This window comes from Gordonibacter pamelaeae (assembly GCF_003340385.1).
Lineage (GTDB): Bacteria > Actinomycetota > Coriobacteriia > Coriobacteriales > Eggerthellaceae > Gordonibacter > Gordonibacter pamelaeae.
This window is the reverse complement of the sequence record NZ_PPTS01000009.1, coordinates 1-113,366: the sequence shown is the minus strand read 5'-3', so window position 1 is coordinate 113,366 and position 113,366 is coordinate 1. Positions and strand designations below refer to the sequence as shown.

At 63.9% G+C, this 113,366-nt stretch carries 110 protein-coding genes, 4 tRNA genes and 1 pseudogene (1 of these 115 running past the window's edge); 90 read left to right on the top strand and 25 right to left on the bottom strand.

Annotated elements, in window-relative coordinates:
- The 14 genes from rplP to secY form a co-directional block, all read left to right on the top strand.
- On the top strand, positions 1–338 hold the 3' portion of the coding sequence (gene rplP / locus C1877_RS13695) for a 50S ribosomal protein L16 (RefSeq protein ID WP_015539831.1). The gene continues 85 nt to the left of window position 1, outside the view; the window shows 338 of its 423 coding nt (coding positions 86–423); its start codon lies off the left edge, out of view; the stop codon is at positions 336–338.
- Entirely contained in the window at positions 339–533 is a 195-nt protein-coding gene (rpmC, locus tag C1877_RS13690; protein WP_015539830.1) for a 50S ribosomal protein L29, read from the top strand.
- Between the two features lie 25 nt (positions 534–558).
- On the top strand, positions 559–819 hold the full coding sequence (rpsQ, locus tag C1877_RS13685; protein WP_015539829.1) for a 30S ribosomal protein S17: 261 nt from the start codon (positions 559–561) through the stop codon (positions 817–819).
- Between the two features lie 48 nt (positions 820–867).
- Positions 868–1,236 (top strand): 50S ribosomal protein L14, encoded by a 369-nt coding sequence (gene rplN / locus C1877_RS13680; protein WP_015539828.1) that lies wholly within the window; start codon positions 868–870, stop codon positions 1,234–1,236.
- A 16-nt stretch (positions 1,237–1,252) separates the two neighbouring features.
- A complete protein-coding gene (gene rplX, locus C1877_RS13675) occupies positions 1,253–1,576 on the top strand; it encodes a 50S ribosomal protein L24 (protein ID WP_041239447.1) in 324 nt (107 codons plus the stop codon).
- A gap of 122 nt (positions 1,577–1,698) precedes the next feature.
- Positions 1,699–2,247: a 50S ribosomal protein L5 gene (gene rplE, locus C1877_RS13670; protein ID WP_015539826.1), complete on the top strand. Its 549-nt coding sequence runs from the start codon at positions 1,699–1,701 to the stop codon at positions 2,245–2,247.
- Between the two features lie 71 nt (positions 2,248–2,318).
- Positions 2,319–2,504, top strand: a complete 186-nt coding sequence (locus C1877_RS13665) for a type Z 30S ribosomal protein S14 (protein WP_041239446.1) — start codon at positions 2,319–2,321, stop codon at positions 2,502–2,504.
- Positions 2,505–2,615: 111 nt separating this feature from the next.
- Positions 2,616–3,014, top strand: coding sequence for a 30S ribosomal protein S8 (gene rpsH / locus C1877_RS13660; RefSeq protein WP_015539824.1), 399 nt, complete (start codon positions 2,616–2,618; stop codon positions 3,012–3,014).
- Positions 3,015–3,033: 19 nt separating this feature from the next.
- On the top strand, positions 3,034–3,576 hold the full coding sequence (gene rplF, locus C1877_RS13655; protein ID WP_015539823.1) for a 50S ribosomal protein L6: 543 nt from the start codon (positions 3,034–3,036) through the stop codon (positions 3,574–3,576).
- Positions 3,577–3,616: 40 nt separating this feature from the next.
- Positions 3,617–3,985: a 50S ribosomal protein L18 gene (rplR, locus tag C1877_RS13650; RefSeq protein WP_015539822.1), complete on the top strand. Its 369-nt coding sequence runs from the start codon at positions 3,617–3,619 to the stop codon at positions 3,983–3,985.
- Positions 3,986–4,000: 15 nt separating this feature from the next.
- Complete coding sequence (gene rpsE, locus C1877_RS13645) at positions 4,001–4,531, top strand: 30S ribosomal protein S5 (protein ID WP_015539821.1); 531 nt, start codon at positions 4,001–4,003, stop codon at positions 4,529–4,531.
- The gene (gene rpmD, locus C1877_RS13640; RefSeq protein ID WP_015539820.1) at positions 4,531–4,722 is read left to right on the top strand and encodes a 50S ribosomal protein L30; all 192 of its coding nucleotides are present in this window, start codon (positions 4,531–4,533) and stop codon (positions 4,720–4,722) included. Before rpsE ends, rpmD begins: the two co-directional genes overlap by 1 nt.
- A 183-nt stretch (positions 4,723–4,905) precedes the next feature.
- On the top strand, positions 4,906–5,355 hold the full coding sequence (rplO, locus tag C1877_RS13635) for a 50S ribosomal protein L15 (protein WP_015539819.1): 450 nt from the start codon (positions 4,906–4,908) through the stop codon (positions 5,353–5,355).
- Entirely contained in the window at positions 5,349–6,629 is a 1,281-nt protein-coding gene (gene secY / locus C1877_RS13630; protein WP_041239445.1) for a preprotein translocase subunit SecY, read from the top strand. The genes rplO and secY overlap by 7 nt, the downstream gene beginning before the upstream one ends.
- 272 nt (positions 6,630–6,901) lie before the next feature.
- Here the strand turns inward: secY and C1877_RS15940 are convergent, their stop codons facing one another.
- Positions 6,902–7,216 carry a response regulator transcription factor gene (locus C1877_RS15940; RefSeq protein ID WP_083809063.1) on the bottom strand — a complete coding sequence of 105 codons (315 nt, stop codon included), beginning with the start codon at positions 7,214–7,216 and terminating at the stop codon, positions 6,902–6,904.
- Between the two features lie 20 nt (positions 7,217–7,236).
- Here C1877_RS15940 and C1877_RS13620 point away from each other — a divergent pair, with 20 nt between their 5' ends.
- The 11 genes and pseudogenes from C1877_RS13620 (at position 7,237) to nagA (ending at position 18,874) form a co-directional block, all read left to right on the top strand.
- Entirely contained in the window at positions 7,237–7,458 is a 222-nt protein-coding gene (locus C1877_RS13620; RefSeq protein ID WP_041239443.1) for a hypothetical protein, read from the top strand.
- 123 nt (positions 7,459–7,581) lie between these two features.
- Positions 7,582–8,235, top strand: coding sequence for a TetR/AcrR family transcriptional regulator (locus C1877_RS13615; protein WP_015539818.1), 654 nt, complete (start codon positions 7,582–7,584; stop codon positions 8,233–8,235).
- A 228-nt stretch (positions 8,236–8,463) separates the two neighbouring features.
- Positions 8,464–11,235 carry a molybdopterin-dependent oxidoreductase gene (locus C1877_RS13610; RefSeq protein WP_015539817.1) on the top strand — a complete coding sequence of 924 codons (2,772 nt, stop codon included), beginning with the start codon at positions 8,464–8,466 and terminating at the stop codon, positions 11,233–11,235.
- A gap of 14 nt (positions 11,236–11,249) precedes the next feature.
- Positions 11,250–11,423 carry a 4Fe-4S dicluster domain-containing protein gene (locus C1877_RS15810; protein WP_227155231.1) on the top strand — a complete coding sequence of 58 codons (174 nt, stop codon included), beginning with the start codon at positions 11,250–11,252 and terminating at the stop codon, positions 11,421–11,423.
- Between the two features lie 12 nt (positions 11,424–11,435).
- A pseudogene (locus C1877_RS13605) lies at positions 11,436–11,870 on the top strand (4Fe-4S dicluster domain-containing protein); the annotation flags it as partial.
- 12 nt (positions 11,871–11,882) lie between these two features.
- Positions 11,883–12,998, top strand: a complete 1,116-nt coding sequence (gene nrfD / locus C1877_RS13600) for an NrfD/PsrC family molybdoenzyme membrane anchor subunit (protein WP_041239442.1) — start codon at positions 11,883–11,885, stop codon at positions 12,996–12,998.
- Between the two features lie 23 nt (positions 12,999–13,021).
- Positions 13,022–13,789 (top strand): TorD/DmsD family molecular chaperone, encoded by a 768-nt coding sequence (locus C1877_RS13595; RefSeq protein WP_015539814.1) that lies wholly within the window; start codon positions 13,022–13,024, stop codon positions 13,787–13,789.
- Between the two features lie 70 nt (positions 13,790–13,859).
- A complete protein-coding gene (locus tag C1877_RS13590) occupies positions 13,860–14,486 on the top strand; it encodes an adenylate kinase (protein WP_015539813.1) in 627 nt (208 codons plus the stop codon).
- Between the two features lie 167 nt (positions 14,487–14,653).
- Positions 14,654–16,768, top strand: coding sequence for a cytochrome C oxidase Cbb3 (locus C1877_RS13585; protein ID WP_227155234.1), 2,115 nt, complete (start codon positions 14,654–14,656; stop codon positions 16,766–16,768).
- Positions 16,769–16,872: 104 nt separating this feature from the next.
- Positions 16,873–17,610 carry a glucosamine-6-phosphate deaminase gene (gene nagB / locus C1877_RS13580; protein WP_015539812.1) on the top strand — a complete coding sequence of 246 codons (738 nt, stop codon included), beginning with the start codon at positions 16,873–16,875 and terminating at the stop codon, positions 17,608–17,610.
- A 139-nt stretch (positions 17,611–17,749) separates the two neighbouring features.
- A complete protein-coding gene (nagA, locus tag C1877_RS13575) occupies positions 17,750–18,874 on the top strand; it encodes an N-acetylglucosamine-6-phosphate deacetylase (RefSeq protein ID WP_114569417.1) in 1,125 nt (374 codons plus the stop codon).
- A 441-nt stretch (positions 18,875–19,315) separates the two neighbouring features.
- Here nagA and C1877_RS13570 read toward each other — a convergent pair whose 3' ends face one another.
- The 7 genes from C1877_RS13570 to C1877_RS13540 form a co-directional block, all read right to left on the bottom strand.
- Positions 19,316–20,689 (bottom strand): ROK family protein, encoded by a 1,374-nt coding sequence (locus C1877_RS13570; RefSeq protein ID WP_015539811.1) that lies wholly within the window; start codon positions 20,687–20,689, stop codon positions 19,316–19,318.
- Positions 20,690–20,693: 4 nt separating this feature from the next.
- Entirely contained in the window at positions 20,694–21,908 is a 1,215-nt protein-coding gene (locus C1877_RS13565; RefSeq protein WP_114569416.1) for an AGE family epimerase/isomerase, read from the bottom strand.
- 10 nt (positions 21,909–21,918) lie between these two features.
- Positions 21,919–22,902, bottom strand: coding sequence for a dihydrodipicolinate synthase family protein (locus C1877_RS13560; RefSeq protein ID WP_015539809.1), 984 nt, complete (start codon positions 22,900–22,902; stop codon positions 21,919–21,921).
- 166 nt (positions 22,903–23,068) lie between these two features.
- The gene (locus C1877_RS13555; protein ID WP_015539808.1) at positions 23,069–23,929 is read right to left on the bottom strand and encodes an ABC transporter ATP-binding protein; all 861 of its coding nucleotides are present in this window, start codon (positions 23,927–23,929) and stop codon (positions 23,069–23,071) included.
- Positions 23,926–25,953 carry a dipeptide/oligopeptide/nickel ABC transporter permease/ATP-binding protein gene (locus C1877_RS13550; protein WP_114569415.1) on the bottom strand — a complete coding sequence of 676 codons (2,028 nt, stop codon included), beginning with the start codon at positions 25,951–25,953 and terminating at the stop codon, positions 23,926–23,928. Before C1877_RS13550 ends, C1877_RS13555 begins: the two co-directional genes overlap by 4 nt.
- Before the next feature lies 1 nt (position 25,954).
- A complete protein-coding gene (locus tag C1877_RS13545; RefSeq protein WP_114569414.1) occupies positions 25,955–26,911 on the bottom strand; it encodes an ABC transporter permease in 957 nt (318 codons plus the stop codon).
- Between the two features lie 281 nt (positions 26,912–27,192).
- Positions 27,193–28,803, bottom strand: a complete 1,611-nt coding sequence (locus C1877_RS13540; protein ID WP_114569413.1) for an ABC transporter substrate-binding protein — start codon at positions 28,801–28,803, stop codon at positions 27,193–27,195.
- 210 nt (positions 28,804–29,013) lie between these two features.
- Here C1877_RS13540 and C1877_RS13535 point away from each other — a divergent pair, with 210 nt between their 5' ends.
- From C1877_RS13535 to C1877_RS13520, 4 genes are all read left to right on the top strand, one after another.
- The gene (locus tag C1877_RS13535; RefSeq protein WP_114569412.1) at positions 29,014–29,634 is read left to right on the top strand and encodes a very short patch repair endonuclease; all 621 of its coding nucleotides are present in this window, start codon (positions 29,014–29,016) and stop codon (positions 29,632–29,634) included.
- Between the two features lie 153 nt (positions 29,635–29,787).
- Positions 29,788–33,324: a pyruvate:ferredoxin (flavodoxin) oxidoreductase gene (gene nifJ / locus C1877_RS13530; RefSeq protein WP_041239437.1), complete on the top strand. Its 3,537-nt coding sequence runs from the start codon at positions 29,788–29,790 to the stop codon at positions 33,322–33,324.
- Between the two features lie 213 nt (positions 33,325–33,537).
- A complete protein-coding gene (locus C1877_RS13525; protein WP_041239436.1) occupies positions 33,538–33,837 on the top strand; it encodes a type II toxin-antitoxin system RelB/DinJ family antitoxin in 300 nt (99 codons plus the stop codon).
- Between the two features lies 1 nt (position 33,838).
- Positions 33,839–34,303 (top strand): PIN domain-containing protein, encoded by a 465-nt coding sequence (locus tag C1877_RS13520; protein ID WP_015539803.1) that lies wholly within the window; start codon positions 33,839–33,841, stop codon positions 34,301–34,303.
- Between the two features lie 115 nt (positions 34,304–34,418).
- Here C1877_RS13520 and C1877_RS13515 read toward each other — a convergent pair whose 3' ends face one another.
- Entirely contained in the window at positions 34,419–34,904 is a 486-nt protein-coding gene (locus tag C1877_RS13515; RefSeq protein WP_114569411.1) for a hypothetical protein, read from the bottom strand.
- Between the two features lie 333 nt (positions 34,905–35,237).
- On the opposite strand from C1877_RS13515, the gene C1877_RS13510 reads away from it, so the two are divergent.
- The 7 genes from C1877_RS13510 to C1877_RS16045 all read left to right on the top strand — a co-directional run bounded on the left by C1877_RS13510 (position 35,238) and on the right by C1877_RS16045 (position 40,677).
- Positions 35,238–35,696 (top strand): response regulator transcription factor, encoded by a 459-nt coding sequence (locus tag C1877_RS13510; protein WP_049784110.1) that lies wholly within the window; start codon positions 35,238–35,240, stop codon positions 35,694–35,696.
- Positions 35,697–35,800: 104 nt separating this feature from the next.
- Positions 35,801–38,071, top strand: a complete 2,271-nt coding sequence (locus C1877_RS13505; RefSeq protein WP_049784109.1) for a molybdopterin-containing oxidoreductase family protein — start codon at positions 35,801–35,803, stop codon at positions 38,069–38,071.
- Positions 38,072–38,130: 59 nt separating this feature from the next.
- Positions 38,131–38,352, top strand: a complete 222-nt coding sequence (locus tag C1877_RS15195) for a hypothetical protein (protein WP_015539800.1) — start codon at positions 38,131–38,133, stop codon at positions 38,350–38,352.
- 31 nt (positions 38,353–38,383) lie between these two features.
- The gene (locus C1877_RS13500; RefSeq protein ID WP_015539799.1) at positions 38,384–39,520 is read left to right on the top strand and encodes an AAA family ATPase; all 1,137 of its coding nucleotides are present in this window, start codon (positions 38,384–38,386) and stop codon (positions 39,518–39,520) included.
- Between the two features lie 32 nt (positions 39,521–39,552).
- Positions 39,553–39,924, top strand: coding sequence for a hypothetical protein (locus C1877_RS13495; protein ID WP_015539798.1), 372 nt, complete (start codon positions 39,553–39,555; stop codon positions 39,922–39,924).
- 58 nt (positions 39,925–39,982) lie between these two features.
- Positions 39,983–40,402, top strand: coding sequence for a hypothetical protein (locus C1877_RS13490; protein ID WP_041239434.1), 420 nt, complete (start codon positions 39,983–39,985; stop codon positions 40,400–40,402).
- Positions 40,403–40,413: 11 nt separating this feature from the next.
- Complete coding sequence (locus C1877_RS16045; protein WP_114569410.1) at positions 40,414–40,677, top strand: zinc ribbon domain-containing protein; 264 nt, start codon at positions 40,414–40,416, stop codon at positions 40,675–40,677.
- 189 nt (positions 40,678–40,866) lie between these two features.
- Here the strand turns inward: C1877_RS16045 and C1877_RS13480 are convergent, their stop codons facing one another.
- Positions 40,867–42,153, bottom strand: a complete 1,287-nt coding sequence (locus C1877_RS13480; protein WP_015539796.1) for an aspartate aminotransferase type Ic — start codon at positions 42,151–42,153, stop codon at positions 40,867–40,869.
- Positions 42,154–42,421: 268 nt separating this feature from the next.
- On the opposite strand from C1877_RS13480, the gene C1877_RS13475 reads away from it, so the two are divergent.
- The gene (locus C1877_RS13475) at positions 42,422–42,604 is read left to right on the top strand and encodes a hypothetical protein (RefSeq protein ID WP_015539795.1); all 183 of its coding nucleotides are present in this window, start codon (positions 42,422–42,424) and stop codon (positions 42,602–42,604) included.
- A gap of 25 nt (positions 42,605–42,629) precedes the next feature.
- Here C1877_RS13475 and C1877_RS13470 read toward each other — a convergent pair whose 3' ends face one another.
- From C1877_RS13470 to C1877_RS13460, 3 genes are all read right to left on the bottom strand, one after another.
- Positions 42,630–43,130 (bottom strand): DNA-deoxyinosine glycosylase, encoded by a 501-nt coding sequence (locus C1877_RS13470; RefSeq protein WP_114569409.1) that lies wholly within the window; start codon positions 43,128–43,130, stop codon positions 42,630–42,632.
- A gap of 14 nt (positions 43,131–43,144) precedes the next feature.
- A complete protein-coding gene (locus C1877_RS13465; RefSeq protein WP_114569408.1) occupies positions 43,145–43,657 on the bottom strand; it encodes a YbhB/YbcL family Raf kinase inhibitor-like protein in 513 nt (170 codons plus the stop codon).
- A gap of 94 nt (positions 43,658–43,751) precedes the next feature.
- Entirely contained in the window at positions 43,752–44,891 is a 1,140-nt protein-coding gene (locus C1877_RS13460; RefSeq protein WP_114569407.1) for a coiled-coil domain-containing protein, read from the bottom strand.
- A 574-nt stretch (positions 44,892–45,465) separates the two neighbouring features.
- Here C1877_RS13460 and C1877_RS13455 point away from each other — a divergent pair.
- The 12 genes from C1877_RS13455 to C1877_RS13400 all read left to right on the top strand — a co-directional run bounded on the left by C1877_RS13455 (position 45,466) and on the right by C1877_RS13400 (position 51,445).
- Positions 45,466–45,550, top strand: a tRNA-Tyr gene (locus C1877_RS13455).
- Positions 45,551–45,557: 7 nt separating this feature from the next.
- Positions 45,558–45,633, top strand: a tRNA-Thr gene (locus C1877_RS13450).
- A 10-nt stretch (positions 45,634–45,643) separates the two neighbouring features.
- Positions 45,644–45,720: transfer RNA gene (locus tag C1877_RS13445), tRNA-Met, on the top strand.
- Positions 45,721–45,807: 87 nt separating this feature from the next.
- Entirely contained in the window at positions 45,808–47,010 is a 1,203-nt protein-coding gene (tuf, locus tag C1877_RS13440; RefSeq protein WP_015539793.1) for an elongation factor Tu, read from the top strand.
- 110 nt (positions 47,011–47,120) lie between these two features.
- Positions 47,121–47,270 (top strand): 50S ribosomal protein L33, encoded by a 150-nt coding sequence (gene rpmG, locus C1877_RS13435; RefSeq protein ID WP_041239432.1) that lies wholly within the window; start codon positions 47,121–47,123, stop codon positions 47,268–47,270.
- Between the two features lie 24 nt (positions 47,271–47,294).
- Positions 47,295–47,371: transfer RNA gene (locus tag C1877_RS13430), tRNA-Trp, on the top strand.
- Between the two features lie 120 nt (positions 47,372–47,491).
- Positions 47,492–47,929, top strand: a complete 438-nt coding sequence (secE, locus tag C1877_RS13425) for a preprotein translocase subunit SecE (RefSeq protein WP_015539792.1) — start codon at positions 47,492–47,494, stop codon at positions 47,927–47,929.
- Between the two features lie 4 nt (positions 47,930–47,933).
- Complete coding sequence (gene nusG, locus C1877_RS13420; protein WP_015539791.1) at positions 47,934–48,476, top strand: transcription termination/antitermination protein NusG; 543 nt, start codon at positions 47,934–47,936, stop codon at positions 48,474–48,476.
- A gap of 114 nt (positions 48,477–48,590) precedes the next feature.
- On the top strand, positions 48,591–49,097 hold the full coding sequence (gene rplK / locus C1877_RS13415) for a 50S ribosomal protein L11 (RefSeq protein WP_087191848.1): 507 nt from the start codon (positions 48,591–48,593) through the stop codon (positions 49,095–49,097).
- A 114-nt stretch (positions 49,098–49,211) separates the two neighbouring features.
- Positions 49,212–49,922 carry a 50S ribosomal protein L1 gene (rplA, locus tag C1877_RS13410; RefSeq protein WP_015539789.1) on the top strand — a complete coding sequence of 237 codons (711 nt, stop codon included), beginning with the start codon at positions 49,212–49,214 and terminating at the stop codon, positions 49,920–49,922.
- A 271-nt stretch (positions 49,923–50,193) separates the two neighbouring features.
- Positions 50,194–51,201 (top strand): SPFH domain-containing protein, encoded by a 1,008-nt coding sequence (locus C1877_RS13405; RefSeq protein ID WP_015539788.1) that lies wholly within the window; start codon positions 50,194–50,196, stop codon positions 51,199–51,201.
- Positions 51,202–51,250: 49 nt separating this feature from the next.
- Entirely contained in the window at positions 51,251–51,445 is a 195-nt protein-coding gene (locus C1877_RS13400) for a type II toxin-antitoxin system antitoxin (RefSeq protein WP_015539787.1), read from the top strand.
- A 132-nt stretch (positions 51,446–51,577) separates the two neighbouring features.
- Here C1877_RS13400 and C1877_RS13395 read toward each other — a convergent pair whose 3' ends face one another.
- Positions 51,578–52,888, bottom strand: a complete 1,311-nt coding sequence (locus C1877_RS13395) for a hypothetical protein (protein WP_015539786.1) — start codon at positions 52,886–52,888, stop codon at positions 51,578–51,580.
- A gap of 205 nt (positions 52,889–53,093) precedes the next feature.
- On the opposite strand from C1877_RS13395, the gene map reads away from it, so the two are divergent.
- Positions 53,094–53,864 carry a type I methionyl aminopeptidase gene (gene map / locus C1877_RS13390; RefSeq protein WP_015539785.1) on the top strand — a complete coding sequence of 257 codons (771 nt, stop codon included), beginning with the start codon at positions 53,094–53,096 and terminating at the stop codon, positions 53,862–53,864.
- On the opposite strand, the gene C1877_RS13385 is transcribed toward map, so the two are convergent.
- Both C1877_RS13385 and C1877_RS13380 read right to left on the bottom strand, forming a co-directional pair.
- Positions 53,861–54,217, bottom strand: a complete 357-nt coding sequence (locus C1877_RS13385) for a DUF1648 domain-containing protein (protein ID WP_015539784.1) — start codon at positions 54,215–54,217, stop codon at positions 53,861–53,863. The two genes, map and C1877_RS13385, sit on opposite strands and share 4 nt — an antisense overlap.
- 38 nt (positions 54,218–54,255) lie before the next feature.
- The gene (locus C1877_RS13380) at positions 54,256–55,545 is read right to left on the bottom strand and encodes a carboxylate--amine ligase (protein WP_015539783.1); all 1,290 of its coding nucleotides are present in this window, start codon (positions 55,543–55,545) and stop codon (positions 54,256–54,258) included.
- Positions 55,546–55,962: 417 nt separating this feature from the next.
- Here C1877_RS13380 and asnB point away from each other — a divergent pair, with 417 nt between their 5' ends.
- The gene (gene asnB, locus C1877_RS13375; protein WP_015539782.1) at positions 55,963–57,924 is read left to right on the top strand and encodes an asparagine synthase (glutamine-hydrolyzing); all 1,962 of its coding nucleotides are present in this window, start codon (positions 55,963–55,965) and stop codon (positions 57,922–57,924) included.
- 128 nt (positions 57,925–58,052) lie between these two features.
- Positions 58,053–59,288, top strand: a complete 1,236-nt coding sequence (locus C1877_RS13370) for a hypothetical protein (protein WP_114569406.1) — start codon at positions 58,053–58,055, stop codon at positions 59,286–59,288.
- A 19-nt stretch (positions 59,289–59,307) separates the two neighbouring features.
- Here C1877_RS13370 and murJ read toward each other — a convergent pair whose 3' ends face one another.
- Entirely contained in the window at positions 59,308–61,428 is a 2,121-nt protein-coding gene (murJ, locus tag C1877_RS13365) for a murein biosynthesis integral membrane protein MurJ (protein ID WP_114569405.1), read from the bottom strand.
- 66 nt (positions 61,429–61,494) lie between these two features.
- Here murJ and C1877_RS13360 point away from each other — a divergent pair, with 66 nt between their 5' ends.
- The 4 genes from C1877_RS13360 to C1877_RS13345 all read left to right on the top strand — a co-directional run bounded on the left by C1877_RS13360 (position 61,495) and on the right by C1877_RS13345 (position 65,410).
- Positions 61,495–62,439: an NAD(+)/NADH kinase gene (locus C1877_RS13360; protein ID WP_114569404.1), complete on the top strand. Its 945-nt coding sequence runs from the start codon at positions 61,495–61,497 to the stop codon at positions 62,437–62,439.
- 417 nt (positions 62,440–62,856) lie between these two features.
- Positions 62,857–63,354 (top strand): hypothetical protein, encoded by a 498-nt coding sequence (locus C1877_RS15365; protein WP_015539780.1) that lies wholly within the window; start codon positions 62,857–62,859, stop codon positions 63,352–63,354.
- A gap of 70 nt (positions 63,355–63,424) precedes the next feature.
- A complete protein-coding gene (locus C1877_RS13350) occupies positions 63,425–64,003 on the top strand; it encodes a hypothetical protein (protein ID WP_015539779.1) in 579 nt (192 codons plus the stop codon).
- 252 nt (positions 64,004–64,255) lie between these two features.
- On the top strand, positions 64,256–65,410 hold the full coding sequence (locus C1877_RS13345; protein WP_227155252.1) for a hypothetical protein: 1,155 nt from the start codon (positions 64,256–64,258) through the stop codon (positions 65,408–65,410).
- Here C1877_RS13345 and C1877_RS13340 read toward each other — a convergent pair.
- The 3 genes from C1877_RS13340 to C1877_RS13330 form a co-directional block, all read right to left on the bottom strand.
- A complete protein-coding gene (locus C1877_RS13340) occupies positions 65,407–66,033 on the bottom strand; it encodes an ATPase (protein WP_015539778.1) in 627 nt (208 codons plus the stop codon). The two genes, C1877_RS13345 and C1877_RS13340, sit on opposite strands and share 4 nt — an antisense overlap.
- On the bottom strand, positions 66,033–66,416 hold the full coding sequence (locus tag C1877_RS13335) for a helix-turn-helix domain-containing protein (RefSeq protein ID WP_015539777.1): 384 nt from the start codon (positions 66,414–66,416) through the stop codon (positions 66,033–66,035). Before C1877_RS13335 ends, C1877_RS13340 begins: the two co-directional genes overlap by 1 nt.
- Positions 66,417–66,574: 158 nt before the next feature.
- Positions 66,575–68,056 (bottom strand): DUF1846 domain-containing protein, encoded by a 1,482-nt coding sequence (locus tag C1877_RS13330; RefSeq protein WP_114569402.1) that lies wholly within the window; start codon positions 68,054–68,056, stop codon positions 66,575–66,577.
- Between the two features lie 311 nt (positions 68,057–68,367).
- On the opposite strand from C1877_RS13330, the gene C1877_RS13325 reads away from it, so the two are divergent.
- The 14 genes from C1877_RS13325 to C1877_RS13260 all read left to right on the top strand — a co-directional run bounded on the left by C1877_RS13325 (position 68,368) and on the right by C1877_RS13260 (position 85,429).
- Positions 68,368–69,258, top strand: coding sequence for a site-specific tyrosine recombinase XerD (locus C1877_RS13325; RefSeq protein WP_261798096.1), 891 nt, complete (start codon positions 68,368–68,370; stop codon positions 69,256–69,258).
- A gap of 772 nt (positions 69,259–70,030) precedes the next feature.
- Positions 70,031–70,507 (top strand): division/cell wall cluster transcriptional repressor MraZ, encoded by a 477-nt coding sequence (locus C1877_RS13320; protein ID WP_015539775.1) that lies wholly within the window; start codon positions 70,031–70,033, stop codon positions 70,505–70,507.
- Between the two features lie 18 nt (positions 70,508–70,525).
- Complete coding sequence (rsmH, locus tag C1877_RS13315) at positions 70,526–71,497, top strand: 16S rRNA (cytosine(1402)-N(4))-methyltransferase RsmH (protein ID WP_114569401.1); 972 nt, start codon at positions 70,526–70,528, stop codon at positions 71,495–71,497.
- Positions 71,498–71,607: 110 nt separating this feature from the next.
- Positions 71,608–72,078 carry an FtsB/FtsL family cell division protein gene (locus tag C1877_RS13310; protein ID WP_015539773.1) on the top strand — a complete coding sequence of 157 codons (471 nt, stop codon included), beginning with the start codon at positions 71,608–71,610 and terminating at the stop codon, positions 72,076–72,078.
- 4 nt (positions 72,079–72,082) lie between these two features.
- Positions 72,083–73,849 carry a peptidoglycan D,D-transpeptidase FtsI family protein gene (locus C1877_RS13305; protein ID WP_114569400.1) on the top strand — a complete coding sequence of 589 codons (1,767 nt, stop codon included), beginning with the start codon at positions 72,083–72,085 and terminating at the stop codon, positions 73,847–73,849.
- A gap of 9 nt (positions 73,850–73,858) precedes the next feature.
- Positions 73,859–75,364: a UDP-N-acetylmuramoyl-L-alanyl-D-glutamate--2,6-diaminopimelate ligase gene (locus C1877_RS13300; RefSeq protein ID WP_114569399.1), complete on the top strand. Its 1,506-nt coding sequence runs from the start codon at positions 73,859–73,861 to the stop codon at positions 75,362–75,364.
- 3 nt (positions 75,365–75,367) lie between these two features.
- Complete coding sequence (locus C1877_RS13295) at positions 75,368–76,864, top strand: UDP-N-acetylmuramoyl-tripeptide--D-alanyl-D-alanine ligase (RefSeq protein ID WP_114569398.1); 1,497 nt, start codon at positions 75,368–75,370, stop codon at positions 76,862–76,864.
- Between the two features lies 1 nt (position 76,865).
- Positions 76,866–77,912 carry a phospho-N-acetylmuramoyl-pentapeptide-transferase gene (mraY, locus tag C1877_RS13290; RefSeq protein ID WP_015539772.1) on the top strand — a complete coding sequence of 349 codons (1,047 nt, stop codon included), beginning with the start codon at positions 76,866–76,868 and terminating at the stop codon, positions 77,910–77,912.
- Positions 77,913–77,915: 3 nt separating this feature from the next.
- Positions 77,916–79,439: a UDP-N-acetylmuramoyl-L-alanine--D-glutamate ligase gene (gene murD / locus C1877_RS13285; protein ID WP_114569397.1), complete on the top strand. Its 1,524-nt coding sequence runs from the start codon at positions 77,916–77,918 to the stop codon at positions 79,437–79,439.
- A gap of 7 nt (positions 79,440–79,446) precedes the next feature.
- Positions 79,447–80,874 (top strand): FtsW/RodA/SpoVE family cell cycle protein, encoded by a 1,428-nt coding sequence (locus C1877_RS13280; protein WP_220149919.1) that lies wholly within the window; start codon positions 79,447–79,449, stop codon positions 80,872–80,874.
- A gap of 2 nt (positions 80,875–80,876) precedes the next feature.
- Positions 80,877–81,977 (top strand): undecaprenyldiphospho-muramoylpentapeptide beta-N-acetylglucosaminyltransferase, encoded by a 1,101-nt coding sequence (gene murG / locus C1877_RS13275; RefSeq protein WP_114569396.1) that lies wholly within the window; start codon positions 80,877–80,879, stop codon positions 81,975–81,977.
- Positions 81,978–82,030: 53 nt separating this feature from the next.
- A complete protein-coding gene (murC, locus tag C1877_RS13270; protein WP_114569395.1) occupies positions 82,031–83,491 on the top strand; it encodes a UDP-N-acetylmuramate--L-alanine ligase in 1,461 nt (486 codons plus the stop codon).
- A gap of 8 nt (positions 83,492–83,499) precedes the next feature.
- Positions 83,500–84,426, top strand: coding sequence for a UDP-N-acetylmuramate dehydrogenase (gene murB, locus C1877_RS13265; RefSeq protein ID WP_114569394.1), 927 nt, complete (start codon positions 83,500–83,502; stop codon positions 84,424–84,426).
- Complete coding sequence (locus C1877_RS13260) at positions 84,380–85,429, top strand: cell division protein FtsQ/DivIB (RefSeq protein WP_114569393.1); 1,050 nt, start codon at positions 84,380–84,382, stop codon at positions 85,427–85,429. The genes murB and C1877_RS13260 overlap by 47 nt, the downstream gene beginning before the upstream one ends.
- Positions 85,430–85,454: 25 nt before the next feature.
- On the opposite strand, the gene C1877_RS13255 is transcribed toward C1877_RS13260, so the two are convergent.
- The 5 genes from C1877_RS13255 to C1877_RS13235 are packed head-to-tail and all read right to left on the bottom strand — an operon-like array spanning position 85,455 to position 90,996.
- Entirely contained in the window at positions 85,455–86,732 is a 1,278-nt protein-coding gene (locus tag C1877_RS13255) for an aminotransferase class V-fold PLP-dependent enzyme (RefSeq protein WP_114569392.1), read from the bottom strand.
- Complete coding sequence (locus tag C1877_RS13250; protein WP_241675431.1) at positions 86,729–87,289, bottom strand: hypothetical protein; 561 nt, start codon at positions 87,287–87,289, stop codon at positions 86,729–86,731. The genes C1877_RS13255 and C1877_RS13250 overlap by 4 nt, the downstream gene beginning before the upstream one ends.
- On the bottom strand, positions 87,286–89,328 hold the full coding sequence (locus tag C1877_RS13245; protein WP_114569391.1) for an aldehyde ferredoxin oxidoreductase N-terminal domain-containing protein: 2,043 nt from the start codon (positions 89,326–89,328) through the stop codon (positions 87,286–87,288). Before C1877_RS13245 ends, C1877_RS13250 begins: the two co-directional genes overlap by 4 nt.
- A 10-nt stretch (positions 89,329–89,338) precedes the next feature.
- On the bottom strand, positions 89,339–90,124 hold the full coding sequence (locus tag C1877_RS13240) for a 4Fe-4S dicluster domain-containing protein (protein ID WP_015539771.1): 786 nt from the start codon (positions 90,122–90,124) through the stop codon (positions 89,339–89,341).
- Between the two features lie 5 nt (positions 90,125–90,129).
- Complete coding sequence (locus C1877_RS13235; RefSeq protein ID WP_114569390.1) at positions 90,130–90,996, bottom strand: cytochrome b/b6 domain-containing protein; 867 nt, start codon at positions 90,994–90,996, stop codon at positions 90,130–90,132.
- A gap of 758 nt (positions 90,997–91,754) precedes the next feature.
- Here C1877_RS13235 and loaP (C1877_RS13230) point away from each other — a divergent pair.
- The 20 genes from loaP (C1877_RS13230) (at position 91,755) to C1877_RS13135 (ending at position 112,929) form a co-directional block, all read left to right on the top strand.
- Entirely contained in the window at positions 91,755–92,273 is a 519-nt protein-coding gene (gene loaP, locus C1877_RS13230) for an antiterminator LoaP (RefSeq protein ID WP_015539770.1), read from the top strand.
- 293 nt (positions 92,274–92,566) lie between these two features.
- Complete coding sequence (gene loaP / locus C1877_RS13225) at positions 92,567–93,076, top strand: antiterminator LoaP (RefSeq protein WP_041239421.1); 510 nt, start codon at positions 92,567–92,569, stop codon at positions 93,074–93,076.
- Positions 93,077–93,103: 27 nt separating this feature from the next.
- The gene (locus C1877_RS13220) at positions 93,104–93,385 is read left to right on the top strand and encodes a hypothetical protein (protein WP_015539768.1); all 282 of its coding nucleotides are present in this window, start codon (positions 93,104–93,106) and stop codon (positions 93,383–93,385) included.
- A gap of 2 nt (positions 93,386–93,387) precedes the next feature.
- Positions 93,388–94,212 (top strand): sugar transferase, encoded by an 825-nt coding sequence (locus C1877_RS13215; protein WP_241675432.1) that lies wholly within the window; start codon positions 93,388–93,390, stop codon positions 94,210–94,212.
- Positions 94,213–94,385: 173 nt separating this feature from the next.
- Entirely contained in the window at positions 94,386–95,093 is a 708-nt protein-coding gene (locus tag C1877_RS13210) for a sugar transferase (protein ID WP_049784104.1), read from the top strand.
- Between the two features lie 206 nt (positions 95,094–95,299).
- Positions 95,300–96,544 (top strand): glycosyltransferase family 4 protein, encoded by a 1,245-nt coding sequence (locus tag C1877_RS13205; protein WP_114513252.1) that lies wholly within the window; start codon positions 95,300–95,302, stop codon positions 96,542–96,544.
- Positions 96,537–97,754 carry a nucleotide sugar dehydrogenase gene (locus C1877_RS13200; protein WP_041239419.1) on the top strand — a complete coding sequence of 406 codons (1,218 nt, stop codon included), beginning with the start codon at positions 96,537–96,539 and terminating at the stop codon, positions 97,752–97,754. The genes C1877_RS13205 and C1877_RS13200 overlap by 8 nt, the downstream gene beginning before the upstream one ends.
- 30 nt (positions 97,755–97,784) lie before the next feature.
- On the top strand, positions 97,785–98,879 hold the full coding sequence (wecB, locus tag C1877_RS13195) for a non-hydrolyzing UDP-N-acetylglucosamine 2-epimerase (protein ID WP_114569389.1): 1,095 nt from the start codon (positions 97,785–97,787) through the stop codon (positions 98,877–98,879).
- 14 nt (positions 98,880–98,893) lie between these two features.
- Positions 98,894–100,510: a heparinase II/III family protein gene (locus tag C1877_RS13190; protein WP_114569388.1), complete on the top strand. Its 1,617-nt coding sequence runs from the start codon at positions 98,894–98,896 to the stop codon at positions 100,508–100,510.
- Position 100,511: 1 nt separating this feature from the next.
- Entirely contained in the window at positions 100,512–101,861 is a 1,350-nt protein-coding gene (locus tag C1877_RS13185; protein ID WP_015539763.1) for a phenylacetate--CoA ligase family protein, read from the top strand.
- Between the two features lie 24 nt (positions 101,862–101,885).
- Positions 101,886–102,809: a D-alanine--D-alanine ligase family protein gene (locus C1877_RS13180; RefSeq protein WP_231847622.1), complete on the top strand. Its 924-nt coding sequence runs from the start codon at positions 101,886–101,888 to the stop codon at positions 102,807–102,809.
- Between the two features lie 3 nt (positions 102,810–102,812).
- Positions 102,813–103,826, top strand: a complete 1,014-nt coding sequence (locus C1877_RS13175; protein ID WP_114569387.1) for a glycosyltransferase — start codon at positions 102,813–102,815, stop codon at positions 103,824–103,826.
- 344 nt (positions 103,827–104,170) lie between these two features.
- Positions 104,171–105,430: a glycosyltransferase family 4 protein gene (locus tag C1877_RS13170; protein WP_167536636.1), complete on the top strand. Its 1,260-nt coding sequence runs from the start codon at positions 104,171–104,173 to the stop codon at positions 105,428–105,430.
- A 1-nt stretch (position 105,431) separates the two neighbouring features.
- Entirely contained in the window at positions 105,432–107,339 is a 1,908-nt protein-coding gene (locus C1877_RS13165) for a heparinase II/III family protein (protein WP_041239415.1), read from the top strand.
- Positions 107,329–108,606, top strand: a complete 1,278-nt coding sequence (locus tag C1877_RS13160) for an O-antigen ligase family protein (protein ID WP_083809045.1) — start codon at positions 107,329–107,331, stop codon at positions 108,604–108,606. Before C1877_RS13165 ends, C1877_RS13160 begins: the two co-directional genes overlap by 11 nt.
- A gap of 2 nt (positions 108,607–108,608) precedes the next feature.
- On the top strand, positions 108,609–109,871 hold the full coding sequence (locus C1877_RS13155; protein WP_041239414.1) for an oligosaccharide flippase family protein: 1,263 nt from the start codon (positions 108,609–108,611) through the stop codon (positions 109,869–109,871).
- Positions 109,872–110,180: 309 nt separating this feature from the next.
- Positions 110,181–110,726: a hypothetical protein gene (locus C1877_RS13150; protein WP_114569386.1), complete on the top strand. Its 546-nt coding sequence runs from the start codon at positions 110,181–110,183 to the stop codon at positions 110,724–110,726.
- 422 nt (positions 110,727–111,148) lie between these two features.
- A complete protein-coding gene (locus C1877_RS13145; protein ID WP_114569385.1) occupies positions 111,149–111,607 on the top strand; it encodes a hypothetical protein in 459 nt (152 codons plus the stop codon).
- A 4-nt stretch (positions 111,608–111,611) separates the two neighbouring features.
- On the top strand, positions 111,612–111,881 hold the full coding sequence (locus tag C1877_RS13140) for a hypothetical protein (RefSeq protein WP_114550528.1): 270 nt from the start codon (positions 111,612–111,614) through the stop codon (positions 111,879–111,881).
- Positions 111,882–112,095: 214 nt separating this feature from the next.
- Positions 112,096–112,929, top strand: a complete 834-nt coding sequence (locus tag C1877_RS13135; RefSeq protein ID WP_114569384.1) for a recombinase family protein — start codon at positions 112,096–112,098, stop codon at positions 112,927–112,929.
- Positions 112,930–113,366 lie beyond the last annotated feature (437 nt).

The window sequence follows — 113,366 nt, the reverse complement described above, 5'->3', positions numbered from 1 at the left end:
ACGGCACGTGGGGCATCCAGGCGCTCGAGGCGCACTGGATCACCAACCGCCAGATCGAGGCAGCCCGTATCGCCATGACCCGTCACATGAAGCGTGGCGGCAAGGTGTGGATCACGATCTTCCCCGACAAGCCTATCACGCAGAAGCCGGCAGAAACCCGCATGGGTTCCGGCAAGGGCAACCCCGAGGCATGGGTCGCCGTCGTCAAGCCCGGCCGCATCATGTTCGAGATCGACGGTGTCGACGAGGAGACCGCCAAGGAAGCTCTGCGTCTCGCCATCAACAAGTTGCCCATCAAGTGCAAGATTGTTTCCAAGGAAACGGAAGGGCAGGAATAAATGAAAGCAGCAGAGATCCGTGAGCTTTCTGCCGACGATTTGCAGGCGAAACTCAAAGAAGCGCGCGCGGAGCTTTTCAATCTGCGCTTCCAGATGGCCACGAGCCAGCTCGACAACACCGCCCGCGTGGGTCAGGTCAAAAAGGACATCGCCCGCATCCAGACCGAGATGCGTGCCCGCGAGCTGAACGCCTAGAGCGCGGATAAGGAAGGTTATATACATGAGTGAAGATCGTAACTCCCGCAAGGTCCGCCAGGGCACCGTGGTGAGCGCCGTCAACGACAAGACCTGCGTCGTGCAAGTCAAGGAGCGCAAGCCGCATCCCGTGTACGGCAAGATGATGACGACCACGAAGAAGTTCCACGCCCACGACGAGAACAACGAGGCCGGCGTCGGCGACACCGTGCGCATCATGGAGACGCGCCCGCTGTCCAAGATGAAGCGCTGGCGTCTGATCGAGATCGTGGAAAAGGCCAAATAGCCTGCGTGCTCGCATGCATGCCCGTAAGAGGAAAGTTAGGTTACAGCAATGATTCAGATGCAAACCATGCTCGCAGTGGCCGACAACTCCGGCGCTCGCAAGGTGCAGTGCATCAAGGTCCTCGGCGGCTCCAAGCGCCGTTACGCGGGCCTCGGTGACGTGATCATCTGCAGCGTGAAGGAAGCGGCGCCCAACGGCAACGTCAAGAAGGGCGAGGTCGTGCGCTGCGTCGTCGTGCGCGTGAAGAAGGAAGTCCGCCGCCCCGACGGCAGCTACATCAAGTTCGACCAGAACGCCGCCGTGCTCATCAACAACGACGGCGCGCCCCGCGGCACCCGCATCTTCGGGCCCGTTGCCCGCGAGCTGCGCGACAAGAAGTACATGAAGATCGTGTCTCTGGCACCGGAAACGCTGTAGGGGAGGTGTGCGTAATATGAGTGGTATGAACATCAAGAAGGGCGACAAGGTCAAGGTTCTGTCCGGCAAGGACAAGGGCAAGGAGGGCGTCGTGCTGCGCGCGCTTCCGCAGAAGGAGCGCGTGGTGGTGGAGAAGGTCAACATGATCAAGAAGGCCATGCGCCCCACGCAGCAGAACCCGCAGGGCGGCATCTCCACCATGGAGGCCCCCATCCACGTGTCCAACGTCATGGTCATCTGCCCCGAGTGCAAGCAGCCCACGCGTACGGGCAAGAAGCGCGACGAGAACGGCAAGAAGATCCGCGTCTGCAAGAAGTGCGGCAAGGACATCGACAAATAGCAAGCCTGCGGGCGCTGCGCGCCGCCACGGCGCGCAGCGCGGCAACCGCATGAACATGACCCCGGCACCGCCGGGGACGCCGGGTCGGAAATCCTGCGTTTAATTCATCGAAAGGAAACGAAATGACCGCTCCTCGCCTGAAGGAACAGTACAAGACCGAGATCGTGCCCAAGCTCGAGCAGGAGCTCGGCATCAAGAACATCAACGAGGTCCCGCGCCTCGAGAAGATCGTCGTGAACATGGGCGTGGGCGCCGCAGCCTCCGACTCGAAGCTGCTCGACGCCGCCATGGCCGATCTGCGCACCATCACGGGCCAGCAGCCCTGCGTCACGCGCGCCAAGAAGTCCATCGCCGGCTTCCACCTGCGCGAGGGCCAGGCCATCGGCTGCAAGGTCACGCTGCGCGGCGACCGCATGTGGGAGTTCCTGGACCGCCTGCTGGCGACCGCCCTCCCGCGCGTCCGCGACTTCCGCGGCATCTCGCCGAAGAGCTTCGACGGCCGCGGCAACTACACGATGGGCATCACCGAGCAGCTGATCTTCCCGGAGATCGACTACGACAAGATCGACCGCACGCGCGGTATGGATATCACGGTCGTCACGACCGCGGACAACAACGAGGACGCCTTCGCGCTGCTCTCCGCGCTGGGCTTCCCCTTCAAGGACAAGTAGGTTGCTTGATCCCACGATGGTACTTGCACCCGCGCGCGAGCGCGGGTCGAGGATAGGAAAGAAGGAATTGCATGGCTAAGAAATCGATGATCGCCAAGGCGAAGCGCGAGCCGAAGTTCTCGACGCGCCAGCACAACCGCTGCACGCGTTGCGGACGCCCCCGCGCTTACTACCGCAAGTTCGGCCTGTGCCGCGTGTGCCTGCGCGAGCTGGCCAACAAAGGCGAACTGCCCGGCGTGACCAAGTCTTCGTGGTAAGCCGCCAGACTCAAGTCACGTTCAAGGGTGTGCCCGCGTAGAAGGCGGAGGCGTTACGGGCGCCGACGAACCGTGCGCGCGGCTCATCACGGATCAAAGGAGAACAGAACCATGACCATGACCGACCCCATCGCAGACATGCTTACGCGCGTGCGTAACGCAAACTCTGCCGGCAAGCAGACGGTTTCCATGCCGTCGAGCAAGAAGCTTGTCGAGATAGCCCGCATCATGCAGGAAGAGGGCTACATCCAGCGCTACGACGTCGTCGAGGGCGAGCCCCGCGCGACGCTGGAGATCGTGCTGAAGTACGGCGACAAGAAGGCCAAGACCATCCGCGGCATCAAGCGCATCTCGAAGCCCGGCCTGCGTATCTACGCGGGCAAGGACGAGCTGCCCCGGGTGCTCGGCGGACTCGGCACCGCAATCATCTCGACGAGCCTCGGCGTGATGACCGACCGCGACGCCCGCAAAAAGGGCGTTGGCGGCGAAGTCATCGCGTACGTGTGGTAGGAAAGGGAGGTAGGTAGATATGTCTCGTATCGGCAAACAGCCCATCACCGTTCCTGCCGGCGTCGACGTTACCATCGACGGCACCACCGTGACGGTCAAGGGCCCGAAGGGCGAGCTCACCCGCAGCTTCCCCGAGATCATGATCATCAAGCGCGAGGGCGACGACATCATCGTCGAGCGCCCGGACGACAGCCGCGACGCGAAGGCCTTCCACGGCCTCGTGCGCACGCTCATCGCGAACATGGTCGAGGGCACCGCGAACGGCTTCTCCAAGAAGCTCCAGCTCGTGGGCGTCGGCTACCGTGCCGCGCTCAAGGGCAAGGACCTGGAGATGCAGCTCGGCTTCTCTCATCCCGTGCTCGTGGAGGCGCCGGAGAACATCACGTTCGAGGTCCCGAGCCAAACCGAGATCATCGTGTCCGGCCCCAGCAAGGAGCAGGTCGGCCAGGTGGCGGCGAACATCCGCAAGTGGCGCAAGCCGGAGCCCTACAAGGGCAAGGGCATTCGCTACGAGGGCGAGCATGTGCGTCGCAAGCTGGGCAAGGCCGCCAAGGGCGACTAACGTTTGAGCCTCTACACGGTTTGAGATCGAAGGGATAATCATGAACAAGCTTCAGAAGAAACAAGCCGGGTTGGCTCGCCGCCATCGCCGCGTGCGCGGCAAGGTTTCCGGCACGGCGGCGCGTCCGCGCCTGTGCGTCACGCGCAGCAACAACAACATCTACGTCCAGCTCGTCGACGACGTCGCCAGCAAGACCATCTGCGGCGTGTCCACGCTCGGTGCCGAGTTCAAGGCCACGGGCAAGAAGGGCGGCACCGTCGAGGGCGCGGCTGCCCTCGGCGAGATCGTCGGCAAGAAGGCGCAGGAGAACGGCGTCACGGAGGTCGTGTTCGACCGTGGCGGTCATCTGTATCACGGGCGCGTGCAGGCTCTGGCCGATGCGGCTCGCGAAGCCGGCCTGAAATTCTAGAAGGGGTTAAAGCTTATGGCTCGTAACAAGCAGCAGAACGACGCCGGGGTTCCCGAGCTCCAGGAGCGCGTCGTCTACATCAACCGCGTGTCCAAGGTCGTCAAGGGCGGCCGCCGCTTCGCGCTCACCGCGCTCGTGGTCGTCGGCGACGGCAACGGCCGCGTCGGCGTGGGCATGGGCAAGTCCCAGGAAGTGCCCATCGCCATCAAGAAGGGCGTCGAGGACGCGAAGAAGAACATGTTCACCGTGCCGCTGACGCCCGAGAAGACGCTGCCGCATGAGATCATGGGCATCTACGGCGCTGGCCGCGTGCTCATCAAGCCGGCCACGCCCGGTACCGGCGTTATCGCCGGCGGCCCGGTGCGCGCCATCATGGAGCTCGCCGGCGTGACCGACGTGCTCACGAAGTCTCTCGGCACGAATAACGCCATGAACATCGTGAAGGCGGCCGCCGAGGGCCTCAAGAACATGGAGAGCCCCGAGCAGGTGGCCGCGCGCCGCGACACGTCCGTCGCGAAGATCTACGGCTGGAAGGAGAAGGAGTAATGGCAGACGCGAAGAAGACGCTGCGCATCACCCAGGTGAAGAGCTCCGTCGGCCGCAAAGCCGACCAGGGCCAGACGCTGCGTGCGCTCGGCCTCGGCAAGATCGGCCGTACGGTCGACCAGGTGGACAACGACTGCGTGCGCGGCATGATCTTCAAGGTCAAGCACCTCGTGCAGGTCGAAGAGCTGTAAATCATCGAAGATATGCGCGCCGCCTCCGGGCGGCGCGTGTTATCATACTCGATTGTGAATCATCGCCGCCTCCGCGGCGTGATCGCGTTTCCGCCAAGGGCGGAACGCATAACGGAAGTTAGCTGGCGGCGAGCTGCCAGCGCGGGCCGCAGGCCCGTTTGCGACTGAGAAGGAGTCACAACCATGGAATTGAAGGATCTCAAGCCGGCCGAGGGTTCCACCCATTCCCGCAAGCGCGTGGGCCGCGGTCCCGCCTCCGGCACGGGCAAGACGTCCGGCCGCGGCATGAACGGCCAGAAGTCCCGCGCTGGCGGCGGCAAGGGCGTCGGCTTCGAGGGCGGCCAGACCCCGCTCGCGCGCCGTCTGCCGAAGCTCCCCGGCTTCAAGAACATCAACCATGTGGAGTACCTGCCTGTCAACGTGAGCCGTCTCGACGAGAAGTTCGAGGCCGGCGACGTGGTCGACGGCGAGAGCCTGAAGGCCAAGGGCATCATCAAGCATGCCGACGCGCTGGTGAAGGTGCTCGGCGACGGCGACCTGACCAAGGCGCTCACGGTCAAGGTCGATAAGGTTTCTGCTTCGGCCAAGGCGAAGATCGAAGCAGCTGGAGGAAAGGTCGAAGAGCCTTGCTAAGCTCGATCATCGATGCGTTCAAGGTACCGGAGCTGCGTAAGAAGATCCTCTTCACGCTGGCTATCCTCGCACTGTACCGCTTCGGCGCGTACGTGCCGGTGCCGGGCATCCCGTTCAACGAGTTCGCGAATTCGTTCCAGGATTCGGGCGTGTCCATGACGATGCTCGACCTGTTCACGGGCGGCGCGCTGTCGAACTTCTCGGTGTTCTCGCTGGGCATCATGCCCTACATCACGGCCTCCATCATCATGCAGCTCATGCAGGGCGTCATTCCCGCCGTGGGCCGCTGGGCGAAGGAGGGCGACGCGGGTCGCAAGAAGATCACGCAGGTGACGCGTTACCTGACGCTGGGCCTCGGCCTCATCAACGCGGTGGGCTACCTGTTCCTGTTCAAGTCGCCGGCGTACGGCGTGGTGTTCAGCACGGAGGTTCCCGAGCTGCTCACCGACTTCATCGTCGTGTTCACGCTCGTGGCGGGCACCGCGTTCATCATGTGGATGGGCGAGCTCATCACGCAGCGCGGCATCGGCAACGGCATGTCGCTCATCATCTTCGTGAGCATCGTGTCGCGCGTGCCGAGCGCCATCTTCTCGTCGGTGAACCTGACGGCGGATTTGGGCATGGGCATTGCCATCACGGCGCTCATCATCCTCGTGGTGCTGGCGTGCATCCCCGCGATCATCTTCGTGGAGCGCGCGCAGCGTCGCATCCCCGTTAACTACGCCAAGCGCGTGCAGGGGCGCAAGATGATGGGCGGCCAGTCCACGTACATCCCCCTGAAGGTGAACGCGGCGGGCGTCATCCCCATCATCTTCGCAAGCTGCCTGATCTACTTCCCGGCGCAGCTGGCGGCGCTCTTCAACATCGAGTGGCTCACGAACGTGGCCAACGCGATGTCGACGGGCTGGATCAACTGGATCCTCACGGTGCTCTTGATCGTGTTCTTCGCGTACTTCTACACCTCCATGGTGTTCAACCCCGAGGACACGGCCGACAACCTGCGCAAGCAGGGCGGCTTCATCCCCGGCGTGCGCCCGGGCACGGCCACGGTCACCTACATCAAGAACGTGCTGCACCGCGTGACGCTGCCCGGCGGCATCTTCATCGCCGCCATCGCGGTCGTGCCGTCCATCGTGTTCTTCTTCACCGGCAACACGCTCATCCAGGCGTTCGGCGGCACCTCGATCCTCATCATGATCGGCGTGGCCCTCGACACCATGAGCAAGGTGGAGAGCCAGCTGAAGATGCACAACTACGACGGCTTCTTCAAGTAGGGAAGCATCGAAAGAACGGCGAACTGCGTATCGGCGGCCCTCGGGCCGCCGATGCTGGTTTTCAGGGCCGGTGTCGAAAGCTCCACCTGCGCAGGGACTCCTGCATTCCTTCTCGGGCAACGGCGCCAGTTGCCCTTGCCTCGCGCGGGCCGCTATCGTCTCGGGAGCGGCCCGCGCGTTCTCGCTTGCCCGCAGCGGCCTCCCTAGCCTTCATTTTCTATCAAGAACGGCGACTTCCCGTTCACGAGGGACAACAGCAGGCAGGCCTGGCGTCAGATCGTCTCCGCCCCGTCGCCGTCGTCGCCGATTGGGGCGTTCTCCACGAGGGTGAGCAGCTCCTCGCGCGAGCTCACGCCCAGCTTGCGGTATATCTTGTAGGTGTGCGACTTCACCGTGTGGGGCGAGATGTAGAGCTTGTCCTGGATGTAGGCGGTGCCGCGGCCCTTGGCCAGCAGGTCGAACACCTCTATCTCGCGGGCGGACAGGTCTTCAGAACAAGCCGTTCGTGGCCAGCGCGGGGCTGCAGGCGGCCTACCCTTGGATGGGGTAGGGGGAAGACGACCCCTTCCTGAAGTGCGCGAAGGCATTCGGCGGCGATGCGGCGGCGGTGCGCGACTGGGCGGCGGGCGCGGGGATTCCCTGCGACTTCAACCCGGCCGTCCCGAGCGCGGCGTTCCCGTGCGCGTTCGTGCCGGCAGTGCGGGAGGCATGCCCGTCCGCGGTGCTCGGCGAGAGCGCGAACGTGCTGGAGCAGCAGCCCGACGGCTCGTTCTGCATGAGGGAAGTGGGCCTGCGGGAGCTTGCCATCCTCGACTCCAGGAAATATTGAGTCCAAACTCAATATTTCTCTTTACAAACGACACAAACGGTCGTAAGATGAGTCCGAACTCAAAATTGAGTTCGGACTCAATATAGGATCGGGACGGTGTGGGGCCGTAGCTGGAGGATGCGTATGTCAGCGAAAGGGTACATCTGCAGCTCGAAGACGAAGCAGCGTATCTACCGGGTGGCTGCCGACCTGTTCCTGAAGAACGGGTACCAGAACACCACGCTCAGCGATATCGCGAAGAAGGCCGAGGTATCCACCGGCACGCTCTACCGCTACTATCCGTCCAAGGGGGACTTCCTCACCGAGATCGGCAAGAACTCCGTCGAGCACCTGCGGGCGTTTGCGGACGACCTCCCCGAGGACATGCCGGCGAGCGAGGCCGTGCTCGCCGTGCTGCTGGAGGACATCCGCGGTACGCAGGGCATCTTCTTCTCGCCGGAGGGCGCGGAGGACGTGACCGAGCTCCAGGCGAACGACATCCGCCTGGCCTACAGCTACGAGATCTACGCCAGCCGCGAGCACCTCGACGCCGAGCTCGCCACGCGCGGCCAGCTGGTGAGCATCTACGCCGCCATCATCCAGCGCGCGAAGGAGGCGGGCACGCTTACCGGCTCCTACGACAGCCGCGTGTTCGCCCAGATCGTGGTGGCCATCTTCTTCCAAGAGCTCGACAAGGGCATGTACCGCTACGACTACCCCTACGAGCTTCTGTTCAAGCAAAAACTCGATATTCTGTTCGAAGGCCGCGAGCAGGCTCCCGGAGCCGCCGAAGAATGACGCAGGCAGGCCGCCCGCAAGCGCGCGGCCTGCGCAATCCCCATCGCAGCACTCCCATTCGAAAGCCATCGCAGCGCGATGTCTGGATACCTGTACCGAAATCACGACCGTCTGAAGGCGGGCCGGCATCGAAAGGAGGGATCGAGGAACGAGGAGGGAACCTCAATCTTCAGGAGCAGGACACGAGAAGGATTCCAAAACGCACGTCAAGTAAGGAGGAGCTAGACTATGAACCTGAACACGATGAACGTCACGAGGCGCACCCTGCTGAAGGGCGCCGGCGCCCTGGGTGCCGCTGCCGCCTTGGGCAGCTCGCTGACGTACAAGCCCGTGAAGGCGTTCGCGAACGCGCCCAACGCGGCGGCGCAGGGCGAGACGGGCGAGGTGTACGGCCACTGTCGCATGTGCATGCTGTGCGGCAGCTGCAGTTTCGTCGCCACCATGAAGGACGGTGTCGTCGTCAACATCGAGGGCGACCCCGATCGCGCGAACAACGCCGGAACGCTCTGCCCGCGCGGCAAGAGCGCCATCATGAACGTGTACAACCCGCATCGCATCAAGGCGCCCATGAAGCGCACCAACCCCGAGAAGGGCTTGGAGGTCGACCCCGGTTGGGTGGAGATCACCTGGGACGAGGCGCTCGACACGGCTGCCGAGAAGATCCGCGAATGCTACGACACGGACATCCGCAAGCTCGTGCAGATGTACAGCTTCGCCCCCTATGAGAGCGGCCATGCAACCCTGGGCATCGGCTTGTGGGCCATGGCGCTCGGCACGCCGAACTCCAGCTCCACGAAGGGCCAGATGTGCGCCATCCACTACGGCGGCTGCTACACGCTCTCGGCGTTCCCCACGGTGAACTACGACGCGGTGTACTGCGACTACCTGGTCATCCTCGGCAAGTCGGTGGGCTATGACTCCGGTCTGGCGGGCGGCGACGCGCGCAGCTTCGCAGACGGTCTCCGCCGCGGCCTGAAGTTCGTCACGGTGGGCCCGCGCGCCTCGATGGAGGCCACGCGCGGCGAATGGGTGTCGGCCAAGCTGGGCAGCGACCTCTCGCTCGTGTACTCGTGGATGCACTGCATGCTCTACAAGATCGAGAACGGCTTCGACGAGCCGTTCGTGAAGAACAGGACCAACTCGCCTTACCTGATCGACGCCAACGGCGATTATGTCCGTGGCGCCGACGGCAAGCCCTTGATCTGGGATGCATCGTCCGATTCCGCCAAGTCTCATGACGATCCGTCGCTCGCTGATCCTGCTCTGTTCGGCAATTATGAGGTTGAAGGCGTCGCCTGTCAGCCCGCATTCCAAGCCTTCAAAGAATCTCTCAAAGACTTCACGCCGGAATGGGCCGAGGCGTACAGCTCCGTTCCCGCCGACAAGATCCGCGAGATCGCCAATAACCTGGTGAAATACGCCTCGTTCGGCTCTACGGTTGAAATCGACGGCCAAACGCTGCCGCTGCGTCCCGCCGCCGTCATCATCGGCCGCGGCATCACCAACCAGGAAGACGGCACGCTCTGCGACATCTACAGCCGCGTGCTCAACATGCTCCTGGGCAACGTGGGCAACCCGGGCGGCATCATCTCGAACATGTACTGCGACTACCTGCCCAACGAGCTGGACGGCACCACCGAGCCCTACTTCGAGGCCAAGACGTGCACGAAGTTCAACTGGCCGCCGCAGGGCCTCGACTACGCCGACGTGTTCCCGCACCGCCACTCCACGAACACCCTCATGATGCGCACCATGTGCGACCCCGAGAAGTACGGCTTCGACTACAAGCCGTCGGTCGTGGTGTCGTGCGGCTCGAACCCCATCACGGTCACGGCCGACCCCGAGGTTGCCGAGCAGGCCATGAAGAGCGTCGACTACGTTATCTACCAGGGCTGCTACCATATGGACGAGATGGCCATGCTGTCCGACCTGCTGCTGCCCGAGCACGCATCGCTCGAAACGCATACCTGCCACCTGTTCCCCGGCAACGAGGGCTCGGCGACGAACACCGACCCGGCGTTCGCGGCCTCCAACCGCGGCGTGGTGGTGCGCAAGGGCATGAAGCCCATGTTCAACACGATGGACGGCAACGACCAGCTCATCGAGATCTTCGACCGCATGGGCCTCATCGATTTGTGGAACGAGACGGCCAACCAGAACGGCTGCATCGGCTACGCCGCGCTCACGGGCTTCGGCCAGGTGCCGCCGGCGGCCGTGCAGTTCGAGAATCCCGAGTACAAGCTTGAGCCGGGCGTGAAGTACACCGCCGAGGAGATGTTCGACCGCTGCCTGAAGAGCGCGTTCGGACCCGACAAGGGCCTCGACCACCTGGACAAGGTGAAGATGATGCCGTACAACGGCTTCTACGGCGCGGACGTGTACCCCTCGCACCGCAACCAGAAGATCCGCTTCACCGTGTACCTCGAGGCGCAGAAGCGCTCGGGCGACTTCCTCATTCCCAAGCTGCGCGAGGTGCAGGAGAGCGGCTTCGATCTTGAGGGCACCATCAAGTTCCCCATCGACGAGCTGCGCCGCCGCTACTGCGCCGTGCCGTACTGGCCCGAGAACCGCCAGATCGACTCCGCGCCGGCCGAGTACGACTTGTACGGGTTCAACTACCGCCAGCCGTTCTACATGTTCCGCCTGGCCAACATGGACCAGGACCCCATCCGCCGCGACTACTCGAGCAAGTACATGCCGGACGACAACTCCATCCTGGTCAACGCGAAGACCGCGGCCGACAAGGGCATCAACGAGGGCGATCTGATCACGGTCGAATCGCTGTTCGGCACGACGAAGGGCAAGGCGCACCTCACCGAGACCGTCCGCCCCGACAGCGTGGGCATCGGCGGCGCGCGCGGACGCAAGACCTCGTGGATGGGCAAGGACCTCGTCGAGGACACGAACATGAACGATCTGATGAGTGGTGACTTCGGGTACATCGACCCGATCCACGGCGGCGTCATCGACACCGTGCGCGTCAAGATCTACAAGGCTTAGGAAGGGGGAGGGAAATGACTCGATACGGAATGCTCATCGACGCCAGCACGTGCGCGGGCTGCGACGCCTGCACGATGGCGTGCAAGTACCAGAATGCGACGCCCTCGGGCATGTACTGGTGCAAGGTGCTGAAAGGCGAGTACGGCGAATACCCCAATTCCGGGCAAACCGTCCTCCCGATAGCCTGACAGCACTGCCAGGACGCGCCGTGCGTGAGCGCGTGCCCCACGGGTGCCAGCTACTACGACGAGAACCAGTGCGTCCAGGTGGACTACGAGAAGTGCATCGGCTGCCGCATGTGCATCAACGCGTGCCCCTACAACGCACGCAGCTACCACGACGTGGACCAGTCTGCGACGCCTTACTACGAAGGCTACGAGATGACGCCCTACGAGGAGATGCGCGCGTCCGAGCATCCCATCGGCGTGGTGGAGAAGTGCGTCATGTGCAAGGAGCGCACCGCCCAGGGCGAAGAGCCCTCGTGCGTGAAGACGTGCATCACGAAAAGCCGTTGGTTCGGCGATTTGGACGACCCGACTTCCGAGATCAACGTGATGATCAAGAAGCTGGGCGCCAAGCCGCTCATGGAAGACCTCGGTACCAAGCCGAGCGTCTATTACGCCGGTCTGGTGTAAGGAGGCATGGTCATGGATATCAAAATGAACAAGAGCGTGTTCCTCGGCGTGGGGGCCGTGTGCCTCGTGCTCCTCGCATTGGGCGTGTTCGCCCTGGTGCAGCAGTACTCGTTCATCGAGGGCATCACGAACATCACCTCGTACGTGCCGTGGGGCCTGTACATCTCGCTGTTCCTGTTCTTCGAGGCGGTCGGCGCGGGCGCGCTGTTCCTGGCGGCCGTCGGCAAGCCGGCGATGTTCTCGCGCCTGAAGCTGGCCGTGGTGGGCGTGGTATGCTCGGCATGCGCCGGGTTGGCCATCCTGCCCGACCTTGGTCGGCCGCTCGGCATGTGGCGGCTGTTCCTCGCGCCGAACATGGCGTCGCCGCTGCTGCTCGACGTGTGGCTGCTGTCCGCCACGCTCGTCTTCGGCGTGCTGCTCATCGTGGGGCTGCGCTTCGCCAAGCCTGGGCTTGCGAAGGTCGCCTCCATCGGCGCGGGCGTGTTCTCCGTGCTGCTGGTGCTGGGCACTGCCGTCATGTTCTGCTCGATTCCCGGTAAACTCGGCTGGGAGTCTCCGGCGGAGATCGCCATCTCCCTCGTGCAGATGGCCGTTGCCGGGTGCGCCATCGCGCTGCTGCTGGGCGCGGTGACCGGAGCCGCGCGCAACGTCATCGTCAAGCTGGCCGGCGCGCTGCTCATCGCCAACGCGGCCATCATGCTGGGCGAGGGTATGCTGCTGGTCTATCGCAACGACTTCGTCCTGCGCACGTTCGAGGCCGTCATGTTCGGCTCGTATGCCTGGATCTTCTGGACGCACGTGGTGGCCGGCATCGTGGTGCCCGCGGCGCTGCTTTTGCTCGACAAGGGCGTGACGGTTGCGGCGGGGCTCGCGCTTGCGGGCGTGCTGCTGTCCAAGTTCGTCTACGTGGTGCGCGGTAGCATCTACCCCACGTACGGCGAGATCAGCGAAGGCCTGTTCATCCCGTTCCTGCAGCCCTCCACCGGGCCTCAGATGGTGAACGTGTACGTGCCGAGCGTCTCCGAGTTCATGGTGGCCGGCGCCGTCGTCGGGTTGGCCGTGCTGCTTGTCATGGTGGCGTTCAATTCCAAGCTCGTACCGGCTGACGACGCCGGCGAGCAGGCCTAACGACAAGAAGGAGGCTGAAGACGATGGTTGAATCCGCAGAGTACCGCCGCGAGCTTGAGCAGAAGAGGTCCGCCTATGCGTTTTTGAGCTCGCTGTTCCTGACGCTGCCCGACGAGGAGTTGGTGGCCAGCCTGCAGGAGCTTGCGGCCGCGCCCGCATCCGACGACGTGGGAATGCACGAGATCGAGCGCTACGCCCGCGAGCGCCAGGGTATGCCCGTCGAGGAGACGCTGGCCGAGTTGGCGAAGGACCGGGTGCACCTGATGCGCGGGGTCAACAAGAACGAGCTTCGGCCTCCGTACGAGTCTCTGTACGTTTCCAATCCTGCCCAGGGGACGCTCGGCAGCTTGAATCGGTTCTATGCCGAAAGCGGTTGCTGCATGTCCGAAGAGGTGAAGGACAGCCCCGATCAGATAGGCGTCGAGTTCTCCTTCGTGGAGCATCTTTTGTCCGAGGAGCTGGACGCGCTTGACGAGGGCGATGCCGACCGTGCCGAGGAGGCCGCCCGTACGCGGGAGCGCTTCCTGTCCCAGCACCTCGGGCGCTGGGCGTACGAATACGCGAAGGAGATGAAGGCCGCCGCGCAAACCGGTTTCTACCGCGGCATCGCCGTCATGATCATGGAAGCCGCGTGGGCTCGTTCGATACCAACCCCTCCGTTCCCTGCGCAAACCCCCTCCCTCAGCGCAGGGAAGACCCTGGCCGGCCCCGCATGCGGGGCCGGCTGCATTGCGGGGTCGGTCGAGCGGGGGCCGCCGCGCCGCCGCGCCCTCCTTCCGTCTTTCTTCTGAAATATGATCGGTGCGCTTTGCTGTTTGCTACAATACGGGGCATCGATGGTATGTCGAAAGGAAATCACTCATGAACATCGTGTTGTTGGGGGCGCCGGGTGCCGGGAAGGGCACGCAGGCGGCCAAGCTGGTTGAAGAGTTCGCCACGCCGCACATCTCGACGGGGGACATGCTGCGCGCGGCCGTCAAAGCCGGCACGCCGCTGGGCAAGAAGGCCAAGTCCTACATGGACGCCGGCGAGCTCGTGCCCGACGACGTCATCATCGGCCTGGTGACCGAGCGCCTGCAGGACGCGGACACCGAGAAGGGCTTCATCCTCGACGGCTTCCCGCGCACGTCCGCCCAGGCCGTCGCTCTCGACGCCGAGCTTTCCAAGCTGGGCCGCCCGCTGGACGCGGCGCTGCTCGTGGACGTGGACCCCGAGGTCATCGTCAAGCGCCTCACCTCGCGCCGCATGTGCCGCGACTGCAACTACATCGGCACCGCCGCTGACGAGACCTGCCCGAAGTGCGGCGGCGAGATGTACCAGCGCGACGACGACAACGAGGCCACGGTGCGCAACCGCCTCGACGTGTACGAGAAGTCCACGGCGCCGCTCATCGACTACTACCGCGGCTGCGACCTGCTCGTCTCCATCGACGGCGACCGCGACCCGAACGTGGTGTACGCCGACGTGAAGAAGGCGCTGGGCCTGTAGGCGCCGAACGCGGCGTTTTGCACGCAATCTTGAAGGCGGATGGGGCGCGAGCTGCCCCGTCCGCCTTTTTTCATCTATAATTCGTTACCAGTATGCCTACTGTCCGCCAAAATATTTCCTACGCCTACACGGGCTTCATGCGCGCGCATCGGCCGGCGGTCAGGCACTTGGCGAAGAGCATCCTCGCCATCCTCGCCGTGGCGCTCCTGTTGGAGACGTTCCTGTTCAACCTGAACTTCTTCACGTCTGCAGGCTACAACTCCATCAGCCTGAACGACAAGCTCAACCTGCAGGAGACAACCGACGAGCAGTACAAGCTCACGGCCGTGAACCACACGCTGGAGTTCTCGAACCTCAACACCGAGGTGCACAATATCTGGCTCAACTTCGACTACCGCCAGCCCGCCCAGGAGCTCACGGTGAAGATCCAGTTCACCGACGACGCGCACCACACGTACTTCGACTCCACGGAGTACACGGTGGGCGTGCCCGACGTGGCGGTGTCCACCCTGTCCGACCAGAGCGAGTACATCAACCTGAACACCACGGGCCTCGTGGACAACCTGCGGATCGAGGTCACGGGCGAGAACGTGAGCTACCCCATCAAGCTCTCGGACATCGTGCTGAACGCGCACCATCCGTTCGACTTCAACGCGGGGCGCTTCCTGGCCACCGCGGGCATCCTGCTCCTGGCGTTCGCGTTCCGCCCGCGCTCGGCCATCTACCGCATCCACATCGTGGACGAGCCGCGCAAGTCGAAGGCGGCCATCATCGCCACGGTGGTCATCGAGGTCTGGCTGATGGCCACGTTCCTGTTCATGGGGTCGAACCTGGTAGGCGTGGCCACGCAGGGCTACAACAGCGGCTCGTGGGACGGGCACAGCATCGTGAACACCTTCGAGGTGGGCGGCGACAACGCCCAGCAGTACGCCGAGCTCGCCAAGGCCATGGCGCACGGCCAGCTCTACCTTGAGGAGGAGCCGCCCCAGTGGCTGCAGGACATGGCCGACCCCTACGACAAGGGTGCGCGCGACGAGGCGCAGAAGGAGACGGGGGAGCCCTACCTGTTCGACGTGGCCTACCACGACGGGCACTACTACGTCTACTTCGGCGTGGTGCCGGTCGTGCTGTTCTACCTGCCGTTCTACCTGCTCACCGGCGCGAACTTCCCTACGGCCATCGGCGTGCTCATCGCGTGCGTCGCCTTCGTGCTGGGCTGCTCGGCACTGCTCGACCGCTTTGCGCGCTACCACTTCAAGCGGGTGAGCCTAGGGCTCTACCTGTTGCTGCAGATACCGCTCGTCACCTGCTGCGGCATCCTGTACCTGCTGAAGTTCCCCACCTTCTACTCGCTGCCCATCATGCTGGGGCTGGCGTTCTCGGTGTGGGGGCTGTACTTCTGGATGCGCGGCCGCGCGTCGGCGGCGCGCTCTGCCGGGCCGGAGAAATGGTATTTGGCGGGGTCGCTGTGCATGGCGCTCGTGGTGGGGTGCCGCCCGCAGCTCGTCGTGCTGTCGCTTTTGGCCTTCCCGCTGTTCTGGCGCGCCTACATCACGGAGCGGCGCCTGTTCTCGCCGCGCGGCGCGCGCGAGTTCGCCTGCCTCGTGGCACCCTACGCGGTGGTGGCGGCCGGCCTCATGGGCTACAACTACGCGCGCTTCGGCTCGCTCACCGACTTCGGGGCGAACTACAACCTCACGGTGAACGACATGACGAAGCGCGGCTGGAACTTGGGCCGCCTCGCGCCGGCGCTGTTCGCGTACTTCCTGCAGCCGCCGTGCGTGACGGGCGTGTTCCCGTACGTGCAGCCGGCGCCGTTCGACACCACCTACATGGGGCAGACCATCAAGGAGGTCACGTTCGGCGGCATCCTGGCGTGCCTGCCGGTGCTGTGGGTGCTGCCGTTCGCGAAGCGCATCCTCACGCTCCGCATGCGCCAGCGCTCCACGCGCACCATCATGGGCGTCATCGTGGTATTGCTGGCGTCGGGCGTTATCGTGGCGCTTTTGGACGCCCAGATGGCCGGCATCCTGCAACGCTACTTCGCCGATTTCAGCTTCATGTTCCTGGCGGCCGTCGTGCTGCTGGCGTTCATCGTGAACGAGAACCTGCCGCCTGGCTCGATGGCGCAGAACCTGCTCATGAAGGTGCTGCTGGTGCTGGTGGCCGTGTCGGTGCTGTACAGCGTGCTCGTGTGCTTCGTGCCCGAGACGGGCTGGTACTCCGACGTGTACCCCTGGGCGTACCAGGACGTCATCGAGACAGCGCAGTTCTGGACCTAGGTACCAACCCCTCCGGTGCCCCTCCGGCGCCGAGGGTGACGCCGTGCCGCCGTTTCGGCCGGCACGCCAGAGAACGTAAGAAACGCAAGGGAAGAGAGGGTTCCATGGAATTCATCATCGCCGAGAGCACCGAGGACATGAGCCGCCAGGCGGCCGACCGTATCGCCTCCTACGTGGACGCCGACCCATCCTGCGTGCTGGGGCTGGCCACGGGCACGACGCCCATCGGGCTGTACGCGTGCCTCGTGGAGGACTGCGCGGCCGGCAAGATCAGCTTCGCCGACGTGACCACGTTCAACCTGGACGAGTACCGCGGCCTCGACCCCGAGCACGACCAGAGCTACCGCTACTTCATGAAGAAGCACTTGTTCGACCACGTGGACATCGACCAGGCGCGCACGCACGTGCCCGAGGGCGCGAACCCCGACGCCGACGCCGTGTGCGCGGCCTACGAGGAGGCCATCGAGGCGGCGGGCGGCATCGACCTGCAGCTGCTCGGCCTCGGGCCGAACGGCCACATCGGCTTCAACGAGCCGGAGGACACGTTCCCTGCGACCACGCACTGCGTCGACCTCACCGAGAGCACCATCCAGGCCAACAGCCGCCTGTTCGACTCCATCGACGACGTGCCGCGCCAGGCCTACACCATGGGCATCGGCACCATCATGGCCGCGCGCAGCGTGCTCGTGGTGGTAGAGGGCTCCCACAAGGCCGAGATCGTGAAGAAGGCGTTCTTCGGCCCGGTGACCCCGCAGGTGCCGGCCTCCATCCTGCAGTTCCACCCCAACGCCACCGTCATCGTGGACCCCGCCGCCGGCGAGCTCTGTCGCGACCTGGCATAAAGCATCAGGAGAAGCCCTCGCGCCAAAGTATCGGCGCGAGGACCCACAGTATGTCGAAGGATCTCTGCTCGCTTGGTGGAGGTCCTTCTTTTCCCCCTCTTGACATGGCAGAATGGGCGAAAAAGAGAAAGGAACGGCAATGCGCATCATCAACGGAAGCGTGTTCGACGGCGAAGGGTTCGTCGAGCGCGACGTGCACGCGGACGGGGGCCTGTTCGTCGGGGAGGCCGCGTGTACGGAGGGCGACGTGGTCGACGCGTCCGGCTGTTACGTGATCCCGGGTCTCGTGGACCTGCACTTCCACGGCAGCGCCGGTGCCGACATAAGCGATGGCGACCTGGCGGGCCTGCACAAGATGGGCGCCTACGAGGCCTCGCGCGGCATCACGGCCCTGTGCCCGGCCACCATGACGCTGCCCGAGGACGTGCTCATGCGCGCCGCGCAGGCTGCGTCGGCCTACGAGCCGGCTGCGGACGAGGCAGCGCTCGTGGGCATCAACATGGAGGGCCCCTTCATCTCGCCGAGCAAGGTGGGCGCGCAGAACCCCGACTACGTGCGCAACCCCTCCGCCGAGGAGTTTCGCCGCTTGCAGGAGGCGGCCGGCGGCCTGTTCAAGCTCGTGGACATCGCGCCGGAGGAGCCGGGCGCCGAGGAGTTCATCCGCGAGATGGCGGACGAGGTGCGCATCTCGCTCGCGCACACCTGCACGGACTACGACACGGCCGTCCGCGCGTTCGAGCTGGGCGCGCGCCAGCTCACGCACCTGTACAACGCCATGGACCCCATGCACCACCGCAAGCCCGGCCCCATCCCGGCCGCCGTGGAGCACGGCGAGGTGACGGCCGAGATCATCGCCGACGGCGTGCACATCCATCCCGCCATGGTGCGCCTGGCCTTCCAGCTGTTCGGCGACGACCGCATGATCCTCATCAGCGACACGCTGCGCGCGGCCGGCCTCGAGGACGGCACCTACGATCTGGGCGGGCAGGACGTCACCGTGCGCGGCCCCGTGGCCACCATCGACAACGGTGCGCTGGCCGGCTCGGTGAGCGACCTCATGCGCTGCCTGACCGTGGCGGTGCGCGACATGGGCATCCCGCTGGCGAGCGCCGTGAAGGCGGCGAGCGCGAACCCGGCGCGCGCCCTCGGCCTGGATGCCGAGCGCGGTGCCATCGAGCCCGGCAAGGTGGCTGACGCCGTGCTGCTGGACAAGGAGACGCTCGACCTTCGCGCCGTCGTCCTGCGCGGCGAGCTGCTGGCGTAGCGCATCATCGGATACTGCGAGAAGCGCCTCGTTGCGAGCGATCGCGGCGAGGCGCTTTGCCTGAGAGGGGGATTTTCCCGATGCCTACATGCGGGGCGGGCGTCGGGGCTGCGGCCGCCTGAAGCGTCGCGAAGGCGGGCATTGCTGACGCCGAAACGGCCCCTTAGTGTCAAAAACAAGGCGGTTTGGCAATCCATGGTTGTTCGCTCTGATTATCATCGCAGAACGCCACCTGGGAAAACACTGTCCAGGATCGCTGTTCTATTATAGGATCCGTCTCATGCGGCGCGTTACGATTGCCAAACCGCCCCGTTTTTGACAGCAACCGGCCTTTTCGGCGTCAAGGCCCTTGAATGAGATCGGGGGAGGCCGGAAAAAAGCCCGCGCCATGCGACGCGGGCCTCGTCTTAACGATGAAGGGGGAGTGCCCCTTGCGCCTTTTTACGCCTCGGGGAGCGACGCGGCGGCCACGGACTGGCCCACGCGGCGCATCATCTCGTCGGGCAGCGTCACGTTGATCTGCGCGTCCAGCTCGGGATGCTCTTCGGCGAGCACGCGGTTGCACTCGCTGATCACGAGGTCGCCGCCCACGCCGGAGGCCACGCGGCCCAGCACCAGCAGCGTCTCGATCTCGTAGAACGAGCTGTACAGCACGAGCGTGTGCGCCAGGTACACGCCGATGGAGCGGAAGATGTCGAGCGCGCCCTCGTGGCCCTCGTTGGCCAGGCCCTGCACCACCTTGAGCTTCTCGGCGGGGGAGAGCTCCGGGTCGAGCTCGATGCCGGCGGCCGGAGCCAGCTTGATGACGGCGTCCTGGCTGAAGTACTTGCAGCCCACGCCGAAGTCGCCGGACCACTCGTCCTGCATGGCCGCAGGCGAAAGGTCCACCGGCGCGAACGCCAGCTCATTGATCCACCCGAGCACGTTGCCCTCGTCGTTCACGTAGCCCACGGCCTCGGAGGTTCCCATGGCGATGCCGAGGATGTCGCCCTTGCCCGTGCTCATGAAGCCGGCGAGCGCGGTCACGTCGCCGTCGTTGGCCACCACGAGCGGCACGTCGCCGATCTCCTTGCCGGCGCGGTCGTAGATGCTCTTCACCTCGTCGCGGCGCTCGCGCGGCACCTTGATGAACAGGGAGGCCACCATGGGGCTGTTGCCCACGAACGTGCCGGCCGACGACACGCCGATGGCGTCGACGCGCGGCATCTTGGAGGCGGCGGTCTTGAATGCGGTCACGATCTCGTTGAAGTGGTACTCCGGGTCCTCCGTCACCTTGGGGAACCACACGACCTCCTCGGAGTACACCGACTCGCCGTCGATGACGGCCGACACCTTGCGGTCCGACCCGCCGGCGTCGAAGCCGATGCGGCAGCCCTCCATGTGGCCTCCGATCTTCTTCGCGGCCTCGTTGGCGGCGGGGAAGTCGGCCTCCGTGCACGCCATGACCTCGAGCGGCTTCTCGTACACGTCGCCCACGAAGCCGTAGTCGAACGAGCGCGCGCCCTCGGGAGAGTACGCCTCAGCCAGCTTCGCCGCGATGTCGTCGCAGCCGCGCAGGTAGACGCGGAAGCCGCCGATGCTCCACAGCTCGAACTTCACCAGGCGCTCCACGTAGCGGAAGTCGGCCTCGGCGAACTCGCCGCCGCGGATCGCGCTCTCGCGCACGGAGATGAGCCCGTCCTCGCGCTCGACGGCCACGGCGATGGGATGCTCGGCACCCTCGAGGTATGCCTTCATCCACACGCCGAACGGGATGAAGCCCTCGTCCAGCACGGGCATGTTCTTGACGTCGTAGTCGATACCCAGATAGTTCATGTCGTCAGTCTCCAATCAACTCGGTCAAAACTCGTTCGGTCATGGACAGCGCGCGGGGCACGTGGAAGGGGCCCTTGAACGTGGAGCCCTTCGTGGGCGGCATCGTGGGCTTTCCGTCGCGGCGCAGGTAGCCGTACCACTCGCCGTACTCGGGGTCGGTGAAGTGCTCCTTGCAGTAGTCGATCGTGCGCAGCAGCCAGTCAAGGTAGTAGGCGTCGCCGGTGTCGCGGTAGGCCTTCGACGCGGCGATCATGATCTCGTTGTGTGGCCACCATAGCTTCATATCGTGCTCGTAGGCCTCGGTGGGCAGGCCCTTGCAGTCGATGAAGTAGAGCAGTCCGCCGAACTCCTCGTCCCAGCCGGCCTCGATGGCCAGGCGGAAGATCTGCTCGGCCGTGCGGTGCAGCTCCTCGTCGCCGCGGTAGTTGGCCTCGTCCATCATGAACCAGCTGCACTCGATGTCGTGCCCCGGGTTCACCACGCGGCCGGCGGTGTACCAGAGCTCCGGCTCGCCCTCCAGGTTCACGCTCTCCAGCGTGCAGCCGAGCTCCGGGCGGTAGTGCTCGTTCACGATGCGGTCGGTGCACTCGCGCGCGCGGCGGTCGTACTCTTCCGTGTTCGCGGGGTCCACACGACGCATGATGCCGATGATGTTGAGGAAGATCATCGGGTCGCCGAGCGCCCGCCCCGAGCGCGTCTCCGCGATGGTCTTGGGGCCCAGTCCCGTGGGGTCCTCGATCAGGCCGTTGTTCAGGTTGTAGATCAGCTCGTACGCCCGGCGCGCGCGCTCAAGGTAGACCGCTTCGCCGGTCAGGCCGTAGTACTCGGCGTTCGCGATGGCGTAGAAGCCCTCCGAGAAGCAGTAGCGGCGCTGGCGCAGGGGCTTGCCCTCCGCCGTCACCGTGAAGTACAGGCGGCCGCCCGCCTCGTGGTTGACGCAGTGCTCCTCCAGGAAGTCCAGGCAGCTCTTGGCGGCCTCCATCCACTCCGGGCGCTCGCCGTAGAGGTGGCAGAGGTACGAGAACGTCCAGGCGCAGCGGCCCTGCATCCACACGCTCTTGTCGGTGGAGTACACCTCGCCCTTGCGGTCGAGGCAGGTGTACACGCCGCCGTTCTCGCGGTCCATGCCGTGCTCGAGCCAGAAGTCCACGCAGGTATCCAGCTCCTTGCGGATCCAGTCGCGTACCTCGATCAGCTTCTCCGTGTTGTCCGCAGTCATGCAGGCCTCCCTATGCCGAGCAGCCGAAGACGGGGCAGGCGCTCCAGGTGGACTGGCGCGTGGGTGCGTCGGCATCCATGAGACCGGCCTTCTTGAGCACGTGCACGATGTGGTCCACGTCCTCGCCCTCGAGCGCGCACACGGGCTCGCGCATCTGGTTCGTGTTGAACACGCCCATCTGCCACAGCGCCGTCTTGAACGCGCCCACGCCGGCGCCGAAGCCCACGGTGGCCTTCACCTCGCGCGTCACGAACATGAGGCGGGCCAGGTGGTTCTGGATATCGCGCACGCGCTCCCAATCGCCGGCCTGCGCCGCGCGCCACTGCTCCACGTAGCTGGCCGGATCGATGTTGGCGAGGCCCGGCACCGAGCCGTCCGCACCGCCCAGGTACGCGCCGTCCACGACCACCTCGTGGCCGGTCAGCAGCTGCAGCGGGTGGCCGGCGTCCTCGTTCTGCAGGCAGAGCCAGCGGAACGACACGTCGTCGCCCGACGAGTCCTTCACGCCCTGCAGTACGCCGTCCTCGCCGAGGCGCACCAGCATGGTGGGATCGAGCTTCGTGTGCACGCACGCCGGCAGGTCGTAGGCGAACAGGGGCAGGTCGGTATGCTCGCGGATGGCGCGGAAGTGGCGCTCCACCTCCTTGGGGCCGCCCAGCGCGTAGAACGGCGCCGTGGCCACGAGCGCGTCCACGCCGTAGCCGGCCGCGCGCTTGGCCTGGTCGACCACGCGAAGCGTCTCCATGTCGATGATGCCCGCCAGCACCGGCACGCGGCCGTGCACCATGGCCACGGCCTCCTGCAGCACGTGGTAGCGCTGCGCGTCGGTGAGGAAGGCCACCTCGCCCGAGGAGCCGAGGAAGAACAGGCCGTCGACGCCGGCTTCGATCATGCGGTTGATGGAGCGCTCGAGCGCCTCCAGGTCGAGCTGGCGCTTCTCGGTCAGCGGGATGACGACCGGCGGAATTACGCCGCGGAACGGTGAGTCAGTCATGGGAGCTAATCCTCTTTTCCTGTTGCGATTCTAAACGACAAAACTTTAATTCCCCTGATGGCCGCCGTCAACGTACGGTAAGGGGCGACCACAAGAAAAGCGCCTCGAAAGGAGCAGCCCCCGGATCTCTCCGAGGGCTGCGATCCGCCGTATGCGTCGACCGGGCTTACTTGCCCAGCTCGGGATGCAGCAGCGAGGGCGCCGCGCCCAAAAGCAGCTTCGTGTACTCGTCCTTAGGGTTCGAGAACACCTCCTCCGCCGTGCCGTTCTCCACGGCCACGCCGGCGTTCATGACGATGATGCGGTCCGAGATATAGCGCACCGTCTGGATGTCGTGGCTGATGAACACCATCGACAGGCCCAGGTCGCGCTTCAGGTCCATCAGCAGGTTCAAGATCTGAGCGCGCACCGACACGTCCAGCGCGCTCGTGGGCTCGTCGGCGATGATGGCATCGGGCTTGAGCGACAGGGCGCGGGCGATGGCCACGCGCTGGCGCTGGCCGCCGGAGAGCTGTCCCGGCAGCGCGTCGAGCACCGATCCCGGCAGGCCCACCATCTCGATGAGCTCCTGCACGCGTGCCTCGCGCGAGGCCTTGTCGCCGATCTTGTGCACCACGAGCGGGTCCATGAGCTGGTCGTGCACGCTCATGCGGGCGTTCAAGGCCGTGGCCGGGTCTTGGAACACCACCGATATCACGCGGCCGATGAGGCGGCGCTCGGCGGCGGTGCGCTTCGTCACGTCCTTGCCCTTGAAGAACACCCTGCCCGACGTGGGCTGCTGCAGGCCGCACATGACGTTGGCCGTGGTGGACTTGCCGCAGCCCGACTCGCCCACGATGCCCAGCGTCTGGCCCGGCATGAGCTTGAGCGTGAGCCCGCGCACGGCCTGCACCTTGTTCGGGTGCAGGATGGAGCCGGTGCGCGTCTTGAACGTCACGCGGATGTCGTCGAGGAAGATGATGGGGGTGGGCTCGCCGTCCGCGCCCGCAGGCGCGGCGGCCGTCCCGTTCAGTTTCTCATCGCTCATATCAGCGGACCTCCTGGCACGTAGGGCTTGATACCAAGTCGTTTGAGCTCGCTGTCAAGCAGCTCGCCGTAGTAGTGGTCGGTGCCCTCCACGCGCTTGAGCACGGGGCGCAGCTGCGAGACCTTGTCGGGATGGCTCGAGCGCGGCGTGAAGCGGTCGCCCTCGGGGAAGTCCTTCGGCGAGGGCACGGAGCCCGGCACCTGGTGCAGGCGGGCGCCGCCGGCCTCGATGGAGAGCACCGAGCCCAGAAGGCCGCGCGTGTACTCGTGCACGGGGTGGCACAGGATGTCCGTGACCGGGCCCTGCTCCACCACTTGGCCGGCGTACATGACGGTGATGGAGTTGGCCACCTCGGCCACGAGGGCCAGGTCGTGGCTCACGAACACCATTGCGAAGCCCAGCTCCTTCTGCAGCTTGTTCAGCAGGTCGATGACCTGCTTCTGCACCGTCACGTCGAGGGCCGTGGTGGGCTCGTCGGCGATGATGAGCTTCGGGTCGCGCGTGAGCGCCATGGCGATGAGCACGCGCTGGCGCTGGCCGCCGGAGAGCTCGTGGGGGTAGGAACCCAGCGTGCGCTTCGGGTCCAGGCCCACCAGCTCCAACAGCTCCTCGGCGCTGCGGGTGCCCCCGCGCTTCGTGAGCTGCTTCATCTGCGACTTGATGAGCATGGAGGGGTTCAAGGACGACAGCGCGTCCTGGTAGATCATGGCGATCTCGCGGCCGCGCAGCGCGTTCATCTGGCGCTGGCTCATGGCGAGCAGGTTCTGCCCGTCGTAGAGCACCTCGCCGGTGACGGTGGCCTTCGGGTCCAGGAGCCCCATGATGGTGAGCGAGGTGATGGACTTGCCGCAGCCCGACTCGCCCACGAGGCCCATGGTCTGGCGCGGGCGCACCACGAAGCTCACGTGGTCGACCACGTTCACGTCGCCATGGCGCGGGAACTTGATGCACAGGTCCTTGACCTCCAGGATGGGCGGCACGTCGGTGCGCGCCTCGAAGCGGTCGGTGCGCGTTTTCTCCACGGCTTGCAGCTGGGCCAGGCGCTTCTCCAGCATCTCGGCCTGGGCGGCGTAGGCCAGCGTCGGGTCGGCGACCATCTTGTCGGCCTCGCGGTTCGCGGCGAGCGCGTCGTCGGCGGCCTTGACGGGGGCCTTGGGGGCCGCGGCCATGGCATCGGTGATGCCCTCGGACAGGATGTTCAGGCACAGCACCGTGATCATGATGGCCAGGCCCGGGAATAGCGCCTGCCACCAACGGCCCGCCAGCACGCCGCCGCGCGCGTCGGACAGGATGTTGCCCCACGTGGGCGTGGGCTCGGGGATGCCGGCCGAGATGAACGACAGCGAGGCCTCGAACACGATGGCGTCGGCCACCAGCACGATGGTGAACACCATGACCGGGGCGATGCAGTTGCGGATGACGTGCTTCACGAGGATCCAGGGGGCGCGGGCGCCGGAGACGACGACGGCGCGCACGTAATCCTGGTTGTACTCGCTCACCACGTTGGCGCGCACGATACGCGCGATCTGCGGAATGTAGAGGAAGCCGATGGCGAAGATGAGCGAGGGCACCGAGCTGCCGAACGCGATGACGAACGTGGCGGCCAGGGCGATGCCGGGGAAGGACATGACCACGTCCAGCACGCGCATGATGACTTCCGACACCCACTTGCGCGACACGGCGGCGACGGCGCCGATGATGGAGCCGCAGATGAGCGCGAACGCCGTGGCGCCGAGGCCGATGATGAGCGAGTAGCGCGCGCCGTACATCATGCGCGACAGCACGTCGCGGCCCTTGTCGTCGGTGCCGAACAGGAACTGGGCGTCGGGGGCCTGGCGGGCGGTGAAGATGGCGTATGGGTCGTGCGGCGCGAGGATGTTGGCCAGCACGGCGATCATCACGATGAGGATTAGCACGACAAGCGAGATGCGCGATCCGATGGACATGGCCTTCCAGCGGCGGAAGTGCACCTTGCCGGGGTTGGACTCGAGCTTTGCGGTAGTGTTCTCTCGTAGCTTAACCATGTCACACCGTCCTGATACGCGGGTCGATCAGGATATAGAGCATATCCACGATGATGTTGATGATGATGAACGTGATGGCCACCACCAGCACGACGCCCTGCACGAGCATCGTGTAGCTGGACTGGATGCCCGAGAGGATGGCCATGCCCATGCCGGGCAGGTTGAAGATGACTTCGATGACCACGGCGCCGCCGATGAGGTAGCCGATGCGCAGGCCGAGCACCGTCACCGGGGTGATGAGCGCGTTGCGCAGCACGTTGCGGGCCACCACGACGCTCTTTGGGATGCCGGCGCCGAGCGCGGTGCGCACGTAGTCGCGGTCGAGCTCCTCCACCATGGACGTGCGGATGACGCGCGTGAGCTGGCCCGAAACCGGCACGCCCAGCGCGATGGCCGGCAGTGCCATGCGTGCGAGCCATCCGCCGGGGTCGGAGACCAGCGGGGGCAGGGGACCCGAGGCCGGCAGCACGTGCAGCATCGACGAGAACAAGAGGATCATGAGGACCGCCAGCCAGAACGACGGGGTGGCGATGCACGCGATAGAGAACACGCGGATGATCTGGTCGGGCCATCGGTCGCGGCACAGCGCCGAGACCACGCCCAAGATCACCGCCACCACCACGCCGATGATGAGGCCGAAGAACGTGAGCTGGAGCGTGACGGGCAGCGCCTGCCCGATGCGCTCGGCCACGGAGGCGTTGTTCGCGCCGTAGGTGCCCAGGTCGCCTTGGGCCAGGCCCACCATGTAGTTGCCGTACTGCACGAGGATAGGGTCGTTCAGCCCGTGGTCCTCGCGATACTGTTGGACTTGCGCCTCGGTCGCGTTCTCTCCCAGGACCGAATACGCTTGGTCGATGGGCGAGAGCGCCATGACGAAGAATACGAGGATGGTGACACCGAATATCATGATCGGCAGCGCTATGAGGCGCCGTCCGATCATACGCAGCAGGTTGCTCACCGCACCCTCCTTTCGCTCTTGGCTCTGATCGGTTACGTTACATGTTGCCAGCTGCCCGTTCTCGCAAGAAAGGCGGCCAAGCCCCCTCCGTGAGCAGCTTTCCTTATTCTATATGAGTCCTTGGGGTTTCTTTGCGAAAAATAGGAAGCAAAGCGAGAAAGGGGGCGCAGGCAGGGCCGACAATACGCGACCCCGCCTGCGCACGGGCCGCCTTGCCGAAAAAAGGGCCCGCCCCAGCGGGCAGGCCCTTCCGAAACACCTTGTGCGAACCGGTGGTTCCCTTACGCCTTGGGGCTGGCGCCCAGGAACACGAGGCCCGTCGTGGCGATGGGCTTGAAGCCGGAGATCATGCTCTCCTGGTAGCCCGTGGCGATCTGGCGGTGGAACAGCGGGTACAGCGGCACCTGCTCGGCCAGGAGGTCGAAGCACTGGTTCCACAGGTCCTGCTGCTTGGAGGAATCCGCCTCGCGCGCCTGCTGCATGAGCTCCTGCAGCTCGGCCCACTTGCCGTCGGCGGCCTTGCTCCAGCACGTACGGCCCTGGGTCCAGATGTTGTCGCCGTACCACCAGCTCATGAGCAGGTCGGGGTCGTTGCCGAAGCAGGTCGGGTCGCCCGGGGTGAGCATGACGTCGTAGGCGAGCGTGGAATCGGGGGCGGCGTACTCGCTCCAGTTGATCTTCTGCTCGTCGATGGTGCAGTCGACGCCGGCGGCCTTGAGGTCTTCCTTGATCTGCGGGGCGAGGTCCTTAACCCAGTTGTTGTTCACGACGAGCGTGAAGGCCAGGTTCTCCACGCCGGCCTCGGCGAGCAGGCTCTTGGCCTTCTCCACGTCGTGCGTGTAGACCGTGGCGGCCTTGTGGTAGTTGGCGTGCTCTTCCGGCAGGAAGCCCGTGACCGGGGCGGCATGGCCGTTCAGCTGGTTGGAGATGAGCTTCTCCACGTCCACGGCGTAGTAGAGCGCCTGGCGCACACGGTAGTCGTCGAACGGTGCTTTCAGCGTGTTGAACATGAAGAACGCCTGGTTGAAGCCCTGGGCGTACTCGACGGTGGCGCCGGCGGCGGAGAGCTGGTCGGCGTTGGCGTCAGGCACGTTCTCCATGACCTGGACCGTGGCCTCCTGCAGCGCCGTCGTGCGGGCGGTGCCGTCCAGCAGGATGTTCCACTCCATGGAGTCGGCCGTGGGCTTGTACTGGCCCTCGTAGTTCGGGTTGGGGACGAACTTGATGGTGCCGCCGTCGTCGCCGTTGACGCTCTCGTACATCCACGGGCCGGAGCCGATGGGCATGGTCTTGAGCTGGTCCTCGGTGAGGGAGGCGGGGAACACCTTCGCCACGGTCAGGCGGTCCTTCAGCAGCGCGAAGGGGTACTTCAGCTTGATGGTGACCGTCTTGTCGTCCTTCTCGGCGACCGAGTCGATGAACGACAGGAATGCGCCGCAGGTGGCGTCGGCCATGTTGACCTCGAGCGCGTTCACCACGTCGGCCACGGTCACGTCCGTGCCGTCGGAGAACTTGGCGCCGTCGCGCAGGGCCACTTCGTACTCGGTGTCGGAGACCTTCGTGGGGTCGCCGGCGGCGAGCGCGTTGTAGGTCTTGTACGTGTGCAGGTCGAGGTCGTACAGGCCCTCGAACACGTGCCACGTGGCGGCCAGCATGAGCGCGGAGCCGCCGTTCAGGCCCACGGGGTTCACGTTCGTGGACGTGTAGGCGCAGGCGCCCGTCAGGGTGCCGCCCTCGGCAGGGGCGTCGGTGCCGGAGTCCTGCTTGGGCTCTTCCTTGGGGGTCTCGCCGCCGCCGCAGCCGGCGAGCGCGAGTCCGGCGGCCGTCGCGGCGACGGCGCCTCCCGCCAGGAACGTGCGGCGGGTCAAAGGTGCTTTCAAAGGCTGTTCCATAGGTTTCCCTCCATTCGGTGACGGGGCCTTCCTAGCCCCGAGCATACGCGCGTGCTTGCGCACGCGCACAACAGCTTTGCCTATTATGGTGTAAAACGCCGAGAAAATAAAGAACTTGTAAACTCAATATTGGGATTATCATTCTAAGAAGAAAATATATGAACTGGGAAAACACGTGCTATCATGCGGCGCATGAGCGTAAGTAAACAGATGGGTAACGGGGCGTGGAACCGGGGCGAGCGAGCAGGTTCCGCGGGCTGCGAGGCGGCCGGGCCGGGCGCCGGGCCCTTCCGGGCGCGCGTGGAGCTGCTCGCCGGCCGCGCGCTGCCCGCCCCGGCGCGCGTGGCGGCTCCGCCCGCCCCGGCGCGCGTGGCGGCTCCGCCCGCCACGAACGAGAACGTGCGCAAGTCCATGCGGGGCAACAAGCGCGCCGACACGAGGCCCGAGCTCGTCGTGCGGGCCCGCCTGCGCGCGGCGGGGCTTTCGGGCTACCGCCTGCAGTGGAAGGTGCCGGGGCATCCCGACGTGGCTTGGCCGGGCAAGAAGGTGGCCCTGTTCGTCAACGGATGCTTCTGGCACCGCTGCCCGCACTGCAACCTCTCGCTGCCCAAGAGCAACGTGGAGTACTGGGTGGTGAAGTTCGCGCGCAACGTGGAGCGCGACGAGCAGAGCCGCGCCGCCCTGGAGGCCTTGGGCTGGAAGGTGCACGTGGTCTGGGAATGCCAGCTGAAGAAGAAGGCCATCGACGCCACGATGGCCGAGCTGCTGCCCGTGCTCGCCGAGGAGCTGGACAAGGAGCTCGTGTCCGGGGCGCTCACCGATCCTGCATAATTCCCACCGCTTGCCGATGCGGGCGACCGCGCCGTGCCGGCCGCCGCGCCCGCCGCGCACGAAGGGGAGCCCCTGCTGGTATCATGGGAGCGGTGTGTTCTCCAGGCGCGAGGTTCGGCCCTGGTCGAAATCCCCTTAAGAGGAGAGGAAAGCATGACGAGAGAATTCAAATCCATGGACGGCAACAACGCCGCGGCTTACGTGTCCTACGCGTTCACCGAGGTGGCGGGCATCTATCCCATCACCCCGTCGAGCCCGATGGCCGACCTCGTTGACCAGTGGTCCGCTGCCGGCCAGAAGAACATCTTCGGCACGAAGGTGAAGGTGTGCGAGATGCAGTCCGAGGGCGGTGCCGCGGGCGCGGTCCACGGTTCGCTCGCCGCCGGCGCGCTCACCACCACCTACACGGCCTCGCAGGGCCTGCTCCTCATGATCCCCAACATGTACAAGATGGCCGCCGAGCAGCTGCCGTGCGTGTTCCACGTGAGCGCGCGCACCGTGGCCACGCAGGCGCTCTCCATCTTCGGCGACCACTCCGACGTCATGGCCTGCCGCCAGACGGGCTTCGCCATGCTGGCCGAGACGAACGTGCAGGAGGTCATGGACCTGTCCGCCGTGGCGCACCTCGCCGCCATCAAGGGCCGCGTGCCGTTCATCAACTTCTTCGACGGCTTCCGCACCTCCCACGAGGTGCAGAAGATCTCCGTGTGGGACTACGACGACCTGGCCGAGATGTGCGACATGGACGCGGTGCGCGCCTTCCGCGAGCACGCGCTCAACCCCGAGCACCCCGCCATGCGCGGCAGCCATGAGAACGGCGACGTGTTCTTCCAGCACCGCGAGGCCTGCAACGGCATCTACGATGCGCTGCCCGCCGTGGTCGAGGACTACATGCACCAGGTGAACGCCAAGCTCGGCACGAACTACGAGCTGTTCAACTACTACGGCGCGCCCGACGCCGACCGCGTGATCGTGGCCATGGGCTCGTTCTGCGACGTGGTTGAGGAGGTCGTGGACTACCTGAACGCGCACGGCGAGAAGGTGGGCCTGGTGAAGGTGCGCCTGTACCGCCCGTTCGTGAGCGAGAAGTTCATGGCGGCGCTGCCGGCCACGTGCAAGAAGATCGCGGTCATGGACCGCACGAAGGAGCCGGGCGCGCTCGGCGAGCCGCTGTACATGGACGTGGTGAACGCGCTCGCGCACGAGGGCCGAGGCGACCTCACCGTGGTGGGCGGCCGCTACGGCCTGGCCTCGAAGGACACCCCGCCCTCGTCGGTGTTCGCCGTGTACAAGGAGCTGGAGAAGGACGCCCCGGCGCGCGAGTTCACCGTGGGCATCGTGGACGACGTGACCAACCTGTCGCTTCCCGAGGACCCGGCGAGCCCCAACACGGCGGCCGCGGGCACGGTGGAGTGCAAGTTCTGGGGCCTCGGCGGCGACGGCACCGTGGGCGCGAACAAGAACTCCATCAAGATCATCGGCGACCACACCGACAAGTACGTGCAGGCCTACTTCCAGTACGACTCGAAGAAGACCGGCGGCGTGACCATCAGCCACCTGCGCTTCGGCGACTCTCCCATCCGCAGCACCTATTATGTGAACAAGGCCGACTTCGTGGCCTGCCACAACCCGTCCTACGTCACCAAGGGCTTCCGCATGGTGAACGACGTGAAGCCGGGCGGCACGTTCATGATCAACTGCCAGTGGACGCCGGAAGAGCTTGAGCATCATCTGAACGCCGAGGCCAAGCGCTATATCGCCAACAACGGCATCAAGCTCTACACCATCAACGCCATCGACCTTGCCCGCGAGATCGGCATGGGCAAGCGCACGAACACCATCCTGCAGTCGGCGTTCTTCACGCTGGCGAACGTCATCCCTCAGGACGAGGCCATCCAGTACATGAAGGATGCGGCCACGAAGTCCTATATGAAGAAGGGCCAGGACGTCGTCGATATGAACCACCGCGCCATCGATGCGGGTGCCACCGCATTCGTGCAGGTGGAGGTCCCGGCCAGCTGGGCCGAGGCCGTCGATGAGGGCGAGGCCCCCGCGCTTGAGGGCCGTGCCGAAGTGGTGAAGATGGTGCGCGAGATCATGGAGCCGGTGGGCCGCATGGACGGCGACCGCCTGCCTGTGTCCGCGTTCATTCCGCACGTGGACGGCCAGTTCGAGCAGGGCGCTGCGGCGTACGAGAAGCGCGGCGTGGCCGTGAGCGTTCCCGCCTGGGACGCCGCCACCTGCATCCAGTGCAACCAGTGCGCGTTCGTCTGCCCGCATGCCACCATCCGTCCCTTCGCCCTCACCGAGGCGGAGGCTGCGGCGGCACCGGCTGCGACCACGCTCGTGCCGGCGAAGGGCAAGGCCGCTGCCGGCCTGCAGTACACGCTGGCCATCTCTCCGCTCGACTGCATGGGCTGCAGCGTGTGCGTGAACGTGTGCCCGTCCGACTCGCTTTCCATGGTGCCGCAGGAAGACGAGCTTGCCCAGCAGGACGTGTTCGACTACTGCGTGGAGCACGTGTCCGGCAAGCCCGAGCTGGAGGACGCCAGCGTCAAGGGCAGCCAGTTCAAGCAGCCGCTGCTGGAGTTCTCGGGCGCCTGCGCGGGCTGCGCCGAGACGGCGTACGCCAAGCTCGTCACCCAGCTGTTCGGCGACCGCATGTACATCACGAACGCCACCGGCTGCTCGTCCATCTGGGGCGGCCCGGCCGCCACGTCGCCGTACGCGGTGAACAAGGACGGCCGCGGCCCGGCCTGGTCGAACTCGCTGTTCGAGGACAACGCCGAGCATGGTCTGGGTATGCTGCTCGGGCACGAGGCCGTGCGCGACAAGCTGGTGGCCGACACCGAGGCGCTGCTGGCGACCGACGCCGGCGAGGACGTGCTGGCCGCGGCGCAGGCATGGCTCGATGCACGCGGCGAGGCCGAGGGCAGCAAGCTCGCCGCCGACGCCTACGTCGCCGAGCTGGAGAAGCTGGTGCCGGGCAACGAGCTGGCCGCCGCCATTCTCGAGAACAAGGACTACCTGGCCAAGAAGTCCGTCTGGATCTTCGGCGGCGACGGCTGGGCCTACGACATCGGCTACGGCGGACTCGACCACGTGCTGGCCTCCGGCCAGGACGTGAACGTGTTCGTGTTCGACACCGAGGTGTACTCCAACACGGGCGGCCAGGCGTCGAAGGCCTCCAACATCGGCCAGGTGGCGCAGTTCGCCGCCTCCGGCAAGGACATCAAGAAGAAGAGCCTCACCGAGATCGCCATGGCGTACGGCTACGTGTACGTGGCGCAGGTGGCCATGGGCGCCAAGCCGGCGCAGACCATCAAGGCCATCGCCGAGGCCGAGGCGTATCCGGGGCCGTCGCTGATCATCGGCTACTCGCCGTGCGAGATGCACTCCATCAAGGGCGGCATGGCCAACTGCCAGGACGAGATGAAGAAGGCCGTGGACTGCGGCTACTGGAACCTGTTCCGCTTCAACCCGGCCGCCGAGCCCGGAAAGAAGTTCGTGCTGGACTCCAAGGAGCCGGCGGGCGGCTACCAGGAGTTCCTCATGAACGAGGCCCGTTACAGCCGCCTGACCCGCGAGTTCCCCGAGCGCGCCGCCGAGCTCTTCGAGCGCAACGAGCAGGCCGCCCTGAATCGCTACGAGCACCTGCTGAAGCTGAAGGACCTCTACGCCCAGGCGTAAGGCCGGCTGCAAGGTAGCTTGCCTGACATAAGGCTCGTTATTGCAGGATGTTCAACAGAAAGGCGAGGCCGATCCGGCCTCGCCTTTGCTTCTCTCAGCTCCGCGCACACGGCCGCGCATAATGAGTGCTCGGGGTATCCCTGTCCCCCCGTTGCCTTCCCTTGATGTTGTACATAATATGTTGTACACTACGAGGAAAAGGAAGGAGGCCTTGTGGATGATGCTATGGTGACGGCGCGCATGGCGGCGGAGAAGAAGCGTCGCGGCGCGAGCGTCCTCACGCGCGATGGCTTGAGCGCATCGCAGGCCATCAACCTCATGTACGACCGGCTTATCGACGAAGGGGAGGCTGATTTCCTCTTTTCCAGTGACGCCCGCCCGGGCGACGATGCGAAATGGGCTGCGGCTGCGCGGTTCGTCGACGCCCTGACGTCGAAGCGATCCTCGCGTTTCGACGATATGACCAAGGCCGAGGTGAGGCGGGAGCGGCTCCGCGCAAAGGGCCTGATGTGAGATGGGCCGATTGAAGCTGCTGCTTGACACCAACGTTGTCATCGACTTTCTGCACGAGCGCGACCCTCACTACGCCAAAACGCGCTTGCTGATGATGGCGGGCCGGGTGGGTGAGTTCGATCTGTGGATCACCTCGTCGCAAGTGACGGATCTTATCTACATCCTCTCCGAAGCCGGGAGCCGCAAGCTTCTGCCGCGCGTACTCGAGCAGCTGCGTGGTCTGCGGACGTTCGTGAACGTGCACGCGGTGAGCGACCGGGAGGTCGACCGCATACTTGCGGCAGCGTGGAAGGATCCGGAGGATTCGCTGATATTCGAGTCGGCCCTGGAGATGAGGGCCGACGCCATCGTCACACGCAACCAGAAAGACTTCGAGTCGTCGGTGATCAAGGTTGTCGACTGCGACGAGTTCTTCGCCTGGATGCACGAGGAGTTCGGCTTCGATTACGACGAGGTCGCCATCTAGCAGGCGCTGCTTCTCTGTCGGCGGAACCTCGCCCGCCGTAAGGCGACGGGGCGGGGTTCCGCTTTTTCACCGGCGAGGCGTTAGGCGAGGCGCTGCGCGGTGCTTGCACATACGGCTAACGACCTTCCGCCTCGGGAGCCGCCTCGGGCGCGCCGAACGAGAGCTGGGTGCGCGTAATCTTGCACGAGAGGAACATGCACAGGGGCTCCACCTGTATGGCGACAACGTAGCAGATGATCCATAGCAAAGGGGCAGGTGCAAGCCAGCGATTCACGAACGACGCATCGATGCCGGAAACCATGGCGTTGAGGCAGAGCGATAGGATGAGGTACATGATAGTGCACAGAAGCACGTCCTTGAGCAGGAACCAGCTGAGCGACCCCTCCTTGGCTCCGCACGATACGGCGAACTTCATAGAGAGCGGGATAACGGGAAGCGCCGCCATGACAACCGTTCCGATAACGATTCCCGAAAGCGTTCCCATCAAAAGCCCCATCGGCTCGACCGCCGCTCCTGCGACGATCGGCGAGAAAAGGCTCATGGTGAAGGCGAGAAACACCGACATGAGAAATCCCATGGCTACGCGAAATGCTAATGACATTGCATACCTCTTTTCGACGAGGGCGAAAAGGCTGGCAGGCGGCAGTGGCGTGGGGATACGGGTCGTGCTGGGCGCATCACCTCCTTGCGAACGTATCGGATAACGAGCATGTTCGGCATCATGCAGTGAGCAAACGATAGCGCCCCGCGGTACTCGTTGGCTATCTGTCAAATTTGCTAGTGGATGCGAACACCTATCCATTTAGATAGGTTGCGTTGCGAGGGTTTTGGTTTTTATACTGGTAGGGAGGCTCGGCAGGCCTTCAAGGGGAGTGGTTCCGAATCTGGTCGGAATGTGTCGTGGCGTGTGCGGGGCAAGCACGAGGAGCTTGATATGCTATCGATACTGGTGTACAGCAGCAGCGGCGATTTCATCCATAGATGCGACATCAACAACATGCAAGAGTTGTTCAAGGTGTTTCGCACCGAATTGCAACCGCGGTATTCCGACGAATCGTTCGAGGTGTCCATCAGCGGGGAGATCCTTCTCGTGGAGCCGGTCAAAGGGCCGCCAAGCGTGGCTCCGCTCCTCACCGAGCGGCAGCGGCAGATCCTCCAGCTTATGGCGCGTTCGTTTGCGCCGAAGCAGATTGCAAGCGAGCTCGCTATCTCGGAGGCGACCGTGAGAATGCATATCAACGCTTTGAAAAAGCGCTTCAATGCGGAAAGCCGCGATCAGCTGATGGCTATCGTCGGAGCTTTGGAACTGTGCAACCCGTTCGATCCGGGGAACGGTTCGCAAGTCGAACAGCCCGGCGATGGCGCCGCCCAAAGCTCCACCGGCGCGGAATGAAGCGGTATTCGCAACGCAAAAGCTAGCGCTCGGCACTAGTGCTTCGGCATCATGCGTTTTCCAGCAAGCTGGACATGGTTATCATGGACGGAAGGGAAGACGTCATGTCAAACGTAGAACTGAAGAAATCGCTGTGCTTCGGCTGCCATTCGAACTGCGGGGTGCTCGTCACCGTTGAAGATGGCAAAGCAACGAAGATCGAAGGCGATCCGCAGTGTCCCATCAACCAGGGCAAGGTGTGCGAGCGCGTGGGGTTTCAGCTCGAGTGGCTTGACCACCCGAAGCGCCTGAACTACCCGCTCAAGCGAATCGGCGCGCGCGGATCGGGCAAGTGGCAGCAGATCACGTGGGATCAGGCATGCAAGGAGATCGGTGCCGAGCTGCGCAGGCTTGCCGACGAGTACGGACCTGAAACGGTCGTGTTCTCGCATGGCACCGGACGTTCCGACGAATGGTATATCTCGCGCTTCTTCAACCAATACGGCAGTCCCAACGTTGCCATGGGCGGCGCCGAGATGTGCTGGTGCCCCACCTATTCGATTGAAAGCGCAACGTTCGGCCAGTTCGGAGCGACCTCTACGGCACCGAACACCCAATGCGTCGTGTTCTGGGGCCGCAACCCCGCCCAGTGCGGCGATTTTCCGGAGCATTGGGGCTACAGCCAGCTGTTCGCCAACAATCCCGATGCGAAGATCATCGTGGTCGATCCCCGCTGCACCGAGTATGCGGCCCGTGCCGACATATGGCTGCGCTTGCGCCCCGGCACCGACGGCGCGCTTGCGCTCGGTTGGATGAACGTCATCATCAACGAGGAGCTTTACAACAAGGAGTTCGTGGAGAAGTGGACGTACGGCTTCGACCAGCTCAAAGAAGCGGTGCAGGCCTATACGCCCGAGAAGGTCGCCGAGATCACGTGGGTTCCCGCCGCGAAGATCCGGGCGGCGGCGCGCATGTATGCGACCATCCGCCCGTGCTTCATGCCGTGGGGCCTTCCCACCGACACCATCGGCAGGAACATGACGCAGGCGAACCGTGCGAAAGCGCTGCTCAAAGCTCTTGTTGGCGTTAACGAGATGGGGCAGACCTACCTCGCCCCGCCCAATGCCGTCCGCCCGCTCGCCTCGATGGAGATGCCCGACCTGCTTCCCGTCTCCCAGCGTGAGAAGCAGCTCGGGGCCGACCAGTTCCCCATGCACAGCTGGCCGAGCTACCAGATGATCTCCGATGCGCAGAGCCGTGTGTTCAAGCATCCCTACTTCCTCAACCAGGATGCCACATGCACGCAGAATTGGTCGGTGGTCAGCCAGGCCATCAGGACGGGTAAGCCGTATCCGGTCAAGGGCATGATCTGCTTCGCGTCCAACCCCTTCTCCAACCTTTCGAATTCGAACGACCTGTACGAGTGCATCAAGCTGCTCGATCTCATGGTGACGCATGAGTACACCATGACGCCGGCCGTGATGCTCTCCGATTACGTGCTGCCTGCAGCAGGCTGGCTCGAGCGCGTGCAGGTATGGGGCACCAACGGCGGCGGACCGGCCATCTCGGGTGTTGCCCTTACCGGCGAGGCCGCCATCGAGCCTTTGTACGAGCGCCGCGACAACTATGCGTTCTGGCGCTCTCTTGCCGAGGGCACGTTCGAGAAGGAGGAGTTCGAGAAGTACTGGCCGTGGAAGGACTCCGAGGAAGCGAACGACTTCATGGTCGAGCCGCTCGGCGTCAAGTCGGCCGATACCGTTGGCAAACCGGTGTTCTGCCCTTCGCCCGACAAGTGGCACGAGCTCACCGACCCGCAGACCGGCGAGCTGTACGGTTTCGGCACCCCGACGGGCAAGGTGGAGATATATTCGACCATCCTCGAGAAGCTCTTCTCCGAAGACGAGGCCATCCCATACTACGAGGAGCCGTTCGAGTCTCCGGTGTCGACGCCCGAGCTTGCGGCCGAGTACCCGCTCATCCTCACGGCGGGGTCGCGCTTCATGCCGTACTACCACTCCGAGTACCGTCAGGTGAAGGGATGCCGCGAACGCTATCCCGATCCGTACTTCCAGATCCATCCGGAAACGGCGGCGAACCTCGGCATCGGCGACGGCATGTGGTGCTGGATCGAGACGCTGCGCGGCAAGTGCCTTCAGCGCGCCAAGCTCGATTCGGGCATCATGCCCCAGGTCGTTTCGGCCCAGCATGGCTGGTGGTTCCCCGAGCTTCCCGAGGAAGACCCCTGGCTCGGCGGCTGGTTCATATCGAACATCAACATGTGCACCGACAACGCCGTGGAGAACTGCTGCAAGCTGAGCGGCGTGTACAACATGAAGCTTGCACAGTGCAAGGTGTACAAGGCGGCTGAAGCCCCGTTCAACACGTTTACGAAATAGACCGGACGTGCGGTCCCCGCTCTGCCTGCGGGCGGGGACCGCGCAATGGGGATGGTGACATGTACTCGCCTTATATCGTCCATATCGGCTCTTCGTGCTGTGGTTGCGGCGCCTGCGCGCAGCGATGCGTGCGCGGCAACCTCGAGTTTGCCGGCGAGCTGGCCGAATTGAAGAAAGATTACGTGTGCGTAGGTTGCATGGCGTGCGTGAAATGGTGTCCGACCCACGCGCTTGCCGTAGAGCCTGCGAAGCCGGTGAGCACCTACCTGCGCGCACGATGACATCTGCGGTATTTACCTTGAGGAGATAACCATGCTTAAGCATATTCACCTGGAAAACTTCAAAGCCCAGCAAGCTACCGATCTCGATTTTTCGAAAATCAACGTGCTCACCGGATTCAACTCGACCGGCAAGACGACGGTCATCCAGTCGCTCGCCTTCGTCAAGCAGAGCCTCCAGAAGAAGGAGCTGAGCTTCAACGACTACCTTCTGCGCCTCGGCGATTACCGGGAAGTGGTGTCTCGTCACGATACCGATCTTCCCATACGGATCTCCGTCACCTTGGACGGAGACGCAGAAGAGCTGCAATACAGCCTCGAGGCCTCTATGGGTGGCGTGGTGGAGTCCTTTGCCGTCGATGGCGAGGAAGGATGGAAATGGGATAGCCGCACCGACGGTGCCGTCGAGGCCTCAGGGCGCTTGTTCTTCCCGATAGCGGCCGGAGGATACGGCGGCGGCGTGTTCACTTCTCCCGATCCTGCGAAAACCATGCAAGAGCAGAAGCGCACGATGGGATGGTTCGAGAACATGCTCTACCTGTCCTCCAACCGTGGCTTCACCAAGTACAATTATCCTCTGCTTGCAGGGAAGCCCACGGTTGAGGATATCTCGAACCGCACCGGCGACTCGTCCGCGCTTGAAGAGTGGCTGTCCAACCTCATCATCTACCGTATCAACGAGGCGAAGCGCTATCCCGCCATGGAAGCGCAGCTTGATCGCATGACGGATCGGCTGTCGTCGCTGGGCGTCGAGATCAGCCCCTACGTGATGAGCGGTCCGAGCGTGGTCATCGACCTTGCTGAAAGCGGCATGTGGGTGAGCGCGGTCAATTCGGGGTACGGCGTGAACCAATCGGTTGCCTCGATCGTCCTGGGCTCGCTGTCCGAGCCGGGTTCCCTTGTCATGATCGAGGAACCGGAAACCCACCTGCACCCCCGGTTCCAACGAGCCATGGCCAAGATCCTCGCTGATTTTACGAAAGAGGGCAAGCGGGTGCTCATCACTTCGCACTCCGACCACGTACTCCAAGAGCTGCGGAAGCTCGTTTTGGCGGGAACGGTGCCCGAAGAGGACGTGAAGGTCTACCACTTCGCGAAGGAAGACCGCATCACCCGCGCTTCCGAGATAGACGTAACCGACGAAGCCGCCCTGCGCGAGCTGTTCTCGTAGGCAATGCGGGTGCACGTCGAAAGGGGGTCGGCATGGCGGTTCTCTACGAAGACTCGTTCGTGCTGTTGCGCGAGGCGTCGGCGCTGATGGATCAAGTGCTGCTGCAGACGGCGGATCCGAACGCGAGCGGTAAGATCCGCGCGGCGTTCTACAAGCTTTACCAGGCGGCAAATTCTGCGACCATGATAAGCCCTCCGGACGTACGCGCAGTTGCGGAAGGAAGCGAGGCGTACCGCCTCATCGTGGAATACCCGTACAAGCTCTATTATCGCGAGGGAAGGTACCCCGGCGCCGATCTGAAGACGGTATTCGACCGCTGGGTTCTCGAAGTCGGACGGTACGTGGACGGTCTGGCGGCGAGCGCGAAGCTCTCGGTGGCGAAGCCGTCGAGGGAAAAGCAATGAGTGTCGGCCGCGCGCGGCGGACCGGGTTTTCGGTTAGGCGATACAGGAAACGGTGGCGATGGCTATGGACATAAAGCATGCGACGAAGGGAACCCTGTTCTTCATCGACGGGTTCTGCACGAAAGAGGGGATCATCGGGCTCGGCCAAGAGGATCACGTGAGCCTCATCTCGCGCGGGTTCGGCGACGAGGAGATGGCGCTGACGGTCCGAAGCGCAGGGCTCACGGGACGGACGGCCTGCGACGAGGGGGTGAGGCTTTGGGCGAGCCTGCTTACCATGCGCGTCGACGGCGAGGAAAAATTCCAGATCAGGCTGTCGGCTGCAGCGGTCGAGCAGCTGAAGGAGTGCGGGTTCGTCGATCTCGAACCGATAGCGTTGGATATAGAGAAGCTTCCCTACACCATTCCGTCCCAGCAGTTCGACCCCGCGGCGTTCGAGCCCAAGCTCGACGAATCCCTGCTCGGCATAGGGAGGTAAAGCGATGATCGATGCAAGCGAGGCGATACCTATCAAGAAGGAAGGCAGACATGTGCTTTAGACCGGCAGCGGTAACACTGGACAAGACGTGCCCGAAATGCGGCGAGACGAACGATCCTTCAGCGGAGGTTTGCTCCGCATGTGGGGCAAACCTGCCCACAACGCAAGCCTTTCCCGGTGCGTCCGGGGCGTCGGGGGCTCCGGAGGTTCCAGGTGCCTTCGGTAATGCAGGCAAACCCGGCGCCCCTGCGGCGCCGAATCGCCCACGCCTCTGAAATCGTCCGATGCGTCTGAGCTGCAGCGGTAAAGGAGCGCCAGGCTCCCTGGGTATCTCCGCCCCAGCGTCGACGGGCCCCGAGGTGCGTGGGAGGCGGCGGATGCGAGGCGACCCGGCACGGGTGCCGGGTCGCCTAGGGGAATCGATGGGGAAGGGGCGCGACGCGGTGCCGTGCCCTCTGCGCAGCCTAGCCCAGCAGTTTCTCCGCGTAGGCCAGTTTCACGCAGCACACGAACACGTCCATGGCGGCGTCCAGCTCGGCGAGCGGGGGCAGCGTGGGGGCGATGCGGATGTTGCTGTCGCGCGGGTCCTGTTTGTAGGGGTAGGTGGCGCCGGCGCCGGTCATGGTCACGCCGGCCTCCTTCGCCAGGCCCACGATGCGCTTCGCCGTGCCCTCGGGCGCGTCGAACGACACGAAGTAGCCGCCGCGCGGGCTCGACCACGAGCAGCCGCCCACCTCGGCCAGGCCCTCGTCCAGCTTGCTCACCACAAGCTCGAACTTCGGGCGCAGGATGGCGGCGTGCTTGGCCATGTGGGCCGCCAGGCCGTCGGCGTCCTTCAGGAACTTCACGTGACGCAGCTGGTTCAGCTTGTCGTAGCCGATGGTGCCCACGCCCATGCGCTTCTTGATCTCGGCGATGTTGTCGGGGCTGGCCGCGATGGCCGAGATGCCCGAGCCGGGGTGCGTCACCTTCGACGTGGAGGCGAACTTGAAGTAGCGGTGCTCGTTGCCCGCCTCGCGGCACGCCGCGCCGATGTCGAGCAGCTGGTCCTGGTCGGCCGCGTCGTCGTAGAGATGGTGCACGCAGTAGGCGTTGTCCCAGAAAATGCGGAAGTCGTCGGCCGCGCACTCCATGGCGGCCAGGCGGCGCACCACGTCGTCGGAGTAGGTCACGCCGCCGGGGTTCGAGTACTTCGGCACGCACCAGATGCCCTTCACGGAGGCGTCGCCGGCCACGAGGCGCTCCACCTCGTCCATGTCGGGGCCGTCCGCCGTCATGGGCACGGGGATCATCTCGATGCCGAAGGCCTCGGTGATGCCGAAGTGGCGGTCGTAGCCCGGAGTGGGGCAGAGCCACTTGATGCCATCGTACTGGCTCCACGGCTTGGAGCCGAGCGTGCCGAAGTCGAGGCAGCGGGCCACGGCCTCGTACATGAGCGAAAGGCTGGAGTTGCCGCCCACGACGATGTTCGCCGGGTCCTCCTCCACCATGCACGCCATGAAGCGCTTCGCCTCGGGCAGGCCGTCCAGCACGCCGTAGTTGCGGCAGTCCGTGCCGTCCTCGGCGCGGCAGTCCTCGGCCGTCGTCACCGTGGCCAGCATGGGCATGCTCAGGTCGAGCTGGTCGGCGCCGGGCTTGCCGCGTGCCATGTTGAGCGCGAGACCGCGCGCCTTGATCTCGGCGTACTGCGCCTCCAGCTCGGCCTTGAGGGTGCCGAGCTCGTCTCCGGGCAGGTCCGCGTACGTTGTCATCGTGTGCATCCTTTCGCTCTGTGCTGCCAATTCCATCAGCCAGTATACGACTTGGCATCCCCTGCGTCGACCGCGATTGCGCCCGGGCGCGCATTTCCCGCGCGAACGTGTCGAAGCGGTCGACGGCGGGGCAACCGAGCGGAAACCGCCGCGTCGCAACCGCGGGGGCTCCGGGGACGCCCGGTTGCATGCCGCCTACGATGCGGCCGAGGCTATCCGGACGGTCGGCGGCGCGCCGCGCTGCCGACCCGGTGAAAGGAGGCAGGACATGCCCATACCCGACCCTCGCGGCAACGAGAAGAAGGAGACGTACATCTCCCGCTGCATGGAGCACATCACCCGCTACGAGAAGGACAAATGGCCCGACCAGGATCAGCGCGCCGCCATCTGCTACTCAACCTGGGACCGCTGGCAGAAGGACCACGGCCATCCCGAGAAGGCCGAGAAGTAGCCCCACGGACGTCCCCTGCGGCGCCTCAGCGCAGCGCGTCCCGGAGCGGCCGGTACGCCTCCACGAGGTCGGCCAGGCGCATGCGGGCGTTCGCGGGGCTCGTGGAGGGCAGGGCGGTGTGCGGCACGCCCGGCAGCATGCCCGTGCAGAAGCGCCGGTAGAGGCCGGCCGCCTTCGAGCCCGTGGTGAACACGGCCTCGAGCGGCGCAGCCGAGCCGATGCGCGCGAGGTCGTTGGGCCGGGCGTCGGCGATGGAGGCGTCGGAAGCGCCCTCGATGGTGCACGAGGCCAGCACATCCCAGAGCGCGATGCGGCGCTCCAGCATAAACGACGTGCGGGCCTCGTTGCCCAGGGGCTCCGGTTCGCCGAACAGCGCGCCCATCACCTTCCAGAAGCGGTTCTGCGGATGCGCATAGTAGAAGCCCGCCTCGCGCGACTTCGGCGACGGCATCGTGCCCAGCACGAGCACGCGCGACCGTGCGTCGAACACGGGCTCCAGGGGGTGCTCGATATGCGTCGGCTCCATGGCGGCGCGTCCCGCTAGGCGCGGCTCGGCAGCTCGAGCGAGGCCTCGGCCAGCACGTGGCCGCGGATGGCACGGCGGAACTCGTTCAGGTAGTACCCCTCGGCCAAGTCGAGCTCGCAGTCGAGCGCGTACACGGTCAGCGTGTAATCGTGGGTCTTGTCGGGCGGATACGGCCCGGCGTAGCGGTGGATGATGCGCGGGTCGGTGTGCGAACCCGCCAGCGGCGACCAGTCGCTGTTCGATCCCTGCACGCACGGCACGGCACCCGAGACGCTCGCGTTCTCGGGTATGCAGCGGGTTTCGGCGGGGAAGTTGCAGGCGATCCAGTGTATCCAGCAAAAGCCGCCCACGGGGATGGCGTCCCAGTCCAGGAACGTGAGCGCCAGGGACCGCGTGCCCTCGGGTACGTCGTCTATCGACAGGGGGAACGATACGCACGGGTGCCCGTCCAGCATCGCGTCGGCCGGCGCGTGCTTGCCGTACCGGTCGGGGAGGAGGCCGTTTTCCAGGCTCACGGAGATGTTCATGCCGCATGCTCCTTTCGCGGGGGGTGAAGTGCCCCCATTATACAAAAGGAGGGCCCGAGGCCCTCCTTGCGAAACTAGGTTGAAACGGTGCTGCTTAGAACTGCAGCGCGCAGGTGAAGCCGGACCACGACAGCGGGTCCGTGTCGCGCACGTACGCGTTGAAGGTGGGGGCGTGCACGTAGTGCGACCCGCCGTAGCTCACGGCGATGCCCACGTGGCCGGGGCGGTACAGCACGTCGCCCGGGCGCGCCTCGGACACGGGCACGCGGTTCTTCGCGCAGGCGTACAGCGACTCGGTGTAATGGGGGAGCGAGATGCCCACCTGCAGGTACGCCCAGCGCACGAGGCCCGAGCAGTCGAACGCGTCGGGACCCTCGGCAGCCCACACGTACGGGCAGCCGATACGGCTCATGGCGTAGTCCACGACGGAACCGTAGTTGCCCACGGAGCCGCCGCCACCGCCGCCGCCGCCGTTGTTGTAGACGGGGGGCACGTACGTATTGTTGCTGTTGCTGCTCGGCGCATTGTAGCCATTATTGTTGTTCTGCGCCTGGCGGGCGGCCTCTTCGGCCGCGGCCTGCTCGGCAGCGGCGCGCGCGGCGGCTGCCTGCTCTTCGGCGAGCAGCGCCTGCGCCTCGGCGTCCAGGGAGTTCACCAGCTCGGTGGCCTGGGCGACCTTCGCCTCGGCCTCGGCCTGGATGACCTTCGCCTCGGCGGCCTTGTCGGCGGCGATCTTCTCTTGGCGGACGTACTCGTCCTTCGATGCCTGCAGCTCCTCGCGCAGGACCTTCGTCTCGTCGACCATCTGGCCGTCGTTCTCGTTCATCTTGTTCAGCAGATCCCAGTTCTGCGTGAACTCCTCGAACGAGGTCGCGCCCATGACAAAATCGAGGAAGCTCGACGAGCCGGAGCGGTACATGCTGCGCGCACGCGTTCCCAGCTTGTCCTGAAGATCGGCGATCTTCCCGTTGGCTTCATCGATTTTGACCTGCTCGGCTTCCATGGCAGCCTGAGCAACCTCTTGCGCGTCGAGCGCCTGCTTGTAACTGTCGGCGGCAGCTTCGAGATCCGCCTGAAGGCCGACGAGCTGGTTGCGGACGGCGTCCGCCTCGGCTTGCTTCTCCGCAGCCGTCGTCGCGAATGCGGTCGTCGGAGCTACGATCGATGCGGCACCGAGCATGACGGCACCGCCAATGAACGCTCGCCTGCTGAGTCCGTTTGTATGCTCTCTCATTCGAAGACCTCCTGAATTGAGCACGTAGTATGTGTGGGCAAAAGCAGTGCGCATCATAGCACGTTTGCGCAGATGGACAAAAATTGTTGTGAACGCGTTTCATAAACCCAGATCAACGGTGGGGGTTTCCCGAGCCGAGGACGCGCAACCGTTCCGAGGACGTCAAACGAAGGCAAACAAGCCGTGGAACAGGGGAAATAGATGACCACAACGTATAGGGAAGCACAACCTATATATAGTAGCCCGACCTTCGGCGGTGTGCTCGGCGAGCCTTCAAGGCCCCTGCCCGCCTGCCGCGGGGGCGCGCTACCCTTACTATATATAGATAGATGGGCCTGCGGCGTAACGATGACGCTTGCGCCCTGGAATATTTTTTATCCGGCAGATCGCGGGGGAGTAGGGCCTCCGCGAGCGTTTCCCCACGAAAAAGGAGGAATCGTGGAGACACGCCCGGGGGCGTGTAGGTAGTTGACACGCTGATGATCCTAGCGTATTATTCATCTGCTCGCGCGTTCGGAACCACCGAAACACGCGGCAGGCAGCTTGATAAATACACATGAATTGAGCGAAACAGGGGCGTGTGCCCGAGTGGTTAAAGGGGACGGGCTGTAAACCCGTTAGCTATGCTTACCTAGGTTCGAATCCTAGCGCGCCCACCATCTAATCGCCTGTGTAGCTCAGCAGGTAGAGCACTTCCTTGGTAAGGAAGAGGTCGTCGGTTCAAGTCCGATCGCAGGCTCCATTTTCAACATGGCGGTGTAGCTCAGTTGGTTAGAGCACACGGTTCATACCCGTGGCGTCACTGGTTCAAATCCAGTCACCGCTACCATTTTGATTATTCCGCGTCCGTTTCCGGGTGCGTCATTATTTTGTTTTGACTTTCGCGCAAGCGAAACCTTGATAAGGAGGATGAAACATGGCTAAGGAGAAGTTCGAGCGTTCCAAGCCGCATGTTAACATCGGCACCATCGGCCACGTTGACCACGGCAAGACCACGCTCACGGCCGCCATTTCCAAGACGCTGTCCGAGAACGACGGCAGCCACGGCTCCGCCCGCGCCGACTTCACGGCCTTCGAGAACATCGACAAGGCTCCCGAGGAGCGCGAGCGCGGCATCACGATCTCCATCGCCCACATCGAGTACGAGACGGATCAGCGCCACTACGCGCACGTCGACTGCCCAGGCCACGCCGACTACGTGAAGAACATGATCACGGGTGCGGCCCAGATGGACGGCGCCATCCTCGTTATCGCCGCCACCGACGGCCCCATGGCCCAGACCCGCGAGCACATCCTGCTCGCCCGTCAGGTCGGCGTTCCCTACATCGTCGTGTTCCTGAACAAGTGCGACATGGTGGACGACGAGGAGCTCATCGAGCTCGTCGAGATGGAAGTTCGCGAGCTGCTCGACAGCTACGAGTTCCCGGGTGACGACACCCCGATCATCCGCGGCTCCGCTCTGAAGGCCCTCGAGGGCGACAAGGAGTGGCAGGAGAAGGTCTGGGAGCTCATGGACGCGGTGGATTCCTACATCCCCACGCCGGAGCGCATGGTCGACAAGCCGTTCCTGATGGCCGTCGAGGACACCATGACCATCACCGGCCGCGGCACCGTTGCCACCGGCCGTGTGGAGCGCGGTACGCTCCATGTGAACGACCCGCTGGAGATCATCGGCATCAAGGAGACCCAGAACACGGTCTGCACCGGTATCGAGATGTTCCGCAAGCTGCTCGACGAGGCCCAGGCCGGCGACAACATCGGCTGCCTGCTTCGCGGCATCAAGCGCGAGGAGATCGTGCGCGGCCAGGTTCTCTGCAAGCCCGGTAGCGTGACCCCGCACACCGAGTTCGAGGGCCAGGTCTACATCCTGACGAAGGAAGAGGGCGGCCGCCACACGCCGTTCTTCGACGGCTACCGCCCGCAGTTCTACTTCCGCACGACGGACGTGACGGGCGTTGCCCACCTTCCCGAGGGCACCGAGATGGTCATGCCGGGCGACAACGTGGAGATCAAGGGCGAGCTCATTCACCCGATCGCCATGGAAGAGGGCCTGCGCTTCGCTATCCGCGAGGGTGGCCGCACGGTTGGCTCCGGCCGCGTGACGAAGATCATCAAGTAACACCGTTTCACCAGTAACGCGGGGTCCGCTCCGGCGGGCCCCGCCCTTTGAGAATTCATGTGTATGATTACGTTATCAAGCTCGACACGTAAGCGATAAGAGGAGAATTCATGCGCACGTTGGTCACTTTGGCCTGCACTGATTGCAAGCGCCGCAATTACACGACCAAGAAGAACAAGCAGAACAATCCTGATCGCATCGAGTTGAAGAAGTACTGCAAGTGGTGCGGTCATCACACGACGCACAAAGAGACTCGATAGCGTTATCAGGGTAGGACAAGCAATAGGCCAGTAGCTCCAATTGGTAGAGCGGCGGTCTCCAAAACCGCATGTTGGGGGTTCGAGTCCCTCCTGGCCTGCCAGCTTGTTAATCTTGAGCAGCTTGCATTCAGGTTGCTTGTTCGAGCAGCTTGGAATCAGGCTGCTTGTTTGGCGTTTAGACAGATTACGATTTTCCCGGTTTTCTCGGGCGAAGGAACCAGATGGCGAAGAAATCGAAAACACAGCGCGCGAAGGCCTCGGCCGCACGCGCCGCACGAAAGGCGCAGGCCCTCGAGGCCGAGAGCGCCGCAGTCGAGGCGAAGGATATCGCCGAGGCCGATGCCGCCGCGGAACCCAAGAAGCGGTTTTTCAAGAAAGCCGACAAGGCCGAGACCCCTGCCGCCAACAAGCAGGATAAGGGCAAGATAGAGAAAAAAGCCGAGAAGAAGGTTGAGAGCAAGCCCAAGAAGCGTCGCTTCGGCTTCCTCAAGGACGTGCGTGCCGAGATGAAGCGCGTGACGTGGCCCACGAAGAAGGACGTGCTCCGCTGGAGCGTCGTCGTCGTGGCCGCGCTGCTGTTCTTCGGCGTGTACGTGGCTCTTCTCGACAACGTCATCATCACGCCGGTGCTCGTGGGCATCTCGAGTTTGGGGGCATAAGGACATGTCGAAGAAATGGTACGTCCTGCACACCTACTCGGGCTACGAGAACAAGGTGAAGAAGAACCTCGAGACGCGTATCGAGACCATGGGCCTCGAGAACAACGTGTTCGCCATCGAGATCCCCACCGAGATGGTGACGGAGATCAAAGAGGGCGGGCGCCGCGTCGAGAGCGAGAAGAAGGTGTTCCCGGGCTACGTGCTCGTCCGCATGGAGCTTGACGACCGCAGCTGGGCGGCCGTGCGCAACACGCCGGGCGTCACGGGCTTCGTGGGCAGCCAGGGCAACCCGGCCCCGCTTACCCGTGACGAGTACAACAAGATCATGGGCATGCGCTCGGACAAGAACCGTCCCGGCACCCCGAAGAAGACGTCCTCCTCCATCGAGGTGGGGCAGTCCGTCAAGGTGGTTTCCGGGCCGTTGGCCGAGTTCGACGGCGTGGTGTCGGAGGTGTCCCCCGATGCCGGCAAGGTGAAGGTGCTCGTGTCGATCTTCGGGCGCGAGACCCCCGTGGAGCTCTCGTTCGACCAGATCGCCAAGATTTAGCGAACATTAGCGGCGTCGCGTGCCCGCGTGGACCGGGGCTTCTCATTCGACACCGGCCGCTGTGTTGATAGATTGATTTTCGAAACGTTATGATCAGCTGAAAGGGTAGTTATCATGGCTGAAAAGAAGCAAACCGGCTTTATCAAGCTGCAGATCCCCGCGGGTGCCGCGAACCCGGCTCCTCCGGTCGGCCCGGCGCTCGGCGCCCAGGGCGTCAACATCATGCAGTTCTGCCAGGCGTTCAACGCCCAGACGCAGGACCAGTCCGGCACCATCATCCCGGTCGAGATCACGGTCTACGAGGACAAGTCGTTCACGTTCGTGTGCAAGACCCCGCCGGCGGCCATCCTCATCAAGGAGAAGCTGGGCATCAAGAGCGGCGCGGGCATCCCGCACATGCAGTCCGTGGGCACCCTCACCGAGGACCAGCTCCGCGAGATCGCCGAGATCAAGCTGCCGGACCTCAACGCCAACACGATCGAGGCCGCCATGGAGATCATCGCCGGCACGGCCCGTTCCATGGGCGTGCGCATCGAGGGCCGCGAGATGAAGATCAAGTACGTGCCTTCCAAGAAGGTTGCCGCCATGCTGCAGGGCAAGACGCTTGAGGACGAGGACTAGTCCTTCGGCGAACCAAAGCGCAAACACGGCCGTCCGACCGGGCGGCCGTTTGAGCGATAAAAGGCAGTGGAAGGGCGCGCCATGCGCCCGCTACGAACCACGAAAGGAATCATCATGACGAAACTGTCCAAGAACTACCGCGCTGCGATCGAGAAGATCGGCGAGGAGGCCTACGCGCCGCTCGCGGCCATGAACCTGGTGAAGGAGGTCTCCACCGCCAAGTTCGACGAGACGGTGACGGTCGACTTCCGCCTGGGCATCGACACCCGCCAGGCCGACCAGCAGCTCCGCGGCACCGTGAGCCTGCCGAACGGCTCGGGCAAGACGGTCCGCGTGGCCGTGTTCGCCGAGGGCGAGGCTGCCCGCGCCGCCGAGGAGGCCGGTGCCGACATCGTGGGCTCCGACGAGCTCATGCAGCAGATCCAGGCCGGCGAGTTCAACTTCGACGCCGCCGTGGCCACGCCCGACCAGATGGGCAAGGTCGGCCGCCTCGGCAAGATCCTCGGCCCCCGCGGCCTCATGCCGAACCCGAAGCTCGGCACCGTCACGAACGACGTGGCGAAGGCCATCAACGAGCTCAAGGGCGGCCGCGTGGAGTACCGTGCCGACCGTTACGGCATCGCGCACGTCATCATCGGCAAGGTCAGCTTCACGGCCGAGCAGCTCGCCGAGAACTACGGTGCCGTGTACGACGAGATCATCCGCATGAAGCCGGCTGCGGCCAAGGGCAAGTACGTGAAGTCCGTCACCGTGTCCGCCACGATGACGCCGGGCGTGTCGGTCGATTCCAGCGTGACCCGCAACTACACGGAGGCTGGCGAGTAGCCGAGCGCACGAAGCCGAACGCCTGAAAAGAAGGGAGTCCGCAAGGGCTCCTTTCTTTTTGGCCTGATACGCGAACAGATGTTTCACGTGAAACATCGTAAAATGAAAAAATGAGAAGGTGCGGCGGAGTTCGACGCCGGTCTTTCTCGCGGGCATTCGCGCACGCTCTCGTCAACGCGATCTCAATGTGATATCATATTTGTATCACCTTGCGGTGCGAGGGTGCGGACGGGCGCATAGGGCGTCTTGTTCGGGAGAGAAAGGAACCGTCATGTCCGATAAGACCGCGCGTGCGACCGGCGGCGCGTCCGTCGAGAAAACCATCCATGCGAGGAGCGGTTGGCCCCTGCTGCTGCTCACGTTCGTTCTCGCAGCCGCGTGCGTCGCCTGCATCGTGACCGGGGCGACCATGCTGCCGCCCGACGACATGCCCCTTACCACGCCGGCCCACACGATGGGCGTGGTGCTGCTGGTCGTCGGCATCGTTGTGCTCTGCGTGGGGCCCCTGCTGATGCTCATGGGCTTCTTCACCATCCAGCCGAACCAGGCGCGCGTGCTCATCCTGTTCGGCGACTACAAGGGCACCGTGCGCGATGAGGGCTTCCACTGGGCGAACCCGTTCTACTCCCGTTCGGCCGGCAGCACCATCGATGAGCGCACCGGGAAGAGCACGCCGCTTTCCACGAAGGTCTCGCTGCGCGCCCGCACGTACAACGGCGAGCACCTGAAGGTGAACGACAAGTGCGGCAACCCCATCGAGATCGCCGACGTCATCGTCTGGCGCGTCGAGAACACGGCCAAGGCCCTGTTCGACGTGGACGACTACAACTCCTACGTGCACACGCAGAGCGAGACGGCGCTGCGCCACGTGGCCACCACCTACGCCTACGACCAGATGCCCGGCGAGCCCGAGGGCGAGATCACGCTGCGCAGCAACATCGAGGAGGTGTCGGCCGCCCTCAAGGAGGAGCTGGCCGTGCGCCTGGAGAAGGCCGGCGTGGTTATCGACGATGCGCGCCTCACGCACCTGGCCTACGCGCCGGAGATCGCCCAGGCGATGCTGCGCCGCCAGCAGGCGGACGCGGTGATAGCCGCGCGCGAGAAGATCGTGCAGGGCGCCGTGGGCATGGTGGAGATGGCGCTGGGCGAGCTGTCGCGCAAGAACGTGGTAGACTTGGATGACGAGCGCAAGGCCGCCATGGTGTCGAACCTCATGGTGGTGCTGTGCGGCGAGTCCGATGCCCAGCCCGTGCTGAACACGGGGACGCTGTACCAGTAGGGAAGGGCGGGCGGCCCGTGCGTTTGCCGGGGTGCCCGCAGTGTGAGACATGGCGAAACGCAAACAATACCCGCTGCGCGTCGACCCGGCTCTCTGGGAGGCCGTCGAGCGCTGGGCTGCGGACGACCTGCGCAGCGTGAACGCGCAGGTGGAGTTCATCCTGCGACGTGCGCTGAAGGACGCCGGCCGATTGAAGCCGCCCGGCGACGGCCATGCCGGCGACGAGGGGCGGGACGAGGCGTAGGACAAGGGCTTCGCCTTTGCCGACGGGCAAGATCGGCCCGCATGCGGCGGCAAGGGCCGATACCTTGCCTTGCGAAAAACGGGGCGCCCGGCTGGGCGCCCCGTTCGTTTGATGTCGGCGGGCGGGATGCGCTTAGACGAGCACGGCCTCGCGCTCTTCCTTGGCCTGCCGCTCCACCTCGTGGGCACGCTTGCCGTAGCCCTGCACGCGGGCGAGCTTGGTGTCGTCCTTCTTGCGGCTGCGGAGCTCGGGGATGGGGCTCTCGGCGTCCTCGGAGCGGTAGTCCTCGCCGTCGCGCTCGATGAGCTGGCGCACGGCCTCATGGCTCGGCACGTCCTGGACGCGGCCGTTCACCGTGTCGTTCCACGTGAAGAAGCGGAAGTCGCTCGGCACGTCGTCGATGTCGACGAACTCCTCGTCCTGCGCGGTGAGGGTGACCTGCTCGGCCAGAACCTGGCGGACGTAGTCCTTCGTGGGGTGGAAGTCCAGAAGCTCGGGGAACTCGCCGGCGGGAATGATCTGCTGCCATTCGGTGCCCTCGTACTTCTGCAGCAGATCGCAGGCCATGGCCAGGTGCATGCACTCCTGCTCGAAGTGCATCTCCCACATCTTCTTGACGCGGGCGTCGACCTCGGTCTCGTAGAAGGAGTAGTACAGGTAGCATTCCTGGTACTCGTGCCACAGCAGCATCTCGAGCCAGCTCATAGACGGGTCGATGAGCGAGCCGTAGTGCGTCACGTGCTGCTCCTCCACCATGCCGATCTCCTGGTAGAGGTCGCGGCCGGGGCCCTCGGGCACCGTGTTGCCCAGGTTCATGTAGAAGTTCATCGTCTGCTGCTCGCCGGCGGTGAGGATGAGCGCGCCGAGCGTGGTGCGGATGTCGCCCGTCTTGGAGTTGCGCGGCATGCGCACGGAGTCGAACGGATGGCGATGATGTGCGATGGTCGGGCGGCCCGGCGTGATCTCGATCGTGTCGCGGACGAGCTTGTGCGCGGGGATGTCCTCGTCGAACTTGAGCTGGTCGGCGTAGCGGTACAGGTGGTCGAAGTCCTCGAGGAGCGCGAAGTCCATGCAGGACTTGGCGTACTCGTCGGGCTCGTGCATGGCGAGCCAGGCCGTCAGGTCGACGGCGAGCTGCTCGTAGCCGATGGTCAGTTCGAGCGTGGACTCGTTCGACGGGCTCATCCAGTTGATGCGCTTCTGCTGCTCCTGCTCCATGCGGCGGCACAGGGCCAGGTCACGGCGCAGGTCGTTGTTCTCGCAGTGGCGGTTGAAGTTGTGGCCGAACATCGCCGCCTCAACCTCGATGCCGTTCATGAGGATGATGCGCGCCTTGGTGTAGGGGTCGGCCTCCAACTTGTCGTAGGGCTTGACGGCGAGCTGCTTCCAGTTGGGGACCATGTCCATCAACGACTTCTTCGGCTTCTGCTCAAACGGGTTCATAGAGCCTCCTTCTTGCTGGTTCGGTGCGCTCCGGCCGGGGCGGCGCGGACGCGGATTCCCCTCCATGCTAGAGGGGTGCGCAGGCGGCCCCGGGGGCGTGCGTGCAGGCGTTTTCCGAGCGTGGGGGATGCGTAACGGGGTGGAAAGGGAGTGCTATACTGGACGGCAGCAAACGGACGCGACGTGCGGAAGGTGTGGGCGAGGCATGATCATCAGGAAGTCACCGGCCGAGATAGAGGCCATGAAGGAGGCGGGCCGCGTGTCGGCCAAGGTGCTGCGCGAGGTGGGGGCGCGCGTGCGGCCCGGCGTGTCCACGCTCGAGCTGGACGAGCTGGCCGAGACGCTCATCCGCGCGGAGGGCGGCATCCCCGCGTTCAAGGGATACGGCGGGTTTCCCGGCTCCATCTGCGCTTCCGTGAACGAGCAGATCGTCCACGGCATCCCGTCCGCGGGTGTCGTGCTGCAGGAGGGCGACATCATCTCCATCGACACGGGCGCCATCGTGGACGGCTGGGTGGGCGACAACGCCTGGACCTATGCCGTGGGCCGCATCTCGCCGGAGAAGCAGCGCCTGCTGGACGTGACGGAGAAGTGCATGTGGGCCGGCCTCGAGGCGGCGCGCCCCGGCAACCACCTGGGGGATATCGGGCATGCGGTGCAGAGCATCGCCGAGGCCGAGGGCTTCGGCGTGGTGCGCGAGTACGTGGGGCACGGCATCGGCCGCGACATGCACGAGGACCCGAACGTGCCGAACTTCGGCCATCGCCACACGGGCGTGAGGCTGGAGCCCGGCATGGTGCTGGCCATCGAGCCCATGATCAACCAGGGTACCTACAAGACGCGCCAGATGCCGGACGGTTGGCTGGTGTGCACGCGCGACGGCCTGCCCTCGGCCCACTTCGAGAAGACGGTCGCCATCACCGAGGACGGCCCGGTGGTGCTCACCTGCGAGGAGGGGCACCGGCGGCCGATTTAGCCTGCGAGGACGCCGCGTCCGAACGAGAGCATGATGCCAAGGTAGATGACGGTGTCGACCATGCCGAGCACCAGGAAGAGGGTCCGAAGGTTGCGGGGGCTGTCGATGCCGTGGACGAGTCCTTTGGCGAAGAGCGCCTCCGCTTTCCAGGAGGCGAGCATCAAGAGGAGGTTGGGAAGGGCCAGGAGACACGCTATGGGCAGCAGCTCGTACTTGGAGCCATAACGGTCGATCGTGCCGTCGGGGCCGACGTGCATCGCGACGGTGTCCGGCAGCGATCCCAAGGAGGCTGCCGCAACGGCGAGCGGCACGAGGCAGAGGGCGATCCAAACCGCCCATTCCCAAGCTTTCATCCCACCCCTGCCTTCCCGCGCCTGCGGCGCCGCGCGTCCTACTTAAGCTGCTTGCCGTCGGTGTCCCAATAGAAGCGCTTGAACTTGGGAATCTGGTTCACGTGCATCACGCGTGCCCAGAAGTTGTGCAAAAACGAGTCGGGCGCGTAGTGCAGCGGGTAGGGCTCGGGCGTGCGGCGCAGCACCTCGAGGGCCTGCTGCAGGCGGGCGCGGTTCTTCATGGAGCGGTCCAGCACGTAGCGCGGCACGCAGGAGTAGACAAAGGGGTCGTACGCCTCGCGGTACTCGATGGCCTCGCCCAGGATGAACTCGCGCACGATGAGCTCGACGAAGTTCTGGCCGCCCAGGCTCATATAGTAGGTGTTGCGCCCGCAGCGCGTGTTCACCTCGAAGAAGCGGAAGCTCCCGTCGCGCTCGTCGTGCTTGATGTCGAAGTTCGCGAAGCCGCGGTAGCCGACTTCCTTGAGGAAGCGCCGCGCGCCGTCGATGATGGCCTGCTCGCGCTCGCCCATGATGCAGAGCGGGTTCCCCAGCGCGGTGGGGTCGTGGTCCTGCAGGCACACGACGCCGCCCGACACCACGCGCAGCTCGCCCGATGCGTCCGAGAACGTGGTGAGCGTGCGGATGGCGTCGTCGCCACCGGGGATGAAGTCCTGCAGCACCAGCTCGTTATCGTAGTCCGACGTGCGGATGGAGCGCCACACCTCGGCCAGCTCCTCCGGCGAGTCGATCTCGTAGATCTTGCGCCAGCCCTCGATGGTCGCTTCCTGGAATTGCGCCGAGTTCGAAGGCTTCGCGATGAGCGGGTAGGGGAAGTCGTGGACGGGCAGCTCCTCGGGACCGTCCGGGCCGCACGAGAAGTACCAGGTGCGCGGGTAGGGGATGTCCAGCTGCGCGCACAGCTCGTAGAAGCGGCGCTTCTGCGTGATGTCGTCGAGCAGGGCGAAGTCGAGGTAGGGCACCGTGTATCCGGCGGCCTCGAGGCGCTCCTTCCCGGACGACAGCATGCGCGCATGGCAGTCGTCGCAGCCGAGCACGAGCAGCACGCGCTCCGGGTCCGCGGCGCTCACCTCGGCGGCCACGCGCTCGAGGGCGTCGTAGAGGCCTTCCGGGTCATGGACGTTCGGCTCCAGGCGATAGTCGGTGAAGCGGCTGGTCGAGAGCATCTTGATGTCGTGCGCGGCCAGCACGATGGTGTGCTCGATGCCGTACGCGCGGTGCAGCTCGCTCACGTAGCTGTAAGCCAGGATGTCGCCGCCCACCACGACGGGCTGCAAACGGCGCGCCACGTCGGCGGCGGAGGCGATACGGGGGTTCTGCGCGGTCATGTGGTCTCCTTGCATGTTCTTCTCGACCGCTCATTATCCCATATCTTGATCGATCGGCGCCTTGACACCGAAAACCCATCCTTCTGCCAAAAAACGGCCGGTTTGGCAATCGACGCGCTCGTTTCGGCCGGATTTCAAGGCTGTGTTTTTCCGTTTAACCTGGTCGCAGAAAAAGCAACCGAGGATTCCGCTTTTCGGAATTGCCAAACCGTGCATTTTTTGGCAGAAACCCCCGCTCGATGCGTCAAACGCTCCTGCACCCGCGAGGTTCGTCGTCCTGTGCATGGCTGGCCGTTCGAACAGCTGGTCGGGCAGCGCATTCTCCTTGCCGGTTTCGTGGAAACCATCCGAGGCGGGGGAGGTTGCCGTATCATATGAGATTCACAGCATCGTCACGTGAACAGGAGAACCAACCACATGTGCGGATTCGTGGGATTCACCGCGGTCGATTACGACCGGGAGACCAACCAGGCCGTCATCAAGGACATGGCCGATCGCATCGCCCACCGCGGGCCCGATGACGAGGGCTTCTTCGTGGACGATGACATAGCGATGGGCTTCCGCCGCCTGTCCATCATCGACCTCGAGGGCTCCCGCCAGCCCATGCAGAACGCCGACGGCACCGTCACGGTCACGTTCAACGGCGAGATTTACAACTTCCAGGAGCTGCGCGCCGAGCTTGAGGCGCTGGGCTACCAGTTCGTCACGAACGGCGACACGGAAACGATCGTCCATGGCTACGAGGCGTGGGGCACGGACGTGTTCGAGCGCCTGCGCGGCATGTTCGCCATCGCCATCTGGGATGCGGCGAAGAAGCGCCTCGTGTGCGCTCGCGACATCTTCGGCATCAAGCCGTTCTACTACCAGCACGACGGCAACCGCCTCGTCTACGGCAGCGAGATCAAGGCGTTTTTGGCGCACCCGGCGTTCAAGAAGGAGCTCAACCGCGAGCAGTTGCCGCAGTATCTGTGCTTCGAGTACATGAACGACTCGCAGACCATGTTCAAGGACGTGCACAAGCTGTTGCCCGGCCACTTCATGGTGTTCGAGGACGGCACGCTGCGCACCGAATGCTTCTACAAGATCACGTACAAGATCGACGATTCGAAGTCGCTCGACGAGTGGGCCGACGTCATCGTGAAGGCGTTCGACGAGTCGGTGGCGGCGCACGAGATCGCCGACGTCGAGATCGGCAGCTTCCTGTCGGGCGGCATCGACAGCTCGCTGGCCGCGTACTGCATGGGGCAGCACGCGCCGGACATCAAGACGTTCTCGGTGGGCTACGACATCGGCTGCGAGGACAAGCTGGCCGAGATCGCCGCGCAGTCCGACTTCGAGATCAAGCTGAACGAGCTGGAGGACGCCGAGGAGTTCGCGAAGTGGGCCCACCTGCCGAACTGGCAGGTGAAGGTCGATGCGCGGGAATTCCTCGACATCGTGCCCACCGAGCAGTACCACATGGACGAGCCGCTGGGCGCGCCGAGCGCCATCCCGCTGTTCTTCGTGAGCCGCCTCGCGCGCGAGCAGGTGAAGGTGGTGCAGTCGGGCGAGGGCGCCGACGAGCTGTTCGGCGGGTACTGGATCTACCATGACCAGTTCGAGTTCGGCAAGTACTTCAAGGTGCCGCGCCCTCTGCGCGCCGCCGCGGGCGCCGTGGCCGAGAAGCTGCCGCCGTTCCACGGTCGTCGCTTCGCCATGCGCGGCTCGGGCGGGCCGGAAAAGAGCTACCAGCGAGCGAGCATGAACTACATGTGGGACGAGATCCCGAACGTGCTGCGCGACTACGACGGCCCCTGCAAGCCGTGGGAGTGGTGCAAGCCGCACTTCGACGAGGCGGCGAAGCAGGACATCGACATCATCACGCAGACCCAGTACGTGGACATGGTCAGCTACATGCCCTTCGACATCTGCCTGAAGGCCGACAAGATGTCCATGTCGCAGTCGCTGGAGCTGCGCGTGCCGTTCCTCGACAAGAAGGTGCTCGACGTGGCGCTGCAGCTGCCCACCGCGTGCCGCGTCGACGACGAGCATGCCAAGTACGCGCTGCGCGTGGCTGCGAGCAAGCTGGGCTTCCAGAAGAAGGTGGCGAACATGCCGAAGCAGCCGTTCATCACGCCACTTACGGTGTGGCTGCAGACCGACCTGTACTACGATCGCATCAAAGAGGCGTTCACGAGCGAGGCCGCGCACGAGTTCTTCAACGTGGACTACCTCGTGCAGATGCTCGACGACCACAAGTCGGCCGACTTCTCCACGGTGGAGGGTCGCGGCAAGCTCAAGATGATGCGCATCTGGAACATCTACTGCTTCCTGTGCTGGTACGAGGTGTTCTTCGGGAAGAGCAGCGAGAAGCTGGCCCCGAAGACGAAGGTGGCGTAAGCGGAAGGGCGTTGCGCTCGCGGCGTCAACGGCGGCGCTACCGTTGGGTGTTAGGCTGGCCGACGCGAAGGAACGCAAGCATGCCAGGTGGTAGGCTCGTCGCATCAACCGATGCGATAGGAGTGACCATGCCCGCCGAAACCGTCGTCCCGCCCCGTTTCCGCACGCCGGAGCCGCGGCTCCGCCTTCACGCGGCGTTCGCGCTTGCACTCGCCGCCTGCGCCCTTGCCGCGGTGCTCTGCGCGCTCGCCCCCGGCCGGGCCGAGGCTGCCCCGGCGGGGCCGTTCGATGTGGAGGGGCCCGCCGATGCCTACGCGTGGGATGGCGCAGTGCTCTCCGTCACCGGTGACGGCGTGACCATCGCCGGCATGGCGGACCCGACCTCGGCGGCCATGGGCGACGTGCGGGTTGCCGCGGGTGTGGGCGCTATCAACGTGGGCTCGGGCGTGCGCATCGGCACGCTCTCGTTCGCCGAGGCCGCAGCACTTCGCTTGGACGGCGCCGGCAACGAGGTGCAGCTGCTCGATCTAGCGCGGTCCTCCAGCGTGAGCGGCCCTGGCTCCGTCACGTTGGCCGAGGTCACGCTCTCCCTGGACCTGCTGCCTTCGGCCACCGTTACGCTCACGGGCAGCGCGGACGGCATGTCCATCTGGGCCGGGGCCACGCTCGTGCTCGGGCCGGGAGCCAGCCTTGGCAACATCACGCATTTCGGCGGCACCCTCGATCTCTCGCATATCGTGTTCGGCGCACCTGTGCGGGTGCTGGGCTACTCGGTGGGAGGCGATTACACGTCGAACACCATCGTGGCGCCGTTCGGGGCGACGCGCCTGTCCGAGCTCATGACGCTCGACCACCTCTTCGTGAACGGCGGAGATACCGCCATCGTGGAGGACGGGGAGCGCGTGGGCACGCTGCAGGACGACGGCTCGTTTCTCATCACCGCCACGCGCACGGTGACGTTCGCGGGGTGGGAGGGGAAGGTGCTCGCTACCGAGGAAGTGCCGCTGTTCAGCGCGGCGACAGCGCCCGAGGTGGTAGCTCCCGAGGGCTACCGCTTCACGGGATGGGATGTCGATTTCACGCATGTCGTGCAGGATCTGGCCGTAACGGCGCAGTTCGAGAAGCTTCCCGATCCCACGCCGCAGCCCGAGCCGGCTCCCGCTCCGCCGGCGGGCGGGTCAGGGGCGCCCTCTGCTGCTTCGGCATCGACGTCGGTGCCTGCGTCGAGGTACTACCCGGCTCCCAAGAAGCTCGCCGCAACGGGCGATGCAGCCGGTTGGGGGCTCGGGGCAGCCGCAGCGGCCGGCTCCGCTGCGGCTGTTGCGGCGGTCGTGGCGGCTGCGATAGGCAGGCGCCGGGGGTAGGCTGCTTTTCGCAGCCGCGCTACGCCCGACCGCGGCCCAGTTTGCCGGCCACCTTGCCCACGATGTTGCCAACGAACGCTGCTTCCGGCACGCGCAGCTTGATGGCCAGGCCGAACGTCACCGCCAGCGACACTAGGCCGCCGCACGCCACGTAGGCGAGCGCCTGCGGGATGGACCCCGACAGCGGCCCGACGAGCGTCGTGAGCGCGAACAGCACGCCGCCGCCCGCCGCCGCGCCCAGCCCGCCGAACACCAGCGCCACGAGAAACGCCTTCGCCGTGGAACGCAGCCCGAACGGCCCCAGGCGCCGGCGCAGGTACGCGAACAGGCACACGTCGGCCACCACGTAGAACAGCACCTCGCCCACGGCGATGATCTCGATGGGGAAGCTCTCCGCATGCGACGCGCCGAACATCGTGAGCGCCACCTGCGCGGCTCCCGCCACGAAGTTGAACGCCGCGAACACGCCCATCTTGCGCAGGCTCGAGAAGATCTTCTGCAGGTACGTGTTCACGCCGTACACCGGCAGCGCGAACGCCAGCACGCTCATGTACGAGGCGATGGACGCCACGTTCTCCGCCGTGAACGCGCCGGCGCGGAACACGGTGATGAGCGGCAGCGAGAACACCATGAGGTACAGCGCGAAGGGAATCATGAAGAAGAGTATCTGGTTCGTGCCGCTCACGATGCCGCGTTTCACGCCCTTGGCGTTGCCCTCGGCCTGCATGTCGGCCAGCTCGGTGAACATGGCCGTGGTGATGGGCACGGCCAGGAAGGAGTAGGGGAGCGTGAACCACTGGCGCGCGTACAGCAGGATGGACGGCCCGTTGTCGGCGAAGCTGTAGGCCGCCGCGTTCTGCACCGACACCACCGCGAACGAGCACACCATGACGAACAGGGCCGGCACGCCCAGCGAGAGCGTCTCGCGCAGCGCCGGGTCGTGCAGGTTGAGGCGCGGCCGCAGCCGGATGCCGTTGCGGCGCAGCGCGGGCAGCTGGATGGCCAGCGCCACGAACACGCCGAGCGGGTTGCCGATGGCTATGACGTAGAGCGCCAGGTCGGGGTTGCCCGGCGCGAGCGCCGCGTACGTCAGGAACGATGCGATGACCACAATGCTCTGCGCCGCCGGCGCGATGGCCGACCACAGGTAATCGCGGTTCGCGTTGAGCAGGCCCGATATGATGGCCGTGGCGCCGGAGAACACGATCTGGACGGCGAAGAACTGGAAGAAGAACACCGATTGCGCCATGGTGCGCTGGTCGGAGTAGAAGCTCTGCGTGTAGATGAAGAACGACGGGAACGCGATGCAGAGCGCCGACACCGCCGCCAACAGCACCACCACGATGGTGAGCAGGGTGGAGGCGTAGTCGTTCCCCGCCTTCTGCCCCAGCCTCTTCTTCACCGACATATACACCGGCAAAAACGCCGTCACCAGGATGCCGCCTATCACCAGCTCGTAGAGCTGGGAGGGCAGGTTGTTGGCCACCTGGTAGGAGCTGGAGAGCAGCGTGGAGCCCAGCGCGAAGGCCATGGTCCAGGTGCGCACGAAGCCCAGCACGCGCGAGACCATGGTGCACACGCTGATGAGTGCGGCCGACGAGCCCACAGCGGCCGCGTCGCCCTGCTCGGCGGCGTCCGTGCGCGCGAGCGCCGTCTTGTCCACGCCGGCGTGCTTGCTCACGATGGGCAGCTCGGAGGTCGAGCCGGGGAAGGCCGCGCGCTCGGCGCGGCGGCTCGCCGCGGACGCAGCTTGCGCCGCCGCGCGCGGGTCGGGCGTCTGGGGCTCGAAGGGGTCGCGCGCCGGCGCCGTGCGGTCGGGGCCGGCGTGGCTGCCGCCTATGCGAATCTCGGACGTCTCGCCCGGCGCCGCCGCGCGCAGGCGGGCCTTCGCGCTGGCGGGGTCGAGCCGGGGCTCCGGCCGCGGAACGACCTGCTGCGCCACGGCGGCGGCGATAACCGTGCGGTCGAGCCCCGCATGCCGCCCGCCCACGCGGATCTCGGACGTGGAGCCCGGGTCGGCCGCGCGCGCATGCGACGGCGCCGCGGCGCGCTTGGCGGGGGCGGCGGCAGGGGTGGGCGTGGGGGCTGGTGTCGGCTCGGCAACGCGCGTATGTTGAGCTCGTGCGAGCTTGTCGGACATGGACGGACGCTTTCTTGCGCATCGGATATAATGGCCCATCATAGCAAACCCGGAAAGAAGACCTTCATGCGCATCCTCATCGTACGCAATAATTCCAACTCGAAGGCCGTGGACGCCTCGCTTCTGCTGGCCACGTACCTGGCCACGCAGGGGGCCGACTACACGCTCGTGGACTCGTCGGACCTCTCGTGCCGCGGCGACCACGAAGGGCTGAACGAGGCGCTTGCCAACGGGGTGGAGATGGCGGTGGTGCTGGGCGGCGACGGCACCATCCTGCGCACGGCGCGCCAGATCGGCACGTCGGGCGTGCCCATCCTGGGGATAAACTTCGGCCGCTTGGGCTTTTTGGCGAACACGAGCGACGAGGGGGTGGTGGCCGTGGTAGCCGCCGCGCTCGCCGGCGACGTGGTGGCCGAGCAGCGCACGAACCTGCGCATCGACGTGGTGTGCGAGGGCGAGCGGGATCGCTGGGGCGACGACGCCGGCACGCTCGACGATCCCGATGAAGGGGAAGAGCCCGGCGGGGAGCCCTCCGCCTCCGGGTTCCCCTGCGGAAGCGATGCGCGCACGTTCTTCGCGCTCAACGAGCTGGCGGTGACGCGCGGCGCGCATGGCCGCATCATCGATTTCGGCTTGAGCATCTCGGGCGCGCGCATCGCCGGCATGCGCGGCGACGGCCTGGTGGTGGCCACGGCCACGGGTTCCACGGCCTACGCGCTCTCGGCCGGCGGGCCGCTCGTGTCGCCGGGTTTCGCCGGCCTCGTGGCCGTGCCGCTCGCGCCCCACACGCTGCATTCGCGCGCCATCGTCACGGCGTCCAACGACGTGGTGGAGATGGACCTGTCGCACAACGCCGACACCCGCGAGGCCACGCTGTTCGTCGACGGCGAGCTGCTGGAGTTCGAGCGGCCCGTGCGCCGCGTCTACGTCCGCCGCGGCGACGCCCCCACGGTTCTGCTGCGCTACCAGCGGGAAGGCTTCTACGAGCACGCGGCGCGAGTGTTCTTCTAGGTGCGCGAAGCCCGGCAGGCATGCGCGTCTGCCGGGCATTCCTTTTGCAGGTTATGCCAAAAATAGGATAATTGCAGTGCAAAGTTTCCGTTGACTTGCCCCCCCCCCTGGCGTATCTTTGCGTATCAAGTTCCGTGCCTTCAGGCATGCGAACCGGATCAAGGGGTAATTCGTATGAGCAAGCAAGACCGTGAGAGCGCGCAGAGCCTTCCAGTAGACAGTTCCGAACCGAATGCTTCCTCGCATCAGTGGGACGGCGAAAAACTCGCCGACGATGCTGCAGGGAAGCAGGTTCAGGATGTTTCTCCAGACTCGGCGCCAGTAAGGCAGATCCTCCGACCAGAGGCCCCTGACCCCCATTCCTCCGCAACGAGCACCGCCGTCGAGACGGCCAAGAACGCCGGGAAGATACTCGGCATGTCCAAGCACGTCTTCGCCGGCCTGGTGGCCGTGGTGGCCGTAGCCGCCGCCGTCGTGGCGGGCGTCGTGCTGACGCAGCAGCCGGCCGTGGAGGACTGGTTCGACTCGAATGCCGCGCAAGGCCAGTTCGAGGGCAAGTCAAAGGAAGAGATCCAAGCCGCCCTGAACGAGGAGGTGGCGAAGGGCATGATGAACATCTCCATCGCCGCCGTCATCACGTTCCCCGACGGCGCGTCTGAGGGCGAGGCGCGCATCGAGAACATCGCCGCGAACCCGATGGACCAGAAGGTGACCATCGCGCTCAAGGACGGTGACGAGGTGGTGTACGAGTCCGGCGCCATCGCGCCCGACCAGCACATACAGAACATCAAGCTGTCACGCGACCTGGAGCCCGGCGAGTACGCTGCCGTGGCCACGTTCACGGGCTACGACCGCGAGACGCACAAGAAGACCGGCCAAGCGGCCGCTGAGATCACGTTACGCGTCGAAGGCTAAGACAACCTTCGACGAGAGATAGTCAGAGCATGTCAGACAACGTAAGGGCACATCAGGAAAGGAAAGTATCATGACGAAGACGAGCCGGTTCAACTACATCAAGCGGGGTCTGGTAGGCGTATGCGCCGCCACAATGCTGACGGGTCTGTGCGCGGGGACTGCGTTTGCGGATCAGAGTGCAACGAAGATATACACGTTGGATACCTCTGCTGCCCAGATAAGCGTTACGGTTCCGACGGGGAATGCCGGTGCGTCTTTGAATGCTGCGGGTGCGCTCACTCTCCCCGATCTGGTACTTACGAATGAGTCGCTTGCTCCGGTGTATATCTCGAAAGTGGAGGTGTCCGGCGTTAACACCAGCATCAACCTGTTGACAGAGGCCGATTACGCCGATGCCACCAAAGGTGCTGTGAACAATGCTACGAAGATTTCTATGGCCGCTGACGGAAAGAGCATCGACCTGGGCGCATTCAAGGCTACTGGTGGAGCAACCATTCAGGAAGCGGATGCAGTGACGATAGCTGGCAATTCTGGGAAAGCCACTTTATCGGCGACTGCCTCGATGAAGAACTTTACCGGGAGCATCTTGGGACAGTCAACGCTTGATTTTATGACGGTTTCTTTTACGGTTGCTCCGACAACGGCATAGCTGTGAGTCGTGCAGATTTCGCATGAACATGTAATTGCCAAAGCCGCGCTGAGGTTCGGGGCGGCTTTGGTTCTTTGTTTGCTGCTGGTCTCTGGCGCGCTGTGGCCGGTTTCCTATTCGTTTGCTGCTTCCGAAGCGGCTTCCAGCAAAGCTCCTCTTTCGCCAGAAGCCGCTTCGGAAGCTACGTATGGCACGACTAAGCCCATCGATCCTTCCGCCACCACGACTCCTTCCGTTGATGATGCGGACAACGTGATCGTCACAACTCCTTCGACCGAGCCAACGCCGCCGACCACCCCGGTTGAGCCCGCAATTCCCTCTGTCCCCGAGTACGAGAGCGCCTGGCCCATCGGGCTCGACGAGACTGCTGCGGTCGTTGCCGAGTTGTGGGACGATGGGACGTTCGTCGTTGACGGGGCGGGGGATACCCTCGCGTTCGAGAGCGCCGACGAGGTGCCGTGGCTCGCGGCAGGCGTATCGGACGACATCAAGCGCGTCGTGTTCGCCGATGCGGTGGAGCCTTCCAGCTTGGCGCACTGGTTCGAGGGATGCGCGAACCTGGAAGAGGTCGCGAACGTCCCCGCAGACGTCAAAGACCTCACGCGCGCGTTCTTCGACTGCCCGAAGCTCGTGGAGCTGCCGGACGATCTCGCGCTCGCCGACGACGCAGTCCTCGAGGAGTGCTTCGGCTTCGCCGAGCCGCCCGACGAGCCGCTGTCCACCGTCTACCGCGGCGCGGACGAGAACGTGCTCGCCTATGCGTGGGACCTCGACGGCCGCATCCTCGCCAATCCCGATACGCCCGAGCCGCCCGTGGCCGAGGAGCCGGCCGACCCCGAGGCCCCCGCCGACGACCTCTCCGACAAGTCTGCTGACGATCCCGCCGAGGACGCTGCGGAGGAGCCGCCGCCCGAAAGCGACGAGCTCCTCGCTCCGACGGAGGAAACTCCCGCGCCCGAAGCCGATTCCGCCGCGCCGGACGCCCCCGAGGAAGAGGCCGCCCAGGTCAACATAACCATCCCCTCGTCGGTTTCCATGATGCTGGGCGAGGGCGACCCCAACAGCGCCACCATCCCCGTGATGGTAGGCAACCGCTCCGAGCGCCCCGTGGCCATCACGGGCGCGCGCCTCAAGCGCTCCGACATGGACCTGCCGGGCGGGTCGTGGTCGCTCACCACCCAGGGCGGCGCCACGACGTTCGTGCAGGACGCCCGCTTCACGCCCCTCGGCCTGGAAGTGACGTTCGACCGCCCCGTCATCCTCGCCGCCGGCGACATGGGCACCCAGCTCGTCTGGCGCGGCACCTTCACCGATCACGGTATGAAGACCCTCCTCGAAGCCGTCCTCTCCGCCGGCGACTCCGGCTTCACCTACGGCTCCATGATCTGGATCGTCTCAGCCGCCTAGTCCTGCCAGCCAGCCCAGGCATCGGCGGCTATCAAGCGCCGCATGACTTCGTCAGGCCACGACACGCCCGCATTCTCCAACTCGTAGCGTACGAGGTCGCCGCATGCTATACGGGCAACCGGCTTCAGCAGGTAGGTGTTGTCGAACAAGAACACCTCGTCGCACAGCGGTACCGCTTTCACGAGGTTGTCGAGGGACGCTCGGGCGCGCCTCCTCACCGTTTCCGGGTCCACTCCGTGGCCGCCGAACTCTACGCGCCGCTCTATTCGCCGGTTCGCTATTTCAGGGTCACCCACTCCGACATAGTAGAGGACGACCCTGAACCCCCGTTGCCTGGCCGAGGCGATGGTCTTCATGATGGAATGGCCTGTTAACGTGGACTCTTGGTTGAACGATGTTCGCGCGTCCAGACAGCTGCGCACGAGCGCCAACGCCTCCCGGCCTGCCTGCAACTGTGCTGCTCGATCCTCCCATTCCCATCCGTGCGAGGCGAGGATCTCGTCGGAGTTGACGCGGGGCATGGCCTCGGAAACGCTCGTGCGATCCCAGAGCCCCGACTTGAAGAGGGTTGACTTCCCGGCGCCGTTCACGCCCGCGAACAGGATGTAGCGAGGGCGATCCATCAGAACACGCCTTGCTCGATGAGCTCCTGCTGCCTCTTTTGGAGGAAGAAGGTGGACACCGCCACATAGAAGTCCTCTTCTTCCTTGCTCTCGGCTTGGTCGAGGAACGCCGAGTTGAACGTTCCCGACAGCGTGGCGCGGCATTCCCGGTACAGCCGGCGCGCGGCCTCGATGTCGTAGGAAGGCGCCGCCGGGGCGGTTGAGCTGTCTTTCCTCGGACGTCCTGCGGAAGGCCGGGTATGCATGCGATTCTCCACCGACTGCTCGGACACCGCCCACGTGCGCCCGATCTTCGTTCCCTCCAGCACGTGCTTGTTGAGCATCGCGCGCACGCGCGGTTCCGACACGCCAAGCCGTGTTGCGGCCTCTTTCGTGCTGAGCATAGCAGCCTCCCTTCCGAAGCGAATCGCTTCCTGTTCACCGTTAATTATATCGTCTACGATATAATTAACGGTGAACGCGCCAGAAAAAACACGTCCGGCGGATTCTCTTCCGCCGGACGTGATACTTGGCTCCTATAGCGTTCGTTGTGCGCGCCGTCTTACTTGTGGTAGTACCGATGCTGCTCGTACTTGGGCTCGCAGCAGACGTTGATCCCCAAGGTGCGGTAGAGCTTCTCGTCGGTGGAGGAGATGATGACCGAGAAGTACGCGTCGCATCCGCGCAAATCGTCGATGTGCTCGATGAGCTTGGCGGCCAACGGATCGGTGGCGGAGCTGATGGACAGCGCGATGAGCGTCTCGTCGGAGTGCAGGCGCGGGTTGCGGCTGTGCAGGCAGTCGGTCTTCAGGCGACAGATGGGCTCGATGACCTCGTCGCTGATGACATCGATCTCGTCGTCGACGCCGGAGACGCCCTTGAGCGCGTTCATCATGAGCGACGACGCCGCGCCCAGAAGCGACGACGTCTTGCCCGTGACCACCGAGCCGTCCGGCAGCACCATGGCGCCCACCGGGCCGCCGGTCGTCTCCTCCTTCAGCAGCGCGGCCGAGCGGGCCGGCGAGAAGCTCGCGTTCACGCCGGCCTGGTTCATCAGCAGCTCCAGCTTCTCCACGTGCTCCTGGCCCGTGCCGCTGCGGCGCGTCTCCACGGCGGTCTGGAAGTAGCGGCGCACGATCTCCATCTTCGCGGCCTCGCGCACGGCCTCGTCGTCCACGATGGCGTTGCCGGCCATGTTCACGCCCATGTCGGTGGGCGACTGGTAGGGGCTCTCGCCGGAGATGCGCTCCATCATGGCTTTCAGCACGGGGAATATCTCCACGTCGCGGTTGTAGTTCACCGTGGTCTCGCCGTACGCTTCCAAATGGAACGGGTCGATGGTGTTCGCGTCGTTCAAGTCGACGGTGGCCGCCTCGTAGGCTATGTTCACCGGGTGCTTGAGCGGCAGGTTCCAGATGGGGAACGTCTCGTACTTCGCATAGCCGGCCGCCACCCCGCGCTTGTGCTCGTGGTAGAGCTGCGAGAGGCACGTGGCCATCTTGCCGCTGCCGGGGCCGGGGGCCGTCACCACCACGAGCGGCCGCGTGGTCTCGATGAACTCGTTGCGCCCGTAGCCCTCGTCGCTCACGATGCGGTCGATGTCGTAGGGATAGCCGGGGATGGGGTAGTGCAGGTAGCTCTTGATGCCCAGGCTGTCCAGGCGCTTGCGGAACGCCTCGGCCGAGGGCTGGTTCGTGTAATGGGTGATGACCGCGCCGCTGGTGGCGAAGCCCATGCCGCGGAAGATGTCCATGAGGCGCAGCACGTCCTCGTCGTAGGTGATGCCCAGGTCTCCGCGCACCTTGCTCTTCTCGATGTCGTTCGCGTTGATGGCGATGATGATCTCGGCGTCGTCGATGAGGCTTTTCAGCATGCGGATCTTGGAGTCGGGCTCGAAGCCGGGCAGCACGCGCGAGGCATGGTAGTCGTCGAAGAGCTTGCCGCCGAACTCCAGGTAGAGCTTGCCGCCGAACTGGTCGATGCGGTTGCGGATGTGCTCCGCCTGCAGCGCGATGTACTGGTCGTTGTCGAATCCGATGCGCATGGGAATGCGGTGCCCCTTTCGTGAGAAGACGGTGATGCGCGCACGCGCGCGAACCAAAGTATATCGCACTTGCCGTACCCGGTGTTGCCGGCGTGTAAAAACTCGCGGCATGGCAATCCCGTTGCTGGCGAGGTGCGGTAAACCCGGCGGTGGGCTGCTGCAGGAGCGGGCCTGGAGGCGGCGCGGCGGAGGGTGAGCGCGGTGGCGCCCTCGGACGGCGCGCGGCGAAAACCGCCTTGAGGGCCGGAGGGCCGGTGCTATACTCGTACGAAATCCCGAGGGTCGTCGGAAAGGGGGCGGAGGTGGACGCCGTGCACGCGCTCATGGAAGAGTACCTCTCGCACTTGCGCGTGGAGCGGGGATCCTCGCCGCTTACCGTGTCGGCGTACACCACCGACCTGTGCGATTACGCCTCCTTCCTCGACGGGCGCGGAGTGGGCGATGCCGATGACGTGGACCGCGCCTGCGTGGTGGCCTACGAGGCCGACCTCGTGGACCGCGGCTACGCCACGTCGAGCGTGGACAGGCGTGTGTCGGTGATCAAGGGCTTCCACCGCTTCCTCGTGCGGGAGGGCTACGCGCGCCGCAACCCCACCGATACGCTGCAGCTGCCCAAGCCTCCCGAGCGGCTGCCCGACGTGCTTTCGGCGAGCCAGGTGGGCGCTATGCTGGCTGCCTGCACGGGCGACGGCCCGCCGGAGATGCGCAACCGCGCCATCCTGGAGGTGCTGTACGGCTGTGGGCTGCGCGTGAGCGAGTGCACGGGCCTTGACCTGGGTGATTGCATCCTTGAGGAGGGGTATCTGCGCGTCGTGGGCAAAGGGGGCAAGGAGCGCATAAGCCCTATCTCGGGCGCTGCGCTCGAGGCGCTGGGCGCGTACCTGGAGCGTGGCCGCCCCGCGCTCGCGAAGCCCTACGCCAAGCCCACGGCGGCGGTGTTCCTGAACGTCCGCGGCGGCCGCCTGACGCGCCAGAGCGTGCACGCCATCGTGGCCGACGCCGGTCGCCTGGTGGGCGTGGATAACCTGCATCCCCACACGCTCCGTCACTCCTTCGCCACCCATATGCTGGAAGGCGGTGCTGACCTGCGCGTTATCCAGGAGATCCTCGGCCACTCCGACATCTCAACCACCCAGGTGTACACCCACGTGAGCCGCACCCACATCCGCGAGGAGTATCTGAGCGCCCACCCGCGCGCATAGCGTCCGCGGGCATGGCGTAATTTCGCGTGGACGAGAATCGAGGCTATGGCGCGATTCTCGGTGTCTGATTCGCCGACTGCTTTTCGCGACCAGGCTTTTTCCGGAAGACGCCCGCGTGCGGCTGCAGAAAACATGCCATAGGGCTTCGATCTTGTCCATGATCGAATAGGTAATATATAACCCCGCAGGGTTTTTCGGGCGCTGCTGCCTTGGCATCGCACGCGGGATGGGCGTGCGGCTTCTTCGCAGGGGGAGGCGGTGTGCTTCCGAAGGAATAGGCCTCGTTACGAAACGAATGTTTCACGTGAAACATTCGTTCGCTTATCCGATTTTTCGCTTGTTCTCGCCCCTTCCGTGCTGCTGTCAGGCTTGGCCGGCGCTGCTGGATGGCGGCCCCGGTTCGGCCCGCGCCCAGCCCAGCCCCGGCGCCCACCTGCCTCCGCTCTGGCTCCGGCCCGCGCCTCCGCTCCCACGCTTGAACGAGCGGTTGATCTTGCGGGGGCTGCGGTGGGGTGGGAGGGCGTCACAAATTCTCCCACTTCGTGCCACAGAGGGTTGCGAATCCATATCTTGTGGGCGGTTTCGCGGTTTTGGCTACCGGTGGTATGGCCGATTTTCCGCGCATCGAGAAATTGATGACGGGTGGGTGAACAGAGGGTTTCATCACGGCAAAAAGGGGGCGGAATACCCCATAAATGTTGCGAAGTGGGGCGAAGTGGGATAGAATGCCAAACATCGAAAGGGCCGAACGGCTGCACGCGGAAAGGATGGCATGGCGGAGGTCGTCGACACAACGGAGAACACGGAGGGGGCGGCGCACATCGTCGACCTCAACGGCGAGTTCCGTTTCAAGGTCGATGCCAAGGGCCGCATGTCCCTGCCCGCGAAGTTCCGCAAGGTGCTTTCGACCGACTTGGTGGTAACCCGCAATCCGAAGGACGAGTGCCTCTACGTCTTCGAGCCCCGTGGCTTCAACGCCTGGGTCGCGGAGGTGTTCGAGGACAAGTTCGGCAAGTACGACTCCTCCAACGACCTGCACGTGCGCCTGCGCCGCAAGCTCAAGGCCCGCGCGAAGGACGTGGAAGTGGACGGCTCCGGGCGCATCATGCTCCCGACGGAGGCGCGCGAGGCGACGGACATCGACAAGGACGTCGTCGTCGTGGGCAACACGGGCTACTTCGAAGTGTGGGACGCGAAGCGTTACGAGGCGCAGGACGACGACACCGACCTCGGTGTCCTGTTCGGCTGATCGTAGGACGTGAGCGCAATGACAAGCGAATATCGGCAACAAGAATTCCAGCATACCCCCGTTCTGCTCGCCGAGTGCCTCGAACAATCGAACCTCAAACCACAGCAAACGTTCGTGGACGCAACACTCGGCGGGGCAGGGCATTCCCTCGAGATGGCCAAGCTCATCGGCCCGGGGGGCACGCTCATCGGCATCGACCAGGATGAGGTGGCGCTCGCCGCCGCCCGCTCCCGGCTCGAGTCACTGCCCGACGGGCAACGCCCCAACCTGGAGCTATTGCGCGGCAACTTCGGGGATATGGACGACCTTCTCGTCAGTGCCGAGGTACCCGGGGTCGATGCGTTCCTCTTCGACCTAGGCGTCTCGTCGGTGCAGATAGACACACCGTCCCGCGGCTTCTCCTTCAAGGAGAACGGCCCCCTTGATATGCGGATGGATCCGGGGAAAACCACCCTAACCGCAGCAGAGATCGTGAACACCTACAACGCAGCAGATCTCACTCGGATCATCCGTGCCTACTCGGACGAGAAATGGGCCAGCCGCATCGCAGATTTCATCGTGCGGTCGCGGGCGAATGGGAGGATCGAGACAAGCGAGCAGCTCGTCGACGTCATCAAGGCCGCCATACCGGCCTCGGCGCGCCGCGCCGGGGGGCATCCGGCGAAACGGACGTTCCAGGCGCTTCGGATAGAAGTCAACTCGGAGCTGGACGTGCTGCGTCGAGGTCTCGACGCCGCCGTCCGCTGGCTCAATCCGGGCGGGCGCCTCGTGGTCATCAGCTATCATTCGCTCGAGGACCGCATTGTGAAGGAAACCTTCAACGCGTATGCGAACCGCTGCACCTGCCCGCCGGACCTTCCGGTGTGCGTGTGCGGGAAGGAGCCGATACTCGACCTGGTTACGCGCAAGCCGCTTCTGCCCACGGCAGGGGAGATTGAGCGCAATCCCCGGGCACGCAGCGCCAAGCTGCGCGTCGCCCGAAAACGCTGAAACCGACCTATCCGGCCGGGGCCTCGGTCCCGGCCGCCTTGCAAGCAACATCATAAGCAGCACCACGACCACCGAAACGCAGCCACGAAACGAAGAAAAGGAGGTTGGTCATGGCAGGAGCCGCACCGGCGTTTTCCTACAATTATCCCGAGCGCGCACCCGAGCGCCCCGAACGCCCGCGCGTTCGCGTCGTGCCGGGCCAGGGCACCCGCACCAGCACCCAGACCATTCCCTCCACCGTCGTGTTCATGGCGAAGACGCTCGCCGTGGTGCTCGTGGTGGCGGCGCTTCTGTGCTTCGCCCGCATTGCCATCGGCTCGGCGACCGTGGCCACGTCCGTGCAGTCGCAGCAGCTGGAAAGCCAGATAAGCGACGCCCGTGCCAGCGGCAACAACCTGGAAGTGCAGCAGAGCTCGCTTTCCAACCCCACGCGCGTGAAGGCCGAGGCGAGCCGCCTCAAGATGGCCGCGCCCGAGAGCGTCGGCATCATCGACCTGGGCACCGACGTCGTCGCCACCGACGAGGCCGGGAACCTGTCGCTTTCCAAGAGCGTGCAGATCGCCGCCGGCGCCGCGGAGTAGCGGCGTGGCGGGACGGCCCCACACCTCGCGCGCCCCGCGCCGCCCGGGCGCGCCGCGCACGGCGGCGCCCGGCTTCGCAGCCGATTCGAGCCGCGCGTTCATCCCCCTTGTTGTGTTCGCCGTCGTCGCGGCCCTTTTCCTCGTGCGGTTGGTGTACCTTCAGGTCATCGTGGCGCCGTCCTATGCCGCGCAGGCCGAGCAGGCGCGCACGGTGGGCTTCGACATCGAGCCGAGGCGCGGCACCATCTACGACCGCAACGGCACGGTGCTGGCCGTGAGCGTCGATGCCACCACCATCTACGCCAACCCCTCCGAGGTGGAGGACCTGCCGGGCACGGCCGCGGCGCTGGCCGGCGTGCTGGGCGGCGAGGCGGCCGACTACCAGAACGCGCTGTCCGCCGGCACCTCCACGTTCGCGTTCATCCAGCGCAAGGCCGACACCGCCGTGGCCGACCAGGTGCGCGCCCTGGACCTCAAGGGCATCTACTTCATCGCCGACACGAAGCGCACCTATCCCAACGGACGGGTGGGCGCGCAGATCGTCGGCCTGACCGACATCGACGGCAACGGACTAAGCGGCCTGGAGAAGTACTACGACGACATCCTGTCCGGCGAGCCCGGCCGCTACGAGGCCGAGCGCGGCCGCGACGGCACGCCCATCCCCGGCGGCGTGCACGAGGAGACGCCTGCCGTGGACGGCCAGGACATCATCATATCCGTGGACATCGAGCTGCAGCAGTACGTGGAGGACCGCCTGCTGGCCGACAAGGAGGGCCTCACCTCCAACGGCGGCAGCTCCGTGGTCATGGACGCCGAGACGGGCGAGATCTACGCCGCCGCGTCGCTTCCGCTGCTCGACCCGAACGACCGCGAGAACATCCCGGCCGGCGCGACGGAGCTCAAGGTGGTCACGCACCTGTTCGAGCCCGGCTCCATCTTCAAGTCCGTCTCGGCCATGGCCATCCTGGAGTCGGGCACCATGACGCCCGAGAGCGAGCTGTTCTGCCCGAGCGAGATAGAGGCCGACGGCTACATCATCTCCGACGCGCACGACCGCGGCGACGCCACCTTCACGCTGGAGCAGATCATGGACCAGTCGTCGAACGTGGGCATCTCGCTGGCCACGGAGAACGCCACCGCGAACGGGGTGTCGGGCTTCGAGAACCTGTACAACAAGATCAACGAGTACAACCTGCACACGCGCACCGGGGTGGACTACCCCGGCGAGGGCGAGGAGGGCACCGAGTACCTGGGATCGCTCCTGCCGTTCGACAAGTGGGGCAAGGTGCAGGCCTACAACATCAGCTTCGGCCAGGGCGTGTCGGTGACGCCGCTGCAGATGACGCGCTTCTACGGGGCGCTCGCCAACGACGGGGTGGAGTGCACGCCGCACTTCCTCATCGGCAAGCCGCAGTCTGGGGAGACGCCCGAGTACGCCACGGAGAAGGTCATCGGCAGCGAGAAGGCGCTCTCCGACATGACCGACATGCTCAAGACCGTGGTCAGCCAGGGCACAGGCACCGACGCCGCTATCGAGGGGTACAACGTGGCGGGCAAGACCTCCACGGCGGAGATCTACGACGAGGTGAACGGCGGTTACCGCAAAGGCGTGTACAACATGGCGTTCACCGGCTTCATAGCCGACTCCACGGGTCCCCAATTGGTTTGTTTTGTGGGTGCCAACGAGACGGAATACGGTTCCATCGTCACGCCGGTATTTAAGGATATAATGTCAACTGCCATCGACCGATTCCAGATAATGCCTGAGTGAGGACAAGCCATGGGGAAAACCTGCACCGACCTGTTCGCAGGAATTGACTGCACCGTCATCGGCAACGCCGACGAGGAAGTAGGCGGCATCGCCTACCGCAGCGACCGCGTGCAGCCGGGCGACGCGTTCTTCTGCATCGTGGGCTTGACGGCGGACGGCCACTCGTTCGCGCAGGACGCCATCGACCGCGGCGCCAAGGTGCTCGTGGTGGAGCGCAAGGTGTACCTGGCCGACGCCACCGATGTGACCGAGGTGGTGGTGGCCGACACGCGCAAGGCCATGGCGGCCGCGTCGGCCAACTTCTACGACCACCCCTCGAAGGACTTCGCGCTCGTGGGCATCACCGGCACGAACGGCAAGACCACCACCACCTACCTCGTGGAGCACATCGCGCACGTGGCCGGCAAGCGCACGGGCGTCATCGGCACCGTGGGCGTGCGCATAGGCGGGGAGCAGGAGAAGACGGCGCACACCACGCCCGAGTCGCCCGACCTGCAGAAGCTGCTCGCGCGCATGCGCGACGAGCGCTGCGGCGTGGTGGCCATGGAGGTGAGCTCGCACGCGCTCGACCTGGAGCGCACGTGGGGCACGACGTTCGCCGTGACCGCGTTCTCGAACCTCACGCAGGACCACCTCGACTACCATCACACGTTCGAGGCCTACTTCGAGGCCAAGGCGCGCCTGTTCGGCAAGGACTACCCGGCCCGCCGCGTCATCTGCATCGACGACAAGTGGGGCCGCGAGCTTCTGCGCCGCTGCGCCACGAACGAGGACAGCATCGTGACCACGGGCTTCGACGCCGCGGCGCAGATCCATCCCGTGGACGTGCGCTACGCCCCCACGCACACCGAGGTGGAGCTGGACGTGCGTGGTAGCCGCCACCGCTTCCGCTACCCCTTGGTGGGCAAGTTCAACGTAGAGAACGTCATGTGCGCCTTCGGCATCGGGCTGCAGCTGGGCATCCCGGCCGACGTGATAGTGGAGGCGCTGGAAGAGGCACCGCAGATCCCCGGCCGTCTGGAGCGCGTGAGCGCGCCGTGCGACGGAGGCATCGCCGTGTTCGTGGACTACGCGCACACCCCCGACGCGCTGGAGAAGGCGCTTTCGTCCATCATGGCGCTGACGCGCGGGCGCACCGTCTGCGTGTTCGGCTGCGGCGGCGACCGCGACGCGTCGAAGCGCTCCATCATGGGCAAGGCCGCGCTCGCGGCCGACTACGCCGTGGTGACGAGCGACAACCCGCGCCACGAGGACCCGCTGGCCATCATCGACGACATCGTGGGCGGCATGGGCTCGGGCGAGGGGCGCTTCGCCGTGGAGCCCGACCGCCGCGCGGCCATCGCGCTGGCGCTGGAATGGGCCGGGCCCGACGACTCCGTGCTCATCGCGGGCAAGGGCCACGAGGACTACCAGCTGGTGGGCGACGAGGTGCTGTCCTTCGACGACCGCACCGTTGCGGCCGAGGAGATGCACCGGCTGTTCGGCGGCCTGTTGGACGAGAAGGACGCTGAGTAGCCTATGCGCCTGAACGCGAAGCAGATCGCGGCCTACACGGGCGGGACGTTCGCCGTGGAGCCGCTCGACCCGCGGGCGCTGCTCACGGGCATTACCTGGGATTCCCGCGACGTGCGCCCGGGCGATTTGTACGTGGCGCTTCCGGGCGAGCGCGCGGACGGGCACGACTTCGTGGCCGCGGCGCTCTCCGCGGGCGCGCTGGGCGCGCTGGTCATGCAGCCGGTGGCCGAGGACGTGCGGGCGCTCGCGCGCGAGCTGGGCGCGGCCGTCATCGACGTGCCCGACACGACGGGCGCCGTGACCGACCTTGCGCGCGAGTGGCGCGCCCACCTGCAGGGGCGCGTGGTCGCGCTCACGGGCTCGACGGGCAAGACCACCACGAAGAACCTCGTGCGCGACGTGCTGGCGGCCGCGCATAGCGTGGTGGCCACGGTGGGCAACCAGAACAACGAGCTGGGCGTTCCCAAGACGCTGCTCTCGGCCGAACCGGAGACGGAGGCCGTGGTGGTGGAGATGGGCATGCGCGGCGCCGGCCAGATAGCCGAGCTGTGCTCGTTCGTGCGCCCCGACTGGGGCCTGGTGGTGAACGTGGGCGAGAGCCATATAGAGCTCTTGGGCAGCCGCGAGAACATTGCGCGCGCCAAGGCTGAGCTTTTGCGCGAGCTGCCGGAGGGCGCGGGGCTCGCGTTCGTGAACGCGGCCGACGACTTCGCGGGCTTCGTGCGCGCCGAGGCGCGGCTGGACGCCCGGTGCGTGCCGTGCGTGCTGTTCGACGGGTCGCCGGACGCCGCCGCCCGCCGCGTGGCCGCCGACGCGGCGGACATGGTGCGCCCGGCCGTGTGGGCCGAGCAGGTGGAGCTGGACGAGCAGGGCCGCCCGCGCTTCGTGCTGCACGCCGTCGGCTTCGGCGGCTCGGACGCCGCCGCCCCGCACGGCGAGCAGGCTTCCTGCTCGCTCAACCTGCGCGGGCTGCACAACGTGGGCAACGCCTGCGCCGCCGCGGCCGTGGGCCGTGCGTTCGGCATGCCGCTCGCCGCCGTGGCCGAGGCCCTCGCGCATGCCGAGCCCGAGGCGGGGCGCCAGGAGGTGCTCGCCGCGCGCGGCGGGTTCACCGTGGTGAACGACGCGTACAACGCGAACCCCGACTCCATGCGCGCCTCGCTCACCACGTTCTGCGCGCTGGAGGTGCCGGGCCGCCGCGTGGCGGTGCTCGGCGACATGGGCGAGCTCGGCGACTTCGCGCGCGCCTGCCATGTGGGCATCGGCGAGCTGGCGGGAACGCTGCCGCTCGACCGCCTCGTATGCGTGGGCGAGCTGGCGGCGCACATCGCCGACGCCGCCGAGGCGGCGGGCATGGATGCGGCGCGCATCGTGCGCGCGGCAACGGTCTCCGACGTGCTCGGAGAGATGGATACGTACCTCGAGCCGGGCGACGCCGTGCTGGTGAAGGCGTCCCACTTCATGGGGCTCGAGCGCGTGGTCGAAGGACTGGTCAACTGATATGTTTGCGATATTCTCCCACTACCCGACGTTCCTCGTGTTCTTGGCCATCGTGGCCGCCATCGTGGTCACGATGGTGCTCATGCCCGTATGGATCAAGTTCCTGAAGTCGAGCCATATCGGCCAGCAGGTGCGCGCCGACGGGCCCGAGAGCCATCTGGTGAAGCAGGGCACGCCCACCATGGGCGGCGTCATCATGCTCGTGGCCGTGATAGCCACGGCGCTCGTCATCGGCATGCCCACGCCCGAGACGTTCCTGCTTTTGGGCGCCACCGTGCTGACGGGCCTTCTGGGCCTCGTGGACGATGCCTCGAAGGTGGTCAAGGAGCGTTCGCTCGGCCTCACGCCGAAGGCGAAGCTCGTGGGCCAGTTCGCCATCGCCACCGTGTTCACGCTCGTGGCGGTGAACTGGCTGGGGGTGGCCCCCACGGTGGAGATACCCTTCGTGTACACGTTCGACCTGGGGCTGCTCACCACGGTGGTGCCCGTGGGCGACGGCATTGCCATCCCGTGGCTCTACCTGATATTCGCGAACATCCTGCTGGTGGGCATGTGCAACGCCGTGAACCTCACCGACGGCCTGGACGGCTTGGCGGCTGGCACCGTGATGATCGTGATGATAGTCATGGCCGCCATCGCGTACCGCTCCGACCTGCTGGAGCCCGCCATCTTCGCGGCGGCGCTCGCGGGCGCGTGCATCGGCTTTCTGTGGTTCAACTCGTTCCCGGCCGACATCTTCATGGGCGACACCGGCTCGCTCGCGCTCGGCATGGCGCTGGGCTGCTTGGCCGTGCTCACGAAGACTGAGTTCGTGTCCATCATCATCGGCGGCCTGTTCGTGGCCGAGGCCCTGTCCGTCATGATCCAGGTGTTCTACTACAAGAAGACGAGGAAGCGCATCTTCCTCATGGCGCCGCTGCACCATCATTTCGAGAAGAAGGGGTGGAGCGAGACGAAGGTGGTCGTGCGCTTCTGGATCGTGTCGGGCGTGCTGGCGGCCTGCGGCTTCTCGCTGTACTTCGCCCAGACGCTCATGGCGGTGGCGTAGCGGATGGCGCGCGGGGACCTGATACCGGGAAGGAAGCACGCGCCGCAGCACCTCGGGCGCGTGCTCGTTTTGGGGCTGGGGAAGAGCGGCCGGGCGGCCGTGGAGTACCTGCTGCCGCTTCTGGGCGGGCGCGTGGACGCGCTCGCGGTGGCGGCCGGCGCGCGCACGGAGGCCTCCGAGGCGTTCGCGGCCGAGGCGGCGGCGCGCGGGGCGCTCGTGGCGTTCGGCGACGAGGCCGTGACGGAGCTGGCCGCGCAGGCGGGCGGGTCGTTCGACCTCGGCGTAGCGAGCCCCGGCATCCCGCAGTTCTCGGCGTTCTACGAGGCGGCTGCGGATGCGTCGGCCGAGCTGGTGAGCGAGGTGGAGTTCGCCTGGCGCGAGAGCGCCGCCGACAGCCGCTGGGTGGCCGTGACGGGCACGAACGGCAAGACGACGGTCTGCGCGCTCGCCGCGCACGTGCTGGCGGGCGCCGGCCTGGCCGCCGCGGCCGTGGGCAACATCGGCGACCCGTGCATCTGCGCGGTGGGCGCGGGCGCCACGGACGTGTACGTGGCCGAGGTGTCGTCCTACCAGCTGGCGTCCACGGTGCGCTTCGCGCCGAACGTGGCCGTGCTGCTGAACATCACGCCCGACCACCTGCACTGGCATCGCAGCTTCGAGGCGTACCGCGACGCGAAGCTCAAGCTGCTGGCGAACCTGCCCGGGGTGCCGGGGGCCGTGGCCGTGCTCGACGCGACGAACGACGTCGTGCGCGCCGAGGTGCGCCGCCTGCGCGCGCTGGGCGAGCACGGGCGCGGCTTCGCGTACGTGCCGATGGGCACGGCCGAGGGCCTGGGCGGCGACATGCGCGCACGGTGCGGCAGCGACAACGCCGCGTTCCTCGATGCCGACGGCACGCTGCGCGTGGCGCTGGGCGGGGAGGAGCACCGGGCGGGGCGTGCCGGCGACTTGCAGGTCAAGGGCGCGCACAACGCCTCGAACGCGCTGGCCGTGGCAGCCGCCGCGCTCGCGCTCGGCGTGGACGCCGCCGACGTGGCGGCGCACCTGCGCTCGTTCAAGCCGCTCGAGCACCGCATAGAGCCCTGCGGCACCGTAGCCGGCGCAAGCTGCTACAACGACTCCAAGGCCACGAACGTCGACGCGACGCTCACGGCGCTGGCCGCGTTCCCCGAGGCGCGCCCCATCGTGCTGCTCGGCGGCGACGACAAGGGCACCGACCTGGCCCCCCTCGTGGAGGCCGCCCGCGCCCACGCCCGCGCGGCCGTGTGCTTCGGCGCCGCCCGCGAGCGCTTCGCGGCTGCGTTCGGGGTCGACGGGTCTGCGGGCGAAGACGGCGGCGACTTCGCCGTGCTCCAAGCCTCCTGCTTGGAAGACGCCCTCGACGCGGCGCTGGCCATCGCGGGTGCGGGCGACGTCGTGCTGCTGTCGCCGGCCTGCGCGTCGTTCGACGAGTTCGGCTCGTACGAGGAGCGCGGCCGTGCGTTCAAGGCGCTCGTGGCCGAACGCTCCGCGCGCGTGGAAGCGTAAAGGGCCCATGGCCGCCGCACGCGTCGACAAGCAGGGGATACCTGCGCATATCATGGGCCCCCGGCTCGTGCTCATGCTGTCCGTGCTGGCGCTCACGCTGCTCGGCTTCGTCATGATCTACTCCACGTCGTCGGTCATCGCGTTGGCGTCCGCGTCGGCCGATGCGGTGGCGACGGTCGACCCCATGGCCGACACGCTCAGCCAGATCAAGTTCGCCGTTGCGGGCATCGTGATCGCGCTGGTGGTGTGGAAGTTCGTCCCCTATTCCATTTGGCGCGGCAACCTGGTGTGGGCCGTGTGGCTGCTCGCGTTCGTGCTGCTGGTGGCCACCATGTTCTCGGGGGCGGGCGAGGACGAGTGGGGCGCCCAGCGCTGGCTCGTGCTGGGGCCGGCCAGCCTGCAGCCCTCCGAGTTCGCGAAGATCGCGCTCGTGCTCGTGGCCGCGCGGCTCTTCGACGACTTCCGCGAGGGGGCGCTTTCCGTGCCTCAGTTCTTCGTGATGGTGTTCTTGCTGGTGCTGGCGCCGGTGCTCGTCATCTTAGGCCCCCAGTCCGACCTGGGCACGGCCATGATCTGCGTCGTGGGCATCCTTGCGGTCATGTGGCTGGGCGAGGTTCCCGCGCGGACCATGCTCATCGTGGTAGGCGTGGTGGTGGCGCTGGGCCTGGTGGGCATCTTGGGCACGGAGTACCGCCGCGAGCGCCTGATGGTGTTCTTGAATCCGTGGAACGACGGCGAGGGGGGCTACGGCAACGGCTACCAGCTCATCCATTCGCTCTACGCGCTTGCCGGCGGAGGGCTCTTCGGCGTGGGGCTGGGCAACTCGCACGAGAAGTACCTGTACCTCACGCAGTCCGACACCGACTTCATCTTCGCCATCATCGGCGAGGAGCTTGGGCTGGTGGGCGCGCTTGCGGTGATCGCGCTGTTCCTGCTCGTGCTGTGGGCGGGCATGCGCATCGCGCGCACGGCTCCCGACAACTTCGGCACCATGGTGGCGGGCGGCTGCACCATCATGATCGTGTTCCAGGCGTTCCTCAACATTGCCATGGTCATGGGCTGGTTCCCCGTCGTGGGCAAGCCGCTGCCGTTCATCTCGTCGGGAGGCTCGTCGCTCATCGCCACGTTTATCATGGTGGCGCTCATCCTGTCCGTGTCGCAGGGGGCGGTGGACGACTCGCTCGCACCTGCGCGGCGGCGTGCCGACCTGCGCGTCGTGCGCGCCGAGCCGGACGAGCCGCGCTCCGGCGGCAGCCGCGGAGGCGCTGGCACGGGCGGTTCCGGGCGCGCGGGCAGGCGCGGCGGTTCGGCCTCGTCGGCGCCGTCCGGCGGCATCGGATGGGACGCGGTGAGCTCGCGCTCGAGGCGGGGCGACAACGCGGACGCGGGGCGGTCGGGCTCATCCGGCTCGTCAGCGCGCCGAGGCAGGAGGTAAGCATGTTGGTCGTACTTTCCGGCGGCGGGACCGCCGGCCATATCAACCCGGCGCTCGCGCTGGCCGACGAGCTTCGGGCCCGCGGCTGCGACGTGCGCTTCGCCGGCACGCCGCAGGGCGTGGAGGCGCGGCTCGTGGCCGAGGCGGGCATCCCGTTCACGCCGTTCGAGGCAGCCGGGTTCAACCGCAACCATCCGCTCACGCTGCCGAAGGCCGTGGCGAAGATACAGCGGAGCACCGGGCGCGCGAAGGCGTGGCTCGCCGAGCTCGGCGCCGACGTCGTGGTGGGCTTCGGCGGCTACGTGTGCATCCCGGTGGGGCGCGCGGCCGAGAAGCTGGGCGTGCCCGTGGTGGTGCACGAGCAGAACTCGGTCATGGGCATGGCGAACAAGTACCTGGCGAAGCGGGCCGCCGCCGTGTGCCTGACCTACGAGCATGCGGCCGGCGCCCTCGACGAGGGCGTGCGCTCGCGCGTCACCGTCACGGGCAACCCCGTGCGCAAGAGCGTGTTCGACGCCACGCGCGAGGACGGGCGCGCGCGCTTCGGCGTGCCCGAGGACGCGCGCCTTCTGCTGGTGACGGGCGGGAGCCTGGGCGCCCGCCACCTCAACCAGGCCGTCTGCGCGCTGAAGGACGAGTTGCTGGCCGCCGGCGACGTGCACGTCATCCACGTGACGGGCCCGAAGGAGCTCGATGCCGTCGCCGGGCAGCTGGCGCTCACGCCCGCCGAGGAGAAGCGGTGGCACCTGTTCGGCTATACGGACCGTATGGGCGAGGCCATGGCCGCCGCCGACGCCATCGTGTCGCGCGCGGGCGCCACGTCGCTCGCGGAGATCTCGGCGCGGGCCATCCCGGCGCTGCTCGTTCCGTTCCCGTTCGCCACGGAGGACCACCAGACCACGAACGCCCGCGCCTACGTGGAGGCGGGCTGCGCGTACATGCTGGCGGACGCCGATGTGGAGGGGCCGGAGTTCGCGCGGCTCGTGCGCTCGCTTCTAGACGACGCGGGCGTGCGGGAGCGCATGGCCGCGGCGGCGCGCGCGCAGAAGACGGCCGATGCGGCCGCCAAATTGGCAGATGTTGTGATGGGGGCCGCGCGGTAGCGAACGTTGGCTACCATGGAAGCGCACCCGAGGGAAGGGCAGTTAAGGATATCATGGACACACAGCGCATAGAATCGGTCCACTTCATCGGCGTGGGCGGGGTGGGCATGAGCGGCATCGCACGCGTCGCCTTCGACCAGGGCCTGCGCGTGAGCGGGTCGGACCTCAAGGAGAGCCGCTACACCAAGCAGCTGAAGGCCGCCGGCATCGACGTGCGCATCGGCCACGACCCGGCCAACCTGCCGGGCGGCCCCGGGCGCGACGACGCCGCGCCCGACGTGGTGGTGGTGTCCACGGCCATCCTGGACAACAACCCCGAGCTCATCGCCGCCAAGGAGCGGGGGCTCGCCATCTGGCACCGCGCGCAGATGCTCGCGCACCTGGGCCGCGACCTGGAGACGCTTGCCGTGGCGGGCACGCACGGCAAGACCACGACGTCGTCCATGCTGGCCAGCGTGCTGGACGCCATGGGCGAGGACCCCACGTTCCTCATCGGCGGCATCGTGCGCTCCTACGGCACGAACGCGCACTCCGGCCAGGGCCGGCACTACGTGGTGGAGGCCGACGAGAGCGACAAGTCGTTCACGTACCTCTCGCCGCGCGCGGTGCTCGTGACGAACATCGAGGCCGACCACCTGGACCACTACCGCGACCTCGACGAGATCTACGAGAAGTTCGCCGCGTTCATCGGCTCGGTGCCCGCGGACGGCGGCGTGGTGGTGGCCTGCGGCGACGACGAGGAGCTTGCGGCGCTCGCGCGCGCCGCGGGCCGCACGCTGGTCACCTACGGCTTCGGCGAGGGCTGCGACGCGCGCATCGTGTCGTACGAGCCGCAGGGCGTGGGCAGCGACTTCGTGCTGGCGCTTCCCGACGGCCGCCAGCTCGCCGCCCATGTCAAGCAGAACCCGGGCCGCCACAACGTGCTGAACGCCGCCGGCGTCATCGTGCTCGCGGACGCGCTCGGCATGGATGCCGAGGCCGCGGCCCGCGCCATGGCCGGTTTCGCCGGGGTGCGCCGCCGCTTCGACCTCGTGGGCGAGGCCGCCGGCATCACCGTGGTGGACGACTATGCGCACCATCCCACCGAGATCGCCGCCACCATCGGCGCGGCGTCGCAGCTGGGCTTCCGCCATGTGCACGTGCTGTTCCAGCCGCACCGCTACTCGCGCGTGCCGCTGTTCACCGAGGTGCTGAAGGACGAGTTCGGCCGCGCGTTCGACGCGGCCGACACCGTCACGTTCATGGACGTGTACCCGGCGGGCGAGGCGCCCGTTCCCGGCGTGAGCGGCAAGACGTTCCTGAACGTGGTGCTGGACCACGCGGGGCATCCCGAGGCGGCCTACGTGCCGCGCCGTGTGGAGGTCGTGCCGTACCTGGCGGCGAAGGCCATGGAGGGCGACCTGGTCATCACCATGGGCGCGGGCGACGTGACGGCCATCGGGCCGCAGCTCGTGGACGCGCTCGCGGCCGGCGCCGCCGGGGCGGCCGACGCTCCCGGCGCTGCCGGGAGGTGAGGCGGGCCGTGTCCGCACGCCATACCACCGAGCTCGAGGCGCTGCTCGTGGACGACCGCTTCGACGGCGACGTTTATCCCGCGGAGCCCATGGCACGCCATACCATGTACCGCATCGGCGGCCCTGCGCGCTTCTACGTGCAGACGGCCTCCGTGGGCGCGCTCGTGCGGCTCGTCGAGGTGTGCGAGCGCACGGGCGTGCCCTGGGTCGTGGTGGGGCGCGGGAGCAACCTGCTGGTGGCCGACGAGGGCTTTCCCGGCGTGGTGGTCACGCTCGGGCGCGACTTCCGCACGTGCCGCTTCGACGAGGAGGCGGGCCGGTTCTGCGTGGGAGCGGGCGTGCCGCTGTCGTCGGTGGTGCAGGAGGCGTTCCGCCGCTCGCTTGCAGGACTGGAGTTCGCCGTGGGCACGCCGGGCACCGTGGGCGGCGCGCTGCGCATGAACGCCGGCTCGCGCGACGAGTGGATCGGCGCGCGCGTGGCGTCCGTGACCACGCTCTCGCCCGGGCGGGGCCTCGTGCGTCGCTCCGGCGACGAGATCGGGTGGGACTACCGCACGAGCTCGTTCGCGCCGGACGAGGTTATCGTGGAATGCGAACTTTCCGTAGAGCCGGCCGATCCGTTCTTCATCCGCGGTAAGATGGAGGCGTCGCTGGCGCGGCGGAAGAAGACGCAGCCCCTCACGGACCCCTCGTGCGGCAGCGTGTTCCGCAACCCGCCGGGGGAGTCGGCCGGTTCGCTCGTGGAGCGCGCCGGGCTCAAGGGCATGCGGATAGGCGGCGCCCAGGTGTCGGAGCTGCATGCGAACTTCATCGTGAACACGGGCGACGCCACGGCGCGCGACGTGAAGGACCTCATCGAACTCGTACAGGCGAAGGTAAGCGAAACGTATGGCATCGAATTACAACCGGAAGTCCGCTTCCTCGGGTTCGCGTAAGGCCCGCGGCTCGGCGCCTGCGCCACGCTCGGCCGGCCGCAGCGCGGGCCGCAGCGGGGCGGGCCGGGGACAGGCGGCGCGCGGGTCTTCGCGGTCGTCGCAGGCCTCCTACCGCGCCATGCCCGGCGGGCGCTATCCCGCCGCCGGCTCCGGCGGGCGCCCGCAGCAGCGCCTGACCTCGGTGCGCGTGGGCGACCTCGACCGCGCCGAGCGGGCCAGCCGCGCGCAAAGCACGTACCGCCGCCATGTCGTGCGCCTCGCCGTGGTCGCCTCGCTCGTGGCCGCGCTCGTCATCGGCGCCGTCGTCGCGTACAACTCCAACCTGTTCGCCGTGGAGAACGTCACCGTGAGCGGCGTGGAGCACCTCACCACCGAGGACATGACGGCCATGGCGAACGTGCCCGCGAACACCACGCTTCTGCGGGTGGACGCCGCCGGCATCCGCGAGCGCCTGCTCAAGAACGCCTGGGTGGCCGACGCCGAGGTGAAGCGCGTGTTCCCGAACACGCTGGAGCTGGCCGTGACCGAGCGCACCATCGCAGCCGTGGTGGCCGTGCCCACCGAGGACGCCAAGTCGGTGAAGCGGTGGGCTATCGCGTCGGACCATATGTGGCTCATGCCCATCCCCGACCAGGACTCCGAGGCGGGCAAGAGGACCAGCCCCAAGGTCTACGAGGACGCCGCGGCCGTGCTGTCCATCACCGACGTGCCCTACGGCACGAAGGCCGAGATCGGCACGTACTGCTCCGACGACAACGTGAGCAACGCGCTCGACATCGTGTCGGGCATGACCACCGAGCTCGCGGGCCGCGTGACGAAGGTGTCGGCCACCGATGCCGAGGGCACCACGCTCACGTTGGACGACAACGTGGAGATAGCCTTCGGCAAGGCCGAGAACATCCGCGACAAGGAGCGCGTCGTGCTGAAGATCATGGAGGAGAACCCCACGGTCGTCTATATCAACGTGCGCGTGGTGGACCGCCCCACATGGAGGGCGCTGTAGGCGGAGGCCCCTCCGCCTACAGCTGCTACAGCATCGCCGACGTCATGAGGTTCGCCGCATCCTGGCGTGCCGCCTCCACGGCCCCGAGGGAGCGGTCGACGTCGCGCTCGGAGGTGTAGACGCCGGTGCTGGCGCGGCAGACGGCCTCCGCGCCCAGGTGGCGCACCAGGGGCTGGGCGCAGTGGGCGCCTGCGCGCACCGCCACGTTGCGCCGGTCCAGGGCGCGCGCTGCCAGGTCGGCGCCCACGCCGCGCACGTTGAACGCCACGATGCCGCAGCGCTCCTCCGCCCCGTCGGGGCCGGGTCCGTAGAGGCGCGCCGAAGGCATGGCCGCCAGGCCGGCGGCCATGCGGCGGGCGAGCGCCTCGCCGTGGGCATGCACGGCCTCCATGCCCAGGGCCTCCAGGAAGCGCGCCGCAGCGGCCATCCCGACGGCGCCCGCGGCGTTCGGCGTGCCCGCCTCGAGCACGGCGGGGAACCCCTTGAACGTGAAGCCCTGTTCGAACACGGCCTCCACCATGCCGCCTCCGCGCAGGAGCGGCCCGAGCGCGGAGGCGGCGCCGCGCCGGGCGTACAGCGCCCCCGTGCCCATCGGGCCGTACATCTTGTGGCCCGAGAACGCCGCGAAGTCCGCGCCGAGCGCGTGCAGGTCGACGGGCAGGTGGGCCACGCTCTGGGCGCAGTCGAGCACGACGAGCGCGCCTGCATCGTGCGCGGCGCGCACGATGCGCTCCACCGGCTGCACGCAGCCGAGCACGTTCGACACGTGCGACACGGCCACGATGCGCGTGCGCGAACCCACGGCGCGGTCGATCTCGCCGTCGGGGACGCGCCCTTGCCGGTCGGGCACGAGGTAGCGCACCTTCGCGCCCGCGAGCTTGGCTACGGTGAGCCAGGGCACGAGGTTGCTGTGGTGTTCCAGCAACGACACGGCCACCTCGTCGCCCGGGCGAAGCAGCCCCGCCAGACCGTAGGCCAGCTGGTTGAGGGCGCACGTTGTCCCGCTCGTGAACGCAACCTCGTCGGCGTCGGCGCCTACGAAGCGGGCCACGTCGCGCCGCGCCGCCTCGAGGGCCTCCGTGGCCGCGCCGCCCAGGCGGTGGGCGCCGCGATGGGGGTTCGCGTTGTTCGTGCGGTAGAAGGCGTCGACGGCCTCCAGCACGCAGGCGGGCTTCTGCGTCGTGGCGGCGCTGTCCAGGTACACGAGGCCGCCTTCCCCGGCGGCCTCGTGCGCGAGCAGGGGGAAGCCCTCCGGCGCGGCGAGCGCGCCGGAGGGCGACGGATGCGCGCCTCCCTGCGTCATAACGGGGCCGAGCCTTCGCCAGGGGCCGCCCCGGCATCCTCGCCGCCGCCTGCGCTGCCTCCGGCGCGCTCCGCAGCCCCGTACTGCACCATGTGCAGCGCGAGCAGCCGCTGGACGCCCTCTAGCCGGTCATGGTACGGGTCCTCCGCCGGGCAGTTCGCGGCCAGCGCGTCGGCCAGCGCCTCGTCGCCCACCGTCCCGCGCACCCAGGCGATGAACGCGTCCACGTCGATGAGCTTGATGATCTGGTCCGACGCCTTGCCGATGTTCGCCTGGTCGCGGTCGAGCAGGAACACGGCGGCGCTCTTCAGGCTGTAAAGGTACAGGTCCGATCCGCCCTTCGAGGGTACCATGCGCCCCGCAACGAAATGCTCTCCCCAGGAAAGCTCCCTTAGCGCGCGTTCGGCCTGCGTGCCGTCGGGCATCGGGAAGCGCCGGCACGCTTCGGCCAGGCCGGGCATCTCCTCGAGCAGCGCGCCGTCGTCCACGGGCGGGAAGAGGGCGGCGGCCGCCCCCTCTTCCCCGACGGTGTGCTCGGCAGCGTCCGCCCCGCTCACGATCCCAGCTTCCCGGCGGCCTCGAGCGCGTCGGCGGCGAAGCCCAGGCCCAGCGTCTCCAGCCCCGCGCGCGTCGGGCGCCCGGTGGACTCCTCGAAGCCCTCGTGCACGTAGAACCGCGACTTGAAGTCCTCGAACTTTCCGCGGTCGAGCGTGCGGCCCTGGCACAGCGAATAGCTCCACTTCCCGTCCTCGTGCACCACCAGCGGGAAGGGCTTCGTGGTCTTCACGTCGTACACGTAGTTCGTGAACACCTCCTGGTCGCGGTGGCGCCCCTCGAGCGCCCAGATGGCGCGGTCGAGCACCCAGAACTTATGACCCAGCTCGATGCTCTCCTCGTAGGAGAGGTCGCGGCCGGTGACGGCCTGGAAGAACTTCACCTCGTACTCGGGCGTGGCGCCGTAGGTCGAGCCCGTCTCGGCGGTGTGCTTGCGGCTGACGAAGTTCGGCCACACCCAGTCGCACATGCCGAGCGACTGCAGCCAGAAGCGCCCGTAGGCCCGGTTCCAGTGGATCTCGCGCACGCGCGCGTCGGTGTAGATGCCCTCCTCGCTCCAGTCGAAGCACAGCGGATCGCCCAGGCCCGACTGGTCGGCCAGCTGCTCGGCCATGTCCTCGGCCGAGATGGGCGGCTCGGCGCCGGTGAGCACCGCCATGATGGAGGTGTTGTACACCGCGTTGTGCACGCCGTGCTCGTTGATGTCGCGCTCGCTGAAGATGCTGCCGTAGCTCCACTCCACCTCGGCGCGCGGCTCGTTGTGCTCGCAGTAGCCCCAGTTCGGGCGTGCGAGCAGGCCCGTGGACGTGTCCTCGTCCCAGCGTCCCCACTTCTGGGCCGCGCGCGCGATGCCCTCGGCCAGGTCGTCGCCTATCTCGCGGCGGTAGGCGATGCGCATGAGCAGTTCCTCTATGAATGCGTACGTGCCGTACTGCTCGAAGGGCAGGTCGGTGTCGATGTCCTTGCCCTTGCCCATGACGCCCATCTTGTACAGGTTGTGCAGGTACACGGGCATGTCGATCTCGTAGCCGTTGAGCCCCAGCTTCGACAGCAGGCTGTAGGCGGCCAGCTGCTCGTCGATCTTGCCCGAGGCGGTGAAGTAGAGGCCGGCCGAGCAGGTGAGCTCGTTGCCCACGCCGCCGGGGTAGAGGTTGCGGCAGTTCTTGAAGCAGCCGCGGCACCCCTCGGCGCGCGACACCGTGGGGCTCGTGTCCAGCACGGTGGCCGCGGCGCCCGGGCTGCCCGGCGCGCCCGGCACCTTGCCGGCGTCGATGTCGTAGCCGAACTTCTCCTGCACCTCCAGGCGCAGGCGCACGAGCGCGGCGGGGTCGGCGATGGGGATGCTCTTCGAGCCGATGAAGCTCATGGCCTTGAGGTTCTTCGCGCCGAACACCGCGCCGAAGCCGCTCTGGCCCGTCACGTGGCCGGCGTCGTGCACGATGCACGACACGCGCGCCAGGTTCTCGCCGGCCGGCCCGATGCAGATGACGGAGGGCCGCTGCGTGGTGCGCCCGCCGTCGCGAGCCTTCGTGAGCTCGTACCACGAGCCCGGCGGCGTGCCGTGCGTGACCTCGTCCCAGATGCGCTCCTGGCACTCGAAGGCGTCGAGGCCCCAGAGGTCGGCGGCGTCGTTGAACTCCACCCGGTCGTTCACCACGTTGATCCACACGGGCGCGTCGGCCTTGCCGCGCACGACGCAGGCGTCGTAGCCCGCCTCCTTCATCATGCCGGCCAGACGGCCGCCCATGCTGGAGCGGTTATACCATTCGGGCAGCGAGAACGGGCTGATGCCCGTGAACTCGCAGCGCGCCGACGCGGCCGGGACCACGGCGCCGGAGAACGGCGTGGTGGCGAACACGAGCACGTTCTTCGGGTCGACGGCTTCCACGGTCTTGTCCTCGCAAAAGTCCCAGAACAGCTTCGAGGCCATGCCGTGGCCGCCCACCCATTCGATGTAGGGGTCGGTGTCGATGGTCTCGGACGTCCGGTCGTCCAGGTTCACGATGAGTATCTTGCCGGCGTAGCCGTAACGTTCGGTCATGGTGCTCCTCCTACTTCTCGTTCGATCCGGCTGCCGCCTGGGCCGCCGTGCCTCCGGCGCCGTACCCGAGCTGGGCCGGCGGGATGCGCGCCTCGTCGTCGCTCGGCAGGCCTATCTCCAGGTAATGGTCGTTGCGCAGGTTGGCCGTGTAGCCCTCGTCGGTCTGCACCGGCAGCTCGTTCGTGAAGCTGATGGCCTTCATGGGGCAGATCTCCACACACAGCTGCTTGCCGCCGACGCCTCCCGCCTCGTCCCAGAACGGCGTGTTCTTGCACAGGTCGCACTTCTGCGCGTGCTTGTCCTCGAAGTTCCACTGCACGCGCGACGGCGTGAAGGGGCACGCCTCCACGCAGCGCTCGCAGCCGATGCACTTGCCCTCGTCCACCAGGCGCACGCCCGTGGCCGGGTCGGCGTGCATGGCCCCCACGGGGCAGGCCTCCACGCAGGAGGGGTAGGGGCACTGGCGACACTGGTTCTGCTGCACGTCGTTCGTGGGGAAGCTGCCCAGCGCGTTCTTCATCACCTGTATGCGCGAAAGGGAGGTGTTGATGCGCCCCAGGTGCGCGAGCGAGCATGAGATGACGCAGGTCTCGCAGCCGGCGCACTTCTTGGCGTCGACCAGCAGGTAGCCTTGGCTCGCCTCGATGGCGTACACGTCGTCCGGCAGGAGCAGCGCCGTTATGCCGCTGCCCAGCACCACGCCCACGCCCAGCCCGCCGATGCCGGCGAGGAACTGGCGCCGCGAAAGGCCGCTCTTCCCCTGCGCGCTTGCAGCGCGCTCGTTCGTATCTGCCATCTCTCTCATCTCCTTTGCGAACCGGGCGCACCCGCTGCGGGCGCCGCGGTCATCGTCGTATCGGGGGCCGCCGCGGGCGCGGTTCCCTCGCGGGCACCCTCGCCCGCAGTGCGCCCGTCATGCTCGCGGTGCTCGCGTTGCAGGCGTTCCAGCCATCCCCGATGCTCCTTCTCGGCCTCGGAGAGCGGCATCCAGCCCGTGAACATGGAGGGGAACGTCTTCCACGAGAACGGCGCGATGACGGCGAAGAACACATGAGCCGCCAGGAACACCAGCATGAGGGCGGCGGCGATGTCGTGTATCCAGAACATGACGTCCATGAGCCCGTCGGGCAGCGCGAGGAACACGTGAGCCGCCGCCTTGAACAGGCCGCTCACCACCAGCAGCACGGCCGTGACCACGGCCATGACGTAGGCGGCCTTCTCGCTTTCGAAGTACTTGTCCTCGGGCGGCATCGTGAACTTCTTTATGCCTATGAGCAGGCTGTAGTGGCGGACGGTGTAAGATACGACGTTCTTCGTGGGCAGGTGCTCGCGCAGCCGCCACTGCGACACGATCGTGTTGCCCAGGTAGTAGAACGTCCCGAACAGGAACACGACCGCGGCCACGAAGTGCACGTTCTGCCAAACGATGGCCGCCGGGCCGTCGTCGACGAACGCGGGGGTGAACCGCAGGCCCAGGATGATGCCCGAGACGAGGCAGACGGTCGTGCCTGCGGCGTGGGCCCAATGGGAGATGCGCGCGGGGGCGTCGTGGCGAAATACCCGGTCGCCGGCTAAGAAGGGGTCCGTCCTCTTGGTGAACGCGGAGAGGAGCAGACCGAGGAACGGCGCCAGGGCGACGAGCCAGGGCGCTTGGTCGAACCAAGGCATGGGGCTTCCTTTCGACGTGCTTCGCCCGGCCCCGGGAGGGGGCTTGGCGAAAATCGATGCGGGGGTGGGGTCTGAACGCGCCTAAGGAGGCGCACGGCGCGATTAGACCTTGTAGGAGGTGAGCACGAGCGGAGCCATGGGGACCTCTTCCTGTCGCGGGTTTTCCGTTGCTCGCGAGCTGGCACTTCGTGATGCCATGCCTTTAAGATACCGTTGGCGCCCTGTTGACCGGAAGAGTCGACGGCGGGTGGCTCTGCGTCGATACGCGAGCGGAAGGGCCGTGAAGCCAGCGGCGTCCCCGTGCCGGCGAGCGGAAGGCGGCCCCGCAACCTTTTCCGTGCTCTTACTGCTCCCGCCTGTGGTCACCGTGCGAAATGAATGCGAAAGCAGCAGGGGGGAGGGGTGTTTTCTAATTGCTAGATCGTTTATGCTCTGTTACCATCTTGATGCAGAACACGAATGATCCTGTGTGCTTCGGCGCTTCGACGTTTACCAGATAGGTTCGAGACATTAGCGTGGCGACTCCCGCAAAAGATTCGCTCGACGGACGCACCTCCGCGCTCGCGGATCGCCCTGTCTCCGTGATCGCGGCTTTCCCTGCCGCTGAGGCCGATCGCCAGAAAATGCCCCACGGGGGGCGCTCTGAGAAAGGGTGCCGCGAGCGGCGCATCGAACCTTGCCGGCTAAGCCGGCGCTCCTTCGAATCACCTTCAATTTCATCGACTGAGGCCGCGGGCGAGGCTGCCCGCGGCCTTCGCATGCCCGCATCCACGGGCTGGCACGTGCTGCAGGTGGCGCCCGGCCAGGAGCGGTCGATGGCCGAGCGGGTCTCTAGCCTCGCCGGCCCGGACCTCTTGCGCGAGTGCTTCCCCTTGAGCTACCAGCTGCTCAAGAAGCAGAAGGGAACGTGGCGCCTCGTGACCGAGGTCATGTTCCCCGGCTACGTGTTCCTGTCCACCGGCGACATCGACGCCGTGCGCGAGCGCCTGAAGCTGTCCACCTCCTTCGCGCGCCTTCTGGGCGCGGGCGACGCCATCTTCTCCCTCACGTCCGAGGAGGCGGCCTTCGTCTCCGAGTTCGGGGGCGCGGATCACGTGGTTGGCATGTCCCAGGGCGTGATAGAGGACGGGCGCACCGTGGTGCGCAGCGGCCCCTTGCGGGGGAGGGAGGGCCTCGTCCGCAAGATCGACCGCCACAAGCGGGTGGCGTACCTGGACGTAGGGCTGCTCGACCAGGCGCGGGTGCGGGTGGGGCTCGAGATCACCAGGAAGACGTGATGAGGGGGACTTGACCTGCAGCAACGCAGTTTGTTGCGAGGAGGCCGATCTTGGCGCGCCGCGCGTGCCGCACCGGCCTCCCCGCAGGAAACTGCAAGCGCCTCGCAAGGGGCGCGAACCTTTCCGACATACCTTGATGCGCGAAAACGATGCCACGTGTGCGTTTCGGCCAGCCTCTTGGGAATGAATAGCCGTCGCGAAGCTTGAAGCGGCATGCCCCGCGCCCGAGAGGGCCAAGGGGCGAAGCCGTGGCCTCGCGCAGTCGACCCGAGATGGCGCGAGGAGGTGTGCGTATGTGGTATGTGGTCCAAACGATGGCCGGGCGGGAGTTCGCCGTCCAGCGCCAGATCGAGCAGTTCGCGAGCGATGACGTGCTCGACGAATGCTTCGTCCCCCAGTACGAGGTGCAGAAGCACCTGCGCGGCGAGTGGCGCACCTGCACCGCCGTGCTGTTCCCCGGCTACCTGATCGTGGTGAGCGACCGCATAGCCGAGCTGCAGGCGCAGCTGAAGCAGATCCCCCAGTTCGCGAGCGTCTTGAACAACGACGGCACGTTCATTCCCCTGGAACCGCACGAGGTGGCTTGGATCGACGCCTTCACCGAGAAGGAGCACCGCGTGATCGGCATGTCGGAAGGCGTGATAGAAGGCGACCAGATAGTCGTCCTGAAGGGCCCGCTGGTGAACCGCACCGGCTGGATCAGGAAGATCAACCGCCGCAAACGCACCGCGTATTTGGAGATAGAGATGTTCGGCAGGACGATCCAGACCAAGATCGGCCTGGGAATAGTACGGAAGCGATAAGGACAGGGATGGCCCGGTAGGGCGAACATGGAAGACGTGCTTGACAACGAAATAGAGATGGATGAGGTGCTGGAGATGGGGTCGGGTGCTATCGGGTACGATGAGGCGATCGAGAGCCCCGTCCCACGAGGTGCCCTTAAGGTGCTGCTGCCCGGCGACGACGTCATGGGGCTCGAGGAGCACAAGGTGGGTGGCGGGCCGGACTACCGCTGCCACCGTGCTGTGTCTTCCTCCCGGCGAACGGATGGTGTTCGCTATCCGGCTTTCGGCGCCATGGACTACTTGGGCCGTCGACAGGCGGTGACGTAGGCATGAGCGAAGCGCAAACTGCCGCGAGCATGGATGGCGGAGGGGCTATTAAGCTTTCCGAAGCTGACTTGGACAAAGAAGAAACGCAGGAGGCTGCCGTCGAAGGCGAATGGAGCTATCACCGCGGTTACGCCTTTGACGTGGGAGCCGAGGAAACTGCTAGCCCTAGCAGCGCTGCACGCGCCAAGAGGATCCGCGCGGAGATCGGCGACGAGCCACTGACGGGCATCGAGAGCCGACCGGTCTACTGTGCTATCAAGCGCGCCTTCGACATCGTTTTCAGCGCCGCCGTGCTGATCTGCTTCTGCTGGCTGTTTGCCATTATTGCCATCGTTATCAAGATCGATGATCCGAAGGGCCCGGTGCTGTTCAAACAGGAACGTGTAGGGAAGGACGGCAAGACCTTCACCATGCACAAGTTCCGCACTATGTGCGTGGATGCGGAGGATAAACTGCCGGAGTTGCAAGCCCTCAATGAAAAGGATGGCCCAGTCTTCAAGATTGCCCGGGATCCCCGCAACACTCGCGTGGGACGTGTTCTGAGAAAGGCCTCACTTGACGAAGCCATCCAATTTTTCGATGTTTTAACTGGGAAAATCCCTTTGCGCATATTAAAAACGCGCCCGGAGTTCTCTGAGGAATCCATGGGTGCGTTCGCGCTTCCCGCCAAATCTAGCACGAACAAAGAACAGGCATTTTCGCAGGTCGCGAGCTGTTTTGCAAGCGGCCTGCGGATGCGCCGCATCTCTAAATTCAATTGTAACCGCATCCGTGGTATGGAAGCCCAATTTCTTGCAAAACCCGTTTTCGGGGCGGTGTGCGCATAGTGGCCAGGAAGGTTTTGGCCCTAGCTTTCAGGAACGCTATCGCCTCTCCCGGGGCTAATCCGGGTCGTGCTGTAGCGTGTGCTTCTGGACTAGATGAGGATAGGCTTATCGATATCAGAAATGATGAGGGCGCAGGGAGCTCATGCGAATGCAACTCCGCAATTGGATGTTACATGTCTACCAAGAACTCGAATTGCGTGGAGTGTTGCACACCAAATGGGGCGTATAAGGCTCCTGCGCCTGATTCAAGTGTGGCTGCTCCCAAAAAAGGTGGCGTTGGCTATCTCGTAGCAAAGAGAGTTTTTGACATTGCGTTTAGCGCGGGGGTGTGTTTGGTGCTAGCTGTTCCCGTAGCTGTTGCATGTGCTGCGATCTGTGTCGATACGCCGGGTAAGCCATTTTTTAGGCAGGAGCGTATTGGGCAGGGAGGTAAGAAGATTTACATCTTCAAGCTGCGGACGATGGTCTCTGACGCCCATGACCATCCTGAGAGGTATATGTCTTCAGCTCAGCTTGAGACTTGGAGGCGCGAGCAGAAGCTTGACGATGATCCGCGTATCACCCGTGTGGGGCGAATCCTGCGACGCACGTCGCTCGATGAGCTGCCTCAGTTCCTGAACGTACTATCTGGGGATTTGTCAGTGATAGGGCCCCGTCCCGTGACGTTGCAAGAAACATACGAATACGGTGACGCTCGCGAAGAAGTCTTGTCCTGTAAGCCGGGCATCACGGGTTGGTGGGCAGTGACTGATCGAAATAACTCGACTTGGCAGAGCGGTCAGAGGCAAGCCCGCGAGTTGTTTTATGCGCGTCATCAGTCGCTTGGGTTGGACGCCCGTGTGTTCGTGAAGACCTTCAAGGCGATGAGGAGGGGCAAGTAATGCAACCTTCCGCTTGCGTTCGTTTGATCGAAAGGAGCTCTTTGAAGCTGCGGCGTAATCACTCCCAATGGGTGTGTGGGCTCGATTTGTTCGGCATAAGAAGCATTTTGTCGTGAGCGATTTCAGATGAAGCGCACAAACCGTAGGCGTCGTGTTGTCGGCGCAAAGAAACTAACCATGTTAGCATCGAATTAGATGAGACTGAAATGCGTATCCTGTATTTTTCGCAGTTTTATAAACCTGAGAATATCGCTGCATCATTCAGGGCGACCGAGCATTCGCGTATCTGGGTGCGTGAGAGCCATGATGTAACCGTGTTCACCGGATGGCCGAATTATCCCGTTGGTCGCTTGTTCGACGGCTATGAGATGAAACCTCTAGTTGAAGAATTGATTGATGGTGTTAGAGTCTTTCGTTCCGCGTCAAAGATTCAGCCAAACACAAGCTTTGCGAAGCGAATAGAGAGCGGTGTCAGTTTCATCGCTAATGGCCTGAAAAACCTGGGTAAGAAATCGCCTGTTGGTAGTAATTATGATGTAGTGCTCGTCACATGCGGGACCGTCTTCGCTGCGTGGCTCGGCGTTCACTATGCAAAGAAGTGCCGCCTGCCCCTTGTGGTTGAGTTTCGCGATCTTACTTACAAGCAGATGCTGGCGACAGGCAGCAGGGGCGCAAAGGTAGCTGCGATGAAATCACTGGAGTTATCTTTCTGCAAAGCTGCAGATTGCGTCGTTGCGCTTACCGATGGGTTTAAGAAAGACCTTGAGGCGGCTGGTGTTCCGGGCGACAGTATCGTTATTGTTCCCAATGGAGCCGATGTTGTTGCATGTAAACACATGTGGGATGGCCCTTTGCGTTTCGGTTACTTTGGGACTATGGGATTATCTCAGGACGTGCCTGCGACGGTGGAGTACGTGAAGCGAATCGTTAACCTTGGGCTTGCATCAAGCTATGAGCTTATAGGCGAGGGTGCTGCTCGCGACGAGCTAGAGCAGTTGGTTGCTACTGGAGACTACGGTTTTCTCAAACTTGAGCATGGTGTTCCAATGGCCGAGCTTGAACCGCGCTACGCAGGGGTTCACATGACCGTTGTCTCGCTCCAAAAGAGCGCTGAATTCTCGGGAACCATTCCATCGAAGATATTCCAGTCGTTTGCCCGAGGTGTGCCTGTTCTGTTCGTAGGCCCGGAAGGTGATGCATCTGAGCTCGTTCGTAGGAGCGGTGCTGGTATTGCTTTGTGTGGAAGCGAGGAGGAAGACATCAGCGAACTCGAGGCTTTTGCCTCGAGGGCTGATCGTGCGCGCAATCTCGCCAGAATGAGCGAAGCGGCGGTTGATTTCATGAATCGGGAGTACTCAAGAAAGCTTATGGCGGATAAGATGATCGCTGTTTTATCCGATGCCGTATATAAGACCAAACAAACAAATGAAAGGATTAAAATCAATGGTTAACGTTATCGGTCTCGGTTATATCGGACTGCCCACCGCGCTCATGATGGCCACGCACGGCGTGGAGGTCGTGGGAACCGACTACAACGAAGAACTCGTGGCAACCCTGAACGCCGGCCACACTACCTTCAAGGAGGAGGGGCTTGACGAGCTGTTCGTCGACGCGTTGAAATCTGGCATCAAATTCACGACCGAGTATCAGGTGTGCGATACCTACATCGTGAGCGTACCGACGCCCTACGATAAGCTGGACAAGAAGATTGACCCCTGCTATGTGATTGCCGCCTGCAAGACGGTGCTCGAGGTCGCCCCGAAGGGCGCCGTGCTCGTAATCGAGTCGACTATTTCGCCCAACACGGTGGATCGCTTTGTGCGCCCGCTGCTCATCGAGGCCGAGCGTGAGGATGTTAAGCTCGTGCACGCCCCGGAGCGCATCATCCCAGGAAACATGGTTTACGAGCTGCTGCACAACAACCGTACGATTGGTGCGGACGACCCCGAGGTGGGCGAGGAGGTTGCTAAGATTTACGCAACCTTCTGTCAGGGCGAAATCAGTGTGACCGACATCCGTACCGCCGAGATGACCAAAGTCGTCGAGAACACCTTCCGCGCAATTAACATCGCATTCTCCAACGAGCTCGCTAAGATCTGCCGTATCGGCGGCATGGACGTGGCGGAGGTCATCCGCATCTCCAACAAGCACCCGCGCGTGAACATCCTGCAGCCCGGCCCCGGCGTTGGCGGTCACTGCATTCCCGTCGACCCGTGGTTCCTGGTGGGCGACTATCCCGAAACGGCAAACTTCATCCGCCTTGCGCTTCAGACCAACGCGGGCATGCCTGAGTATGTGCTGCATCGTGCCCACGAGGTTATGGCCGAGCGTGGGATCAAGGATGCCTCCAAGGTGGGCATCTACGGTCTGACCTACAAGGAGGACGTTGACGACGTGCGCGAGAGCCCCACGCTGCAGATGCTCGAGTCCATGGAAGAGCACCTGTGCGGCGGTGGCGTGAAGGTGTACGACCCGTGGGTCGAGCGCGACGAGGTTCCGGGCCAGGTGCACTCCATGGAGGAGTTCCTGGATGGCCTGGAGATGGTTATCGTAATGGTGGGTCATTCCCAGATCAAGGGCAAGCCCGAGGCCTTCGGCGGTCGTATCTTGATCGATCCGCGCAACGTGTGCGGTGACGGCGAGAACGTCTATAAGCTGTAAGTCATTAAAGAGATGCAGGGAGAAGCAGGTTTGAAGAAAGTGATGCTTGTCTTCGGGACGCGCCCGGAGGCCATCAAGATGTGTCCGCTCGTGAACGAGCTCAAGAGCCGCCCCGACGAGTTTCAGACGGTTGTGACCGTGACAGGTCAGCACCGCGAGATGCTCGATCAAGTTCTGCGCGTCTTCGGCGTAACGCCCGACCATGACTTGGCAATCATGAAGCCGGGCCAGACGCTATTCGACGTCACGTGCGACGTACTGCTGAAGCTGAAGGCCGTTCTCGAGGAGGAAGGGCCTGACGTGGTGCTCGTGCACGGCGACACGACCACAAGCTTTGCTGCAGCGCTCGCCTGCTTCTATCTGCAGATTCCCGTGGGGCATGTGGAGGCGGGGCTTCGCACCCACGACATATACAGTCCCTGGCCCGAGGAGTTCAATCGTCAGGCCGTGGATATTGTCAGTGAGTATTACTTCGCACCTACGGAGGCGAGTAGGCAGAATCTGCTCGACGAGGGCAAGCGTGCCGAGAAGATATGGGTGACCGGCAACACCGGCATCGACGCCCTGCGCACCACGGTGCGCGAGGATTATACCCACCCAGAGTTGGAGTGGGCCAGCGACAGTCGCCTGATTTTGATCACGGCACACCGCCGCGAGAACCTTGGCGAGCCCATGCACTGCATGTTCCGCGCGATCAGGCGCGTGATGGAGGAGCACCCCGACACCAAGGCGATCTATCCTATTCACATGAACCCACTCGTACGCAAGGCGGCTCACGAGGAGCTGGACGGCTTCGATCGTCTCCATATCATCAATCCTCTGGAGGTACTTGACTTCCATAACTTCCTGGCTGCGAGTCATCTCATTCTTACCGATTCGGGCGGCATACAGGAGGAAGCTCCTAGCTTGGGCAAGCCGGTGTTGGTGATGCGCGACACCACCGAGCGACCTGAGGGGGTTGCCGCGGGCACGTTGAAGCTTGTGGGCACTGAGGAGGACGTTATCTATTTTGAGTTTTCCCGTCTGCTGTCCGACGAAGAGGAGTATGCGGCAATGAGCCGGGCTTCGAACCCGTATGGGGATGGGCATGCGAGCGAGCGAATTGCGAGCGTGCTCGGTAAATAGGGGAGATTAAAGAATTGTCAAAGCTGCGGCTTTATATAGACACCGCGCTGCACCTCAAGCCTAGTCAGATTGCCTATAGAATCTGGCGAAAGCTTGGGGGCAGCATGCGTTTGCATGTTGGTTACAGGCCTTGCCCCGATGCGAACAAGGCGGATATTCGCCGCGTTCCCGCATTATCGGAGATTGACTTCGATCCAGTTTTTCTAGCGCGTTTTGATGTGAATGCTCTTCTTGATGACAGGGTGGAACTCCTAAATCATGAGGAGCGCATGGATTGGCGCGAATCGTGGCACGCAGAGCTCTCGACCCCGCTCTGGCATTTTAACCTGCATTACCACGAATACTTGCTTCCTCTTGCGAAGGCTTTCCTTGATGAGGGTGATAAGCGATACCTTGATAAAGCCAAAGCTATCGTGGACAGCTGGATAGATGCCTGCCCGCGGGAGCGCGGAGGCGTCGCCTGGGATCCATACGTCATATCGATGCGCATCGTTAGCTGGCTTGCTTTTAGAGCTGAGCTTGATGACGCATTGAGGACGGATGATGCCTTTTGCGAGCGAATTAACGCATCGCTGGCCGAGCAGTACGTACATCTTTCTCAGCACCTGGAGAAGGACCTCCTGGCCAATCACTATCTAGAGAACTTGAAGGCCCTTGCTATCCTTGCGTGTTATTTTGGCGACCGCAAGACGCTCGAGCTTGCTTTGCCTATGCTAAAGACGCAGGTAAACGAGCAGGTGCTCGATGACGGAATGCACTTCGAGCTGAGCCCGATGTATCAGAAGATTGTGCTTGAGGATCTGATGCGCGCTGCAATTGTCTTGCGCGACTCGGGCTTTGGTGAGCATGCTGAAGCTTTTAAACTTCAGCAGATGTGCGACTGCCTTTACTCCATGGAGCGCGGGATTGATAGGACTCCACTGTTCAACGATTGCGGCGACAACGTGGCAAAGAGTCGCGACGCGCTGTTGCTTTGCGCTCGCGAGCGTTTCGGCGTTGTACCGGAATTTCATGGTGTGCTAAAGAATTCAGGCTACTGCATTCTCGAACGGCAGACCAAGGCGGGCTTCGTCAAGGTGATTTTCGATGCCGGCAAGCCGGGCCCGGCCTATGCCATGGGGCACGTTCATTGCGACGCATTGAGTTTCGAGTGCTTTGTGGATGGAGAGCCGTGGATTGTGAACTGCGGCACCTTTGCCTATCAGGATGCGAAAAGGCTTGAGTTCAAGAAGACGCATTCGCACAGTACCGTGATGGTGAATGGTGAGGAACAGCACGAGTGCTGGGCGCCATTCCGGGTTGCCAGGTACAGTACGGGCGCTGTTGAGGATTCGGCGGCAACGATAGTACGCGGTGCTCTTCTTCAATGTGGCGGGAAGTGCAAAGTGGTTCGAGAGATTGTGCTTGAGGCGGATGGGCTACGTGTTGTCGACCACCTTGTAGGCGACGGGTGCATTGAGAGTGCCTTTGTCTTTGCTCGTGACGTTCCCGAAGCCGATGGGCAAATAGACGAGGTCGCATATGCGCCAGAATTTGGCGTGTACCGCGACTCCTGTCGGATCATTAGCCAACCCGCCAATTCCCACGAGGTTTATTTTACGTATCCCCGCTACAAAAAGGCAGTTGTATAATATGGATAAGATGAAGCTCTATAATGCCATGCCGATTTTCGTGCAAAACATCGGTTGTCGCCGTGAAGGTGGGCGACTTGCCGAGCTAAGATTCGGCGGGGACTTTAAGTCGCGTCTAGCCGATTACAACTCGCGCATCGCTTGCTCGCGTGACGAGCTACTTGATATTAGGGACCGTAAGCTTCGGAAGATGGTGCAGTTCTGCTATGACGAGGTTCCTTTCTATACGAATATGTTTGATGAGGGCGGAGTCAACCCTGCGTCTATCAAGACTGCTGACGATCTCGCCGCTCTTCCAATTCTTGACAAGCAGACCGTTCGGGACAATGTTGAGCTGTTGAAACCTAAGAGTCTCGAGCAGATTCCTCATATCACTGAACACACGAGCGGATCGACGGGGTCGAGTCTCATCTTTCCGCAATCGGTCGACAATGTTCGCGATCTTTGGGCGGCTTTTTGGCGCTTCTGGAACCGTATTGGCATTGAATACGGCACGAGGTATGCCGACTTCGGCAGCAGGACCATTGTGCCGCCGAACCAGAGAAAGCCGCCTTTTTGGCGGGAGTGTCAGCCGCTTTTCCAGATTAAGTTCTCGGCTTTCCACGGCAACGATGAAAACTACATGGCTTACTTCAAAGCAATTAATGATTACGGACTAACCTGGATCCACGGGTATCCTTCGTGCATCATGCCGTTTGCGTCATTCGTTGCGCAAAACGGTCTGACTTTCGATAAGCCTATCAAGGCCGTGACGGCGAGTGCCGAGAACTTATATGGTTATCAGCGGTCCATCATAGAGAAGGCGTTCGGGGTACAGCCCCATGCTCTGTACGGCCTCACTGAGGCGGTAGCGTGCATTGGAGAGGACGCCGACCATGATTACATTGTTGACGAGGATTACTCCGCCGTTGAGTTCATTGAATGCGGCGATTATTCGCGAATCATTGGTAGTAACCTTACCAATTTCGCCTTCCCACTCTTGCGTTATGACACCGGTGACCTTGCCATTACCACCGATAGGCTAAAGAACGGCCGAAGGGTAATCGAGCGGATCGATGGGCGGACTGGCGAACTTTTGTCGCTTCCCGACGGAGGCAAGGTCGGCGCGCTCTCTGCTTTGTTTACTGAGTCGGCGACGATCAAGGAAGCTCAGATTCATCAGCTAGAGGACTACTCGGTCGAAATTAGCTTTGTTCCTCTTTCGGATAACTACACTGAGGACATCGCCGAGGCGGAGAAACGCTTCCGCGACAGGACCAAGGGAATGCTCCCCGTATCCTTCAAGCGCGTCGACGGAATCGAACGCACGAAGCGCGGAAAGCTTCGCTACGTTGTGTCGGACATCAAATAACTGGACGGTTGGAGGATGATGAAAATGGCTAGACGAATCGCATTGCTTTGCGGTGGCGCCAGCGGGGAGCGCGAGGTCTCGCTCTTATCGGCCGCAGCCGTGGAAGAGGCTCTGGAAAAGCGTTACGAGGTCATAAAGATAGACACAGGCGTTGAGGGCTGGGCTCATACGCTCCTCGACTCTTCTGTCGAAGGCGTCTTCATTTGCCTTCACGGAGGGGCTGGGGAGAACGGGTCGATCCAGGGGTTCTGTGAAAGCGTTGGCTTGCCCTATACGGGGCCGGGCGTTCTCTCCAGCGCGATTGCAATGGACAAATTTGTGGCAAAACTGTTGGTCGAATCTTTCCGCATCCCAACACCTGGATACATCAGGGTGCTTCGTGGTGAGGAATGCAATATAGAAGACATTAGGACCAAACTGGGAGGCAAGCTTGTCGTAAAGCCTTCAACCGAAGGGTCCGCCCTCGGCGTCTCCATCGTCGACAATGGAGACGATCTCGCTTGTGCGATTGACACTGCGCTGGAGCTTGCTCCCTCGGTTCTGGTTGAGCAGTTTATTTCAGGCAGGGAGCTGACGGTCGCGGTGCTGGGTGGGGAGAAGCCTCGCGTTCTTCCTCCCATTGAAATAATCCCGGCTAATGAATTCTATGATTACGAGGCAAAATACGAGCAGGACATGGCGCAGCACATTTGTCCGGCAAATCTCACTGAAGCAGAACTTAGGCAGTGCGAGGAGATGGCGTTGGGAGCCCATGACGCCCTCGGCTGCTATGGTGTGTCCAGAACCGATTGTATTCTGGACGAGCGCAACCGCCTCTGGTATCTGGAAACGAACACCATTCCCGGCATGACCGGGACCTCGTTGCTTCCTGATGCAGCAAAGGCTGTTGGCATCACTTTTGATGAGCTCTGTTGGAATATCATGGAAGATGCCTGGAGTAGGTGCTAGCAGTTGAAGGTCTACTATCTGGGACAATTCCCTCCTCCGTACGGCGGAGTGACGGTTAAGAACGCCTTGCTCGCTGAGGCGCTTGCTGATCGCGTCCCCGTCGAGAAGGTCGGCTTCAGGGATGTGGGAACCGTCAAGATCGTTCGGCTTCTGATGACGTCGAAGGACGGCCTTTTCATGCTCGGGTTCGGTAACGCGAGGATACAAAGGGCTCTACTTTGTTTGCTCTCAATCGTTAGACCGAGCGTTCTCTCTCGGTGCTATCTAATGGCAATGGGGGGCCTTCTTCCGAGCCATTTGTCGAGCGATTTAGCATATAGGAAAGCCTGCGCGAAGCTGGGTCGTATTTACGTTGAAACCAAGACCATGTGTAATGCAACAAGGAATCTTGGCTTGGATAATGTGTCGATTTACCCTAACTGCCGTAACAGGCCGACTGCTACGGTCTTGCCGCATAAAACGGGCGGCGTCCTTAAATGTGTCAGCTTCTCGCTAATTGGACCAGCGAAGGGGGCTGACGTCATTCTGGACTGCGCCGAGCGCCTTGCGGGCGTTGAATTCTACTTCTATGGGTGTGTTGAGGAGACATTCAAGGATGCTTTCGAAGCGCGGGTTTCGGCGCTTCCGAACGTTTTCTATCATGGTGTCTTCGACTCAGTGACAAATGATGCGGTTTCCGAGCTCTCTAGGTATGACTTGCATCTTTTTCCCAGTAAATGGGCAGCAGAAGGCGTTCCGGGCGTTTTGGTTGAGACAAAGATGGCAGCGGTGCCGACCGTTGCGAGCAATATTGGCTACAATGCCGAGCTTGTCGCGTCTGGTAAGGACGGCATCGTTCTTGATGAGTGTACGGCTGAAGCGATGTGCGACGCAATAAAAGCTTTGGACAGGGATCGCGAGCGTCTTGTTTCGATGAAGGAGGCGGCGCTCGCGTCGGCGGAGTATTTTTGTGTAGACCACTACCTCGAGGAGCTGGTCGCGGATTTGGACAATGGGCGGAAGGGGGCCCTTAGATGAGCTCTTTTATGAATGCGGCGAACAAGCAGAGAAGAGCGCATTAGCGGTATTGGCATAAACTCAAGCCTTTCGAGGCTATATGAGACGTAGATTTATCTTTTCGCAATTTGTTAACCTCGCTCAGTGTGAAATTGGCTAGGGTTCAACCTGCGGCTGCAAGGGCGTAGGCGTAGTGGCGCATAAGCGTGCGAAGATTGGCAAGAGTTGCGTGATTGCGCGACGGCGGGCGTAGAGGGCGTTGCGAGGCGTCTGCTGTCGGCGATAATTAGCACATCGGCGCGGGTGTGAAGGTGCTCGGTCCGATTGTGAATGGTGACAATATGATGATTGGGGCGAATGCTGTGATGATCAAGGATGCTCCCTTTGGGTCTGTTCAGGGGGGTGCCTACGAAATGTCTAGATCGGGCACCGAAGGAGGACGTCGACTGAGCGTTCTGTTCACTTCCGCAATTGACTTTAACTCAAACTCATCTCTCGGCATCTCTGCTAAGGTGATGTCTCAGGCGAAGGCTTCCGAGGAGGCTGGACACGACGTCTATATAAGTAAGGACTACGGCTTAGAAACGAGGATAGAGCGACCTAGTAGCGGGGAAGTCGTTGCCAGCCATGTTCGGAAGACCGCGGGAGATCGCAGAAGCAAATATGCTTTTCTGAGCAATTGGTCTCTTGCGAACGGTGTTGAGGCAGTGGTTATTCGTTTTGACCACCTTGATAACGTTTTCTGCTCGTTCTCGAAACAGCTTCGAAGCAATGGGGTTGTCCTTGCGGTGGAGTTTCCCACCTTCCCCTTTGAGATGGAAAGGGATGCGCGCCATAAAAGGCTTCTCGAATCGCGCAAGTATTTGAGCTATGTCGTACATAGGGCATATGCGTGGCTGGAATCCCTTAGGGCGAAACATGCCCCGCGCTACTTCGACTACGCCATCACTTACCTTGATGACGACACTATCTGGGGAGTGCCGAACATCACCTACGACAATGGAATTGACCTTGGAGCTATTCCATTGAGGAAGGCTGGCGCGCCTTGCGAAGCCGTGAGGCTTCTTGCTGTCGCCAAGTTCTCCCCTCATCATGGTGTTGACAGGCTCATTCGCGGGCTTGCTGAGTATAAGGGCGCCCGACCCGTGCTGCTTACGCTCGTTGGTGTGGGTGCAGAGAATCCTTCCTTGGAGAAGCTTGTTTCCGAGCTGAAGCTAGAAGATTTTATTGTATTTGCGGGTGCTGCGACCGGAAGCAAGCTTGACGCTTTCTTTGATGACGCGGATGTTGCTGTCGGTTCTCTTGGATTGCATAGAATCGGGATTTCCCTCGGTTCAACGATGAAATCCAGGGAGTATTGTGCCAGAGGCATACCGTTTATCTATTCGTTCCCCGAGAAAGGTTTTAACGGGGACGAGGAGTTCACTCTCCTGCTTCCCAGCAATGACGACCCGATACCCATTGACAAGGTTGTCGCTTTTGCAAATAGGACGGCTACAGACCCGGAGACTGGCAGCAAGATGCGTGCCTTCGCCGAGAAGCAGTTCGACTGGAAAGTGCAGATGGATAAGGTGCTGAAGGTTCTAGAAGCGGAAGTTACGGATAAGAGAGGCAAGAAAGGCTAACATGGTTCAGCGTATATGCCGGCGTCTTGCCGTTGCGGTCGCCAACAGGACCACGCGTAAGGTTAAGAGGCAGATATATAAGAGTAGTAGCAGCGCCATCCGCCAGAAGGCATCTTGTTTAGGTAACGAGCTTGCCGAGGGTTTTAACGGGCACATTTTTGTCGATAGTGGCTCTGCTGGATTCAAGTCCTTCGATATCGAGATCCGGAGAGCTGCCGAGAGGATAATCGGTGGCTCCTTCGTGCTTTTCGGGGAATGGTTCGATCTGCCAAGAGATATTACCGTGGAAGACGAATGGCGTACTGATTTCGTTGCTGGATATCGTTTTCCAGATGGGCCTTACGATGCCATTAAACCGGAATCTGGAGTTGCCGACATAAAGGTGCCATGGGAATACGGAAGGATGCAGTACCTTCTCCCCCTTGCGGCAGCATTTCGCCAAACAGGCGATGCAAGGTTCCTTGATTGTTATCGTGCCAAAGTGGGCTCTTTTGCCTCTGTGAACCCTATGGGGAGGGGTGTCCAGTGGACGTGCACTATGGAAGTCGGCATTCGCGTGTTCAACCTACTTTCCTCATACGAGCTGTTGCGGTGCGGGCTTTGCGAGGACGACCCAATGCATACGGTGATTGCGGAGCTTGCTTTCTGCCATGGTGAGCATATTTGGGCAAACCTCGAGACATCAGCTAGATTGCAAGAGAACAACCACTACATCGCCGACCTGCTTGGACTTGCTGCTGTCGTTGCGGCCTACCCCAACCTGCCCAAAGCACGGAAGTGGGGGGAATACACCCACAACGAGCTGATGAGATGCGTGCGGAAACAGGTTCTCGACGACGGTTGTTGCTTCGAGCGCAGCACCCGCTATACACGGCTGATGGGAGAGATGCTCTTCTTCGCGGGCAAGTGCTTTGCTGAAACGCCCTATAAGCTGCCAGCGGAGTATTTTGAGCGTCTTTCGATTCTCGGTCGTTTTCTTGATGCCGTAACAAACAAAGATGGGCGTTCCCTGCAGGTAGGAGATAACGATTCAGGACGCGTAGTGTGTATTTCACCCGAGCGCTATGATGACTTACGCCTCGTGAGTAGGCTGGTTGACAGGGAAATCGGTCCGGATGCTCCTGATGAAGCGTTCTTCGCCGAAGAAGAGCTGCTTTACGGTGCTTCCGGCCGTGTTGCATGTTTTCCCTCATGGCGCGGAGGGGCGAGAACGTTTTATGATGCGGGTATGGCTCTTGCTAGGTATGGAGACTGGTCGTTGGGATTCTTCGCTTCTGATGGCTTTGTCGATGAGTCCGAGCCTGGACATACGCATAACGATAAGCTTTCCTTCACGCTTGGCTTCAAGGGCGTGCCGTTTTTTGTGGACCCCGGTTCTGGTGTTTATACGCGCGATCCCAAGGTGCGCAATATCCTTCGCGGTACCGCACAACACTCGACGTTGCGGTTTGGGAATCTTGAGCAAAATGAATTCCGAGGGTTGTTTGGGTATACGAGGTGCGGCGGCGCGAGCCTTGATGTTGCGGAGGCTGATGGGACGGTTGTTTTCAGGGGCGTGACGGATTGCTGGGCCACGCGTCTTGGCGTGACTCACAAGAGGGTTGTGGAGGTTGGATCGGAGGGGGTTGCGGTCAAGGATGACGTTGAGGGCGCTGCGCCCGCCGTTGTTGCGACGAGATCATTCGTTCTTGCTCCGGAGGTCGATGTTTCCGTTGTGGGACGCAAAGAGGCGGTCCTAACGTGTCGGGGTGTTTCGGTGGTCTTTTGCGCCGAAAGCGATATTAGCGTTCGGGAGGGGCTTTATTCCCCACATTATGGCGCCGTCATAAAGAGCTCGATTCTTGATGTTCCTTTTGAATATGGCAGGACTAATGTGATTACTGTTAGGGAGATCCTTAATGAAGACTAGAACCTCTAGTGTTTCTTACGTGCCGAATGCGGATCTAACGGGGCTTGTCTTCTGCTTCTCTCTGATAATACTTCTCTTCTCTAGTATTTCGCTACCGGCAGGTTCTCCTATTGGCTCTGTGGTTGGAGAGGTTCTAGGGTCGCTTCCTGGCGTTGCTGTGGTGGCGAATGTCGACTCGTTTTCCCTTACGCAGGTTCGTTATTCTGACCTGAACGTTGCGATACCGGTGGCTTTTCTTCTCATGGTGGTTGTTCTCGTTCGTAATGGCAAACGAACTCTGAGTCTGAGGATGAATATTGCCTACGCTTTCCTCCTAGTTTTCGCGTTGATTGCTGGGACTTCCGCGCTTTTCTATAAGGAGTACGTGGAAGCCCTGAAGCTTGCGGTTTATGTGGTAGGCATCGCTTGCTTCTTCTCGTTCGAAGACGAAGAGAGGAAGGGCATCGCTAGAAAACTGCTCTCCATATGTCTAGTAGCTGGTATCGTGAACGCCGGCATAACAATTTGGCAGTATGGTTCTATGGCCAGTTGGGAGTTCTCTCCATCGACGATTCGCCTTTATAGACCGGATGGGATTTTTGGCGACTCGATCATTTCTGCTCTGTTTAGCAATGTGACTATTGCGGTTTTGGCTTTGGGTGCCACGCGGCTTAAAGCGCCTGTGCGCATCATTGTAATTTTGCTGTGCATGGTTGCTGGCGTTGTCACCGGTGCGAGAACTTTCTATTATCTGCTGGTAATCGTTGGCGCTTACCTGATGCTGGCTAAGACTCGTGATGTCTCGCTTGAGAAAAAGGCACTCCTGCTCTGTTTGATGATTGCCGTCGTTGCCGTCGTTGCTAGTCCGCTCGGACAGTCGATGATCGATTCCCTGACGTTTCAAGATACCGTTTCAAGTCGAGATATCAAGAGGCAACTGGCGATAGAGCAGTTTGGCAACTCTCCCGTTTTTGGCATCGGCACCGGGCAGTACGCTATTTACGAGGCTTCGCTTGGCATGCCGGCCAACTCCGGTCTTCACGGAACGAACCCACATAATGTCTATGTGCAGGTTCTTTGCGAGAATGGACTGGTTGGATTTATCCCCTTTGTTCTAGGTCTAATTTGTTCCCTTTGGCTGGCGTTCAAAAGAAAGAACGCTTTGGCCGTTGTGTTGCTGGTCATTTACACGGCGATTGGCTGGTCATTGGGCATTCTGTATTCAATTGCGTTCACCTCGTTCTTTGTTGTTTTCGTCTGCTCCCTTCTAGGGACTTCGGAGGATTAATCTTGAAGATTAAGCAGGTTATACCGCGGGACTTTTCGGTTGTGACTATGTTTAACATGGCCGCAAGGGCGCTACAGCTGGTTGTGACCGTCGCATTGGTACGGATACTTTCAGTTGAGGATTACGCAAGCTACACTGTGTTCTTCACAACTTCGTCGACTATTTTAGGGATTGCCGGGCAAAGTATCGCGCTTGCCTATGTTCGCTACAATACCGAGAGGATGACCAAGGATCGTGCATACCGCGATTCACTTATTTTTATTTCGCATGCGATTAACGTAGCTTGCCTTGTCCTTCTTCTTGTCGGGTCTTACCCTATGGCTGAAGCTATGGGAGTCGCCCATCCAGTCATGCTGGCCGCTATCGTTTACGGCTTTTTGCTGGGTACTGTGCAGCTGAATATCGCCTTCTTCCAATCCCGTGAACTCTATGCTAAGTCCGGTGTTGTCGAGAATGCGAAGCAGTTGACCCTGCTCGCCTGCATTGCGCTTGCGGTTGTATTGGCGGCGGGTTCGTTGGAGAGCATTCTTGCATCGTACTGCTTTTCGGGATTAGCCTGTTTTGTGATTTCGCTTACTATGATAGGGAAGCTTGTTAGGCACGGCGATGCGGCTATCGCGGTCGACTTCAAGGCTGGTAGGGAGTTCCTGGCTGTTTCTGCTTGGTTGATTCTCTATAGCGTTGCCACGCAATTGTACAACCAGGCGAATATCACTATGCTGGCGTCCTTTGGGTCTACCCAGGCGGTCGCCGAGTTCGGCGTTGCATCGAAGTACTTTAACATGGTGCTGCTCTTCCTGCCTTCCATTAAGACCGTCCTTCGCGTTAGGATGTCCAAGGCGGAGATGACCGAGAGTACCGAGAAACAGCGCGAGTTTGCCATCAAGTGGTTCAAGAAGACTACCGTGCCATTCGTGGCTTTGGTTGCAATTTGCTGTGTCGGGGCTCAGCTTGTTTTCCCTGTTTTGAACGGTGATGGATACGATGCCTCTATACCAATGTTTCAAATACTGTGCATCAACGCATTTTCGGCCTATGTCTTTGCGCCGGCGTCCGCGCTCATCATGTCGCTGAATCGCTATGGTCTTCAGTTTGCCATAGCGCTTATCTCCCTTGCCATCAACCTTGTGGGCAACTATCTTCTGATACCTCTGTACGGCGGCATCGGTACTTCAATTGCCACAACAATATCGCAGATAGCGCTCAATGTGATGATGACGGTTGTCGTATTCAGGGTTGGTGCCAAGAGTATTAAGTTGGGGTAGGCGCCTAAAAGCCATCTGGGCAATAGTTGCTGTTTGGAATTCGTTTTAGAGGGGTTGGGCGAACGAAGTTCAATGTTGAAGGTGTTGTCCAGGAGATCGCCAGGATGGCCGACGGCCCGGCCGTCGACATAGATCCCTTGACCTATCGCAACGTTGAACTGTGGTGAGGTGCGAGCGGCAACGTAAGCATGGGGAAGAGGTGACAAGGTGCCGCACCGAGCTCGAGCACGCTGAGAAAGACGCCGAGTTCGGAAGTGCCATCAATGATATGCTTGCGAATATGTAGGCTCTTGAAGAAAGGACTCTGCGTTGGATTCTTGCAGCCTAAGCGCCGTTCTGGACACCTTGGCCCCAGCGCTCCCGTCGCTTGTTGGCACGCTTATCGGCGGGGCCGTGACGCTACTTGCGGCTTGCATGACGGCAAGGCACCAGAACAAGCTCGAGGACAAGAGGCTCGACGCCTCTCGCGAGGATGAGTGGAGGCGCTTCGAGCGCGACAATCTGGTGGGACTGCAAGAAGCTGTCCAGCGCGGTATGAGGGCCACGGGGAAATGCTGCCTCCAGATGGATAAGCTTGCTACCGAGGGGAAGGAATGGGCGGATTGGATTGTTGATCCTGCGGACTCGGAAATGCAGCGCCAGTCGCTGGAGGATATCCTGTTGCTTTCGTGTAGGATCGACGACGTCGAGCTGGTAAAAGCCCTCTCGCTATTTCGCCAGAAGGCTCATAACGTCACTTCTGACTCAAGGACCCGTACTCAGCTGTTCGATTCGATGAGGGAGCTATCCGATGCCTACGATGCCGCTATGGAGGTCATCAGCGAGAAGCTGAAAGACTGCGTTAGGGGTCGCTGAGCCGGATGAATGGGGACGGAGGCGCGTTCGCTCTTGATGAGTTTTGGAGTGTGAGGCCGTGTGGTTCATGCTATATCGGGTTCCGCAATGTCGAGAAGGCCTCATTTCATCCGATATTATGTGACCGATTGCGAAGATTGGGCTGATACTTAAGGCAGCTGCTTTAAGTATCAGCCCCTATTGATCGACTTCGACCTCTAGTGTTTACTTGCCCCGCAACTCAAGCCGAGTTGCGGGGTTTCTTGGTCTTTGGGCGGATTATTCGCTGCTGGTTAACGGTCGTTAACTACTGGGGGTGACAATCGTCAAAAGGCCCTCTTTCGTCGTGGCCGCCGCTCGCCCTTAGGGCACGTCCAAAATACTTCGTTCTCCGCCTCTGGGCAGGAGCGCAATCCCGCGCTCCCTGACCCAGGGGAGGAAACATGCCCTCATCGCGAAGCTGCCGCAGCAGCTATGACTGCATCGTCAAGATCAAGGGCGTCACCATGCGCCCGATACTGTTTAGCCAGCTCATGCGGAGCGACGGGGAGGGGGCGATGAACCCCGAGGAACTGTTCGCAGACGACCGCAGCCCCGCCTCCGAGCAGGAGCGCGTCCACGAGGACGAATTGCACTCGCTCATGCGCAGCATACTGGACTGGGCGATATCCTTTCTGAGCGAGTCCAGCCAGGGTACCATCCGCGCCATCTACTTCGAAGGCAAGACCGTCAAGCAGCACAGCGAGGAGGGGTACGTCACCGTCTACGCGATTTACAAGCGCCTGGCGCGCTCGTACCCCGTCATCAAGGAGATCGTCCTCGAGGAATTGGAGGGGCTCGACGACGAGACGCGCGCCGAGCTCGAGGCCATGTTCGGGATTGGCGGTCGCGATGAGAAATGAACAGGTGGAAGCCGTGCAGGGCGAGATGCTCCATCGCGATGGCGACGAGCCGCTTGTTGCCAGCGAGCTGAACGAAGCGGCGACTACTGCCGCGCTGCCGCGCGAGCTTCGGCAGGATGCTTCTGCAGCGGCTTGCGATGAGCCTTGCGCACGATGCGGATCAATCGGCGTGCGCGTGTCCTACGCCGGGGAGTGCAGCATCGAGGAAGCTGTGTCGCGCTACCTGGCCGCGCGCGAGAACGTGCGCGATGTCATAGGCGACGGGCCTGCGTGACGCGATTCGGCCGGCATCGGCCAACGCTCCATCAACCCTGAGATTTCCGCCTTCGCCGGCGCCGAGTCGCCGAAGGCGTGGTACGATTGCGCCAGACGCATACAAGGGCCCTCGGCGTCGGTTGTTTTTTCTTGGCGGGAAGCGCAGCGCATCCCGAGGGCATCCTCAGAGCCTCCTGGCGCACGTACAAGCACGTGCAAAAGGAGACCTTTTCATGCCCAAAACCAAAACGCCAAAAACAGCGGCCAGGGTCTATCGCGCCGCCAGCTACGCCAGGCTCTCCGTCGACGACGAGAGCTACGGCACCAGCGGCTCGGTGCTCAACCAGCACGCCATAATCCGCGACTTCGCCGACGCGAACGGAGGCCTGAGCATCGTCGCCGAGTACTCCGACGACGGCTTCTCGGGCTCCACCTTCGAGAACCGCCCCGGATGGGGCAGCCTGCTCGCCGACGTGGAGACCGGCAAGGTCGACTGCATCGTGGTCAAGGACCTGAGCCGCCTCGGCCGCAACTACCTGGACGTGTCGCGCTACCTGGACCAGGTGTTCCCGGCGCTCGGCGTGCGCGTGGTGGCCATCACCGACGGCTACGACTCCGCAGCCGAGAAGACGCCGGCCGACGCGCTGATGCTGCCGGTGAAGAACCTCTTCAACGACATGTACTGCCGCGACGCCTCCGCCAAGACCAAGGCGTCGCTTTCCGCCAAGCGCCGCCGCGGCGAGTTCGTTGGCGCCTTCGCCCCCTACGGCTACGCCAAGGGGTCGGGCCCCGACCGCGGCAGGCTTGTGATCGACCCGGAACCCGCCGGCGTTGTGCGCGGCATCTTCGACGCGCGCATCGGCGGCATGAGCGCCGCCGGCATAGCCGCCATGCTCAATGAGAGCCTTGTGCCAAGCCCCTACGAGTATTTCGCGGCGAAGGGCGCGGCGCGCAGCTCGAACTTCTGCAAGGGGGAGAGGACCGCCTGGGACGCGCGCACGGTGCTGCGCATCCTGTCGAACGATGGCGCGATCGTTTGGACTAAACTTATTCCCCCATTCCATTAGAGAGCTCTTATTGGCTATTTGCTTTATTTTCGTTGTCATGATCGACGGCGGCTGGAGCTACGTTTTTGGTTCGATCGCATTGGTCGTTTATTACTTTTTCGAATGCTTCTCGTTGAAGAAAACCAGGGAGAAAGGTGGAATGTAGTTCTACCGTTGTGATTCTAAGGCAAGTGTTCTGCTGCTTTTGAACGAAGCGAAAGGCAGCGCACGCTGCCGGTAGATATTGGCCTATATGCCCTGTGCAAATCATACCTTAGAGGGGTGGTTCATGATTGTGGTTTCGGTTGAATTGCGAAGCTATCCGAACGTTCTCTCCTAGATAGGCGTTTGCGCAGTTAGCCGGACGTTTTGCAATGCGGCATACCCCCTGTTTTGATTCACGGCCAGGGGGTATGCCGGCTTGTCGGCGTGCTCGGATGAGTTCGCGGGCAGGCTCC

Bases quoted from the DNA above. Each gene is read 5' to 3' on its own strand.
- nusG (WP_015539791.1), top strand. From the start codon at position 47,934: ATGTCGAAGAAATGGTACGTCCTGCACACCTACTCGGGCTACGAGAAC.
- C1877_RS13465 (WP_114569408.1), bottom strand. From the start codon at position 43,657: ATGAACATCTCCGTGAGCCTGGAAAACGGCCTCCTCCCCGACCGGTAC.
- C1877_RS13550 (WP_114569415.1), bottom strand. From the start codon at position 25,953: ATGGTTAAGCTACGAGAGAACACTACCGCAAAGCTCGAGTCCAACCCC.
- C1877_RS13165 (WP_041239415.1), top strand. From the start codon at position 105,432: ATGGTTCAGCGTATATGCCGGCGTCTTGCCGTTGCGGTCGCCAACAGG.
- rpsH (WP_015539824.1), top strand. From the start codon at position 2,616: ATGACCATGACCGACCCCATCGCAGACATGCTTACGCGCGTGCGTAAC.
- murC (WP_114569395.1), top strand. From the start codon at position 82,031: ATGGACACACAGCGCATAGAATCGGTCCACTTCATCGGCGTGGGCGGG.
- C1877_RS13205 (WP_114513252.1), top strand. From the start codon at position 95,300: ATGCGTATCCTGTATTTTTCGCAGTTTTATAAACCTGAGAATATCGCT.
- rpmG (WP_041239432.1), top strand. From the start codon at position 47,121: ATGCGCACGTTGGTCACTTTGGCCTGCACTGATTGCAAGCGCCGCAAT.
- secE (WP_015539792.1), top strand. From the start codon at position 47,492: ATGGCGAAGAAATCGAAAACACAGCGCGCGAAGGCCTCGGCCGCACGC.
- C1877_RS13170 (WP_167536636.1), top strand. From the start codon at position 104,171: ATGATCAAGGATGCTCCCTTTGGGTCTGTTCAGGGGGGTGCCTACGAA.
- C1877_RS13210 (WP_049784104.1), top strand. From the start codon at position 94,386: ATGTCTACCAAGAACTCGAATTGCGTGGAGTGTTGCACACCAAATGGG.
- asnB (WP_015539782.1), top strand. From the start codon at position 55,963: ATGTGCGGATTCGTGGGATTCACCGCGGTCGATTACGACCGGGAGACC.
- C1877_RS13475 (WP_015539795.1), top strand. From the start codon at position 42,422: ATGCCCATACCCGACCCTCGCGGCAACGAGAAGAAGGAGACGTACATC.
- C1877_RS13595 (WP_015539814.1), top strand. From the start codon at position 13,022: ATGGTTGAATCCGCAGAGTACCGCCGCGAGCTTGAGCAGAAGAGGTCC.
- C1877_RS13380 (WP_015539783.1), bottom strand. From the start codon at position 55,545: ATGACCGCGCAGAACCCCCGTATCGCCTCCGCCGCCGACGTGGCGCGC.
- C1877_RS13565 (WP_114569416.1), bottom strand. From the start codon at position 21,908: ATGACTGCGGACAACACGGAGAAGCTGATCGAGGTACGCGACTGGATC.
- C1877_RS13350 (WP_015539779.1), top strand. From the start codon at position 63,425: ATGACGAAGACGAGCCGGTTCAACTACATCAAGCGGGGTCTGGTAGGC.
- C1877_RS13260 (WP_114569393.1), top strand. From the start codon at position 84,380: ATGGCATCGAATTACAACCGGAAGTCCGCTTCCTCGGGTTCGCGTAAG.
- C1877_RS13300 (WP_114569399.1), top strand. From the start codon at position 73,859: ATGGGGAAAACCTGCACCGACCTGTTCGCAGGAATTGACTGCACCGTC.
- C1877_RS13185 (WP_015539763.1), top strand. From the start codon at position 100,512: ATGGATAAGATGAAGCTCTATAATGCCATGCCGATTTTCGTGCAAAAC.
- C1877_RS13555 (WP_015539808.1), bottom strand. From the start codon at position 23,929: ATGAGCGATGAGAAACTGAACGGGACGGCCGCCGCGCCTGCGGGCGCG.
- murJ (WP_114569405.1), bottom strand. From the start codon at position 61,428: ATGTCCGACAAGCTCGCACGAGCTCAACATACGCGCGTTGCCGAGCCG.
- murG (WP_114569396.1), top strand. From the start codon at position 80,877: ATGTTGGTCGTACTTTCCGGCGGCGGGACCGCCGGCCATATCAACCCG.
- C1877_RS15365 (WP_015539780.1), top strand. From the start codon at position 62,857: ATGTCCAAGCACGTCTTCGCCGGCCTGGTGGCCGTGGTGGCCGTAGCC.
- C1877_RS13515 (WP_114569411.1), bottom strand. From the start codon at position 34,904: ATGTCATTAGCATTTCGCGTAGCCATGGGATTTCTCATGTCGGTGTTT.
- loaP (WP_041239421.1), top strand. From the start codon at position 92,567: ATGTGGTATGTGGTCCAAACGATGGCCGGGCGGGAGTTCGCCGTCCAG.
- C1877_RS13335 (WP_015539777.1), bottom strand. From the start codon at position 66,416: ATGCTCAGCACGAAAGAGGCCGCAACACGGCTTGGCGTGTCGGAACCG.
- C1877_RS13395 (WP_015539786.1), bottom strand. From the start codon at position 52,888: ATGAACCCGTTTGAGCAGAAGCCGAAGAAGTCGTTGATGGACATGGTC.
- nagB (WP_015539812.1), top strand. From the start codon at position 16,873: ATGGAATTCATCATCGCCGAGAGCACCGAGGACATGAGCCGCCAGGCG.
- C1877_RS13570 (WP_015539811.1), bottom strand. From the start codon at position 20,689: ATGAACTATCTGGGTATCGACTACGACGTCAAGAACATGCCCGTGCTG.
- C1877_RS13500 (WP_015539799.1), top strand. From the start codon at position 38,384: ATGCTTAAGCATATTCACCTGGAAAACTTCAAAGCCCAGCAAGCTACC.
- C1877_RS13340 (WP_015539778.1), bottom strand. From the start codon at position 66,033: ATGGATCGCCCTCGCTACATCCTGTTCGCGGGCGTGAACGGCGCCGGG.
- C1877_RS13495 (WP_015539798.1), top strand. From the start codon at position 39,553: ATGGCGGTTCTCTACGAAGACTCGTTCGTGCTGTTGCGCGAGGCGTCG.
- C1877_RS15195 (WP_015539800.1), top strand. From the start codon at position 38,131: ATGTACTCGCCTTATATCGTCCATATCGGCTCTTCGTGCTGTGGTTGC.
- C1877_RS13200 (WP_041239419.1), top strand. From the start codon at position 96,537: ATGGTTAACGTTATCGGTCTCGGTTATATCGGACTGCCCACCGCGCTC.
- rplR (WP_015539822.1), top strand. From the start codon at position 3,617: ATGAACAAGCTTCAGAAGAAACAAGCCGGGTTGGCTCGCCGCCATCGC.
- C1877_RS13540 (WP_114569413.1), bottom strand. From the start codon at position 28,803: ATGGAACAGCCTTTGAAAGCACCTTTGACCCGCCGCACGTTCCTGGCG.
- C1877_RS13405 (WP_015539788.1), top strand. From the start codon at position 50,194: ATGTCCGATAAGACCGCGCGTGCGACCGGCGGCGCGTCCGTCGAGAAA.
- C1877_RS16045 (WP_114569410.1), top strand. From the start codon at position 40,414: ATGCAAGCGAGGCGATACCTATCAAGAAGGAAGGCAGACATGTGCTTT.
- C1877_RS13590 (WP_015539813.1), top strand. From the start codon at position 13,860: ATGAACATCGTGTTGTTGGGGGCGCCGGGTGCCGGGAAGGGCACGCAG.
- C1877_RS13470 (WP_114569409.1), bottom strand. From the start codon at position 43,130: ATGGAGCCGACGCATATCGAGCACCCCCTGGAGCCCGTGTTCGACGCA.
- C1877_RS13370 (WP_114569406.1), top strand. From the start codon at position 58,053: ATGCCCGCCGAAACCGTCGTCCCGCCCCGTTTCCGCACGCCGGAGCCG.
- map (WP_015539785.1), top strand. From the start codon at position 53,094: ATGATCATCAGGAAGTCACCGGCCGAGATAGAGGCCATGAAGGAGGCG.
- rpmC (WP_015539830.1), top strand. From the start codon at position 339: ATGAAAGCAGCAGAGATCCGTGAGCTTTCTGCCGACGATTTGCAGGCG.
- C1877_RS15940 (WP_083809063.1), bottom strand. From the start codon at position 7,216: ATGCCTTCGCGCACTTCAGGAAGGGGTCGTCTTCCCCCTACCCCATCC.
- C1877_RS13615 (WP_015539818.1), top strand. From the start codon at position 7,582: ATGTCAGCGAAAGGGTACATCTGCAGCTCGAAGACGAAGCAGCGTATC.
- C1877_RS15810 (WP_227155231.1), top strand. From the start codon at position 11,250: ATGACTCGATACGGAATGCTCATCGACGCCAGCACGTGCGCGGGCTGC.
- C1877_RS13665 (WP_041239446.1), top strand. From the start codon at position 2,319: ATGGCTAAGAAATCGATGATCGCCAAGGCGAAGCGCGAGCCGAAGTTC.
- C1877_RS13220 (WP_015539768.1), top strand. From the start codon at position 93,104: ATGGAAGACGTGCTTGACAACGAAATAGAGATGGATGAGGTGCTGGAG.
- C1877_RS13135 (WP_114569384.1), top strand. From the start codon at position 112,096: ATGCCCAAAACCAAAACGCCAAAAACAGCGGCCAGGGTCTATCGCGCC.
- rplK (WP_087191848.1), top strand. From the start codon at position 48,591: ATGGCTGAAAAGAAGCAAACCGGCTTTATCAAGCTGCAGATCCCCGCG.
- rsmH (WP_114569401.1), top strand. From the start codon at position 70,526: ATGACAAGCGAATATCGGCAACAAGAATTCCAGCATACCCCCGTTCTG.
- C1877_RS13240 (WP_015539771.1), bottom strand. From the start codon at position 90,124: ATGGCAGATACGAACGAGCGCGCTGCAAGCGCGCAGGGGAAGAGCGGC.
- loaP (WP_015539770.1), top strand. From the start codon at position 91,755: ATGCCCGCATCCACGGGCTGGCACGTGCTGCAGGTGGCGCCCGGCCAG.
- C1877_RS13505 (WP_049784109.1), top strand. From the start codon at position 35,801: ATGTCAAACGTAGAACTGAAGAAATCGCTGTGCTTCGGCTGCCATTCG.
- rpsQ (WP_015539829.1), top strand. From the start codon at position 559: ATGAGTGAAGATCGTAACTCCCGCAAGGTCCGCCAGGGCACCGTGGTG.
- C1877_RS13490 (WP_041239434.1), top strand. From the start codon at position 39,983: ATGGCTATGGACATAAAGCATGCGACGAAGGGAACCCTGTTCTTCATC.
- C1877_RS13510 (WP_049784110.1), top strand. From the start codon at position 35,238: ATGCTATCGATACTGGTGTACAGCAGCAGCGGCGATTTCATCCATAGA.
- rplF (WP_015539823.1), top strand. From the start codon at position 3,034: ATGTCTCGTATCGGCAAACAGCCCATCACCGTTCCTGCCGGCGTCGAC.
- C1877_RS13255 (WP_114569392.1), bottom strand. From the start codon at position 86,732: ATGACGCAGGGAGGCGCGCATCCGTCGCCCTCCGGCGCGCTCGCCGCG.
- C1877_RS13215 (WP_241675432.1), top strand. From the start codon at position 93,388: ATGAGCGAAGCGCAAACTGCCGCGAGCATGGATGGCGGAGGGGCTATT.
- C1877_RS13245 (WP_114569391.1), bottom strand. From the start codon at position 89,328: ATGACCGAACGTTACGGCTACGCCGGCAAGATACTCATCGTGAACCTG.
- C1877_RS13385 (WP_015539784.1), bottom strand. From the start codon at position 54,217: ATGAAAGCTTGGGAATGGGCGGTTTGGATCGCCCTCTGCCTCGTGCCG.
- nrfD (WP_041239442.1), top strand. From the start codon at position 11,883: ATGGATATCAAAATGAACAAGAGCGTGTTCCTCGGCGTGGGGGCCGTG.
- mraY (WP_015539772.1), top strand. From the start codon at position 76,866: ATGTTTGCGATATTCTCCCACTACCCGACGTTCCTCGTGTTCTTGGCC.
- C1877_RS13145 (WP_114569385.1), top strand. From the start codon at position 111,149: ATGCCCTCATCGCGAAGCTGCCGCAGCAGCTATGACTGCATCGTCAAG.
- C1877_RS13360 (WP_114569404.1), top strand. From the start codon at position 61,495: ATGCGCATCCTCATCGTACGCAATAATTCCAACTCGAAGGCCGTGGAC.
- C1877_RS13400 (WP_015539787.1), top strand. From the start codon at position 51,251: ATGGCGAAACGCAAACAATACCCGCTGCGCGTCGACCCGGCTCTCTGG.
- C1877_RS13295 (WP_114569398.1), top strand. From the start codon at position 75,368: ATGCGCCTGAACGCGAAGCAGATCGCGGCCTACACGGGCGGGACGTTC.
- C1877_RS13460 (WP_114569407.1), bottom strand. From the start codon at position 44,891: ATGAGAGAGCATACAAACGGACTCAGCAGGCGAGCGTTCATTGGCGGT.
- nagA (WP_114569417.1), top strand. From the start codon at position 17,750: ATGCGCATCATCAACGGAAGCGTGTTCGACGGCGAAGGGTTCGTCGAG.
- C1877_RS13480 (WP_015539796.1), bottom strand. From the start codon at position 42,153: ATGACAACGTACGCGGACCTGCCCGGAGACGAGCTCGGCACCCTCAAG.
- rplX (WP_041239447.1), top strand. From the start codon at position 1,253: ATGAGTGGTATGAACATCAAGAAGGGCGACAAGGTCAAGGTTCTGTCC.
- C1877_RS13180 (WP_231847622.1), top strand. From the start codon at position 101,886: ATGGCTAGACGAATCGCATTGCTTTGCGGTGGCGCCAGCGGGGAGCGC.
- tuf (WP_015539793.1), top strand. From the start codon at position 45,808: ATGGCTAAGGAGAAGTTCGAGCGTTCCAAGCCGCATGTTAACATCGGC.
- C1877_RS13160 (WP_083809045.1), top strand. From the start codon at position 107,329: ATGAAGACTAGAACCTCTAGTGTTTCTTACGTGCCGAATGCGGATCTA.
- rplO (WP_015539819.1), top strand. From the start codon at position 4,906: ATGGAATTGAAGGATCTCAAGCCGGCCGAGGGTTCCACCCATTCCCGC.
- C1877_RS13330 (WP_114569402.1), bottom strand. From the start codon at position 68,056: ATGCGCATCGGATTCGACAACGACCAGTACATCGCGCTGCAGGCGGAG.
- C1877_RS13610 (WP_015539817.1), top strand. From the start codon at position 8,464: ATGAACCTGAACACGATGAACGTCACGAGGCGCACCCTGCTGAAGGGC.
- C1877_RS13235 (WP_114569390.1), bottom strand. From the start codon at position 90,996: ATGCCTTGGTTCGACCAAGCGCCCTGGCTCGTCGCCCTGGCGCCGTTC.
- C1877_RS13520 (WP_015539803.1), top strand. From the start codon at position 33,839: ATGGGCCGATTGAAGCTGCTGCTTGACACCAACGTTGTCATCGACTTT.
- C1877_RS13535 (WP_114569412.1), top strand. From the start codon at position 29,014: ATGGGTAACGGGGCGTGGAACCGGGGCGAGCGAGCAGGTTCCGCGGGC.
- C1877_RS13560 (WP_015539809.1), bottom strand. From the start codon at position 22,902: ATGACTGACTCACCGTTCCGCGGCGTAATTCCGCCGGTCGTCATCCCG.
- C1877_RS13320 (WP_015539775.1), top strand. From the start codon at position 70,031: ATGGCGGAGGTCGTCGACACAACGGAGAACACGGAGGGGGCGGCGCAC.
- rpmD (WP_015539820.1), top strand. From the start codon at position 4,531: ATGGCAGACGCGAAGAAGACGCTGCGCATCACCCAGGTGAAGAGCTCC.
- murD (WP_114569397.1), top strand. From the start codon at position 77,916: ATGGCGCGCGGGGACCTGATACCGGGAAGGAAGCACGCGCCGCAGCAC.
- C1877_RS13280 (WP_220149919.1), top strand. From the start codon at position 79,447: ATGGCCGCCGCACGCGTCGACAAGCAGGGGATACCTGCGCATATCATG.
- rpsE (WP_015539821.1), top strand. From the start codon at position 4,001: ATGGCTCGTAACAAGCAGCAGAACGACGCCGGGGTTCCCGAGCTCCAG.
- rplA (WP_015539789.1), top strand. From the start codon at position 49,212: ATGACGAAACTGTCCAAGAACTACCGCGCTGCGATCGAGAAGATCGGC.
- nifJ (WP_041239437.1), top strand. From the start codon at position 29,788: ATGACGAGAGAATTCAAATCCATGGACGGCAACAACGCCGCGGCTTAC.
- rplE (WP_015539826.1), top strand. From the start codon at position 1,699: ATGACCGCTCCTCGCCTGAAGGAACAGTACAAGACCGAGATCGTGCCC.
- rplN (WP_015539828.1), top strand. From the start codon at position 868: ATGATTCAGATGCAAACCATGCTCGCAGTGGCCGACAACTCCGGCGCT.
- C1877_RS13310 (WP_015539773.1), top strand. From the start codon at position 71,608: ATGGCAGGAGCCGCACCGGCGTTTTCCTACAATTATCCCGAGCGCGCA.